Here is a 107272-nt window from a genome sequence, read left to right on the forward strand (position 1 = left end):
CGAAGTCGTGGCGCTCGACCATGAAGGCATGATGCGCGAGGCCGAAGTGCTGCGTAAGATCGCGGACAACGTCTGCATCAAGGTCCCCCTGACCATGGATGGCCTGAAGACCTGCAACGCGCTGACCCGCGACGGCACGATGGTGAACGTCACGCTGTGTTTTTCGGCCAACCAGGCATTGCTGGCCGCCAAGGCCGGCGCGACTTTCATCAGCCCGTTCGTTGGCCGGCACGACGATAACGGGTTCGACGGGATGGACCTGATCCGCGACATTCGCCAGATCTACGACAATTACGATTTCGACACAGAGATACTCGTCGCCAGCATCCGTCATCCCGGACATGTGCTGGAAAGCGCGCTGATCGGCGCCGACGTGGCGACCATGCCGCCCAAGGTAATCAGGCAGCTCGCCAACCACATCCTGACGGACAAGGGCATCGAAGGTTTCCTCGCCGACTGGGAAAAGACCGGACAGAAGATCGCCTGACAACTTGGCCGACGAAACCGACCTGGACCGTTTCAAGCGTGCGCTGACCGGCACGGCGCGCGCGCTTGCGCGCGAACCGGAAGTGGAAGTCGCCTGGAGCGCGGATGCGCCGAGCGCGTCCGGCCGCAACTTCCGGGTGCCCTTGCCGGGCCGCACCCTGCCGGCCGGACAGGCGGGCGAGGCCCGCGGCTTTGCCGACAGCTTCGCACTGAAGCTGCGCCATCACGACGCCGCACTGCACGAGGCGGAAGCGCCGCCCGAGCCGGTCGCACGCGCATGCTACGACGCTGTCGAGCAGGTGCGGTACGAGGCACTGGGTGCCAATGCCTTCGGCGGGATCCGCGACAATCTCGATGCCGCGGTCGAACTGCGGACGGCATCCGATCCCATTGCCCGGGCGCAGAGCGCGAACGACGTACCGTTGCAGACGGCGCTGGGGTTGCTGCTGCGCGAAAAACTGACCGGCGCGGACATTCCGGTCCGGGCGCAGGCGGGCGTCGACATGGTCCGCACCTTCATCGAGGAAAAGACGGGCGGCGATTTCGAGGCGCTGGCGCTTTCGCTGGACGACCAGCGCGCGTTCCAGAGCCTGACGCTCGACCTGCTGCGCCAGCTGGAACTCACCCGCCCGTCGGACGAAACGCCCGACGCGGATGACGGCGGCGACGAAGAGGACGGCCCGGAAGAACAGGACGACGAAGGCGACGAGGAAGAGTCCGGATCCGAGGAACCGCAGGCCACCGAAATGGCCGGCGAGATGGCCGAGGGCGAAGGCGACGGCGACGCCGACGGCGAATCTGAAATCTCGCAGGACGACGCCGATGGGGAGCCGGGTGAAGATGGCGAGGGCAGCATGCAGCCTGTCCGCCCGAACCGGCCGTGGACAGATATTCCCGGCGATTTCGAATACAGCTTCTTCACCGACCGGTTCGACGAGGTCATCGAGGCGCCGGAACTGTGCGACAGCGAGGAACTCGACCGCCTGCGCCAGTATCTCGACAGCCAGCTGACCGGGCTGCAATCGGTCGTCACGAAGCTCGCCAACCGGCTCCAGCGCCGCCTGATGGCCCAGCAGAACCGCAGCTGGGACTTCGACCAGGAAGAGGGCATGCTGGATGCGGCGCGGCTGGCGCGCGTGGTCATCAGCCCCGGCCATTCGCTGAGCTACAAGGTCGAGCGGGATACCGAGTTCAAGGACACGATCGTCACCCTGCTGATCGACAATTCGGGATCGATGCGCGGCCGTCCGATCAGCATTGCCGCGATCAGTGCGGACATCCTTGCGCGCACGCTGGAGCGCTGCGGTGTGAAGACCGAGATCCTTGGCTTCACCACGCGCGCCTGGAAGGGCGGGCAGGCGCGCGAAAGCTGGCTCGCGGACGGCAAGCCGCCCAACCCCGGACGGCTCAACGATTTGCGGCACATCGTCTACAAGAAGGCGGACGAACCGTGGCGCCGCGCGCGTCGCAACCTCGGCCTGATGATGCGCGAAGGGCTGCTCAAGGAGAATATCGATGGCGAGGCGCTGCTATGGGCGCACCAGCGCCTGCTGGCCCGGCCGGAAGACCGCCGCATCCTGATGGTGATCAGCGACGGCGCCCCGGTCGATGACAGCACGCTCAGCGTGAATTCCGCCGGCTATCTCGAACAGCACCTGCGCCGCGTCATCGAATGGATCGAGAAGCAGTCGCCGGTCCAGCTCGCCGCGATCGGCATCGGTCACGATGTGACGCGGTATTACCGTCGGTCCGTCACGATCATGGATGTCGAGCAGCTGGGCGGCACCATCATCGAACAGCTTGCCGGCCTGTTCGAGGTGGAGACATGAACGTCTCGGACGCCGTCGTGACCCGCCGTTCGGTCCGCGCATTTCTCGATACGCCTGTCGATCGGGATGTCCTCACCCGCATCCTCGAAAAGGCGCGACGTGCTCCCTCGGGCGGCAATACGCAGCCCTGGCACGGGATCGTCCTCACCGGCGATCCGATGCAGCGCCTGTTCTCCCGGATCGCCGAGGAGTTTCCCAAGGGGCGCGGTGCGCACCAGCCGGAGTACCATATCTATCCGCCCGAACTCGATGGCGCCTACGAGGAACGCCGGTTCGGCGTGGGAGAGGACCTGTACGGCGCGCTGGAGATTGCCCGGGAAGAGAAGGGCAAGCGCCTGATGTGGTTCGCGCGCAATTTCCAGGCCTTCGGGGCACCGGTCCTGATGCTGGTCCATACGCCCAAATATATGGGGCCGCCGCAATGGTCGGACATCGGCATGTGGCTGCAGACGATCGCCCTGCTGCTGCGCGAGGAAGGGCTGGACTGCTGCTTCCAGGAAGCATGGGCGGTCTATTCGCCGCAGATCCGCGAGGTCGTCGACATTCCGGACGATCACATCTTCTTCTGCGGCGTCGCGATCGGCTACCGGGACCCGGACGATCCGGTGAACAGGTTCGACGTCAGGCGCGCTTCGCTGGACGAGGCGATCCGCTGGGAGGGTTGGGACTGAAGTTCCCCATTCCGGCGCTTGCGCTGGAATGATGCCGGTGCGATTGCGCCGCGCATGACACAGCGCACTCTCTCGCTCTTCAACTCGCTCACGCGCAGTTTGGAAACCTTCGAACCGATCCACCCGGGCGAAGCGCGCGTCTATACCTGCGGTCCGACGGTCTACAACTACCAGCATGTCGGCAACATGCGCGCCTACATCTTTGCGGACACGCTGGGCCGCGCCCTGCGCTGGGCCGGGTACGACCTTACCCACGTGGTCAACATCACTGATGTCGGCCACCTGACGAGCGACGCCGATGCGGGCGACGACAAGATGGAGAAGGCCGCGGCAAAAGCCGGCAAGAGCGCGTGGGATATCGCGGCCCATTACCAGCAGGTATTCGAGGACGATCTCGCCCGGCTGAACGTCCGCAAGCCGCAACATCCCAAGGCGACCGACTATGTCGAGGCGATGATCGAATGGGGCAAGTCGATCGAGGAAAAGCACTGCTATCGCCTCGAAAGCGGGCTATATTTCGATGTCTCGACCGTGCCCGATTACGGCCGGCTGGCCCGTGCCGTTACCGACGAGGGCGAGGGCCGGATCGAGACGGTCGAGGGCAAGCGCAACGCGGCCGACTTCGCGATCTGGCGCACGACTCCCTCCGGGGAAACCCGCCAGATGGAATGGGACAGCCCGTGGGGCCGCGGGGCGCCGGGCTGGCATATCGAATGCAGCGTGATGAGCGCCGAGCTGCTCGGCCATCCGTTCGATATCCACACCGGCGGGATCGATCACAGGGAGATCCACCACCCGAACGAGATCGCGCAGAACCAGGCCCACAACTGCTCCGAGAAATCGGGCGCGAACATCTGGATGCACAACAACTTCCTGGTCGACCGGCGCAGCGGCGAACTGGGCAAGATGAGCAAGTCGAGCGGCGAGTTCCTGACGCTCCAGGCACTGGTCGACCGGGGTTTCCATCCGCTCGCATATCGCCTCCTCTGCCTGCAGGCCCACTACCGCAGCGAACTCGAATTCACGTGGGATGGGCTCGGTGCGGCGCTGACCCGGCTCAAGCGCATGGTGATGGCGGCGGAGCGGCTGAAGGAGGACGGGGCGGGAAGTCCGGAGCATCCGAAGTTCGCACCTCTCCGCGAAAAGTTCGCCGTAGCCGTATCCGACGATCTCAACACGCCCATCGCGCTCGTGGCGCTGGAAGAGGCACTCGCGGTCAAGAAGGTCGACGGATCGGTCAAACGCGCCGTCGTCGAGGAAATGGATGCGGTGCTCGGGCTGGAGCTGTTCGCCCTGTCACGTACCGATTTGCGCCTGCGGCCTGCCAGTGCCGAACTGCGCGAGGAGGAGATAGAGGCGCAGCTCGTCCGCCGCCGGGAAGCCCGCGCCGCGAAGGATTTCGCGACATCCGATGCGATCCGTGCCGAGCTTGCCGGCAAGGGTGTCGAGGTCATGGACGGCGACCCGCTGGGCTGGGAGTGGGCGCTGTGACCGTTGCCGTCCTCTCTTCGCTGATCCGGCCGCTGGTCGAGCCGCGCCTGCCCGACGGGATCGAGGCACGCTGGTTCATGTCGAAGGAGGAGGCGCTGGAACTGGCGCCAGAGGCCGAGATCGGCTGGTTCGATTTCCAGCAGCCAGAACCGATGGTGGAAGTCGCGCGCGCGGCGACGCGGCTTCGCTGGTTGAACTCGATTTATGCCGGGCTCGATTTCCTGCCGCTGGATATCCTCGCCGAGCGCGGCGTGGTGGTGACCAACGGTGCGGGCATCAATGCGATCACCATCGCCGAATACACGGTCATGCTGATGCTGGCCCATGCCAAGGGCTACCGCGACGTCGTGCGCGCGCAGGACCGGCACGAGTGGCTGCAGGACAGCCCGGGCAAGCGGGAGCTCGCCGGATCGAAGGCGCTGCTCCTCGGCTATGGCGCGATCGGCAAGCTAGTCGAACGCCGCCTTTCCGCGTTCGACGCGGAGGTTACCGTGGTGCGCCGTTCCCCGGGGCCGGGCACGCTCGGCCCGGACGAGTGGCGCGATCGGCTGGGCGAGTTCGACTGGATCATCCTGGCGGTCCCGGCGACGCCGGAAACCGAGGGCATGATCGGCGCTGAGGAACTCGCAGCGATGAAGCGCGAGGCCGTGCTGGTGAACATCGCGCGCGGCACGGTGGTGGACCAGGACGCGCTGGTCGAGGCGCTTCGCACGAAGCGGATCGAGGCGGCGCTGCTGGACGTGACGGACCCCGAGCCGCTGCCGCAGGACCACCCGCTCTGGTCGCTTGAGAACGCGCAGGTCACCATGCATCTTTCGGGCCGGGCACAGACGCTCATGTTCAAGCGCAGCGCGGACCGGTTTATCGAGAACCTCGCGCGGTGGCAGGCGGGCGAGCCGGTGAGCCCGCAGATGGACTTGCGGCTGGGATATTGAAGGAACGGCAGGGGCGGGGCCGCCGTTGGTGTCTCGAACGAAGGAGACTCCCATGGCGCAGCTCGCCGACACCTATCCCCTCTACCTGTGCAACAAGGCGGAGCAGCCCAACACCGACCTTTCGGTGACGGACAAGTTTACCGGCGAAGTCGCCTTCCGCACCGCGCTCGCCACGCCGGAGATCATCGACCGGGGCATCGTCGGCACGGTCGAGGCGACCGAACCGATGGCGCGCATGGCCAGCTACGAACGCAAGGCCGTGCTCGATCATTGCGTCGACCGGTTCAAGGAACGCTTCGACGAGCTGGCCTACGCCCTGTGCGTCGAGGCCGGGAAGCCGATCGGCGACAGCGAGGGCGAGGTCACCCGCCTGATCGACACCTTCCGGATCGCGGCGGAGGAGTCCGTCAGGCTGGGCGGCGAGGTCATGCCGCTCGACATTTCCGAGCGCGCCCGCGGATACCAGAGCATCTGGAAGCGCGTGCCGCTCGGCCCGTGCAGCTTCATCAGCCCGTTCAACTTCCCCCTGAACCTTGCCGCGCACAAGATCGCGCCGGCGATCGCGGTCGGCTGCCCCTTCATTCTCAAGCCTGCCAGCAAGACGCCGCTGGGCGCGCTCATCATCGGGGAGGTGCTGGCCGAAACCGACCTGCCCGAAGGCGCGTTCTCCATCCTGCCCTGCTCGCGCGACGGGGCGGAGTTGTTCACGGTGGACGAACGCCTCAAACTGCTGAGCTTCACCGGGTCGGATGCGGTCGGCTGGGCACTCAAGGCGAAGGCGGGCAAGAAGAAGGTCGTGATGGAACTGGGCGGCAATGCCGCGGTTGTGATCGACCACGACGCCGACCTGGAGGATGCGCTGCAGCGGGTCATCAAGGGCACCTACTACCAGTCGGGCCAGAGCTGCATTTCGGTCCAGCGCATCCTGATCCACGAGGACGTGTACGACCGTTTCCGCGACATGCTGGTGGAGGAAGCGAAGAGCCTGAAGGCAGGCGACCCCAAGGACCGCGACACCTTCATCGGCCCGATGATCGACGAGGACGATGCGAAGCGCCTGAAGGGCTGGATCGACGAGGCGGTCGCGAACGGTGCAACGCTCCTGTGCGGCGGCGGGCGCGACGGGCTGATGCTGGAAGCGACCCTGCTGGAGGATGTCGACCGGGACGCGAAGATCGTCAACGAGGAGGCCTTCGGTCCGGCGGCGGTGCTGATGAAGTTCTCCGATTTCGACGAGGCGCTGGCGGAAGTGAACCGCAGCGAGTTCGGCCTGCAGGCAGGCATCTTCACGCGCGACCTGTTCAAGGTGCTGGACGCGTGGGACCGGCTGGAAGTCGGCGGCATCTGCGTGAACGAGATCCCCAGCTACCGCGTGGACAACATGCCCTATGGCGGGGTGAAGAACTCGGGGCTGGGGCGCGAAGGCGTGCGCTTCGCGATGGAAGACATGACGGAGATCCGCAACCTCGTCATCCGGCGCGGGTGACGGGGCGTATTGTCGGACGGACTGGCCGGGCGGCGCGCGGTCAGAAGACCTGCGCCGTCGCCCCCGTTGCCCACAGCAGGAACCCGAACAGTCCGACGATCGCGAGTTTCATGATGGTTGCCTCTCTCTTCCCCGATTGCAGGTAGGCCCGTCATCGGCCCCGCTGTCAACCGGACATGGACCGCTGTATGCCTTTGAAACGAAAGGGGGAACGGACGGTTTGTGAGCATCTGCTACATGCGCCGAAATCCGGATAATTCCGTAATAGCAAGGGGTTGCATTCGCAGGTGCCCCGGCAGGCCAAGCGCGACGACACACCCTGTCGGCCCGCAGGTGTGACTTTCGCTCCGGGGATCAGTCACGCATCCTCCAGCAGCAGGATTTCGCACGTGACGGTCATTCGCGGGGCGGGCAGCAGGACGTGGTCCACCGCGACCACGTCCGCCGAAGCGACCAGCCGGCCGGCAATCGCGAATTCGTGGTCGGGGAGCAGCGCCACGAACCGTTCGCCGGCTTCGACCGCCGGCGCGCCGGTAAAGACCAGCTCGAGCGTATGGCGCGATCCGGCAAAGGTGATGCTGGCCCACGCGCGTTCGGCGTGGGCGATCAGTTCGGCCTGATCGCCCGCCAGTGCCATGACGGCACGGCGCAGTTTCTCGCCGGCGGAGCGGGGGACGAACCTACCGTGCATCGGCCATCTCCTGGTAGGCGCGCATGAAGGTTTCGACCCGCCGCTCCATCGGCGTGCCGGGCGTGCGGCCACGCCTGAGGTCGTGGACGAAACGCGGGTCGCGTGTGGCGAGCCGCCCGAATTTGGTGGGCGGCATGTCGTGCTTGCGCAGGAATTTCTCGATGGACCGGATGAGCATGGATGTTCCTTGTTTGGCTGACGAATCGAGGCTCGCGCTGCGAGGAACAAATATGGAACAAACCAAATCCTACTTGTCTAGGAAAATTCCTATCGCTATGGAAATTCGATGAGCGACATGACCCGTGACGAGATGATTGCCCGCGCGCGCCTGCACGATCTGGCGCAGGTGCGCGGCGTCAGCCTCAAGGGCCTGTCCGAAATGCTGGGAAAGAATAGCGCGTATCTTCAGCAGTTTATGACGCGCGGAACGCCGCGCCGCCTGCAGGAGGACGACCGGCGGACGCTGGCGGAATTCTTCGGCGTGGCGGAAACGGAGCTGGGCGGGCCGGAGGAAAAATCCTCACGCCGCGCGAGTCGCGGGGACTGGGTAGACGTGCCGCGCCTGCCGCTGGGCGCATCGGCCGGCCCGGGCGCGCTGGCGGCGGAGGAACAGGCGTTCGACGGCTTCCGCTTCTCCCGCCGCTGGCTGCGCGAGCAGGGGCTGGGCGATGCGCAGCTGTCCGCGATCACGGTGGAAGGGGATTCGATGGAGCCGGTGCTGCGCGACGGCGACGAAGTCCTCGTCGACCGCACCCCGCGCCCCTTCCAGGACGGTATTTACGTCCTGCGCCACGGAGAGGCCCTGCTGGTCAAGCGCGTCTCCAGCCGAGGCGCGGGCCGCTTCCTGCTGGTGAGCGCCAACAAAGCCTACCCGCCGATCGAGGTCTCCGCCGGAGAAATCGACATCATCGGCCGCGTGGTCTGGAAGGGCGGGCGAGTGTGAGGAGGCGATCCGAATGAAATGCCGGTTATGTCGATGGCTGTGCGACCGGTTCTGCCCGCCGAGCATGCGGCCCAAGTCAATCTTGCTCCGGTCTTACGATTGGGAAAACGATAATTCGGGCGGCTGGGAGCCATGGGGGGACGAAGCGCTGCGCGCCCGCGAGGACACGGCGGCCGCACTCATCTCGTCCGATCCCGAGGCGGCGATGGCCGAACTTCATATTCTATCGGAAGAGGGGTCCATTTTCGCGGACCGCTGGCTGGGTTACTGTTATCAGGGGCTGACGACGAAGTACCACGACCTGGAGAGGGCGGAGCACCATTTGTACAAGGCCCAGATGGCCGGGTCCTGGCCTGCATCGGTCGAGCTTTCGAAGCTGCTTTTCGAAGAAAAGATCAACGATAAATGGGAAGCCATTCTGGAGGATGGCCATCAACAGGGCTTCATTCCGTCCACGTTCTGGCTCGCTCGTTTCCGCTACATGCAGAGCAAAACCCGCGCCACGGCGATGCAGGTCCGTCCGCTGCTCGAAAAAGCCGCAGATGCAGGCCACCCAGCCGCCCGCCTGATGCTGGCGCAGCTCAAGGGGCGTGGAATGTTCGGTATTCGCGCGATCCCGCAAGGCTTTCGGGAGGTGAACGCGCTCTACGATGAGTTCGGCGCGGAGCCGATATCCTAGCTCGAATAGCTTGGTCCGGGTCGCCCGATTGCCGGCGAAGTCCGCTAGCCGCTCATGCCCCTCCCGTTGCGCAGGGCCCGGGCCCAGTCGGGACGGTTTTGGGTTTCGGCGGCGCGGGCGGCCTCTTCCCAGTCGTAAGGCACCGCATGGAAACTCACGCTCCAACGCCCGCCGTCGTCGCAGACTGTGGCGTAGCGGGCATGGGGGGTGCCGGTCTCCATCGCGTGGGGGAAGGGGCGGGCGTCCTCGTACGCCGGCAGTCCCACGCTTCCGGGATTCACCACGAGCCGTCCGTCGGGCAATTGCACGGCCCGGGGTATGTGGGTGTGTCCGCACAGGATCAGGTCCGCGTCCGCCGGACCTGCCCGTGCCACGACCTCGTCCGTGGTCGCGGGGCGGGCGCCGTGCTCCGTCACCGTTTCCAGGAAATATTCCAGATCGCTGCCGGGCGTGCCGTGGACCATCAGCACCCGTTCCGAAAGCCGCAGGCTCTCGGGCAGGGCGGAAAGCCAGGCCAGCTGGTCTTCGCGCAGCGCCTGCTTCGCATATGCGTCCGATTGGCCCATCGTTGTGAGCGTGCCTTCCATCACCTGCCGTTCGTGATTGCCGCGAATGGTGGGCAAGGCGAGAGGCATGAGGCGATCGGCCGTTTCCGCGGGCCAGAGAGGTCCGGAACAGATATCGCCCAGGTTGACGGTCCGGTCTACCGCAAGCGCCCCCGAATGAGCGAGCACCGCTTCCAGCGCGGCGATGTTCCCGTGGATGTCGGACAGGACGGCGATCTTCATCGCCCGTTACTGCCAATGTCGCCCGCGGGCGACAAGCCTGCTGCACTTGCATCGCTGGCCGTGTCCCGCCACATCCGCTGCCATGACCGATACGCCAGCCGCCGCCTCCAAGCCTGCCCAGAAGCCCGCCATGAAAGCCGCGATCCTGCCGGTGACGCCGTTGCAGCAAAACTGCTCGCTGATCTGGTGCACGGCCACCAACAAGGCCGCGTTGATCGATCCGGGCGGGGACCTCGACAAGCTGAAGGCGGGTGTCGCCAAGGCGGGCGTTGAGCTCGAGAAAATCCTCATCACGCACGGGCACCTGGACCATTGCGGCCAGGCGGGCGTGCTGGCGAAGGAGTTGGGCCTCGAAATCGAGGGGCCGCACGAGGCGGACCGGTTCTGGATTTCGCGGCTGGAGGACGATGCCGGTCGCTTCGGCATGCCGGCGAGCGTGTTCGAGCCCGACCGCTGGCTGGAGGATGGCGACACGGTGACCGTGGGCGACCTGACGCTGGACGTGATCCATTGCCCCGGCCACACGCCCGGCCACGTGGTCTTCGTCCACCAGCCGAGCAGGTTCGCCATCGTGGGCGACGTATTGTTCCAGGGCAGCATCGGGCGGACCGATTTCCCGATGAGCGATCACCAGAGCCTGATCGATGCGATCACCAGGAAGCTCTGGCCGCTGGGCGACGACATCACCTTCATCCCCGGCCACGGCCCGGTCAGCACCTTCGGCAAGGAGCGGGCGAGCAACCCGTTTGTAGGCGACGCGGCGCTGGCGTAGTTTTCTCTCGCGGCCGGATGCGCTGGCGCGCATGGCCTCCGAGGGGCGGCGCAAGGGCGCCGGCGGCCGGTCGGCCTTGCGGTTTGCGGTGGCAAACCGGTCCTATTTCGCGAAGCCCACTGGCAAATCTTCGGCCTTTGGCCTGGCAAGGTACGGCCCGAAGGGCCGCAAGCGCGACCGCGCGCCCGCAGCGCCGTTAGGCGCGAGGATATCGCACGCCGGAGGGCGCGCGAAACCAACAAAAACTAAAACAATCCGATGCCCAGGCCCATCGCGTATCCGGCGAGGCCCAGCAGCGTCAGCATGGTGACCGCGGTGCCGACCGTGCGGCCCCACTGCATCTGCCCGTCCATGCCGACCGCGTGCAGCAGGCGACTGAGCAGATAGGCCATTGCCACCCAGGACAGCCAGGGGAAGCCATGGCCCGACAGTTCGATCGCGGCGACGAGGAACAGGACGAAGGCGGTGTTCTCGACATAGTTCAGCTGCGCGCGCATACGCCGGGCCAGCAGGTCGTTCCCGCCATCGCCCACGCTGATCTTTTCCGCCCGGCGGACCGCGCCGATGCGGATGGCGAGCCAGAGATTGATCAGCGCCGCGGCGGCGGCGGTGGTCAGCGTGACGGGGATGATCGCGGTCATGGGGCCTCCTCTTGATCGTCCCGCGACTAGGGCCCGCGGACTGCGCTTGCAATCCTGCAGATTTTCGTTATGTGCCACGCCTTCCCCGCCATGGCCGGGTCGTTTCTACCGCACACCCTTGTGCGCGGGCACGCACTCGCTTACGGCGGTTCACACGACGAACCCGAACGAATTCAAGGAACAGGTGCCGCCATGGCTGTCCCTAAGAGAAAAGTATCGCCCCACCGCCGTGGCAACCGGCGCTCGCACGATTCGATCAAGGCCGACGCCTTCCACGAATGCAGCAATTGCGGCGAGCTCAAGCGCCCGCACAACCTCTGCACCCATTGCGGCTATTACAACGGCCGCGAAGTGATCGCCGTCGGGCTTTAAACCCCTGCCGCGCAGGAGAATCGTATGACATTGCCGCGTATCGCCATCGACGCGATGGGCGGCGATGAAGGCGTGCGCGTCATGATCGAGGGTGCCGCCCTTGCGCGGCGCGACCACGACCGGTTCGAATTCCTGCTGGTGGGCGACGAGGTGCGCATCAAGCGCGCGCTCGAAAACCATCCCAACCTGCGCGCCGCGTCCGAGATCCTCCATTGCGAGGACGTGGTCGGCGGCGACGAGAAGCCGAGCCGCGCGCTGCGCCGGGCCAAGACCACCAGCATGGGCCTCGCTATCAACGCGGTGAAGGAAGGCCGTGCCGGCGCCGCGGTCAGCGGGGGCAACACCGGCGCGCTGATGGCGATGAGCAAGCTGGCGCTGCGCACCATGCCGGGCATCGACCGGCCCGCGCTGGCCGGCCTCATGCCCAGCCTCGAAGACCACGACGTGGTCATGCTGGACCTCGGCGCCAATACCGAAGCCGATGCGCGCAACCTGGTACAGTTCGCCGTCATGGGCGCCGCCTATTCGCGGATCGTCAACGGGTTCGAGAAGCCGCGCGTGCGCCTGCTCAACATCGGCACGGAAGAGACCAAGGGCACCGAGGACTTGCGCAATGCGGCCATGGCCCTGCAACAGGCGGGCAACCTGTCGCTGCAGTTCGACGGTTTCGTCGAAAGCGACAAGATCAATCGCGGCACGACCGACGTGGTGGTCACGGACGGCTTCTCCGGCAACATCGCCCTCAAGGCGATCGAGGGCGCGGCCCGCTTCGTGACCGACCTGCTGAAGACCGCCTTCACCAGTTCCTTCCGATCGAAGGTCGGTTTCCTCGTGTCGCGGCCCGCGACCGAGCTGCTGCGCCACCACCTCGATCCCAACAACCACAACGGCGCGGTCTTCCTCGGCCTCAACGGCATCATCGTGAAGAGCCACGGCAGCGCGAACGCGGTCGGCGTTTCCAACGCCGTCAAGGTGACTGCGCGCCTGCTGGAAGAAGACCTGACCAAGCGCATCGCCGCCGACCTGGGCGAGATCGAGGCCCAGCAACTGGGCCTGGGCGCCAAGTGATCCGCTCCGTCTTCCTCGGCAGCGGGTCGGCGCTGCCGAAGCGCGTCGTGCCCAATGCCGAACTGGCGGAAACCGTCGACACGACCGACGAGTGGATCGTCGAACGCACCGGCATCCGCCAGCGCCATATCGCGGGCGAGGGGGAGACGACCTCCACTCTCGCATCGGATGCCGCCCTAGCGGCGCTCGCCGATGCCGGGATCGACGGTGCCAGCATCGATCTCATCGTCCTTGCCACCGCCACGCCCGACCGGACCTTCCCGGCCAGCGCCGTACGGGTCCAGCGCGCGATCGGCGCAAAGGGCGGCATGGCATTCGACCTGCAGGCGGTCTGCTCCGGCTTCCTCTACGCGCTCGTCACGGCCGACTCGATGCTGCGCGCAGGCCAGGCGAAGCGGGCGCTGGTCATCGGCGCGGAAACCTTCAGCCGCATTCTCGACTGGGAAGACCGCGGCACTTGCGTCCTTTTCGGCGACGGGGCCGGCGCGATCGTCCTCGAAGCGCAGGACGTGGCCGAGGATGGCCCCGGCGTCCTAGCCAGCAGCCTGCATGCCGACGGATCGCAGGAAGACCTCCTCTACGTGGACGGCGGACCGTCGACCACGCAGACGGTCGGCCATCTGCGCATGAAGGGGCGCGAGGTGTTCCGCCATGCCGTCGTCAACCTGTCGGACGTGCTGGGCGAAGTGCTCGGCCTCGCCGATGTGGCGATCGACGACGTGGACTGGCTGGTTCCGCACCAGGCCAATGCCCGCATCCTCGACGCTACGGCGCGCAAGCTCGGCCTGCCGGCGGAGCGGGTCGTGGTGACCGTGGACCGGCATGCCAACACCTCTGCCGCGTCCGTCCCCCTGGCGTTCGACGTCGCGCGCAAGGACGGGCGGATCGGCGCGGGCGACCTCGTCATGTTCGAGGCGATGGGCGGCGGCTTCACGTGGGGAGCATCCCTGCTGCGCCTGTGATCGGTAACAAGTGTGTGAAAACGCGGCAGGATATTGCAGGAATCACGTAATTTCGCTAATGGACGTTCCACCTGAACTTCGGGTCGCGCCGAGAGCCAAGGGGGGACGCGAAATGCGTTCGATCAACACATTGACCAGGGCAGACCTGGCGGAAACGATCAATCGCAAGATGGGCCTGTCGCGCGCCGAGTCGCTCGACATGGTGGAAGCCATCCTGGAAAAGATGTGCCACGCCCTGCATGAAGGCCAGAACGTGAAGATTTCCGGCTTCGGTAGCTTCGTGCTGCGGGACAAGAACGAGCGCATCGGCCGCAACCCGAAGACGGGTGTCGAAGTGCCGATCACGCCGCGCCGGGTGGTCACTTTCCGGGCGAGCCAGCTGATGAAGGACCGGGTGGCCGGCGCGAAGGTCGAATAGCCGGCCGCAAGAATTTCGGGAGACTTGGATGGACGGGGATTTCGAAGACGGCAAGGAACGGGGCGCGCTGCGCACCATCGGCGAAGTCAGCTCCGCGCTCGGGATCAAGCCGCACGTCCTGCGTTACTGGGAACAGCAGTTTCCCATGCTCGACCCGTTGAAACGAAGCGGCGGCCGGCGCTATTACCGCAGCGACGATGTCCGGCTGGTGGCGACGATCTCCCGGCTGGTGAACGATGAAGGCTATACGCTGAAAGGTGCGCTTGCAGTGATCGAGAAGGACGGCGCCGATCCGGCCCCCGATTTCGGGACGGACATCAAGAAACCCTTCCAGGTGAGCGAGACGGGCGAAGAACCGATCGCGCGCGAACCCGTCCTCGGCGCGGAATCGGATGCCGACCGCGAACCGGGCCTGCGCCAGGTCGATTTCCTCGCCGAACCGATCGGCAACCGCCGCGTGACGGGCGAAGGCGAAGTCGACCGCGCCGGTATCCTCGCCAAGCTGAAGTCGATCCGCAAGGAACTGGCCGACGCCATCGCGGACTAGGAACCGCGACTGACAGAAGCGGCTCGGCGTCAGTCGGCGAACCGGAATCGTCTGACGGTCGAGTGTGCCGCAATCGTTACGTCCCTACCATCTTCGCTGAAGGACAGACGTGTTTGATAGCTCGTCTTTTCGGCAACTTCCTGCAGTACCCGACCATCCGACATCGAAATGAGCGCTATCCGCTCACCCTTCTGGCCATGCACCGGCAGCGAGACCAGCGCGTGGCGTCCGTCGGGACTGATCGCGGGCTGGATGGGCCCCGAGAAATTGTCTGCCGTGCCGTCCAGCGTCCACACGACGCGTCCCGACGCCAGTTCCCGCAATTCGGCAACGATACCGTCCTGCGATTCCGGCGGCGGACACTGGGTCCAGAGTTCGCAGATGGGCCCGACCGCGCTGAGATGGTGCACCACGAGGACGTGTTTCAGGTCCGGCGCGATGGCGAAATGCCGGACCTTGGCAGTGTCGATGGTCCAGGGCAGGCGCTTCGGTTCGGACCCCTGTTCCCACACGAACCACTTCCGCGTTTCGCCCGGTACTATGTAGACTGCGAATATTCCGCCGTTCGCAGCGAGCCTCGCGTCGATTGCCGTAAGGCGGACGCCGAATTTGCCGCTGACGTCTCGCGGGATCGCGTAGGACTGGATGATCCGGCCCGCGCGCGCATCGACCATGGCGAAGGTGGGGGACGAATTCTCGAACTCGGGCCGGTAGAAACTGCCCTTGGTTCCGAACTCCGCGATCGCCCGCCCTTGGTGACCGACCCAGTATATTCCGTCCAGATTGCCCGCCGGGTGCGATAGCGCAGGCAGGGCGGCAATGGTGCCGTCTGGCGAAATGGCGATGGTCTCCTTCGGTCCCAGCGCGAAACCGCCGGGATCCGCGGTTTTCTGGCGAACGCCGAAGATCGAACGGGAATTTGCAGCCCATGCATAGGGAACCGTGTCTGCAAGGGCGAAACCTTCGGTCGATACCCTTCCGACCGCGTGGCTACCGCTGCCTTCCTCGCCGTGCAGGGTCATGACCCACAGCCCCTCTATCCCGTCATAGGAGAAATAGGCCTTGCCGTCGGGCGAAAGATCCGGTGCGGTCTGGGAATAGGGGCTCGAAGGCAAGCCGACGTCCAGGGCCGGGAGCGCTCTCAGCGGGCCGGGTGTCAACGGGTCCTCCGCTTCAAGCAGCCGGATGTCCTGCAGTTCCGCCTCGGGCGCGTTTTCCGGTTTCTCCGGCGGTGCCGAACAGGCGACGAGCGCCAGCATGGCGACCATCGCCGGGACGAGCGAATGCATCATCATGCACCCTTGCTAACAAGGATGGATTGCGAAACCCTTGCTGCCGGCGTTCACTCCGCCGCCAGCAGTTCCTCCGCTGCGCCCAGGTCCACGCTGACGAGGCGGCTGATGCCCTTTTCGATCATGGTGACGCCGAACAGGCGGTGCATGCGGCTCATGGTGACGGCGTTGTGGGTCACGATGAGGTATCGGGTGTCCGTGCGCACGACCATCGCGTCCAGCAGGTCGCAGAAGCGGTCGATATTGGCATCGTCGAGCGGGGCATCGACTTCGTCCAGCACGCAGATCGGCGCGGGGTTGGTCAGGAACAGGGCGAAGATCAGTGCGACTGCGGTCAGGGCCTGTTCCCCGCCGGACAGCAGCGTCAGCGATTGCAGGCGCTTGCCCGGCGGCTGGGCGTAGATTTCCAGGCCCGCTTCCAGCACGTCGTCGCTGTCGATCATCGCAAGGTGCGCCTGCCCGCCTTCGAACAGCTGGGCGAAGAGGCGGCGGAAATGGGCGTCGACCTGCTCGAAGGCCGCTTTCAGCCGCTCGCGTCCCTCGCGGTTCAGATTGCCGATCGACCCGCGCAGCCGGTTGACCGCCTCGGCCAGTTCCGCCTGCTCCGCCTCGCTCGCGCCGTGCTCGCTCTCGATCCTGGCCAGTTCGTCGGCGGCGACGAGGTTGACCGGGCCGATCCGCTCGCGGCTGGCCGTGAGCTTTTCCAGTTCCTCCGACTCCGCGGACGAGTGACCAACGTTGTCCGCGTCGAATTCGAAGCGTTCGGCGAGGAGGGGCGGGGGGCACTGGAAGCGTTCTCCGCTGACGCGCGCCATCTCGCTGCGCCGCGCTTCCTCGTTCTCCGCCTTCGCGGCTAGGCCGGCGCGGCCTTCGCGCGCGGTGGCCAAGGCCTCGTTCGCTTCGGCGAAGCGGCGGTCGGCGGCGTCGGAGCGTTCCTGCGCCTCGCGCACGGCGGCTTCCGCCCAGGCCAGCTCCGCGCCCAGCCGTTCGCGCACCGCATCGCCCTGCTCGATCTCGCGCATCAGCCCTTCGGGCTTGGCAGCGAAGACGGCGCGTTCCTCGGCGATCTCCTCGAACCGGCGGCCCATGTCGGCCAGCCGCCGCGCGGCATCGCCGGAGCGGGACTGCCAGCTCGTGCGGTCCGCTTTCTGCGCCGCCACCCGCTCGCGTGCGACGGCCAGCGACTGGTCGTGCGCGGCCAGCGTCGCGGTGGCCGATTGCAGGCCGGAGCGGGCGGCATCGTTCTTTGCCTGCGCCGCTTCCAGCGCGCCGCGACCGGTGGCCGGATCGGGCAGGGCGGACTTGCGCTCCTGCGCGGTGGCAAACTCCGCTTCGGCCTGCGCGCGTTGTTCGGCGAGCTCGACCGCCGCCTCGTCCAGTTCGGCGAGGCGAGCCGCGATGCGCTCGCGCGCAGCGTCCGCCTGGTCGAGTGCGCGCAACGATGCCCGCTCGCGCTCGATCGCTTCGGCGAGCGACCGGTCGCCTTCTACAAGCGCGCGCTGCACTTCGGAAAGTTCGGTCTGGACCGCCGCCGCGCTCGCCTCGCTTTCCTCGGCCGATTTGCGCAAAGGCGGCACTTGCTCCGACAGATCGCGATACCTGTTCTCCGCTTCCAGGCGCGCGGCTTCGGCGGCGCCCTCGCCACGGGCGACGAAGCCGTCCCAGCGGCGCAGGTGCCCTTCAGTCGTGACCAACCATTCGCCGGGTGAAAGCGTGCGACCGTCATCCTGTGGTGCGACATGGACCAGCGCCAGCCGCGCGGCGAGTTCTTCGGGGCAATCGGGCACATGGTCCAGCAGGCTGTCGGCAACCCGCGCCGGGCTCTCGCGCCCGGTCCAGTATCGCCCGTCCCCGCTGGCACTGCCGAGCGGGGCCTTCGCGTCGCGTCCCAGCACGGCGGCGAGCGCGCGTTCGTAGCCCTTCGCGGCGCGGACCCGGTCGAGCGCGGCCGGCAGGCCGCTGGCATTGGCGGCGCGCTTGTTGCGAGCCTCCCGGTCACGGGACAGCGCCGCATACTCGCGCTCCACGCCGGCAAGTTCGGCCTTGGCCGCCGCCAGCGTGCTTGCGGCCTCGTCGCGCCGGGCCTGCAGCGCGTCCTTGCGTTCGCGTTTCTCGGCCAGGCTTTCGCGGGCGCGGATCACGTCTTGCGCAGCCCGTTCCGCTGCCTGCCGCGTGCGTTCCACCTCCGCCTCGGGATCGCTCCTGCCGGTCAGTTCGCGGCGTGCTTCGTCCTGTCGCTGCGCGTCCCGGTCCAGTCGCCGCAAGCGATCCTCCGCCTGCGCGATGGCCGCTTCCGCGACGCGCCATTCCGCCTCCACTCCGGCATGGTCGGCCGTGGCCTTTGCCAGTGCGAGTTCGGCCGCGCGCGCGGCCCGGTCGGCATTCTCGGACGCGGCCTCGAGCGAGGGGCGTTCCTGTTCCTGCGCCAGCAGCGCGGCCTCGTTGGCGGTAAGCTCCTTCTCCAGCCGGGCGAGGGCTTCGGCTGCGTCCGTGGTCATCCGGTCGGCTTCGATCCGGTCTTCTTCCAGTCGCGCCTTCTGCCGGTCGAGATCGGCCAGCCGCTGTTCGGCGGCTTCCAGCTGGCTGGCAAGCGCGGCCATGCGGTGGCCGTGCGCGCTCGCATCGTCGCGCCGGTCGGCCTGTTCCTCGCGCGCCTCGGACAGCGTGCGCGCGGCCTCGTGCTGTTCCTTCTGGGCCGCGTCGGCCGCGTGCTTGGCCTCGGCCACGCGTCCTTCGGCGGCCCTTGCCTCCTGCCGCGCGGCATCCGCCGCGGCCGCGGCATCGCGCCAGCGGGCATAGAGCAGCCGCGCTTCGACCACGCCGATCTGCGCGCTAAGCACCTTGTAGCGTTCGGCCTGCTTCGCCTGCCGCCTGAGCGAGGCGATCTGGCTGTCGAGCCCGGCCATCAGGTCTTCCAGCCGTGCGAGGTTCGCCTCGGTCTGGCGCAGCTTGCTCTCCGCGTCGCGGCGGCGCACGTGCAGCCCGGCGATCCCGGCCGCCTCTTCCAGCATCTGCCGGCGTTCGGCGGGCTTGGCGGCGATGACCTGCGCGATCTTGCCCTGGCTGACCAGCGCGGGGCTGTGCGCGCCGGTCGCGGCATCGGCGAAGGTCAGCGCCACGTCCTTGGCACGCACGTCGCTGCCGTTGACGCGATATGCGCTGCCGGCGCCGCGTTCGATCCGGCGAGTGACGTCCAGTTCCTCGCCATCGTCCGTCTCCGCCTGCAGCACGACTTCGGCGAAGTCGCGCGGCGGACGGCTCTCGGTCCCGGCGAAGATGACATCCTCCATCCCGCCCGAGCGCATGGACTTGGGCGAATTCTCGCCCATGACCCAGCGGATCGCTTCGAGGAGATTGGACTTGCCGCAGCCATTGGGCCCGACCACGCCGGTCAGGCCCGGTTCGATGCGCAGTTCGGCGGGCTCTACGAAGCTCTTGAATCCGGTGAGCTTGAGCCGCTTTATGCGCATCGACAGGCGTCAGGCCCGCTTAACGGGCGCCGGCCCTCTGCAGCTGGGGCTCGAGGCCTTCCCACGCGGTGCGGGCGGCCCCCATGTCGACCTTGGTCCCGTTGATCAGGAAGGTCGGCGTCTGGGTGATGTTGAGCTCTTCGGACTGCGTGTTCGAACGTTCGGCGATCGCGTTGTAGGTCGCTTCGTCCGCCAGGCACTGGCGCGCCTGTTCCTCGGGCAGGCCGAGCTGGGCGAAGAAGGGATAGAAGTTCAGCACTTCGGCGATCCGCACCAGCCGCTGCTCGGGCGGCAGGGTGATCGCCTGCTGCACCGCTTCGCCGTTCTGCTGCAATCCGCCGAGCACGGTCGGCAGGTTGCGCCACACCTGTTCGGACCGGGCGTGATAGGCCGCCTCGTTGCCGCCGCAGCGCACCAGCGTCGCCAGCGCGAGATCGTGCGGGCCATGGATCTGGTTGCGCAGTTCGTAACTGACGCGACCCGAATTCACGTATTCGCTTTTCAGCTCTTCCAGCCCACCGGTCACGAAGGCCGCGCAGCCCGGGCAGGTGAGCGAGGCGTACTCGATGACCTTGATCGGCGCATCCGGGTTGCCGAGGACATAGCCGTCCGCCTCGGTGCGCTGCACCTGGTCGAGCCACTGCGTGCCGTCAGGCGCTTCCACGGCGGCGACGGGTTCGGACTTGGCGACTTCGCCCGTCTCACCGTCGGTGCCGCCGCCGCAGGCGGCCAGCGTCAGGGCGAGGGGGGCGGCGAAGAGGAGGGCTTTCAACTTGGTCATCGGTCTCGATCCTCGGTACTTGGGTCAAAGGCTATGGGATGTCGGTCAACTTACAAAGCGCGAAGCGGCGCTTTCCACAGGGTTTCCAACGGAAAACGGCCCGTCAGAAGCGTTCTTGCAGCTTCGGCTCCAGACTGTTCCAGTCATGGACATGCTCCAGCGTCGTGCCGTCGAGCACGAAGCTGGGCGTACCTTCCAGTCCGAACCGCTCGAAATCGGCATTGCTCTGCGCGTCGAGCGCGGCGGCGCGCGCATCGTCGTTGAGGCAGCGGTCAAGCTCCGTCTGTTCGTATCCGCGTGCGGCCATGAAGCCGTAGAGGCCGAGATCGCTGGCAATCGCGCGGCGCTGCTCCGCCCGCAGCCCGTCACCCCAGCGCGCCTTCTGGGCGGCGGTCATGTTGCGCGAAACCGCCAGCCAGGTCGCCTGCGAATTGAGCATCATGGCGTGGTTGCGCGCGAAGTTCTCCGTGGCGCCGCACTGGACCATCATCGTCGCGGCAAGGTCGATATTGTTGCGGATGATCGGCCGGATCTCGAGATTGAGCTTGCCCGAATGGATGAAGACATATTGCAGCGGCGCCTCGCCCTGCCGCGCGAACAGGGCGCAGGTCGGGCAGCTGTAGCTGATGAATTCGACCAGCTTCGCTTCCGCATCGGGATTGCCGATCAGGTGTCCGCCATCGGTCGGGGCGACTGCGGCGTGCCATGCGCCGCGCGTGCTTTCCGGCGTATCGTCCTGCGCGCTGGCCGGGGCCAGGGTCGCCAAACAGGCCGCCGCTGCGACGGCCACGGTGCGAACGAATGTCAGGGCCCCCATCGTATCAGTCCTTCTGTCCTTCGGATCCACCAAGGCTGCGGGCGAGCGATTCCAGCACGGTCCGCAATTCCGGGTCGCCGATGTCGCGCAGGGAATCCCCGAGTTCCATGGGAATGGGCCTGAGCGACGGCGGCGCCTTGGGCCGGTCCTTTAGCGGCGGTGGCTGAACCGCGCCTTGCCGCAGTTTCACGCGGGCCACGGCGCGATAGCCGAAGAAGCGGTTCACCCGCTCCATGATTTCCGGGATCACGTGCTGGATCAGCGGGGCATGGGCCGGCAGGACCACCAGTTGCAGGATGCCTTCCGCCTTCTCGCCCGGGGGAAATCGGATTGCTTCGGGCGCGCACACGCGGGCGTGCTGCTCGCCCACGATTTCCGGCCATCGGGTGACGACGCTCGATTGCACGAAGCCGAAGCGGCGGAACGCGGTCCGGCCGATCTGCGGCATCAGGTCCGAAATCGGCTTGGCCGGGCCGCCGCGCGGACGCTCGTACTCGCGTGCCTTCGCCTTGCCCGCGCGCGCAGCCGGCTTCGATTTTGGCTTGTCCCGTTCCATGTCCGGACGCCCCATGCCATAGGCGCGGCGTGACTGCCAGCATCGCCGACATCCTTCTCGACTGGTACGACGCGAATGCGCGCGACCTGCCCTGGCGCGCGCGGCCCGGAGCGGCGCCGACCGATCCCTATCGCGTCTGGCTGTCGGAAATCATGCTGCAGCAGACGACCGTCGCGGCGGTGAAGCCCTATTTCGCAGCTTTCACCAAGCGCTGGCCGGACGTGGCGGCGCTGGCCGCCGCACCGGAAGAAGACGTCATGGCGGCATGGGCGGGGCTGGGATATTACTCACGTGCCCGCAATCTGGTGAAGGCGGCGCGGGCGGTAGCGGAGCGGGGCGGGTTTCCCGACACCGAGGAGGGCTTGCGCGCGCTGCCGGGCCTCGGAGCCTATACTGCAGCCGCCGTGGCGGCGATCGCGTTCGGGCAGCGGGCGGTGGTTGTCGATGCGAATGTGGAGCGGGTCGTCTCCCGCCTGTTCGCCATCGAGCACCCCCTGCCGGCATCGCGCCCGACCATCCGCCAGCTTGCCGACACCATCACGCCCGATGCGCGCGCGGGCGATTTCGCGCAGGCGATGATGGACCTGGGCGCCACGATCTGCACGGCGCGCGATCCGCGTTGCCTGCTATGTCCGCTGGCCGACACGTGCGCGGGGCGGGCGGCGGGCGATCCGGCGCGGTTCCCGGTGAAGCTGCCGAAGAAGCCCCGGCCGGAGCGGACCGGCACGGCTTTTTGGATTGAGTGCGACGGCGCGGTGTGGCTGACGACGCGGGCGGGCACCGGGATGCTGGGCGGGATGCGCGCGCTGCCGGACGACGGCTGGAGCGCGAAGGCGGACGGCAGCGGCGAGCCGCCATTGGCAGGCGAGTGGCAGGACCGCGGCGCGGTTACGCACGGCTTCACCCATTTCTCGCTCGTCCTGCGCGTCGCCGCGCTGGAAACGGACGCGCAGCCCGCGGGCGATGGCGAATGGTGGCCGGTCGACCGGCTGGCGGATGCCGGATTGCCCACGCTGTTCCGCAAGGCCGCGCAGCGCGCGACGGCGGAGGCGGGCGCGGACGACACGCGCAATTGACCGTTCACCCCGCATCGCGCAAACCGAACGAAACAGTTTCGAGAGAGGACCGATTCATGGCGTATCGCGATTTCGCAGACGGCGCTCTGTCGCGCCGCGGCCTGCTGCGTGGCGGGGCATTCCTGGGCGCGAGCGCCGCACTGGCGGGCATTCCGCTGGGCCGGCAGGCGCTGGCGCAGGCGGGGCAGGACCTGGGCCAGACCTGGCCGACGATCCGCGCGCAGGTGCTCGATTACGTCAATTCCGGCAAGGTCGCGAACATGGTCGCCACCTTCGGCTGGGGACAGCAGGACCCGGAAATGATCGCGGCCGGCACGCTGGAGCTGGAAAGCGGCCCGGCGGCCAACATGGACACGCTCTATCGCATCTACTCGATGACCAAGCCGATCACCGGCATGGCCGCGATGATGCTGATCGAGGATGGCAAGCTGGGCCTCGACCAGGAACTCGCCACCATCCTGCCAGCCTTTGCCGAGATGCGCGTGCAGAAGGAATATGACGGCAGCATCGGGGCCGAAAACCTGGAGCCGGCGGAGCGGCCGATCACCATCCGCCAGCTGCTGACCCATACGGCAGGCCTTGGCTACGGAATCGTCCAGCAGGGTCCGATCACCACCGCCTATACCGAACGCGGACTGATCCCCGGACAGGTCAGCCGCCTGCCGATCCCCGGTTTCGACCGCGGGGAATCCGTCAACAGCCTGGAAGCCTTTGCCGACGGGCTGGCCGGCCTGCCGCTGGTGCTGCAGCCGGGATCGAAGTGGAGCTATTCCGTCGGGCTCGACCTGATGGGAAGGGTGATCGAAGTCGTTTCCGGAATGCCGTTCGACCGGTTCCTGAAGGAACGCCTCTTCGATCCCATCGGCATGACCAGCACCTATTTCCAGGTGCCCGAAAGCGAGAAGGCGCGGCTGGCGACCAATTACGCGGTCTTCAACGGCAGCCTGCTGCCGATCGATCCGGGCGATAGTTCGATCTATCTCGACACGCCGCCTTTCCCGACCGGCGGGGCCGGGCTGGTCAGCAGCCCGCGCGACTACGACCGGTTCCTGCGCATGCTGACGGGATACGGCACGATCGACGGCCGCCGCGTCATGGGCGAACTGGCGGTGCGCGTCGGCACGTCCAACATCCTGCCCGAAACCGCGCAGACCGAAGGCACCTGGGTCGAGGGCGAAGGCTTCGGCGCCGGCGGTCGCGTGGTGGGTTCCGCCTATGGCTGGGGCGGGGCGGCAGGTACCGCCGCGCTGGTGGACATGCGCCTCGGCCTCAGGGCGCAGCTTTTCACCCAGTACATGCCGTCCGAGGCCTACCCGATCCAGAGCACGTTCGGCGAGCTGGTGCGCCAGGATCTCGCCGCCTACGCCGACACGGCGCAGTAGCATGGCGGACGATCCGCTGCCGGCCTTTACCGGCGCCCGGCTGGACCGCGCGGACCACCTGCGCGCCGATCCGGATGCGCTGGCGGGCATGATGACCTGGCGGGCCCGGCTGCTGCGGCTGGACGGGCTGCTGCCCGATGTCGCGCCGGACGGGATGCTGGGCTGGGGAACGCTGGCCGACGCGCCGGAGGATGCCGAACTGGTGTTCCTCGGCCTGCTGGACGAGAAGCCGTGCTTCGCCGCCGTGCCGGATCGCGGCGATGCCGGACCGCGCATGGCCAATCCCGCGCTATGGGCGATGATGGAAGCGCTGCTGCCGGACCAGCTGTCGCTCTACGCCGGCGCGCGCAGCCTGGTGGACTGGCACGCGCGCCATCGCCACTGCGCCCAGTGCGGCGGCACCACGAGGATTGCCAAGGGCGGCTGGCAGCGCAACTGCGAGACCTGCGGGGCGCAGCATTTCCCGCGCACCGATCCGGTCGCGATCGCGCTGGTGGAGAACGACGGGCAGCTGCTGCTGGGGCGCGGTCTCGGCTGGCCGGAGGGCCGTTATTCCGCGCTCGCCGGTTTCGTGGAGCCGGGCGAAAGCATAGAGGAAGCCGTCGCGCGCGAGATACTGGAGGAAACCGGCATCGCCGTGCGCAAGGTCCGCTACGTCGCCAGCCAGCCCTGGCCGTTCCCGTCGCAGCTGATGATCGGCTGCTACGCGGTCAGCGACACGCAGGCCATCACGCTGGACGAAACCGAGCTGGCCGATGCCCGCTGGTTCACGCGCGAGGAGGTGGAACGCAGCATGGCGGGCGATGGGCCGTTCGGTCCGCCGCCGCCGCAGGCGATCGCGCACACCCTGGTGCGCTGGTGGCTCGACCGATGACGCGGACTCTTTCGATCGACATATGGTCGGACGTGATGTGTCCGTGGTGCCTCGTCGGCTGGGGCAATCTGCGCCAGGCGCTCGACACGCTGGAAGGCGAGATCGATGCCGAGATCCGCTGGCACTCTTTCGAGCTCAATCCCGACATGCCGGCCGAGGGCGAGGAGCGGACCGCCCATATCGCGCGCAAGTACGGCCGCACGATGGAACAATCGCGCGCGGTGCAGGGCCAGATGCGCGCCGCGGCGACGGCGGCGGGGGTCTCGCTCGACTACGAAGGTGGCGATGCGCCGGAGCCGCCGGCGATGATGTGGAACACGTTCGACGCGCACAAGCTGCTGGTCTGGGCGCTGGCGGAGTACGGGCCGGAACGGCAGACGGCGCTGAAGCTCGCCCTGTTCGAAGCGCATTTCAACGCCCGCCGCGCGATCGGAGAGCGCGGGGTCCTGCTCGCCATTGCGGAGGAGCAGGGCTTCGACCGCGATGCCGCGGCCCGCGCGCTGGACGATCCGGACATTGCCGCACGCGTCCGGATGGAAGAGCGGACCGCGTTCGACAACAACATCACCGGCGTCCCGGCCATGGTGATCGCGGGCAAGTTCCTTGTCCCGGGCGCGCAGCCGCCCGAAAGCTACGTCGCCGCGCTGCGGCGGGTGGCGGAGAAGGAACCGGGCTGACGGCCAAGAAAAAGCGCCGCGACCCGGGATCGGAGCGCGGCGCCTTTCTGCGTAGATGGTCGCGGCGATCAGCCGTTGGCCTGCGCCTGGAGCCGGGCCACCGTCTCGTTCACCCGCGTCTGCAGGCTCTCGCTGGTCTGCAGGGCCGCGGCGATCTGGTTGAAGCGCGCCGGGGTCATCTCGGCCTGCACCAGCACCTGGCCCATCGCCTGCTGCTTGCTCTCCTGCGGCATTTCCGCGTTTTCCTGGATCTGCTGCATGGTCGAAGCCGCGCGGACCCACTTTTCGAGTTCGGCGTCGGAAACGGGAGCCATTTCCTCGGTCGCCGGTGCGGGCGCTGCGGGCGCTTCCTGCGCGGCGGCAGTCGGGGCGAACATGGCGAGCGATGCGAAGGCCATCGCGGAAAGTGCGGTTTTCATTGGGATTTTCCCTTCCGTTCGTGTGATTCGATACGGGCGGGACCTCACATTTCGGCGCGCCGCCTTCAACAGGCAGCGCGCCGGACCGTGAATGAGATTGGACGAGCAGGGCGTTGTGTTCCGCCCGTGCGACGAAATCCGCCTAGTTGGCGTCGCCCTTCTTGATTGCTTCCATGGTCTTGGCACCCTTGCGGGCGTCCTGTTCGGGATTGTCGCCCCCGGTTGCCGGCTCGCGGTTGTCGGGATCCGTGGCGCGGTTGAGTTCGGCGCGCTTGCCGACGCGGACATTGACGTCACCGCCAGAAGCCGACCCCTGCGAGGGCGTCTTTCCTTCGGTGATCTCGTCGATCAGCTCGTTGTCGGGATGGCGGGACTGGCGTTCGGGCATGAAGTTTCTCCTTTCCCGACCAATGGATGGGGCCCTGCCGATGTTCCGGATCAGATCAGGCCGAGCCGCTGGAGCTTGTTGGCGAGCTTGCCGGGAATGACCTCGCCGATCTCCTCGCCCTCGGCCAGGTCGCGCGGCGGCTCGCCCTTGAGGTAGCGCCAGCCCTGGTGCGCGCGCTTGGGCCTGGGCATGACCGGGATCAGGCGCGGTTCGAGGTCGATGAACCAGCGGCCGTTGTCCTGTTCGGTGAAGCCGGTGATCGGGCTGCGCGCGACGATGTTGTGCTCGTGGATCCAGAACAGCGATCCGCCGATGCATTCCTCCCAGCGGGTGGGACGGTAGCGCGTATTGACGCTGACCCGCGGGCGGTTCTCGAACCATTTCTCGATGTCGGCGTAGTTCTTCGCGCCGAAGGCGATCTTGGTCAGGTTGAGCGGCATCGGGTGCGGATATAGAGAGGCGCCGCGACATTGCGAGGCCGGGGCCGCCCGGCACCGCCGTCACGAATATGCTGTCCTACACGCCTGTCATGCGCGCATGAGCCTTCGATGGCCGTCTCGCGAATCCTCCTGCCGCCCTGGATATGCGGAGGGGGAGCGGGCCGGTTTTTTTTGCTCTTGGACTGTGGTCCAGGCGGTCCATGTCTCTGGCGGGTCAGCCGACCAGCCCGCTGGCGACGGCCAGGCCGAGGAAGGCGAAGAAGCCCATCGCATCGGTGATCATGGTGACGAAGACGCTGCTGGCGACGGCGGGATCCTGCTTCAGCCGTTCGAAGATGACCGGCACCAGCACCCCGGCAAGGCCGGCGGTCGCCACGTTGATGACCATCGCGACCGCGATCACGATCCCCAGCGGCACGTCGAACACCAGTGCGGTGGCGATGCCGACCAGCACCGCGATGGTCACGCCGTTGAGCAGCGCGACACGCATCTCGCGCCACAGGATGCGCAGCGTGTTCGCTTCCGTCAGCTGGTTCATGGCGATGGCTCGCACCGCCACGGCCATGGTCTGCGTGCCCGCATTGCCGCCGATGCTGGCGACGATCGGCATCAGGATGGCCAGCGCCACCAGCTGCTCGATCGCAGCGCCGAAAGCGGCGATGATGAGGCTCGCGATCAGCGCCGTGCCCAGATTGGCGATCAGCCAGCGGACGCGCGCGGAATACGCCTCGCGGATCGGTTCGTTGATGTCGCCGTCGCCCGCACCGCTCATCAGCAGGGCGTCCTCGCCCGCTTCTTCGGCGATGATGTGGACCACGTCGTCCACCGTCATCTGGCCGACCAGCCGCCCGTCCTCGTCCACCACGGCGGCGCTGATGAGACCGTATTTCTGGAACATCAGCGCGACCTCTTCCTGGTCGAGCATGACGGGGACCAGCGTCTGGTCGCGCTTCATCACGTCGGTCAGGCGAATGCTTCGCGGCGTCGTCAGCACCCAGCTGAGCGCGCAGGTGCCGACCGGCTTGTGCTTGTGATCGACCACGAAGACCTCGAAGAACTCGTTGGCGAGGTCCCCGCGGGTGCGCAGGTAATCGATGAGGTCGCCCACCGTCAGGTGCTCGGGCACGGCCACGAAGTCGCGGCTCATCAGGCGCCCGGCGGTCTCTTCAGGATAGGACAGCGCGCTTTCGATGGCGACGCGGTCCTCCGCGTCCAGCTCCGCCAGGATCGCGCGCTGGTCGAGTTCGTCGAGATCCTCGATCAGCTGGACCGCGTCGTCGGTTTCCAGCTGTTCGGCGATGGCGGCGACGGCGCCTGCGGGCATCGCCTCCATCATCTCCTCGCGCACGAAGTCGTTGAGCTCGGCAATGACCTCGCTGCCCATCAGATCGCTGACGGCGGCGGCGAGGCGGGCGCGTTCCTCCGGCTCGAACAGTTCGATGAGGTCGGCGAGGTCCGCCGGGTGGAGCGGTTCGACAAGGTCGTAGACGACGCCGTCCTCGCCCGCGTCGAGCGCGTCCTTCACCGAGCGGACGTAATCGCGCTTGAGCGTGTTTTCCTCGTCCAGCCGCTCGTCGTCGATCCGGTCGTCGGGGCGCGCGCCTTCGGCGGCCGCATCCTCGTCCGGCCGGTCATCCAGCATCAGGTCCTGGTCGTGATTGTCGCCCGTCGCCATCGGCAACAGCGTCTAGGGCGGGGCATGTGAAAAGCAAGCGGCGCGCGGGTGACAACGGGCGGCCGCGTCACTAGGTGACGGTCCGACACAATCAGGAGACTTCAAGATGGCCGACAAACTGACGCTGACCCTCGACACCGGAGACGGCGAGAACAAGGACGTGGTCATCAAGCTGCGCCCGGACCTCGCGCCCGGCCATGTGGAGCGGATTACCGAACTCGCCGGCGACGGTTTCTATGACGGCGTCGTCTTCCACCGGGTCATCCCGGGCTTCATGGCGCAGGGCGGCGATCCCACCGGCACCGGCATGGGCGGCAGCGAGAAGCCGGACCTGAAGGCGGAATTCAACAGCGAACCGCACACGCGCGGCACCTGCTCGATGGCCCGAACGCAGGTTCCGGACAGCGCCAACAGCCAGTTCTTCATCTGCTTCGACGACGCCGAGTTCCTCGACGGCCAGTACACCGTCTGGGGCCAGGTGGAGAGCGGCATGGAGCATGTCGACGCGCTGCCCAAGGGCGAGCCGCCGCGCGAGCCGGGCAAGATCGTGAAGGCGACGGTCTCCTAAGGACCCCTCAGCCATCCGAACCGGTGCCCGCCGCCTTGAGGCGGCGGGCCTGGAACGCGAAGCGCGCCGCTTTCGATACGTCGGACTGGAACGAGTTGTTGACGAACGCGCCGACCGCGGCGCCGACGATCGGCACGACCATGCCCGCGCGGCCCCGGACCGAGGCGAAGGCGAGCGCGCGCGAGATGCGCTCCACCGCCTGGTCCACCAGCGGCTCGATCGCCTTCCCTTTGAGAGCCGTCAGCGAGCCGTCATCCGCGATGGCCGCCTCCAGCGCGGCGATCCGCTCCTGACGCACGTCCTGGTCGTTGAGCGCCGCCAGTTCCAAGATTTGCAGACGGAACAGCCGTTCCTGCGGACCCTCGCCGTCGAAACCGTAGGCGCGGCCAGTATCGCGGATGTTGCGCATGGCGATGGCGATGGTCGCGGGCACGTCCGCGCTCATGGTCAGTGCCCCGCCGAAGCCGGACGCCGCACCGGTCCCGGCATTCACGCTGCGCGCGACGCGTTCCACCTTCCGCGCCGCGTCGCGTGCCGCTTCCATGTCCTGCGGATCGTGGGCGAAGGTGACGAATTTGGGGGCTCCGACTGCGCGGTCGATACCCTTGACCACGCCTTCGACAAGCTTGCGGGGGACGAGACTGGCCAGCGCGCCGCCGACGGGATTTGTCAGCCGCTCGATCCCGCGTCCCAGCATCGAGGGCTTGCTGCGGCGATAGCGTTGCTGGTCCTTGCGAAAATCCATGGTTCTGCTCCCCGGGGACAGAGGCCCCTGGTGCAGCAGCGCATGGCGGCAGACTGCGTTCCCCGGACGGGTCGCCGTCAGAGGCCCGCGCGGACCAGCCAGTCGTGGAACATGCGCACCGGACGGGACTCCAGCGCCTGCGGCTTGCAGACGAACCAGTAGCTGTACGGGCTTTCGACCTCGATGTCGTACAAGTGGGCAAGGCGGTTGTCGGCGGCGCGCTTCATGTGATCGTCATGCATGATCGCGATGCCGAGACCCTGCGCCGCGGCTTCCAGCATGAGCTGGCCGGAATCGTAATGGTCGATCGCGGCTGCTTCGAGATCGCCCCATCCGAGCGCCTGCTTCCAGGCGATGAAGCTTTCGGGCAGCTCGTTGTGAATGAGGAAGGTCTGCTTCTCCAGCATTTCGCGGTTCGGCGTATCGCCCAGCTTGGCGGCGGTTTCCTTGTCGCAGATCGCGTGGACCATGTTGTAGTCCAGGCGGACCGCGTGAAACGCCTTGTCCGGACCGCGGCTGAGGATGATGCCGGCGTCCAGCGTGTCGCCCACCCGGTCGTCCAGATGCGGGCCGGTGTCGATGTCGATATGCAGCAGGGGATGCCGCTTGCGCAGTTCGCCCAGCCGGGGAAACAGGCGCTGGGTTCCGAACAGCGGCAGGCAACCGAGCCGCAGGCGCAGGACGGACAGGTTCTCGCTCTGGTTCTCGATCGCGGTCGCCAGCGCTTCCAGGTGCGGCGCGACCGCATCGTGGAAGGCCTGGCCTTCGTCGGTCAGTTGCATCGCCTGCTTGGCGCGGGTGAACAGCTTCTTGCCGGTAAAATCCTCGAGATTGGCGATCCGGCGCGACAGCGCGGACGGGCTGAGGCCCAGTTCCTCAGCCGCGGCGCGCGCGGAACCCAGCCGCACGGTGCGCATGAACGCCTCGAGTGCGCGCAAGGGTGGTAGTCTTCTGGTCGCCATCGTCTTTTCCCCTTTTGACACCAGATACGGCGCCAGGGGAGAAAAGGTTGCAAAAAAGTGTGGATTCGGCCGGGTCTATTTCCCGTCGGGCGGATCGTCGCTTGTCGGGGCGTGAAGGCGCACGCGCTTAACATGCGTTTCGTCCGCTTCGAGCACCTCGATCCGCCAGCCGCTTGCATGCCTTACCACTTCGCCGACGGGCGGGACCTGTTCCGCCAGCACGAAGGTGAGCCCGCCCAGCGTGTCCACCGATTCCTCGACTTTGGCAAGTCGCGGGTCGACCTTCTGTGCTACGTCCTCGAGTTCCGCGCGGGCATCGCAGTCCCACATGCCGTCCCCGATGGGGACGATGGCTTCGACGGGCAGTTCGTCGTGCTCGTCCTCGATCTCGCCGACGATCTCCTCGACCAGGTCCTCGATCGTGATGATCCCGTCGGTGCCGGAAAACTCGTCCAGCACGATGGCGAGGTGCATCCGGCGCGAGCGCATGTCGGCGAGCACGTCCAGTGCGCCCCGCGATTGCGGGACATAGAGCGGCTGGCGCATCAGCACCGTCCAGTCCCGCGGCGGGGCCTTGCCCTGCGCGAGATAGGGGAAGATGTCCTTGATGTGGATCATGCCGATCACGTTATCGAGCTGGTCCCGATAGACCGGCATGCGCGAATGGCCGTCCTCGGAAAAGCGCGCGACGAGTTCCGCCCACGACACGGATGCCTCCACCGCGACGATCTCGCCACGGGGTACGGCGACATCGTCCGCGTCCTTCTCGCTGAAATGGAGGAGGTTGCGCAGCATCTGCCGCTCGACGCCCGACAGGTCGCCATTGGTCGAGGGATGTTCGGGGTCTTCGTCCGGATTGTCGCCCTCGTGCTCGTCGATCGCGTCTTCGAGCTGCGCGCGCAGCGATCGCTCACGCATGCGGGGGTCGATAAATTTGCGGAGCGCGAGCATCAGCCCGCTTCTACTCTCCGCGTCTCCTGAAGCAGGTTCGGTGTCGGGCATGGCCCTGGTCTGATTACTCCTCAAGCGATCGCGCCTATGCGGAATCGCCGGACCCATATGGGTCCGCGATACCCATCAACGCAAGCGCCTTGATCTCCAGTCGTTCCATCGCGTCGGCCTGGTCGTCGTTATCGACATGGTCGTGGCCGGCGAGATGGAGCAGGCCATGGATCACGAGATGCGCCGTATGGTGTTCCAGAGAAACGCCTTTTTCCTGCGCCTCGCGCGCGCAGGTCTCGTAGGCGAGCGCGATATCGCCGAGCATTTCGGGACCGCCGCGGTCGGACAGGCTCGTCAGCGATTCGCGTGACAGCATGGGAAAGGAAAGCACATTGGTCGGCGCGTCCTTCGTGCGCCATTCGCGATTGAGGACGCGAACCTCCTCGTCGAGAGTGAACAGGATGCTTGCGCTCAGCCGTTCGTTGGCGAGTTCGGGTGCCACCTTCTGGCACGCTTGTGCCGCGGCTTCCGCCAGTTCCGGCCAGTCGCCCTGCGGCCAGCCGTCGATATCGATATCCAGATCCATGCCCCCGACCTAGCGGGAATGCCGGTCCCCGCAAATGGTCTGCGGCCAGATAGTCCGGCGGTCGGCGGAATCGAACGGGTCGCCGCAAAGACAAGTCCTGTTCATCTGCCGGGGGGAACCGGGCCCCCATACGCGCTTTTCCCCCGCCGCATCCAGCCCGCACGCGCGCCCCGATCTCGTTTTCGAGGGGCTGTTCGAAACCGGATGCACCGGCAACGGGGAGTTTGATCGACATGGCGCGCAAGGCGGGCGCCTGGTTTGAAGGAGAAGTTACATGAATATCGCAAATCCCAGCCGCAAGGCGATGATTTTGCTCGGTCTGTTCGCGGCGACCGCGCCGGTCGGCCTCGCGGCGCAGGACGCGGGCTATGACGGCGACGTCGTCGCCACCGCGTACGGTTCGCTCCCCGACCGGTCCGAAATGACCGAGGGTCCGGAAATTGAGGGCATCATCTCGGCACGCAAGGGCAACCGCATCCAGATCACGTCGGAAGACGGGACCCGCACCGTGGTGAACGTCGACGACCAGACGGAAATCAAGGCGAGCGGCGGCTTCCTCGGCCTCGGGCGCGAGCGGCTGGCGTCCGACCAGCTGCTGAACGGTCTGCCCGTGAGCGTCGAGACGCTGACGGCTGGCGGCGTCTATCTCGCCGACGAGATCGACCTGAAGCAGAAGGATCTCAAGATGGCCGCGATGATCGCGCAGGGCACCGAGCAGGGCTTTGCCGAGCAGACCGCCGCCACCGATGCGCTGCGCACCCGCGTGGGCGATATCGACCAGTACAACGTCAAGGGTACGACCAATGTCTATTTCGACACCGGCGAGTACGACCTGACGCAGCAATCGCGGGCGGAACTCTGCTCCGCTGCCGCGCAGGCCAATTCGATGGAGAACGCGCTCCTTCTGGTCGTCGGCTATACCGACACGACCGGCACCTACGAAATCAACCAGGAGCTGAGCGAGAAGCGCGCCGAACGCGTCGTCAACTACCTGCAGCAGCAGTGCGGCTGGAAGCCCTACCGCATGCTGACGCCAACCGGGATGGCCACTGCCGATCCGGCTGCGGACAATTTCACCGAAGAAGGCCGCGCGCAGAACCGCCGCGTGGCGGTGAACATCCTCGTCAGCAAGAGCGTCGACGGCCTGTAAGGTCTCGCGCTTCGGAAAAAAACGGAAAGGGCGGACGTCGGTCCGCCCTTTTTCGTATCAGTCTGCGGGAAGTCGGGCAGCATCGCGCCGGAGTTTTTCAGGCGTTCGGCCCTTCATACGCTTCGACGATCCGGCCCACGATCGGATGGCGGACCACGTCCGCCGCGGTGAAGCGCGTCACGCCGATACCCTCGACATTTTCGAGCCGCCCGACCGCATCGGCCAGTCCGCTCATGCGGTCGCCGCCGGGCAGGTCGACTTGCCGCGGATCGCCGCACACCACCATCCGGCTGTTCTGGCCGAAGCGGGTGAGGAACATCTTCATCTGCTCCTTCGTGGTGTTCTGCGCCTCGTCCAGGATCACGAAGGCGTCCGCCAGTGTCCGGCCGCGCATGAACGCGATCGGGGCGACCTCGATTTCCCCGCTGGCGATGCGCCTTTCGACCTGTTCGGGCGGCATGCAATCGTACAGCGCGTCGTAAAGCGGGCGAAGGTAGGGATCGACCTTCTCCTTCATGTCGCCGGGCAGGAAGCCGAGCTTTTCGCCCGCTTCGACCGCGGGGCGCGAGAGGATCAGGCGCTGCACGCTGCCGCTGATCAGCTGGCTGACCGCCTGCGCCACGGCGACGTAGGTCTTGCCGGTTCCCGCGGGACCGAGCGCGAAGATCAGGTCCTCCCGCGTCAGCTGGCGCATGTAGGACGCCTGCATCGGGGTACGCGGGACGATGGTCTTGCGCCGCGTGCGGATCATGATCGGCGGCGCGTCCGGCTCGTCGCTGACGATGCCTTCCAGCCTCGGCTGGTCGGCCATGGCGATCAGCGCCTCGATCGCGCCGGCGTCGAGATCCTGTCCGATGGCGAGCTTGTCGTACATGGTGCGGAGCACGTCGCGGGCGCGCGCTACCGAGTCTTCAGGGCCCTCGACCGAGATCGTGTCGCCCCGTGCGGAAATGAAAACGCCGATCCGGTTCTCCAGCTGGACCAGGTTGGCATCGAATTCGCCGAACAGCGGCACGAGCAGCGACTGGTTGTCGAACTTCAGCTCGACCCTGGCGCGCCGCATCTCCCGCGTGACGGCGGGGGGAGGGCTGATCGCCGCTTTCGCGGCGCGAGCGGGTTTTCGTCCCATGCGGCTCCTTTGCTGGTACTTCCGGAAAATAGGGTCCCGCCACCGCAAGGCAAGCGCCAGACCTTGTGATGTCTGGGGAAAGTCACCGAATCCAAATGCTACGGGCATCGCATTCCGGCATATTCCGAGCCGGGCTCTGTAAAAGGGGACCGGCCAACCCATCTTTGCCGATCTTTCGGAAGAATGCCGTTGCGACTGGCTGTTGTTTGGTCGAGTGCATTGCGACCTAGGTCGGAAAAGCCTTCTCTTCGTTCACCGCATGTTGTTGGGTCGTCGTATGTCGAATTATTTCTTTCAAACGCTGAGCGCGCTGACGCTGATCTTCGTCCCTTCACTGGCGCTTGCCCAAGGCGAGGATGCTGCTCCAGGCACGGAAATTATCGTGACCGGCAGGATTGATCCGGGCGAGGTGGAAGCTCTTGGAAAGGCAGTCGTAAGACCGTCCCGTGCCGGAAAGCCGATAGCTCGGTTCGATGCTCCTGTTTGCGTTAAGGTTTCCGGGATTCCGGATGACATGGCGACACTAGTGGAAGACCGAATCCAGGAGAACATTCGGTCGCTTGTCGGTGTCGATGTAGCGGATGAGGGCTGCAGCCCGAACGCGTTTGTCGGCGTCTTGAACGGCGTAAACAGCACAGTCGATCAATTACGGAAAGACGAGAAATGGCTGTTTGAGGGGCTCCTGGACTATCAGATCGACCGTATCTACGACGGTTCCGATGCCGTAAGGGCGTGGCATGTGTTCGATGTCCGTAATCTCGACGGGTCTGCAATTCCGGGGTCGCGGCCAGGCGGGTCTGTCAACGATCTTGTCAATCGGGTCGAGAAGGCGTCACGTCGTAGCCAGCTACGTGTAAATTTGGTTGGCGCAGTTGTCCTTGTCGAAACAGGCTCGCTACGGGAGAAAACGTTTCGGCAACTCGCAGACTATGCGACGATGCGAATTCTCGCTTCGACTTCAGACGAGGTTTCTGATAATCCGGGCAACGTCCCAACGATCCTCGAACTCTTCGGAAACAGCGACGCGCCCAATGGGCTTTCCGAGTTCGACAGATCCTACTTGGCAGCCCTCTATGAATTGCCGGCTAATAGTCTTGATGGGCAGATTATCAATTCTGCTGTCCGACGTTATCGGTATTCCGAAGAAGTAGCGGATTCTGACGAGAACTGAGACAAAGCTGAATTACTCAATTCAGGATGTTCTGTCTCGTTCGCTCATGCCCGGCCACTTCATTCATGAACTGAGTTGAAAAATTCCAGATTGGATCATCGGCTCCTGAGGCTCATAGATCTGGTCAAATTGTCGTCGCGGCTGTCGGCGCGATGAATTGCGGACGCCAAGTCTGTTCAGACTAGTGGTACTAAAGATGAACTGACGGCCGATGGGGGCTCGTCATCGGAGTGAGTACACAATGCGCAAAATCCTATTGGCGGCGGTGGCCGCAAGCATGTTCGTCCCCACGGTCGCCCAAGCGCAGCGGGGACCCGACAACCGGACGGAGGCCCGCGAAGGCCGGCAGGACCGGCAGGACGCGCGCCGCGATCGCCGTGGCGACCGGACCGAGGCGCGAACGGACCGCCGGCAGGACCGGCGCGAAGATCGCGTCGAGGCACGGCAGGACCGGCGGGAAGACAGGCGTGAGGATCGCCGCGATGCGCGGCAGGATCGCAGCGCGAACAGCTGGGCGGACATCGCGCGGCAGACCCGCGATGCGCGCGAACGGGCCGAACGGCAGCGCGACCGCCGCGAATACCGGCAGGAAGCCCGCCGCGACGCCGCGCAGGACCGGCGCGATTCGTATCGCGAAGCGCGTCGGGACGATCGGCAGACGCGGCGCGCGCACTATCGCGATTGGCGCGAGTACCGGCGGCACAATCCGCGCGCCTTTCGCCTAGGTGCGTATGTCGGCCCGCGCGGCTTCCGCTATCGCCCGCTGTGGGTCGGATACCGCTTCCCGGCGAGCGCCTATTACGGGTCGCGTTACTGGCTGAGCGCCGACGATTACTACCTGCCGCAGCCGCGCTACGGCTATCAGCGCTGGATCCGCTATGGCGACGATGCGCTGCTGGTGGACATTCGCAGCGGCAACGTCATCGCCGTCCACCGGGACTTCTTCTGGCGCTGACCTGGTCAGGTCCTGATCTCGATCGACGCCTGGTTTCCTTCCGGGAGATCAGGCGTCGACTGTTTCACGTACCATGCCGCGCAGCGAATTGGGCCCGGCCTGGACGAGCTCGACTCCGACCAGATCGCCGAGCCGCGTGTCATCGCCCGGCGCGCCATCGAACCACACGCTCTGCAACCAAGGCGATTTGCCGAGCCATTGGCCTTCGTGCTTGCCCTTGCGCTCGACCAGCACTTCGCAAGTGCGGCCCACGCTCCGCTCGTTGAAGGCCAGCTGGTCGCGATTGAGCGCGGCCTGCAGGCGTTGCAGCCGATCGTCCATCACATCGCGCGCGACCTGGCCTTCCATCGTCGCGGCCGGCGTGCCGGGCCGGGGGGAATACTTGAAACTGAAGGCCTGGGCGTAACCGACCGCGTCCACGATCCGCAGGGTTTCCTCGAATTCCGCCTCGGTCTCGCCGGGGAAGCCGACAATGAAATCGCCCGACAGCGCGAGATCGGGACGCGCGGCGCGGAACCGCTCCAGCAGGCGCAGATAGCTTTCGGCTGTGTGGCTGCGGTTCATGGCCTTGAGCACACGGTCGCTGCCGCTCTGAACCGGCAGGTGCAGATAGGGCATGAGCTTGTCGATCTCGCCATGCGCGGCGATCAGGGCATCGTCCATGTCGGCCGGGTGGCTGGTTGTATAGCGGATCCGGGCGAGGCCATCGATCCGCGCCAGGTGACGGACCAGTCCGGCCAGCCCGATCGCATGGCCCTTGTCGTCCTCCCCGCTCCACGCGCTGACGTTCTGCCCCAGCAGCGTGATCTCGCGCGCACCGGCCTCGACCAGCTTGCGCGCCTCTTCCGCGAGGTCGGCGAACGGGCGGGAGATTTCGGCGCCGCGCGTGTAGGGCACGACGCAATAGGTGCAGAACTTGTCGCACCCTTCCTGGATGGTCAGGAAGGCGGCCGGCGCGCTCTTGCGGCGGCGGGGCAGGACATCGAACTTCGTGTTGGGCGGCATGTCGGTGTCGGTCGCACGCTCGCCCATGACGGCGCGGTCGATCATGGCGGGCAGCCGGTGATAGGCCTGCGGGCCCACGACCATGCTGACCGCGGGGGCGCGGGCCACGATCTCCTCGCCCTCGGCCTGTGCGACGCAGCCCGCGACAGCGATCATCGGCTTGGTCCCATCCGCCTTCGCCAGCCGGCCGATATCGGAATACACCTTTTCAGCCGCCTTCTCGCGGATGTGGCAGGTGTTGAGCACCACCAGGTCCGCTTCCTCGCCGTCCGGCGCAGGCGCGATCCCGCGTTCGGCCAGCAGTTCGGCCATCCGCTCCCCGTCATAGACGTTCATCTGGCAGCCGAAGCTCTTGACCCGGTAGGTCTTCGGGGGTGTCGTCGCTTTCATGGAAGGGCGCGCCTAGGCCAGATCGGCCCGGATTTCAATCGGCTGCGCTGTAGCGGACCGGCGCATCGTCGTGCGAGAAGGCCGACGGTTCGTGGCCGAGCAATTCGACGAGCCGGGCCTCGATGCGGCGCCGCGCTTCGGTGCTGATCGCCTTGCGGCCGCGGAATTCCTCCGGGCTGAAGGGTTCGAGGAAATACAGGTCGAGCCGGAAGGTCCCGGGCCGGGCCATCACCCGCTTGAAATTGTTGAGCCCGCCTTCGGAGCCGATCCAGCCGATCCATTCCGAGATCGCGCCGTAATCGAGCACCACCGGCTGCACCAGGACGCCGGGCGGCGGGGGTTCGAGCACGCTCAGCATGGATGTCTTGAAGGGCAGCAGCGTGTGCCCGTCGGTCGTCGTGCCTTCGGGAAAGACGGTCACGGACCAGTTGTCCATCAGCGCCTCACGAAGGCGGTTGATCTGGTCGGCAACGCTCAGGCGCGCCTCGCGCTGGACGAAGACGGTCCGGTTCAGGCCGCACAGCCAGCCGACGAGCGGCGCTTTCTCCAGCTCCGCCTTGGCGACGAAGGCAGTGCCGCTGGCACCGGCGAGCGAGAGGATATCGACCCAGCTGACATGGTTGGCGACGAAGAAGACGTCGCGACGTAGCGGCGTGCCGTGGCGCGTGACGCGCGCGCCGACGATCCAGGTGGCGATGGCGAGGAAGATGCGCGGGAAGGGCGATCCGTAGGCGAAGATGCGGTACAGGTAGTGCAGCGGTACGAAGATCAGCAGCGCGATCGCCAGCGCCGCCACGCGCACCCATAGCCTGATCCATCCGCCAAGCCCGAGTGGGGTGGTTTCGCCCCGCGCTGCTGCGACGCGCACATCCCAGGCGTCAGTCTTCCCGGTCGAGGCGGACGCCATAGAGTTCCATGCGGTGATCGACGAGCCGGTAGCCGAGCTTTTCGGCGATGGTCTTCTGCAGGGCTTCCAGTTCCGGATCGACGAATTCCACGACCTTGCCCGATTCCACGTCGATCAGGTGGTCGTGATGCGCTTCGGGCGCCGCTTCGTAGCGGGCGCGCCCGTCGCCGAAATCGTGCCGGTCGAGGATGCCGGCTTCCTCGAACAGGCGGACCGTGCGGTAGACGGTCGCGATCGAGATGTCCGGGTTGATCTTGGACGCGCGTTCGTGGAGCAGTTCCACGTCCGGATGGTCGTCGCTTTCGGACAGGACCTTGGCGATCACGCGCCGCTGTTCCGTGATGCGCAGCCCGCGTTCGGCGCAAAGCTGCTCGAGATCGATCTTCTGGCTCACAAACAATCCCCTGACACGAAAACCGCCCCGAAGCCATAGGGCTGCGGGGCGGAGTTCTCAAGCGGTCGACACGGCCGCGCGGACCGTATCACCGGCCGGTGTTCACTCGCCGGCCTTGCGGCGTCCGCGCTTCTGGCCGGGCTTGCGGCCGAGGCCGATTTCCTTGGCCAGCGTGCGGCGCTTTTCGGCGTAGTTCGGGGCGACCATCGGGTAATCGCTCGGCAGGTCCCAGCGCGCGCGATATTCTTCGGGGGTCATGTCGTAATTGGTGCGAAGATAGCGCTTGAGCATTTTCAGCTTCTTGCCGTCTTCCAGGCACACGATGTAGTCGGGCTTCACGGAAGCGCGAACGGACACGGCAGGCTCGGGACGCTCTTCCTCGGGCTCGGACTGCTGGCCGAGGCCAGCGAGCGCGCCATGCACCGACTGGATAAGCTGCGGAACGTCCTCGACGGCGACCGTATTGTTGCGGACGTAGGATTCGACGATGTCCGACGTGAGGGTGATGAGCATTTCGCTCATGTCGTGTTCGAATTCTTCCATTAATTCCTCGAATTAGATTTTCGGCGGCATCCCAAAGATGGGGGATGTCGGATGCAACCGTTTCCGCCATTCGCACCCTTCGTCCGGGGGAGCAAGCGTCAATAGTGGAAAAACCGCAGAAAACCGGGCGACACGTTAACCAAACCTGATCAGTCGATAGTCCTCGCAAATGTAATGGCATCGCGTTTGGGGCCTGATCTTGTCCGATAATATTCCCTGCGACGTCCGATCGGTTCGAACTGGCAATTTCTATAGAGTGATTGAGCGGGATTGTTGTCCCGCATTTCGAGGAAGAGTTTTGCCGATCCGCGTTGCCGTGCCTGCTGCAGCGCATCCTCGATCAGCGCGCGTCCCAGGCCCCGCCCGCGCATCGCGGGATCGACCGCGATCAGGAGCAGTTCCTCTTCGTCCGCGACCGCGCGGACGAGCGAGAACCCGACCGCCTCGCCACGGGCAGGAATGGCTCTGTCGGCATCGACCAGACGGTAATGCGTATTGGTAAACGCCAACGAGTCCGAAACCTGCTTGCGGGTCCACGCCTCGTTCCACTCGGGATCGAAGGCCGCTTCCATGATCGCCATGATACGGTCCAGATCGTCGGTCACGGCTTCGGGCTGCCCTGTGGCTTCGCATCGGGCGCGCGTCCGTACACGGGCGCGATCGTTCCGGACATGAGCGCTTCGGAAAGGAGGGGGACGCTTCGCGCATCGGGGAGCATGTCGGTTGCGGTTCGATCGGCGGCGGACATCGCCGCGAGCGCACCAGCCCGGCTGCCCACCACGACCGGGTGCCGCGCGGCGCCGGCGGCGTCCGCGCGGGGCAGGCTGCGCACATCGTCCTGCGGATGTCCGTACTCGTCGAAATTCTGGACGAACCACTGCGAATGCCCGCCTTCCATGCACACGCTGACCGGGCCGCCATGGTCACGCATTCCCTGCGCCGCGACGAGGGCGAGGGTGGGATACCCGGCAATCTCGGTCCGCCAGGCGAGCGCCAGCGCGCGCGCCGCGGCGATCCCGATGCGCACGCCGGTGAAGCTTCCCGGACCGAGGGAAACGCAGATCCGGCCGGCGCGTCCGCGATCCGGCAGTTCCGCGATCATCGGCACCAGACGCTCCGCATGGCCGCGCCCTAGGATCTCGTGGCGGTGGCCGATGCACTCCCGGCCGTCATCTTCGAAGAGGGCGACCGAGCAGGCTTCGCTGGCTGTTTCTATGGCAAGCACGCGCATGGCGCGCGCTTGCCCCAGCCTGCGCGCGGCATCAAGCCGCGGCGTGGATCATGCGATGGTGTTGAACTTGTCGAAGTCAGGGCGTGGACTGCGATCGAAGATCGTTTCGGCATCGCCATAGCCGATCGAGCAGATCCAGTCGGCCTTGACTCTGGGATCGTCGGCGAAGAATTCTTCCGTCACCTTGTCCAGGTCCACGCCCGACATCGGACCGCAATCGAGGCCGAGCGACCGCGCGGCCAGCATCAGGTAAGCCCCCTGTAGCGCGGAATTGCGCGCCGCGCCTTCGCGCCGGCCGTCCTCGTCGCCCTCGAACCAGCTCTTCGCGTCGGTGTGGGGGAACAGCCAAGGCAGTTCCTCGTGGAAATCGATGTCGAAGCCGATGATGACGCAGACCGGCGCGGTCCTGACCTTTTCCTTGTTCGCGTCCGACGCAAACTGCGCCAGCCGGTCCTTGCTCTCCTGCGAATGGCACCAGATGAAGCGGGCGGGCTGCATGTTGGCCGAAGTCGGCCCCATTTTCAGGAGATCGTAGATGCGCCTGATCTGGTCCTTGCTGACCGGCTTGTCGTGCCAGCCATTGTAGCTGCGCGCTTCGTTGAACAACTGGTCCAGCGCGTCGTCGGACAGCACGTGGTCGTGAAACTGCTTCGTCATCGAAGTCCCTTTCGTCAGGCTGACTGGAATCTCAGCCCGGCGAAACTCAGGCTGCGCGGACCTCAACGACCTCCGGCACATAATGTTTCAACAGGCCTTCGATGCCGTGCTTGAGCGTGGCGGTGGAGGACGGGCAGCCCGAACACGCACCCTGAAGCGTCAGGTAGACGATCCCGTCCTTGAACCCGCGATAGGCGATGTCGCCCCCGTCCCCGGCCACCGCCGGGCGTACGCGCGTTTCGAGCAGTTCGTTGATCTGGGTGACGATGTCCGCATCGGCCGGATCTTCCTCGACCAGCATCGCGTCTTCCGCCGGTACCGCTATGCCGGCCGCGGTGCCGCCCGCGAACAAGGGTGCCTCGGACACGAAATGGTCCAGCAGGACGGCCAGGACCTGCGGTTTGAGGACCGACCAGTCGACACCCGGCGCGGCAGTCACGCTGACGAAATCGCCGCCGAAGAACACGTTCACCACTTCGCCGGTGTCGAAGATGGCCTGCGCCAGCGGACTGGCCTCCGCCTCTTCGGGCGTGGCGAATTCGCGTGTGCCGGACGGCATCACCTGCCGTCCGGGCAGGAACTTCAGAGCGGCGGGATTGGGCGTGGTTTCGGTCTCTATGAACATGCCGGTCGATGTAGGCAGGGTGCCCCGGTCCAGCAAGGCAGCAAAGCTTTCGGGATATTCACTTCGCCTTCATGGCCCGGCCCCCTATAGGACGGGCATGATATCGACCCCGCGCGCCGTCCGGCCTTTCGCGTTTCTTCTTTCCCTGCCCCTGTTCGCGGCCCCGCTGGCGGCACAGGACAGCACGGTTCCGCCGCTCGTCTACCCGACCCAGGCGCCGGCGCCGGAACCCGAATTCGCGCAGCCCGAAACGGAAACGCCCTGGATGTACGAGGGCAGCGACATTCCCGTGGACCGGGAATGGCTGTTCGGGGAAATCGACAACGGCCTTCGCTACGCCACGCGCACCAATGGCGTCCCACCGGACCAGGTGTCCATCCGCATCCGGATCGACGCCGGTTCGCTGCACGAGGAAGATTCCGAACGCGGTTACGCCCACTTGCTTGAGCACCTGCTGTTCCGGGAAAGCCAGTATCTCGGCCCGGCGCAGGCGATCCCGACCTGGCAGCGCCTCGGCGCGAGCTTCGGCAACGACACCAATGCCGAGACGAGCCCGACGCACACGCTCTACAAGCTGGACCTGCCCGGTGCGACGCCCGCCAAGCTTGAGGAAAGCTTCAAGCTGCTGTCCGGCATGATCCGCCAGCCGGTGCTGAGCCAGGCGAATGTCGATGCCGAAGTGCCGATCGTGCTCGCCGAAAAGCGCGAGAGCGCAGGCCCGGCGCGGCGGGTTGCCGAGCAGGAGCGCGAGACGCTGTTCGCCGGCCAGCGGCTGGCCGAGCGCCTGCCGATCGGCACGGAAGAAACCCTGCGCGCGGCGACCGGCCCGGCGCTGGAGGCGTTCCACGAGCGCTGGTATCGGCCCGAAAAGACGGTGGTCGCGGTGGCCGGCGATTTCGACCGCAACCTGCTTGCGTCCATGATCGAGAAGTATTTCGGTGACTGGGACGTCCCGGGCGAAACAGTCGATGCGCCCGATTTCGGCGATCCGGTGCCGCCCGCCGGCGTTACCGAAGCCAATCCGGTGGGCGAGGTCGCGGTGATCGCGGAGCCCAACCTGCCGCGCCGGTTCACTTACGCCTACATGCGTCCGTGGCGCCAGCAGGACGATACGATCCTGATGAACGAGGAACGCCAGATCGGCTATGTCGCGCAGGCTCTCATCAATCGTCGCCTTGAAGCGCGTGCGCGTGCCGGCGGATCGTTCGTGGTCGCGGGCGTTTCGGAAGAAGCGGTCAGCCGCTCGGCCAACCTGACGCTGGTCAGCTTCACGCCGCTCGACAGCGACTGGCAGGCTGCGCTCGACGATGTGCGCGGCGTAATCGCCGACGCGCTGGAGACGCCGCCGACGGAAGAGGAAATCGCGCGCGAAGTCTCGGAAATCGACGTCGCCTACGAGAACAGCCTCGAGCAGGCCGAGGTGGAAGCCGCCGCGACGCAGGCGGACAATCTCGCCTATGCCGTCGATATCCGCGAAACCGTCGGCTACCCGCGCATCTTCCTCGACGTGCTGCGCAGTGCCGCCACGCGAATGACGCCGGAAAAGATCCTCTCGAAGACGCGCGAGCTTTTCGATGGCGACGTCATTCGCGCGACCTACGTGACGCCCGATGCGGACGAGGCGAGCGAGCCTGCCGTGCGCACCGCGCTGCTCGCGCCTGCCGAGGCGTCGTCCGACGTGCGGCTGGCCGCGCAGGACATCGCGTTCGACGACCTGCCGCCGATCGGCACGCCCGGAACGGTGGTTTCGGCCGAGAACCTGGGCATCTTCAACTATGCCGGCCTGCGCGATGTCGAGCGGGTGACTTTCTCCAACGGCACGAGCGCGCTCCTGTGGAGCAACAATTTCGAGCCGGGCCGGATCGCGGTCAAGATGCGCTTCGGCGCGGGCCGACGGGCCTTCACCGCCGAAACCGCGCCCTATATCGAGCTGGGCGAGATCGCTCTCGTCAGTTCGGGCTTCGGCGAGTTCGGCGCGGAAGAGATCGACCGTCTGGCCACGGGCCGCAAATTCGGCCTCGACTTCGCGGTGGAGGAGGGCGTGTTCACCCTGACCGCGCAGACCCGCCGTCAGGATCTCGACGACCAGCTCTACCTGTTCGCGGCGAAGCTGGGCGATCCCAACTGGGACCCGAACCCCGTGCGCCGCGCCATCGCGCTGCAGTCGATCGGCTACCAGAGCTTCTCCACCAATCCCGCGGGTATCCTCCAGCGCGACCTGCCCTTCTATTCGGCGGGCGAGGACCCGCGCTACGCCTCGGCCACGCCGGCGCAGCTGGAAGCGGCGACGGCGGAGGGCTTCCGCGAGGTGTGGAGCGAGGTGCTGCAGCAGGGGCCGGTCGAAGTGCTGATCTTCGGCGAGTTCGACCGCGACGCCACGATCGAGACGCTGCGCCGGACCATCGGCGCGCTGCCCCAGCGCAGCCCGCTTCCCGAAGAGATCGCCAATCGCAAGCCGGGCACGGTGGCGCCGGGTGCCGCGCCGACCGTGGTGCGCCATAGCGGCGATGCCGACCAGGCGGCGGCCGGGGTGATCTGGAACACGGGCGGGGGCATCGCCTCGATCCGCGAATCGCGCCAGCTCGATATCCTGACCGAGATCTTCCAGAACCGCCTGTTCGACGCGATGCGCGAGCGGGCGGGGGCGAGCTATTCGCCCGCGGTGTTCTCCAACTGGCCGCGCGACGTCGCGGCGGGCGGCACGATCACTGCGCTGGCACAGGTCCCGCCGGACCAGGTGTCCGCCTTCTTCGCGGCGGCGGAATCGATCGCGCAGGAACTGGCGACCACGCCGCCCACGGCCGAGGAACTGCAGCGCGCGACCGAACCGCTCGGCCAGCTGATCCAGCGCGCGTCCAGCGGCAACGGCTTCTGGCTGTGGCAGTTGGAAGGCGCGTCCACCGACCAGCGGCGGGCCGAAGCGACGCGGGGCATCCTGTCCGACTACTCGGTCACGACCCCGCAGCGGATGCAGCAGCTGGCGGCCAAGTACCTGACCGGCGGCTTCCGCCTGGCGGTCCTGCCGGAAGGCGAGACGCTGGGCGCAGCGGCCACGGCGCAGGAACCGGAACTCGCGACCCGCTGAGCCGCGAAGCCCCGCTTGGCAGGGGCCAAGCACATTGCAGTTGCGAACGGGCACCGTTTGCTGTTGGATGCCGGGCGTGAAACAGGAATGGACCCCGGAAAGCTGGCGGGACCGCGAAGCGCGGCACCTGCCGGAGTATGAAGACGCGGCCGCGCTGGCGCAGGCGGAGCAGACGCTGCGCAGCTATCCGCCGCTCGTATTCGCGGGCGAGGCGCGTGCGCTGAAGGCGGACCTGGCCGAGGTCGCCGCGGGCGACGCGTTCCTCCTGCAGGGCGGCGACTGCGCGGAAAGTTTCGCCGAGTTCCACCCGAACAACATCCGCGACACCTTCCGCGTAATCCTGCAGATGGCGGTCGTCCTCACCTTCGCCGGCAAGATGCCGGTGGTGAAGGTCGGCCGGATGGCGGGCCAGTTCGCCAAGCCGCGCAGTTCCGCGACCGAGACGATCGGCGACGTCACGCTGCCCAGCTATTTCGGGGACAATGTCAACGGGATCGAGTTCACGCCCGAAACCCGTCGCAACGATCCGGAACGCATGGTGCGTGCCTATTCGCAGGCCGCGGCCACGCTCAACCTGCTGCGCGCCTTTGCCGGCGGCGGCTATGCCAACCTGCGGCAAGTCCACCAGTGGACGCTCGATTTCATGGGCCGCAGCCCGTGGGCCGAACGCTTCGCGCAGACCGCCGATCGCATCGGCGAGGCGCTGGACTTCATGGAAGCGTGCGGCGTCGATCCCGCCACCGTGCCGCAACTGCAGGGCACCAGCTTCTACACCAGTCACGAGGCGCTGCTGCTGCCATACGAGCAGGCGCTGACCCGGCAGGATTCACTGACAGGCGACTGGTACGACACCAGCGCACACATGGTCTGGATCGGCGATCGCACCCGGTTCGAAGGCAGCGCCCATGTCGAATTCGCCCGCGGCATCGGCAATCCGCTGGGCGTCAAATGCGGGCCGAGCCTTGCGCCCGACGTGCTGCTGAAGCTGCTCGACGAACTGAACCCCGCGCGCGAGCCGGGGCGCATCACGCTCATCAGCCGCTTCGGGCACGACAAGGTAGAGCAGGGCCTGCCGCCGCTGGTCCGCGCCGTCACGCGCGAAGGCCATCCGGTGGTGTGGAGCTGCGACCCGATGCATGGCAACGTCGTCAAGTCGGACAGCGGCTTCAAGACGCGGCCCTTCGACCGGATCCTTTCCGAAGTGCGCAGCGTGTTCGCGGTCCACCGCGCGGAAGGCACCCATGCCGGCGGCATCCATATCGAGATGACCGGCCAAGACGTGACCGAGTGTACCGGCGGCGCCGTCGCCATCACGGACGAACGGCTGGGCGACCGGTACCACACCCATTGCGACCCGCGCCTCAACAACGCGCAGTCGCTGGAACTGGCGTTCCTGATCGCGGACATGCTGGCGGGCGAGGCGGAGCAGAAGGGCGGGCAACGCCAGGCCGACGCCGCCTGACCGGCTTATTTTGCAGCGCCGGGTTTATTTAGAAACCTAACTCCCCCACAGTGCGTTGACTGCACGAGGGGAGAGCGCCTTGCCGACTTCGACTGCCAGCCTGCCACGTGCCTGCCAGGGCGACCGTGCCGATCGTTACCGCGCGACCCGCGCGCTGAGCGAGCGGCTCGTCGAACCGCTGAGCGACGCGGACGCGACCATCCAGTCCATGGAAGACGCCTCGCCCGCCAAGTGGCACCTGGCGCATACGACGTGGTTCTGGGAAACCTTCCTGCTGCGCGATCACCTGGACGGCTATCGCCTGTTCCACGAGGATTATCCTTTCCTCTTCAATTCCTATTACGAGGCCGAAGGGGACCGCCACGCCCGCGCGCGCCGTGGCATGATCACGCGCCCGACGCTGGCTCAGGTGTGCGACTGGCGCACCCATGTGGACGCCGCCATCCGGCCGCTGATGGACGATCCGGAGCTCGCGCCGCTGATCGACCTCGGCATCGCGCACGAGCAGCAGCACCAGGAATTGCTGCTGACGGATATCAAGCACGCCCTGTTCCAGAACCCGCTGGGTCCGGCCATGTTCGCGCGCGAGGCGCAGGGCCGCACCGGCGAAGCCATGGCGCAGGACTGGACGGAGCATCCCGGCGGCATCGCCCGCATCGGCCACCAGGAAGACGGCTTCGCCTACGACAACGAAGGGCCGCGCCACCGCGTATTGCTGGAACCCTTCGCGCTGGCCGACAGGCTGGTGACCAATGGCGAATGGCAGGATTTCATCGACGATAGCGGCTATGCGGAAGCACGCCACTGGCTGTCGGACGGCTGGACGTGGGTGCAGGAAAACCGCATCGCCGCGCCGCTCTACTGGGGCACGGGTGACCGGGCCGGGCATCATTTCACCCATTACGGCTGGCAGGAGCGCGACCGCGACGCGCCCGTCACGCATATCTCCTATTTCGAGGCGGATGCCTTCGCCACCTGGGCCGGCCATCGGCTGCCGACCGAATTCGAATGGGAAGCGGTCGCGCGCGGCCAGCACGAGGACGCAGCGCCCGCGCACGATCCGGCGGGCGGCAACCAGCTGGACGATACCGCGCATCTCGTGCCCGAAGGGCGGCCCGGCCTGTTCGGCGATTGCTGGCAGTTCACGCGCAGCGCGTATCTGCCCTATCCGCGGTTCCGGATCGCGGAAGGCGCGGTCGGCGAATACAACGGCAAGTTCATGAGCGGCCAGTTCGTGCTGCGCGGCGCCAGCTGCGCCACCGTGCGCGGCCATTCGCGGCTCGCCTACCGCAACTTCTTCTATCCGCACCAGCGGTGGCAGTTCACCGGACTGCGCCTGGCAAAGGACATCTGATGGCAAATTCACAGGGGCTTGCGCTTGTCGATCTCGACGAGCGGGGGATCGATCGCGCCTTTCGCGCCGATGTGCTGGAGGGCCTGTCGCAAAAGCAAAAGGCGCTGCCGGCGCGCTGGCTGTACGACGATGCCGGATCGCAATTGTTCGAGGACATCACGCAGGTCGAGGAATATTACCCGACCCGCGCGGAAACGCAGATCCTGTCCGATCGCGGGGAAGAATTCGCCGCTGCCATCGGCCCGGGCCGCGCGGTGGTCGAATTCGGCAGCGGCAGTTCGGTCAAGACGCCGCTCCTGCTGAAGGCGATCGACCCGGCGGCCTATGTCCCGCTCGACATTGCCGGCGATTTCTTGCGTGCCGCGGCGGCGGACCTTGCGGAAAAATTCCCTGACCTCCCCGTCCACCCGGTGGAAGCGGACTTCATGCGCGAAGTGAAGTTGCCCGAAGCGGTTGAGGGAATGCCCAAGCTCGGCTTCTTCCCCGGCTCCACCATCGGCAACATGGTCCCGCGCACGGCGACCGACCTGCTGCGCACCATGCGCCAGACGCTGGGCGAAGGCTCGCACCTGCTGATCGGGATGGACCTCATCAAGGACCGGGCCGTGCTGGAAGCGGCCTATGACGATGCGAAGGGCGTGACTGCGGAGTTCAACCTCAACCTCGCGCGGCGCATCAACCGCGAGCTGGACGGCACGATCCCGGTCGATTCCCTGCGTCACCTGGCCCACTGGAACGACGATTTCGCGCGGGTCGAGATGCATCTCGAAGCGCAGGAGGACATCGCTTTCGAAGTCGCCGGACAGCGGTTCGAGATGGCGAAGGGCGAGACGATCCACACCGAAAACAGCCACAAGTTCCACCGACGCAGCGCTAATCTGCTGCTGCTGGCAGGCGGCTGGACCCCGGTGCGGCGCTGGCTGGACAAGGAAGAACGCTTTAGCGTGGTCCTCGCCGAAGCGACCGTCCCGCGCAGCGCGCCCTGACGCGCGTCCCTCGGCCGGCACGATGGCGATGACACGAAAGACCGCGATCATCGGGGCCGGGATGGCCGGGCTGACGTGCGCGCGCGCCTTGCATGACGCGGGGCGCTCCGTCGTATTGTTCGACAAGGGGCGCGGGCCGGGCGGGCGGATGGCTTCGCGCCGGGTCGAGACCGACAAGGGCATGCTGCGCTTCGATCACGGGGCGCAATTCTTCACCGCCGAAAGTCCCGAATTCGCCGAACAGGTCCGGCACTGGACGCAAGGCGGTGCGGCGGCACGCTGGGATGCGGCCAGCGACGCCGCGGACGACGATTTGTATGTCGGCACGCCTGCCATGAACGAGGTGGTGCGGGCACAGGCCGTCGGGCTCGACGTGCGCTGGGGCGCACGGGCGGAGCGGATCGAACGCGATGGCGATGGCTGGCAAGTGGTCGTGGATGGCGAGGGTGCCGCGTTCGACGCCGTTGTGGTCGCGGTTCCGGCCGAACAGGCAGCGGAACTGTTGCAGGAAGCCGCGCCGGAATTCGCCCAAGTCGCGGGCTCGTCGCAATCCGATCCGTGCTGGGCCCTGATGGCCGCCTTCGCGCAGCGCCTGCCGATCGACGCGGATACGCACCGGAGCGGGGACGATGCCCGGATCGCCTGGGCCGCGCGCGACGGGGCGAAGCCGGGCCGGTCGGGCGGCGAGAGCTGGGTGGTGCACGCGTCCGCCGGTTACTCGCTCAGGCACCTGGAACTGGACAGGGAAGAGATGGCCAACCTCATGGTGGCTGCCTTTTTCGAGGAGCTGGGGGCGGCCCCGGTCGTGCCCGAATACGCCACCGCCCACCGCTGGCGCTACGCCAAGGCGGACCCGGTCGACGGGCCGGGATACCTGCTTGACGCGGATGCCGGCATCGGGGTCTGCGGGGACTGGCTGGTGGCCCCCAAGGTCGAAGGCGCGTTCCGCTCCGGCCTGTCGCTGGGACGGGCGATGGCGGGCGGCGCCTGAACCGGCGCGAGGGGGACTGCCGAAAATCCTGTCCTACAGGGACGCCGCCGGGTTAGGACGGCGCATGGGCTTGAATCATTCCCGGTCCGCAAACGGTGAAACGAAGGGCACGATCCGTGTGACCTTGGGCGGAAGCCAAAGGCCACATTCGCGTTCGAAGTTCGCGCCGCAAACTGCTGCTTTTCCATGTGAAATTCGCAAGGTCACGGATTTCTCGGGCCCGGTTTCGCGGTCCATGTCGCGTCGTTCATTGGCGGTAATGGCGGGGCGTCCTATATCGACCGGGTGGATGTCTCTCAGCTCTTCGGGAACGCCTGGCAGGTGATTGCAAGCACCCCGCAATCGGGCCTGCTGATCGCGACCTTCGCGGCCGTGTTCGCCGGGATCCTCGGCGCGGTCATGGTACGCTATCGCGTGCCCTTCGGCCACTTCATCCGCACCGGCAGCACCTTCGTCCTCGGCGGCATCCTGCTGGTGGTGGTGGCGCAGGTCGCGCGGCTCGACCCGCGGCTGGATGTCGCGGTGCCGCAGATGGGCTTGCCCGAACAGGTCGTCGAAGGCGGGGAAACGCGCATCCCGCTCGGCCGGGACGGGCACTTCTGGCTGCAGGCGGAAGTGAACGGCGTACCGGTCAACTTCATGGTCGATACCGGCGCCACGCTGACCGCCGTGTCGGACGACGTGGCACGCCGCGCCAACCTGCAGGTGCGGCGCGGCGGCCTGCCCGTGCGGCTCAATACCGCCAACGGCACTATCAGCGCCGAGCTCGCCTCGATCGACGAACTGCGCTTCGGCAACGTGGCCGCGCGCGGGCTGGATGCGGTCACCACCCCGGCGTTGGGCGATACCAACGTGATCGGAATGAACCTGCTCTCGCGGCTCAAGAGCTGGCGGGTGGAGGACAACACGATGATCCTCGTCCCCAACAATCCGCAGCCCGCGGTGGAGTGGAGCGGGGATTAACGCGCTTGTCGCGCCGGCCGCCGCTTGGCATGTCGGTCCCATGAAACGCCTCGCTGCCCTGCTGCCGCGCATCGCGCTGGTCCTCGCCATCCTACTGCCGCTCTGGTTCTTGGTCGCCTCGCTCGGCGCCAAGTGGGGCTGGTGGCCCAAGCTCTTCGGCTTCGGCACGATGACCGCGACCATGGGGCCGCTGCTCGCCATGGGCATTGGCGCGCTGGGCGTGGTGGCGCTGCTCGTCTCGCTGCTGGTTAAGCCGCGGCGCGGTTGGTGGATGGCCCTGATCGCCATCCTCGTGCCGCTGGTGGTGATGGGCGGCTTCTCGGCCCTGCGCAGCCAGGCCGAATCGGTCCCGCGCATCTACGACCTCACCACCGATCCAGCCGATCCCCCGGCCTATTCCGCCGCCATGATCGACCGGCGAGAGGCGGACGGCGCGAACGAGCTGATGGTGTTCGACACCCCGCTCGGGCAGCTGGAGAAATGGGAAGGCAGCGAGATTGGCGAGACCGGCGGCGAGCTGATCCGGACCGGCTATCCGGACCTCGCGACAGGCATCTACGAAGCGGACACAGAAAGCGCGCTCGACGCGATCGAGGCCGCGATGGAGATGCGCGGCTTCGACGACGTGACGCGCGACGACGCGGCCGGCACCATAGAGGGTACGGACGAACTCTTCTGGTACGGCTTCCGCGATGATGTGGTCGCCCGCGTTCGCCCGGCCGGAGAAGGCAGGGTCGAGGTGGATTTCCGCTCCACCTCGCGGCTCGGCCTGAGCGACCTTGGCGTCAACGCCCAGCGCATCGCCGACCTGCGGGCCGCCTTGGCGGACCGGCTGGGCGATCCGACCATCGGCATGGAGCCGGGCCGCACGCTCATCGTCGAGGACGGCAGCGAAGAAGACGCCGAAGAGTAGGGATTGGCTGGGGTGGCAGGGATCGAACCTGCGAATGTCGGTACCAAAAACCGATGCCTTACCACTTGGCTACACCCCAGCAGGTGCGCGCCCATATAACGCGCTCTCCGGCAATGGGAAGGGGTGGCTTGCCAGAGGCTCGCGGGCGTAGCATCCCGGGCGCATGACCGATTTCGCGACCGCCCGATCCATCCTCCGGACGCTGATAGCTTTTGACACCACGTCGCACCGGAGCAACCTGGCGCTGATCGAATGGGTCGAGCGATACCTCGCCGATCATGGCGTGTCCGCCACCAGGGTGCCCGACGAAACCGGTGCCAAGGCCAACCTTTTCGCCACCTGCGGGCCTTCGGTGGAGGACGGCGTGATCCTCTCGGGGCACAGCGATGTCGTCCCGGTGGAAGGGCAGGACTGGAGCGCCGACCCCTGGACCCTGCGCGAGGCGGACGGGCGGCTCTACGGTCGGGGCACGTGCGACATGAAGGGCTTCCTCGCCCTGGCGCTCGCATTCGTGCCACGGTTCGCGAGCGGGGCCAGGCCGGTGCACCTCGCGATAAGCTATGACGAGGAAGTCGGCTGCAAGGGCGCACCCGCCATGATCGCGCGAATGGCGCAGCGGATCCCGGCGCCGCGCTGCGCCATCGTGGGAGAGCCGAGCGAGATGCGGATCGTGACCGGCCACAAGGGTATCAGCGTCTTCGAAGTCATGGTGCGCGGGCAGGAGGCGCACAGTTCGCTGGTCGACCAGGGTCTGTCCGCCAACATGATCGCGATCGAACTGATGGCCGAGCTGGCGCGCCATGCCGAGACGCTGCGCGATCGGGCGGATGCGGAGAACGGCTTCGATCCGCCGCAGGCCACGCTCACCGTCGGCATCATGGAAGGCGGCGAAGCGTCGAATATACTGGCGGGCCACGCGCGCTTCGTGTTCGACCTGCGCTGCCCGCCGAACGAGGACCCCGAGGAAATCCTGGCGCCGTTCCGGGACCGCTGCCGAACGATCGACGCCGCGATGAGAGCGCGGTTCCCGCATTGCGGTATCCGGATGGAGCAACATGCCGGTACGCCGCCGATGACCCCGGCAGGGAGCGACGACGCAGTGGCGTTCGTGCGACTGTTGACCGGCGAGAACGCTGACACCGCGCAGGTCGCTTTCGCGGCGGAGGGCGGGCAGTTCCAGCAGGCAGGCTTCCCCACCGTCATCTGCGGACCGGGCTCGATCACGCAGGCGCATCAGCCGGACGAGTGGATCGCCCTTTCCGAAATGGAGAAGGGCGTGCGGTTCATGGAACGGCTGGCCGAACAGCTCGCCTAGGACGGCGGGCTGGGTTCCAGCAGTTTGCCCTCGAAGTCCGATGCGGAATGGCGTTCGCGCAATTGCGAAGCCTCGTCGCCCCAGGTCTTGTTGACGATGCGCCCGCGCTTGACGCCGGGGCGGGCGCCGATCTCGTCGACCCAGCGCGCGACGTTCGTATATTCCTCGATCGAGAGGAATGTCCGGGCATCGTTGTAGATGTTGCCTTCGACGAACGGCGCGAGCCAGGGGAAGGTCGCGATATCGGCGATGGTGTACTGGTCGCCCGCCAGGAAGCGGCTTTCACCCAGGCGCTTGTCTGCCACGTCGAACAGGCGCTTGGTTTCCATGGCGTAGCGGTTGATGGGGTATTCGTACTTCTCGGGCGCGTAGGCGTAGAAGTGGCCGAAGCCGCCACCGATGAACGGGGCGCTGCCGACCTGCCAGAACAGCCAGCTGAGCATCTCCGCGCGGCCGGCCGGGGTATCGTTCTGGAAGGCGCCGAATTTCTCCGCGAGGTAGAGGAGGATCGCGCCGCTTTCGAACACGCGGATCGGTGCCTCGCCGGTGCGATCGACGAGGGCGGGAATCTTGGAATTGGGATTGATGGCGACGAAGCCGCTGGTGAACTGCTCCCCTTCGCCGATATCGACCGTGTAGGCATCGTATTCCGCCGGGAAGCCCGCTTCGAGGAGTTCCTCCAGCATGATGCCCGCCTTCACCCCGTTCGGCGTCGCGAGCGAGTGAAGCTGGAGCGGATGGCGTCCTGCCGGAAGCTCCCGGTCCTCGCGCGCGCCCGATGTCGGCCGGTTGATATTCGCGAACCTGCCCCCGTTCTCCGCATCGTGGCTCCAGACTTCGGGCGGCGTGTAGGTCGGATCGGTCATCGGGGGGCTCCTGTTCAAGCGGACGGGTGCGATCCGAGTTGGGGGCATGGGCCGGGAACCGCAAGGCAGGCGGAGGGATTTGGAGCGACATGGCGTCGCAGTCCGATACCCTCATCTATGTCGATGACAGCCTTCCCGGGATTACCCGGAAAGGCGCAGGGAAGGGCTGGGCCTATTACGGCCCGAAAGGCGAACTCATCCGGGACGCGAAGGAACGCCAGCGGCTGAATGCGATCGCCCTGCCGCCGGCCTATTCCGATGCCTGGTTCTGTCCCGCGCCCAACGGTCACATCCTGGCGACGGGGTATGACGACAAGGGGCGCAAGCAGTACCGGTACCACCCCGATTTCCGCGCCATGCGGGAAGGCGAGAAATTCGACCGCTGCCAGGCATTCGGGGAACTTCTACCCCTGATGCGCAAGCGGGTGGAGGAAGATATCGAAGGCGACCGGCCGACGCGCGAGCGCGTTCTGGCGGCCGTCGTGCGGTTGTTGGACATGGGCTTCGTGCGCATCGGCAACCAGATGTACGCGCAGCGCAACAAGAGCTTCGGCGCGACCACGCTACGCGACCGGCACGCGCAGATTACCGGAAGCGAAGTCCATATCCGGTTCAAGGGCAAGGGCGGGAAGCAGCAGGACCTGACGCTCCGCGATCCGCTGCTTGCCAGCGCGGTGCAGGACGCCCGCGACGTCCCGGGGCAGCACCTTTTCCAGTATATCGATCCCGAAGGGCAACGCCGTCCGATCTGCAGCGGCGACGTCAACGCCTACCTGCGCGAGACGATGGGCGAGGAATTCTCCGCCAAGAACTTCCGCACCTGGCACGCCAGCGTGCTGGGCTTTTCACTCCTTGCGGAAGCGAAGGAATGCCCGACCATCTCGGCCCTGCTCGAGGAAGTGGCCGGCAAGCTCGGCAATACGCCCGCGGTCGTGCGCAAGAGCTACGTCCATCCCGCCGTGATCGACGTGTTGTCCCATGGCGAATGGAAGGCCTGGCGTGCGGACCTGCAACTCCCGCGCGCGACCAAGTACCTGACCCGCAAGGAACGCGGCTTGCTCGACCTGCTCGAATCCGCACCGGCCGCCGAGGAACTGCTCGCCGCCTGAGGGCCCGCCACGCGCATTGCTGCCCGGCATCTCGCAAGCTAGGGCGGGCAGGCACCCAGAAGGAGCGCTGCCGCCGATGAGCGACTTGTCCCACCCGTTTTTCGACATGCACACGCACGGCTTCGTCCGTGTGGCGACCTGCACGCCCAGAGTCCGCCCGGCGGACGTCACGCATAATGTCGAAGGCATAATCGCCGAAGCGAAGCGTGCGCAGGAATGCGACGTCGACCTGTTGCTGTATCCCGAACTGTGCATCTCCAGCTACGCGATCGACGATCTGCACATGCAGGCGGCGCTCCTCGATGCGGTCGAGGCGGGGATCGGACAAATCGTCGAAGCCAGTCACAATCTGCGGTCGGTCCTGATCGTCGGCGCCCCGCTGCGCCGCAACGGGAAGATCTACAATTGCGCGCTCTCCATCGGTCATGGCCGGCTGCTTGGCGCGGTGCCGAAAAGCTTCCTGCCCAATTACCGCGAGTTCTACGAGAAGCGCTGGTTCTCCCACGGTCGCAACTGCGTGGGGTTGGACATCGAAGTGAACGGGGAAAGCGTTCCGTTCGGCACGGATCTGGTATTCTCGGCCAGCAACCTGTCCGGCTTCACTTTCGGGATGGAAATCTGCGAGGATTTCTGGGCTCCGCGTCCGCCCGGGGCCATGGCCGCGCTCGCCGGGGCGACTATCCTGTGCAACCTTTCCGCCAGCCCCATCACGATCGGACGGGCAGAGGATCGCCACCTGCACTGCCGCAGCATGTCCAGCCGGTCGATGTGCGCCTATCTCTATTCCGCCAGCGGTCACGGCGAAAGCACGACCGATCTCGCCTGGGACGGGCAGGGCGTGATCTACGAGCTCGGCGATCTCATGGCCGAAAGCGTGCGCTTCGACCGCGAGGCGGAGCTGTGCGTGACAGACATCGATACGCAGCGGATCCTGGGTGAGCGGCTGCGCAACGGGACCTTCGCCGACGCGGCCGAACACGAAGGCCGGCCCGAGGACTGGTACCGTACCATCCGCTTCGACCATGCCTACAGCGGAGGCGATATCGGGCTGATGCGCAAGATCCGCCGGTTTCCCTTCGTACCCGGCAATCCCGAGACGCTGGACGAGGATTGCTACGAGGCTTTCAACATCCAGGTCGACGGGCTCATCCGCCGGATGCAGGCGACCGAGGCGAAATCGCTCGTCCTCGGCGTTTCGGGGGGCATCGACAGCACCCATGCCCTGCTGATCTGCGCCAAGGCGTGCGACCGGCTCGGCCTGCCGCGGGAGACCATTCGCGGCTACACGATCCCGGGCTTCGGCACATCCGATCGCACTTACGAGAACGCCTGGAAGCTGATGCGGGCGACACGGATCACCGCAAAAGAAATCGACATCAAGCCGGCAGCCCAGCGCATGCTGGAGGATATCGGCCACCCCTATGCCGACGGCGAACCCGTCTACGATACCACTTTCGAAAACGTGCAGGCGGGCTTGCGGACCGATTACCTGTTCCGGCTCGCGACCCATCACAAGGGTTTCGTCGTCGGGACCGGCGACCTGTCGGAGCTTGCGCTCGGCTGGTGCACCTATGGTGTCGGCGACCAGATGAGCCATTACGGCGTCAATTCCGGCGTCCCCAAGACGCTCATCCAGTACCTGATCCGCTGGGCGGAGAAGACCGACCAGTTCGACAAGGCCTGCGACGAGGCGCTGGAAGACATCCTCGATACGGAGATCAGCCCCGAACTCATCCCGGAAGGGGAGGACGGCGCAATCCAGAGCACGGAAGGCACGATCGGTCCGTACGAGTTGAACGACTTCTTCCTCCACCACATCGCGCGCACGGGTCACCGGCCCAGCCATGTCGCGTTCCTGGCCTGGCACGCATGGAAGGATGCGAGCAAAGGCGTCTGGCCGGTCGATTTTCCCGAAGACCGCAAGCAGCAATACGAGCTTGGGACGATACGAAGCTGGCTGGAGAAATTCCTGTGGCGGTTCTTCCAGTTCAGCCAGTTCAAGCGCAGTGCCATGCCCAACGGTCCGAAAGTATCGAGCGGCGGCGCGCTAAGCCCCCGCGGCGACTGGCGCGCGCCGAGCGATGCGGTGGCGCAGGTGTGGCTGGACGAATTGCGGAACGGCGTGCCTGCCGACTGAGCCTGTCCGATGCCGCCACGCGTAATTCTGCTTCTCTTCCTGCTCAATCTCGCTTGGGCGCTGAACGTGGTGCTGAGCAAGGTTGCGGTGGAGGATCTGGGCATGCCGCCGATCTTCCTCGCCGCGGTCCGCTCCGCCATCGTGATGCTGGCCCTGTTGCCGCTGCTGCGCCCGTTGCCCAAGCGCCTGCCGATGGTGCTGGCCGTCGGGCTTGCGATCACCGGCGGCTCGTTCGGCCTGCTCTTCGTAGGCCTGCAGACCGCCTCGCCATCTTCGGCCGGGATCGTCAGCCTGCTCGGCGCGCCCGCGACGGTCTTCTTCGCCATCCTGATCCTGGGCGAAAGGATCAAGTGGTTCAGGGCCGGCGGTATCGCGCTGACACTTGTGGGCGTGGCGATCGCGGTGTCTTCACCAAGCGGGATGGAGAGCCTCGACGGCCTCGGCTGGATCGCGCTTTCGGCCCTGATCGGGGCATTCGGCGCCGTCTTCGTGAAGCGGCTGGAGATCGATTCCATCCGCCTGCAGGCCTGGGCCGCGGTCGCTTCCGTGATCCTGCTCGCGCCGGTTTCGGCCGTCACGGAAACGGGGCAATGGGCTTCGCTCACCGTCGATCCGCTGGGCGCGGCGGGCATATTCCTGTTTGCGTCCATCGTGGTCTCGGTCGGCGCGAACACCGCCTATTTCCGGCTGTTCCAGCGCTATCCCGCGGAAGAGGTGGTGCCCTTCACGCTGCTCCACCCGCTGTTCACGGTCATCCTCGGCATTTGGCTGACGGGCGACCCTGCCGGGCCGCGCCTGCTGGCAGGAGGCGTCATCGCGCTCCTTGGCGTGGCGATCATCGTGCTGCGTCCTTCGCAGGCGATGTCGAAACGTTTTCTGGTACGTCCGCGTTTGTAATCCATGCGCCAAGGGCGCATATCCTCGGCTCACCGCCCGAAAGACCCAATGTCCGCCCGCATCACCCAACTCGCCACAGCCGTTCCCGAGCTCGATTTCGAAGCCGATTACCGGATCTGGGCGGAACAGCGTCTCGGCACCGGACGGGAGGCGAAGCTGTACCGGCGCATGGCCGAACGGTCCGGAATCGAACATCGCTGGTCGGTGCTGGCCGAAGAGGACGCGAAGCTTCACGAAGGGCGGGGCATGTACGGCGCCGTGGAGCAGCCCGGCACGGCGCAGCGGATGCGCATGTATGCCGAACGCGCTCCGGAACTAGCCCTGAAGGCGATCGGCAAGCTTCCGGAACTGGGCGAGATCACGCATGTCGTGGTGGCCAGCTGCACCGGCTTCGTGGCACCGGGGATCGACCAGATCATCGCGCGGCGGCTCGGTCTGCCGGGCGATGTGGAACGTGTCCTGATCGGCTTCATGGGCTGTTATGCTGCCGTCACGGCGCTGCGTACGGCGCGCCATATCGTACGGTCCGAACCGGACGCTCGCGTGCTGGTGGTGACGGTGGAGCTCTCCACGCTCCATCACCAGGATCACGTCGATCTCGAACCGATGCTCGCAGGCGCGCAGTTCGGTGACGGCGCCGCCGCGGCGGTCGTGACGGGCTCGGGCGAGGGGCTTGCCTTGGGTCTTGGGATCGCCGCCACGCTGGAGGAGAGCGACGCGCTCATCACTTGGCATATCGGGGACACCGGGTTCCAGATGCATTTGTCGGGCGAAGTGCCCGGGCGCATCGGCGCGGCACTGTCGCAGGATGCGGTCCGCGAGCGTGTGCTCGGCGATGCGCGGCCGGAGGCGTTCGCGGTTCATGCCGGCGGGCGGTCGATCCTCGACGCGGTGGAGCGCGGCCTGCAACTCGATCCCCACGCACTCGACCATTCGCGCGCGGTGCTGCGCGATTTCGGCAATATGAGTTCGTCGACGCTGATGTTCGTGCTGGAGCGCATCCTTCGCGACAGGCCGGAAAGCGGCGTCGCACTGGCTTTCGGGCCCGGCCTCGCGATGGAGGGGTTCCGCTTCGGCTACACCGATGCTTGAAAACCGCCTCATCGCAGAGGAAATGATGGACGATCCGGCCTTGCCGGAAGCGACCTATCGCGAGGTTCTGAACGATCTTGCGAAGGTCAATACGGCGACGCTGGCCCGCCGGCCGACGCTGGACTTTCTGGCCCGCGCGGTCGGCGACCGATCGCATTTCTCGCTGCTCGACGTGGGCTTCGGCGATGGAGACATGCTGCGTGCCGTCGCGAACTGGGCGATGAAGCGCAGCATCGGTTTCCGCCTGGTCGGGATCGATCTCAATTCCCGCAGCGAGAGGATCGCGCGCGAAAGCACGCCTGCGGACATGCCGATCGAGTACCGGACTGGCGATTATGCCGACTTGGCGGGCGAAGACTTCGACGTGATCGTCTCGAGCCTGGTCGCACACCACATGACGCATGACCAGCTGGTCGCCTTCCTGCGTTTCATGGAGCGGGAAGCCGCCACCGGCTGGTTCGTCAACGACCTCCACCGCCACGGGTTCGCCCATGCCGGCTATCCGCTGCTCGCAAGGCTGATGGGCTGGCACCCCATCGTCCGGCACGATGGGCGCATGAGCATTGCTCGGTCCTACAGACCGGCCGAATGGGCACCGATCCTCGCCGAAGCCGCAATCGAGGGCGCGAAGGTCCGGCGGGCCTTTCCCTTCCGCCTGTGCGTGGAGAAGATCCGCTGACGCGGCCGATCATCCTCGGGGCGGGACCCGCGGGCTGCGCGGCGGCGATCACGCTGGGCCGGAAAGGCGCGCGGCCGCTGCTGATCGACCGGGACGAGATCGTGGGCGACGCGCTGTGCGGTGGCTTCATGAGCTGGCGGACGGCGCAGACGGTCGGGACGTTGGGGGTCGACCTGGCATCGCTCGGTGCGCGGCCGGTGAACCGGCTGGCGCTTTTCGCTGCGTCGAAGCGGGTGGAGACTCGGCTTCCCGCCACCGCCTACGGCCTGTCGCGCCGCGCATTCGATACGGCCTTGCGCAGAGCGGCGCTGGATGCCGGAGCGGGACTCGAAATCGACCGTGCGCGGACGATTGCGCCGGGCCGTGTCATGGGTGAGTGCGAGGACTGGACGGGAGATGCCCTGTTCCTGGCGACGGGCAAGCACGACATACGCGGATCGTCGCGGCCACGCAGCGCGTCCGATCCGGCGCTCGGCCTGCGCGTCCGGGTGCCGGCGAGCAAGCGGTTCGATCGCGAAGTCGGCGACCGTATCGAACTGCACCTGTTCGACGGCGGCTATGCCGGCATCGTGCTGCAGGAAGACGGCAGCGCCAATGTCTGCCTCGCCGTGCGCAAGTCCCGCCTGCACGATGCGGGCGGCAGTCCGGTGGCCTTGCTGGACGTCCTGTGCGAAACGCATCCGGTTTTCGCGGCGCGGATGGAGAACAGGCCTTCGGACGGTGCGATCGATACGATCGGCGCGGTTCCCTATGGCTGGATTGCCGAGGACACGCAGGACGGCATCTACCGGCTCGGTGACCAGGCGGCGGTCATTCCCTCGCTCGCGGGCGAGGGGATGAGCATCGCGATCGCCAGCGGCATCATGGGAGCTCAGGCCTATCTGGCAGGCACCGGCGCGCCCACATTCCAGGCAGAGTTCGCCCGGCGCGCGTCCGGGCCGGTGCGGCGTGCCGAGCGAATCTGGCATTCGGCGGAGAACACGCGAATCGCGCCCTGGGCGCTGGCATTCCTGTCCGCAGTGCCGGCAGCAGCGGATTGGGCGATGCGCACCACGCGCATCGCCCAACCGGCGCAGTAGCGGGTCCGATCAGGCGGCGAGGCGGAGGGCTTCCTCGCGCGCATCCTCAATCTTCAGCTCCCCGCCTTCGCCCATGATCCCGTCGGCGGCGACGTATACGACATCGGTAATGCCGAGAAAGCCGAGGAAGAACTTGAGCCAGGGCGTCATGAAGTCGACCGCGCCTTCCACCGGGGTGCCGCCGCTCGCGATGGCGAGGTAGGCCTTCTTGCCCGTCAGGAGGCCTTCGGGCCCGTTCGCCGTGTAACGGAAAGTGGTGCCGGCCCGCGCCACCAGGTCCGCCCACGCCTTGACGGTCGAGGGCATCGTGAAATTGTAGATCGGCGTGCTGAAGACGATCACGTCCGCCGCCTGCAGTTCCTCGATCAGCGTATCCGCGATCTTAGCCAGATCGTGCTGCGCATCGTCACGCTCCGCATAGGGCGCAAGGTTCGCGGCAAACCGGTTTTGGTCGATGAAGGGCAGGTCGTTTGCCGACAGATCGCGTGTCACGACCGCAGTCTCGCCTTCCTTTCGCAGCGTTTCGAGGATCCGGTTGCCGAGATCGTTCGACACCGATTCATTGCCGCGGATGCTGGCCTTGATGTGAAGAATGTTCGTCATGTCGTTGTTCCTTCTTAAAGATCAGGCCGCGTCGACGAGGACGAGTTCGCTGTCCTCGAGTGCGGTCACGGTGAAGCTGTCCTGTCCGGTGATGGCGACACCGTCGCGCGCGCCGGCTTCCACGTCATCCACGCGGACCTTGCCGGTGGCGGGGACGAGATAGAGGTGCCGCGAAGCGGCGCGCGGGCGATAGGTCACGCTCTGGCCTGCCTTCAGCGTCGCGCCGAGGACTTCGGCATCCGTCCTGATCGGCAGTGCGCCGTCGTCGCCATCGGTGGCCGAACCGCTGGCAAGCGGTACGAACTGGCCGCTGCGGGCATCCTTGGGGAACTTGCGCGCGCCCCAGCTCGGCTCGCCGCCGCGCTCGTCCGGGATGATCCACAGCTGGAACAGCGTGGTTTCCTCGTCTTCGGCGTTCCACTCGGAATGCTGCACGCCCTTGCCGGCGCTCATCACCTGCACGTCGCCCGCTTCGGTGCGGCCTTCATTGCCCATGCTGTCGCGATGGGTGATGGCGCCTTTGCGGACATAGGTGATGATTTCCATGTCGTTGTGCGGGTGGGGCGGGAAGCCGCTATTGGGCGCGATGGTATCGTCGTTCCAGACGCGCAGCGCGCCCCAGTGCACCCGTTCCGGATCGTGGTAACTGGCGAAGCTGAAATGGTGATGCGCGTCGAGCCAGCCATGATTGGCCGCGCCGAGGCTTGCGAAAGGTCTGAGTTCGATCACGGGATATCTCCTCGTTCGTGCTTTCCCGACCTATCTGGGGCTTGCGTGCTGGATGGAAAAGTCGGATAAAATCATCCGTGATGTTCGGAAAATTGGAACAATGAAGCTCGGCGAGCCGACGCTCGACCAGCTGCGCATCTTCCTCGCCGTCGAGGAAGCGGGCAGTTTCGGCGGAGCCGCGCGCCGGATGGGGCGGGCCGTGTCCGCCATCAGCTACGGCATCGCGCAACTGGAAGCCCAGCTCGGCCTCACACTTTTCGAACGGGAGGGTTCGCGAAAGCCGGTCCTTTCCGATGCCGGGCGCGGCCTGCTGGCGGAAGCGCGGGCGGTCACGGACCGGGCCGACATGCTGCTCGCCAAGACGCGCAGCCTCCATGCCGGGATCGAAAGCGACGTATCGCTGGTCGTCGATGTCATGGTTCCGGGCGATGTGACCGCGTCCGTTCTCGGCGCCTTCCGGGAGCGGTACCCGACCGTTTCGCTCCGCCTGCAGGTCGAAGGGCTGGGCGCAGTGGCCGCCTGCCTGATCGAGCGATCGTCCATCGTGGGCGTCGGCGGTCCGGTCATTGCCGATCATCCGGAGCTGGAGCGGCAGGATATCGGTGCGATAGATCTGGTCCCCGTCGCCGCGCCGGACCATCCCCTCGCCAAAGGAACCAACCGCCCTGGTGCGGGGCGCGATCACTTGCAGCTGGTTTTGGCGGACCGGTCCCAGCTCACACGCGGGCGGGAGTTTTCCGTGATGAGCGCGCGGACCTGGCGGCTCGGCGATCTCGCGGCCAAGCATGCGCTGCTGAAGGAAGGGCTGGGATGGGGCAATATGCCGCGCCCGATGATCCTGGCGGACCTCGCATCGGGGGCACTCGTCGAACTCGACCTGCCGGAAAAGCCCGGCGTATCCTACCGGCTGAGCGCGCTCTGGCGCAGAGATACGCGGCCCGGCCCGGCGACCAGCTGGCTGATCGACGCCCTGCGCGAGCGCCTTGCCGAATGTCCCCGCTGACGCAGGGACGGGCCCATCAGAGCTTCATGACCCAGCCATGCGGATCGGGTTCAGTGCCGCGCTGGATACCGGTCAGCCTGTTGCGCAGCTTCGTGGTCAGCTGGCCTTCCCCGCCCGAACCGATGGCGAATTCCCCGTCCGGACCCGCCACCGTGCCGACTGCCGTCACGACCGCCGCCGTTCCGCAAGCCATCGTTTCCAGCAGCGCGCCGGTGGTCGCATCCGCGCGCCACTGGTCGATGCTGTAGGGTTCCTCGCGGACCTGCAACCCTTCCTCGCGCATCAGTTGGATCAGGCTGTCGCGCGTGATGCCCGGCAGGATCGTGCCCGTCAGCGGCGGCGTGATCACGCTGCCGTCCTCGAACGCGAAGAACAGGTTCATGCCGCCCAGTTCCTCGACCCACTTCTTCTCGACCGCATCCAGGAAAACCACCTGGTCGCAGCCGTTCTCGATGCCTTCGGCCTGCGGCACGAGGCTGGCGGCGTAGTTGCCGCCGGTCTTGGCCGCGCCCGTGCCGCCCGGCGCGGCGCGGGTGTAGTTGCGGCTGGCCCAGATCTTCACCGCGCGGCTGCCGCCCTTGAAGTATCCGCCGACCGGGCTGGCGATCAGCAGGTAGGTGTATTTGCGCGCAGGCCGCACGCCCAGGAACGCCTCGGTCGCGAACATGAAGGGCCGCAGGTACAGCGATCCGCCTTCCGCCGTGGGGAACCAGTCGCCGTCGGCATCCAGCAGGTGCCGCAGGCTGTCGATGAACAGGTCCTCTGGCAGATGCGGCATCGCCATGCGCTCGGCCGACTGGTTGAAACGCGCGGCATTCGCATCCGGCCGGAACAGGGCGAGCCTGCCGTCCGGGTGCCGGTAGGCCTTCATCCCTTCGAAGATTTCCTGCGCGTAATGCAGCACCGCCGCGGCCGGATCGAGCGCGATCGGCTCGCGCGGGCAAAGCGTGGGTGAATGCCAGCCGCCCTGGTCCTCGTCATAATCGATCCGGACCATGTGATCGGTGAAGACCGTGCCGAAACCCGGATCGGCGATCGCTTGCGCGCGGGTCTCTCCCGGAACGGGTGCGGGATGGGGTTTGTGCGTGAATTCCATGGCGGCTGGGTAATCGCGCGCCGCTGCGAGGGCAAGGCGCAACCCGGCGCATGGCGCGGGGGGCGGCGGCGAGGGATGGAAAATTGCCCGCCAGGTCCATGTTCGGGAGGCAAGCGACAAGTATGATCTGTGAAAAAGTTATTTCAAGACTTGTGTTGGGGATTCGGATGACTCACAAAGGGGGTGAGGGCAGCGGCAACAGGCGGTTCTCGGCCCCCGGTGAAACGGTGCGGGTCTTGGCTCATTAGCGCGAAAGGAGGTGATCCGATGTCTCATGGTTCAGCAGAGAGGTCGGCAAGTTTCCGCGCGAGGCACTATCGGTAACACAGCATACCCTTAGAGGCTTCGTGAGCGGCACTTCCTGGCCGCTGACCATGCGAAAGGCAGTTCCACCTACGGGCGTGGAGCTGCCTTTCACATATCCGGGACCCTGACCCCGTCGCGCGGGGCGCCGAAATTCAGCGGCAATCCTCGATCGCCCGGCTCACCTCGGCCCAGGCTGGCAGGTAGAGCGGGGGCAACCCTTCCACTTCCACGGCGAACCGGCCTCTCGTCAGAGCCATCGCGTCCAGCAAAGGATCGCCCGCCGGTACGACCGCGACGAGCGAGGACACGAACGCGCCGTCGGGCCGCACGGTCAGTGCGCGGTCCATCGTTTCTGTCCGGATGCGCATCTGGCGCGGACCGGTCGATTGTCCCTGCCGGAGCAGGCGCAGGACCGGCGCCTGGCCCGCGCGCCGATCGCAATCGACGGTGAACAGCACGTCTGTCGCAGTGTTGCCGAAGAACGCCGTCCCGCCTCCCGCGGGCTTCGCATTGTAACGCCAGTCACCGCGGGTCTGCGGCGCGTCGATCCAGTTGTCGACACGCGGCGGCAGGGCAACCGGGGCCTGCGTTCGCACCGGGGCGGGCGTGGCGGCAGGCGTCGGCGCGGGCGTGGCGACCGGAGGCGGCGCGGCGGAAGGAATGCAGCCGGCCAGGAACACGGGCGCGGCGAGAGCGAGGGGGCGAAGCATGGGCGAAGGTCCTGTCATGTATAGAGACACGCATTGACGACCCGCATGATCCCGGAGGAGCCGGGAATTTCGATTTCCTGCGTGCCGGGACCGTGGAAGGTGAAAGTGCTCCCCTGCATGGCCATGGCGCCCAGGATCGGTTGCTGCGGATTGACGGTGGAAGCGAAGGCGGGTTGCGCGGACGGGGTCTGGCGCATCGGCAGCATGAAACGCTCGCGCGGTTGGCCGGCCATGATCGAGTACTGCCCGCCCGGCTGAAGCTGGCCTGCGCGCTCCACGGTCAGGGTCCGGTTCGCGCGCGTGCATGCGACGGTCAGGATCGGTTCGCCCTCGTGCGATGCGAACACGGCGCGTGCGCCATTGCCGTCCTCGGTCGTCTGCCAGTCGCCTTCGGCCAGAGTCTTGCCGGATGGCACGGCCGTGGGGGCGGCATTGGATGTGAGGACCGGCTCCGGCGCCGCAGCGGCGGCCTGCTGCTCCGGTTCTTCCGCGGGACCGCCGCAGGCGGCGAGGGCGACGGGCAACGCTAGGGCAATGAAAGGGGCGCGACGCATGGTTTCCACTCGTTCCTCGTGCTGGATGTTTTGCGCTGGATGCAGCAGCGCTCTAACCACACCGATATGCCACGCAAGCTCCGTCTCGATCAACTGCTCGTCCAGCGCGACCTCGCCGAAAGCCGCACCCGCGCACAAGCTCTGATCATGGCCGGCCTCGTCTTTTCGGGCGAAACCAAGCTCGCCAAGGCCGGCCAGCAGATCGCGGAGGACGCGCCGCTGGAGGTACGCGGGCGCGACCATCCCTGGGTCAGCCGCGGCGGCATCAAGCTGGCCCATGCACTGGACCATTTCGGGCTGGACCCGGCCGGGGAGGTCGCGATGGACGTCGGCAGTTCCACCGGCGGCTTCACCGACGTGCTCCTGACCCGCGGCGCATCGCATGTCATCGCGGTCGACAGCGGGACCAACCAGCTCGCGTGGAAGCTGCGGCAGGACCCGCGCGTCACGGTTATGGAACAGACCAGCGCCCGCATCCTGACACGCGAGATGATCGGCCGACCTTACGGCTGGGTGGTATGCGACGCCTCCTTCATTTCGCTCGCCAAGGTGCTCGAGATGCCCCTGGAGCTGGCGGAGACGCCGTGCCAGCTCGTCGCGCTGATCAAGCCGCAGTTCGAAGTGCGCCGCGAGGAAGTCGGCAAGGGTGGTGTCGTGCGCGATCGGACGCTTCATTCGCGCGTCTGCGACCAGGTCCGGGCGTGGCTGGAAGGGGAGGGCTGGACCGCGCAGGGTATCGAGACCAGCCCCATCACCGGCCCGGAAGGCAATGTCGAATTCCTGATCGCCGCCCAAAGGCTTTAGGCAAAGGGACCGGATGCCGCGGGGAAGCGGCGATCCGCGCGCGCGGCATTGCCGTCCCCCGCGCGACAGGCCAAGAAGGTGTCAAGACGATTCGACCCGGAGCGTGAATGACCACACTGGCGTCCAAGGCGCAGTTGCGAGCGAGTTTTGTCCGGTGGGCCCTGCTCACCGTCCCGGCCTGCGTCCTGCTGGGCTATTTGTCCGGCCAGCTTGGTAGCGCCGACACGCTGTGGTTCGAACAGCTGGAAAAGCCCGATATTTTCCCGCCCGGCTATGTGTTCGGCGTCGTCTGGTCGATCCTCTACGCCATGATGGGCCTCGCCTTAGCGCTCGTCTGCAGCGCCTGGGGGGCGAAGGGGCGAACGGCGGCGATCGTCCTGTTCCTCGTCCAGTTCGCGGTCAACCTGGCCTGGACGCCGATCTTCTTCGGTGCCTACCAGATCACCGGCGGACTGATCGTGATCGGTATCCTTGCCGTGCTTCTCGCACTGACGATCGTCGCGTTCTGGCGGATCAGGACGCTCGCGGGTGTGCTTTTGCTGCCCTATCTGGCCTGGGTGCTGTTCGCGTCGGTCCTCAACTACCAGTTCCTGCAGCTTAATCCGGAGACCGACGGGGTAGACCCGACCGGTCCGATCCAGAGTGTGGAAATCTGACGCCGGGAATCAGGCGCCGGAAATCAGGTTTCGTCGGCGCGCGTCAGCCAGTCGGCGAGTGCCCTGACCTTTTTCTGGCGCCACTGCGGCAGCGGTGCAAGCAGCCAGTAAGCGCGGCGCGCATCCATCGGGCCTTCGACGGCCGCGAGTTCGTTTTTCGCCAGCGCCGATTCCGCGAGCATCAGCGGCAGTACCGTGCGGCCGAGCCCCGCCATGGCCGAACTGAGCGCCTGACCTGCCGTCGCGACCTCGATGGCCGGGCGCACATCGTCCGGAAGATTGGCCGCCGTCCAGCCGATCCAGTCGTCCGGCGCGTCGTGCCGCGCGACGATTACCTTGCGTGCTTCGCCCAGAGCCACCCCTTCCAGATCGCCGGGTCCGTCGACAAGGCGGATCGCGAAATCCAGGTTCGCTTCGGTGAAGTCGGCATACTCGTCTTCGACCACGTGGATCTGGATCGTAGGGTTTTCCTTGCGGAAATCCGCGAGGCGGGGGGCCAGCCACTGCGCGTAGAACTCGCGCGGGGCGGCAATCGTGTACCGGTCGCTCGCCTGTCCGGCCTGCATCGCCTGTACGCTTTCCTCGAACTTGAGGAATCCCTCGCGAAGGGCGTCCAGGCCGGCGGCCCCTTCGCCGGTCAGTTCGAGCCCGCGGCTGGTACGGCGGAACAGGACGGTGCCCAGATGGTCTTCCAGCGCCCTGATCTGCTGACCCACCGCGGCCGGGGTCACGGCAAGCTCGTCCGCCGCCCGCGTGAACGACAGGTGCCGTGCGGCGGCATCGAAGACGCGCAGCGCATTGAGGGGCAGGTGGGTTCGCTTCATCGTGAGCGCGACTTAAGGCGAGGGCAGCGTGCGCTCAAGATGCGGACCGTCAGTTCGCGGGCGCGGGCGCGGCCAAGGGGAAGAAGGGGATGCGCACCTCGATCGGCTCCCCGGCCTGCCGGGCGAAGGTGTAGAAGCCTTCCATCGATCCGTGCGGCGTAATCAGCGGACAGCCCGACACGTAATCATGGCTCTGCCCGGGTGCGAGGACCGGCTGTTCACCGACGACGCCTTCGCCGTCGACATGGTTCACCATCCCGCGCGCATCGGTGATGCGCCAGTGCCGGGTCAGCAGTTGCACGGTCTCGTCCGAGCCGTTCTCGATCCTTATGTGGTAGACCCAGAACCACTTCCCCGCCGCCGGGAGGGACTGTTCGGGAAGGAAATTGACTGCCACGCGGACAGTGATGTCGTGGGACGTGGCGGCATGGTCAAATAGCTGGATCATTTCGCCAGCAAGGTAGCGACCCGCTCCTGGTTCGCAAGGCCGTTCGGGCCGGAGAGTGCGCAACCGGACGACCGAAAGTGCGGGGCGGTGCGGGGGAAGGGGGGAGGCACCGCCCCGGTGGATGGTCAGGCGACCATCCGGTCTTTCGGATCGCAGTCGTTCTCGCGCAGCAATTCCATCAGCAGGTTTGCGCCCAGCGGCTCGGCGAACTGGAAACCGGCCGATCCATGAGCAACCCAGCGCAACCGCGTCTGTTCGAAGGAACGGCGGCCGAGGCAGATCGTGGCGAGCGTGCCCGGGGCGAATTCGGGCAGGCCGTATGCCATCAGTCCGCGCAGCGAGATGTTGAGGACGACGGCCTGGAACCGGTTTCCCTCGACCCAGATCTGCGCATTGCGTTCGCACGGGATGCGGGCAGAGCGGTCGGGACGGGCGAAGATCTTCGGGTCCGCTTCGGCAAGGTTCTCCACCCCGACACGGCGGCCGTCCTGCCAGACGACGCGGGCTTCGATCGGTTCGATGCCGTCCCAGAAATATTCGAGCGTCTCACCGACGCGAAGATCTTGGTCGGTCTCGATCTGCGCACCGACGGGGGAAAGATTGCGCACGAGCGCGAGATAGGCCCCGTGGGCCAGCGTGATGCAGCAGGGGCGCAGGAAAGTGAGATGCCGGTCGGCCGCGCGGCGGCATTCGACGATTTCGGCATGCGTAGGCGCATCGCCAAGCGGCGTGCGCGTTTCTTCGTCTCGGGAATGTGGTGCGCTCGTCGGAGCGGACAGGTGCGGCGTGACCGCGGAACCATCGTCGATGCCCGATGGCAGGCTCCCCCTGGGTAGGTGCATTTCTCGCGCTCCCTGTTATTTTTTTAATCCCCCCGTTCCGCGTTCCATCGGGACCAATCGATGGCTGGGGGCGGAACGGGGTGGATCGCAAGGGTCAAGGCGACGTGAAGTGGCGCTCTCGACACCCCCTTTCTGGCCGGGGATCAGGGTTAATAAAAGTCTTACACCGTAAATGTAACGCAACGTAACGTTACGCCTGTCAAATACGGATGATTACCGATAGGATGGGCGTCGCCAACACCGTAAGGTAAACAAAAATTTACGAAATCGGCGGTCGCATGCAGAATGAAAATGAACCAGCAAGTCGCGAAATATACCTAGGTCAGGAGGTCGATCGCATCCTGGAGGACCCGGTTTTCGCCCGGTCCCCGATCCAGGCGCGTCTCCTGAGCTTTCTTCGCGATTGCGAATTGCAGGGCCGCCAGTCGCTCGGCCAGTACGAGATTGCCACCGAAGGCCTCGGCAAGAGCGAAGACTACGATATCCAGAACGACAGCTACCCGCGTGTCCAGGTGTCGCGGTTGCGGGCGAACCTGGCCAATTACTACGCGCGTAACGAGCCGCATGGCGAACAGTGCGTGTTCCTTCCGTCCGGAACGTACAATCTGAAACTCGCTTCGCGCGAGAAGGCCTATCCCGACCGGCGCAAGGTCAACCGGGACGGAACTCCGGTCGGAAGTGAGGCTGCGGGCGAAGCGTCCGCCATTGCCGGTACCGAGCCCGCCATCGCAGCCTCGCCGGTCCGTGCCGGGCGAGGCTTCCCCGGAGGCGCCGTCGGCATGGCAATCGCCGGGATCCTTGCGACGCTGCTGGTCGGAGCGATCGTTGCGGCCCTGTTCCTGCGCTCGTCCCCGACGAATCGCGAAGGGCGGCAGGTCCCGCAAGTCGCACTCGAAGTGCGGGAGGAGGCAGGTTTCGACGCCGAGCCGCTGACCGCTGCGGTGCTGCGTTCCGCGCGCCTGCAGCTGGAGGATTCGTTCGTGTCCTATCTTTCGGGCAACCGCGGGACAGACAACGCCGATTACCGGGTGGTGATCGACATGGGTTTGGGTGTCGAGTTACCCGAGGCCAATCTCACCCTGCTGGGGAACAATTCCGAAACTCTCTACACCGCGTCGGTGCCGTTCGAGGGGGACCGGGCGGCGTTCCTCCGAGGCATCTCGGCCAACCTGGTGCCGATGGTCTCGCCCGGCGGAGTGATCGCCAAGACCGAATCGCAGTTCATCACAGGAGCGCCCCGGTCCGCGTTCGAATGCTTCCTGGTGATCGAGTCGCGTCGATCGACCGGCGCGGCGACGGGGGATTCGATCGACGATTGCCTCGCGGCGTATCCGCAGGACCGATTTGCCGCGTACTGGCACGCGCGCAAGGCGTTCTCGGGCTATCAGGGACTGATCGCGCAGGGCATTGCTCCGGACCGGTCGCAGGAACCCTGGTCGCATATCGAGGAGGCCTTGCGGGTCGATCCGTACAACGCCTTCGCCAATTACGTGGCTGCCAAGGTCAATGTCGCGGAAGGCAATTGCGACGGCGCCAATGTCCTGATCGACCGCGCCCTGCGCCGGGGCACGACCTATCCGGCGCTGGAAGCGGCTACCGAAGTCGAAATCGCGAGCTGTCGCAAAAACGGGCAGGAGGTGGAGGGCGACAACCACGAGAACCTGCGCCGGCTCGTCCGTGAAAATCCGGCACCCGATCCCCTCATGCATCTCTATCTGGTGCTGGCCTCCCTTTCGTCGAGCGACCGCGCGCTTGCGATGGAAGCGATCTCGAAGCGGGAACCGGCCGCGTCGGGCAACCAGCTGGAGGAGGTCGTTGCTGAACTGAGGGAAGCGCTAGCGAACCCCGCCTCGGTTCGCGGGTCGCGCGCGGAACTCGACCGGTCGCTGGCCCTGTTCGTGTGGGACGATCGCGCCCGCAATCGCATCTTGCGCGAACTCGAGGCTGGTACCTGACGGAGTGGCATTGAGCAGGCGCAAATCCGGAGCACCGCCTCTTTCCCACAACCTGCTATTGCGAGTGATGTGCAACAAGCATATGCAGGTGGGGAAGGAGTCGAGAATGTCCCAACCCAGCCAGCCCTGCGCCCTGCCTTATGCCCTGCCGAACGATCGCGTCCTGCGCCCGACGCTCGTCATGCTACGCCGGATGGCCGCGCACGGCCTGCGCGACGCGCGTGCGACGATGCTCGCGATCGACACGTTTGGCGCGGATTTCCGCAAGCCGCTGACGCTGATGCGCTGCTACCTGCACGAACTCGCCACGGCATCTTGCCGCAATATCCGGATCGCGCCGTGCTGCGCGCCGCGCATGACGCGCGACGAGGCCCTGATGATGGAGACGATCGAGCTGGGCTGCGCCGCGTCCTTCAGTGCGCTGACCGATGGCGGCGCGATCGACCGGGTGTTGCCGACGGCGCAGGCGCTCCAGATGGAACTCGCCGCCTGCGCCTCCCGCCGCGCGGGCTAGAGGCCCGCTGCGCCCAACGCGCGGTCGAGGTCTTCTTTCAGGTCCTCGATATCCTCCAGCCCGACATTGATGCGCAGCAGGCCTTCGCTCACGCCCATTTCGGCGCGCGCCTCCTCGCCCATCGCGGCATGGGTAGTGCTGGCGGGGTGGCACATCAGGCTGCGCGCGTCGCCGATATTGTTGGAGATATCGACCAGCTCCAGCGCATCCAGGATCGCGTGCGCCCGCTCGCGCCCGTCGACCTCGAAGCTGAAGATCGGCCCGAACGCATCCATCTGCTTTGCCGCCAGCGCGTGCTGCGGATGGCTTTCCAGCCCGGGATGCAGCATGCGCGGCACGCGCCCCTCGATGAACTTGCCCAGCGCGAGCGCATTCTCGCTCTGCTGCCGCGCCCGCAGGCCCAGCGTCTCCAGCCCCTTGAGCACGACCCAGGCGTTGAAGGGCGCGCAATTGGGCCCGGTATTGCGCTGGAAGGGGAGCAGGACTTCGTCGATCCATTCCTCGCTGCCGCACACGGCACCGGCCAGCACGCGGCCCTGTCCGTCCATCAGCTTGGTCGCACTGTAGGCGACGACGTCCGCGCCGAACTCCATCGGCCGCTGCAAGGCGCTGGTCGCGAACGCGTTGTCCACCACGGTCACGATGCCGTGCGACTTCGCCAATCCGCAGACGAAGGAGAGGTCCACGATGTCGAGTGTCGGATTGGCCGGCGTCTCGAAGAAGAAGACCCTGGTGTTCGGCCGGATCGCGCGTTCCCATTCCTCGTTCACGGCGCTGTCGATCACGGTCGTCTCGATCCCGAAACGCGGCAGCAGGTGATCGACCAGCCAGCGGCACGATCCGAACGCCGCGCGCGCGGCCACGCAATGGTCGCCCGTCGAAAGCTGGCTCAGCAGCGCCGCGGTCATCGCGGCCATCCCGCTCGCCTGCGCGCGGCAGGCTTCGGCCCCTTCCATGAGGGCGATCCGCTCTTCCAGCATGGCGACGGTCGGGTTCTGCAGCCGGGAATAGGTCATGCCGGGCTGGTCGCCCGCGAAACGCGCCGCGACCGTGGCCGCGTCGTCATAGGTATAGCCGCTGGTGAGGAACAGCGCTTCGCTGGTCTCTCCGTGCTCGCTGCGCCAGGTGCCGCCGCGGATGGCGCGGGTGGCAGGGCGCCACGATTGAGTGACGGAGCGATCTGTTCCTGTGGTCTTCTTCATGGTCACTCGCGCTTTTACCGGGCGCGCGTGGCGAGACAAGCGAAGCCTTGGCGCGCGCGCCGGCCCATTGCCACCCGCGCCCGTGCGCGGCAATCTGTTGCAGGGGCGCGGCACAGGGACGGGGAGAGTTTCCGGACATGCGACAGATCATCGGACTTCTTGCGGCGTCCGCCGCGATCGCCACACTTGCCGGGTGCGGCGCCGGCCGGCCCGTGCAGTCCGCGCAGGCGGCAGGCCCGGCCGGAGCCGGGCTCTCCGGCATGCCGCCGGGTTTCGAAGCTATCCCGCTGGCAGAATGCACCCCGCCGCAACCCGCCCGGCCGATCCTGTGGTTCGATGCCGCATCGGTAGCGAAGGGCGGTCGGATAGAGATCAGGCCGACCTGGGTCGTCGGCTCGCATCTGTGGTTCGACGCGAAGGCGGGTTGCCTGCGCGATCTGTCGATTGAGCCTGCCACTGCGCGCTTCGTATGGGACGAGGGCCGGCTCTACCTGGAACCGGATGACGAGGCGGATGTCGGAACCACATTCGTCATTGCAGGCAAGCTGCAGGATCAGGAGCTTTCGGGCACGGCGGTGCAGCTATACGATCCGGCGGCGTTCCCGCTGGTCGGCACCTGGCGCCAGGACCCGGCGGCGTGCGGCGATGCACAGGCGATGCGCGAACTGATGTTCGATGCCGCCGGCGGCTTCAGCGCCACCTGGCTCCCTTTCGAACGGTACAAGGACTACTGGGGCAGCTATTCGTACGACCCGGCAACCGGCGCCCTGGTCCTGGAGCCGAAGGGCGGCAACAACGTGCCCGGCAACCTCGGCAGCGGGAAGGCGGAACTGGACGGCGATACGCTGGTGCTGATGAGCGCATCGGTCGGTTCTCCCGACGGCAGGCCGCCTTGCGCGCAGCCGTTCACGCGCCGGTGATCGCTCGTCGGAGGTCGCACCCGGGCCGTTCGGCCTTCTGGCCCCTTGAAGCCCCGGTCCGCCCACTCTAGCAGCGGGGCGATGCAGACCGCGCCCATCAATCCGGACGATCCGCGCGGGGTTACGGCGCTCGTTTCGCTGGTCTTTCTCGGTTTCTGCCTCGTCCGGCTAAATATCCCTTCGACCCCCTATTTCGACGAGGTCCATTACCTCCCGGCCGCGCGCGAGATGTTCGGCGAATGGATGTGGAAGAACCGCGAGCATCCGATGCTGGGCAAGCAGTTGCTGGCGCTCGGCATGGCGATCTTCGGCGACAATGCATGGGGCTGGCGGATCATGCCGGTCCTGTTCGGCACGCTGGCCGTGTTCGCCGGGACCCGCGCGATGTGGCATGCCCGCGGATCCGCCTTCGCCTCCATCGCCTTCGGCATCCTGCTTGCGACCGGCTTCCACCTGTTCGTCCACGCGCGCATCGCCATGCTGGACATCTTCATGGTCGCGTTCTTCGCCGTCGCCTTGTGGCAATGCGCCGCGGCCATCCACCAGCCCGAAACGGGGCGCTGGCGGCTGGCCATTGCCGGCATCGCGCTGGGCCTCGCCATGGGCAGCAAGTGGAACGTGCTGCTGCTGGCGGCGCTTCCCGGGATCGGCTTTTTCGCAGGGCGGCTGATGGCCGGACGGCGGCGGCTGTTCACCAGCCGGCGCGGATCGCCGGTGCCGGGAATATCTCTGCTGGAAGCGGCGCTGCTCTTGGGGGCATTGCCGCTGTTCGTCTACTGGCTGACCTTCTGGCCGGCCTATCTCGCCCCGTTCCAGCCGCTGGAGCCGGGCGGGTTCGTGGCCTATCACCGCGAAGTGCTGGACCTGCAGGCTTCGGTGACGCAGCCGCACCCCTACCAGAGCAACTGGCCGCAATGGGTCGCGAACTGGCGGGCGATCTGGTATCTCTACGAACCGATCGACGGCGCGCAGCGCGGCATCATGCTGATCGGGAATCCGGCGACCATGCTGCTGGGCCTGCCCGCGCTGGCCTGGGCCGCCTGGTCGGGGATCATGCACCGCCGGTGGGACGCGCTGGCGCTGGTCGTCATGTACCTCGTTTCCGTCGGCATGTGGGCGGTCGTGAACAAGCCGATCCAGTTCTATTATCACTACCTCCTGCCGAGCTGCTTCCTGCTCGGCGCGCTCGCGCTGCTGCTGGACGATCTGCGCAACCTCGGCGGTTTCTGGCGCTGGCTGGCCTGGGGCACTCTCGCGCTGTCGGCAGGGATGTTCGCCTGGTTCTATCCGATCCTGAGCGCGGCCGAACTGGAAGGGCCGCGCAGCTTCGCCTTCTGGATGTGGACCGACAGCTGGCGCTGACGCGGCCGGATCCGTCCGGTTCAGGCGGGATAGCGGCCCCAGACGAAGCGGCTCGACAGCGCGTAGTTCCACACCGCGCCGATGACGATCCCGGCCATGGCCCCCATGGCCCAGTGCAGGCCCTGCGCCACCAGGAAGGTCGCGACCGCGACATTGGCAATCGCCCCAACGGCGCAGGTCGCGCAGAAACCCAGCCAGCCGCGCAGGAGGGCGGCAAGGCCGGTCAGCCGCCGGTCGCGATAGGTCAGCCAGTTGTTGAGCCAGAAGTTGAACGTCATCGCCGCGAACACCGCGGCGCTCTGCGCGACCACGAAGGCCGCCACTTGCAGGACGATCGCCAGCACCGCCATGTGCACTGCGACGCCGACGGCACCGACCGTGCCGAACAGGGCGAAGCGCGTCGGGATGAAGCGGCCGAGGCTGCGTTCGTAAAGGCCGATCAGGAATTCGAACGCCACCGCGCGGTCCAGCTTGCTGGTCCCGCTGCGCCGCCGTGCGAAGGTCAGCGGTTCCTCGTGGACGCGCAGCGGTTCGGGCGCGACGGCGAGGATATCGAGCAGGATCTTGAACCCCACGCCGGACAGGCGCGGGGCGAGGGCGCGCAGTCGCCAGCTTTCGAGGAGGAAGAAGCCGCTCATCGGATCGCTGAGATCGACGCCGAGAAGCTTGCGCGCCAGCCGGTTGGCAAGCCCGCTGGCACGCTCGCGTCGTTCGCTGGCAAGGCCGGCGGCACTTGCCCCGCTGGCGAAGCGGCTTGCGACGGCGATGTCGGCGGAGCCGCCGCGGACCGCGTCCAGCATGCGCGGCAGCAAGGCCGGATCGTGCTGGTGATCCGCGTCCATGACCGCCGCGAACGGCGCGGCGGTAGCGCACATCCCCTCGATCGCGGCGGAGGCGAGGCCGCGGCGGCCGATGCGGTGGATGACCCGCACGCGCGGATCGGCGAGGGCGAGGGCGCGCGCTTCGTCGGCCGTGCCGTCGCCGCTGTCGTCGTCCACCACGATGGCTTCCCACCCGCCGGTCCCCAGCGCAGGGGACAGCGCCGCGTCCAGCCGCGCGATCAGCGGCGCGAGATTGTCCCGCTCGTCGAGCGTCGGTAGCACGACCGCGAGTTCGAGTGTCATCCGACCATCCGCAGGAGGCGTTCGCGCAGCATCTCGCGCGCGGCCATAACATCGCCCCGCCGGTCGGCAAGGAGATAGCGCGCGATGTCCGGCCCGGTCCGCGCGAAGCGGTCCAGCAGCGCGTCCAGGTCCTCGTCCTTCGGGGGAAGGCTGCCGCCATAGCCGAGCTCGCGCATCACCAGCGCCTCGTAAGCGAGCATGGCGCGCAGCCACTCCCGGGCGGAGGCCGCGTGGCAGATCGCCTCGAGGAGGCCGCCCAGCGCATCGTAGAGCGCGGGGTAGGGATTGCGTTCCGGCAGGACGGTGGCGGTCAGCGCGGTCGCCCAGCCGATCGCGGCGGCGGGCAGGGGTTCGGTCAAATAGGGGCCGCGGCTCGTCACCAGTTCCAGCCGCGCGAAGGGCAACTGGCTGTCCGACTTCGCGCGCAGTTCCGCCTCGACGAGGTTCCCCGGTATGACGACCGGGCGCAGCCGCCGCCCGCGCCCGCCCGCGACATACCCCGCGACCATGCCGAATTCCTGCGTCAGCAACCGCGCGATCGCGGCGGTCTCCCCATGCTGGCGCGTCGCCAGGACGATGGCGGGCGCACGCAGGTTCAGCACGAGCCCGGGCCCTCGTTCATCGGGAGATCAGGGCTTCCCGGAGTCTCCGGCGTGCTTCGCCTCCAGCGCGGCGACGCGTTCCTTCAGGGCTTCCGCTTCCTCGCGCGCCTTTGCGGCCATGTCCTTCACCGCGTCGAATTCCTCGCGCGACACGAAGTCCATGCCGCCCATCGCTTCCTTGATCCGTTCGCGCGCGGCGTCCTGCGTTTCGCGGGCCATGCCGGCGAAGGTGCCCGCGGCGCTGTTGGCGAGCTTCACGAAGTCGGAGATGACGGGGTTCTTGCTTTGCATGCTCGCGTATTTGGGGGAGCGGGCGGGGGTTGTCCAGATGCCTTGGACACAAGCGTGGTCGCGCCCGCACTGCGCCTGCAGCCCGTCATATGTTATCGAAACCATGCGGAAATCCGCCGGTTTTTGGGGTCATGGACATACTTGCCGACGATCCTGCGACGCAGGACAATACCGACGAGGCGCTGGCGGAGAGGTTTCGCGCCTTCGTTTCCGACACGGCGTTCCCCTGCGTGGGGGCGAAGTCCGCCCTGGCGCGCGGTTCGCTGGAGATCGCGGTGGCGCAGGACATCGAGAGCGCGTGGGACGATTTGCGCATCCATCGCCGCCTGCTCGACTGGTCGTGGCGCTACCGGGACGAGCAGGACGGGCTGCGTTCGCTCGTCTTCCTGTTCCGCGCCGGCCGGTCGCTGGACGAGGAGGCGTTCGAGCGCGCCCTGTGGGACCGCCTCCAGTCCATGACCGACAAGGACGTCTGGCTCGGCCAGTCGCCCGACCCCGCCGTCAGCGCGCAGCCGGCCGATCCGCATTTCGGCCTCAGCTTCGGCGGGCAGGGCTATTTCGTCGTCGGCCTCCACCCCCATGCCTCGCGCCCCGCGCGCCGGTTCGAGGTCCCGGCCATGGTCTTCAACCTGCACGACCAGTTCGAACGGCTGCGCGCCGAGGGCCGTTACGAACGCATGCGCGAAGTCATCATCGCGCGCGACACGGACCTGGCCGGCACGCCCAACCCGATGCTGGCCCGCCACGGCGAGGCGAGCGAGGCGCGCCAGTACAGCGGGCGGCAGGTGGGCGAGGACTGGCGCTGCCCCTTCACCGGCCGCGCGCCCGCATCACAGGAGACGCCATGACCACCCGCATCCCGCCGCGCAGCGGCACCGCCTTCCATCTGAACGCAGGCCAGCGCCTGCGCGTGATCGATCCCGAGGGCACGCAGGTGTCCGACCTGCTCGCCTTCGCGCGGCACGATACGCGCGAGGTAATCTCCAACGGGCGCACCTTCGATTACGAGGAGACCCTGCACCTCACCACCGGCAACACGCTGTGGAGCAACCGGTCGAACCCCATGCTGGACATCGTGGAGGACAGCGTGGGCCGCCACGATTTCCTCCTCACCCCGTGCAGCGAGGACACCTTCCGCCATTTCTACCCGGACAAGCCGGTCCACCGCGGCTGCTTCGGCAATTTGGCGGAGGCGCTGGCCCCGCACGGCGTCGCGCCGGACAACATCCCCACCGCCTTCAACGTGTTCATGAACGTGCCGGTGGCGCGCGACGGCACGCTGCGGGTTGATCCGCCGACCAGCGGCGCGGGCGATTTCTTGCTGCTGGAAGCGCGCATGGACCTCGTCATCGGGCTGACGGCGTGTTCCGCCTATGCCTCCAATGGCGGCAGTTTCAAGCCGATCGATTACGAGGTGAGCGATGATTGAGGTAACAGGCGGGCCGCAGGGCGGCCGTGCCCCGACACCGGCAGGGACCGCCTGATGGAAGGACCGCTGGAATGGGCCGCGTCTATCGGCGCGATCGTGGCCGCGCTGCTGATCGCGATCGATGTGGGGCGCCGCGTCACCGGATATGGCTTCGTGCTGTTCGTGCTCGTCTCGGTCCTGTGGATCGTCTCGGGCCTGACGAGCGATGCCATCCCGATCGCGATCATGAACGCGGTGCTGCTGCTGGTGAACGCCTGGGGCGTGTGGCGGTACCTGCTGCGGCCGGATGGCACGGCGTCGGCACCGGACAGTCGGACCTGACCCGCGCCATCAACCGTCCCTGGCAGCGGGGAGGGAGGCCAGCACTTCGGCCCGTATGCGTTCGTAGACCGGGTGGCCGGGCACGATCTCGCGCTCGTCCACGCGCCAGCTCGTTCGGCGGCGCAGGAGGTAGATCAGCAAGCCGTTGCCGCGCCCGGCCCAGCCGCTGACGGGATCGTCGTCGAACCCGCCGCCCAGCGCCCGCTCCAGCGCGCAATCCTCCAGCCGGTCCGCACCCCAGCGCAGCGCCTCGTCCCAGGCGGCGGCGAACCCCTCCGCGCCGGGCCGCGCGCGCAGCTTGTACAGCGCTTCCATGCTCTTGCCGATATGGCGCGCCGCGCTCGACACGATGCCCGTCTGCGCCAGGTGCGAGACGAAGGCGCGCTGGCGCTCGGGCGTGATCGAATTGCGGCGCGGCCGCCGGTGGCGATAGGGGGTGAAGGCCAGCAGCGGATCGTCCGCCTCCGGCGCCGGCGCGATATTGGCGACGGAGGACGTGGCCTGGCGCGGCGTGGCGCGGGTAGGACCGGGTTCGGGCATGACCGGGGTCAGGTTGCAGAACGGCCGCGTGTAGGACAGGAAGTTTTTGTTTTTCGCTCGCCCCTCCGGGCGAGCGTCCTCGGCGCTGATCCTCCGCTTCGCTCCGGGCACCTGCGGGCGGGCAGTCGCCCTTGCGGCGCCAAGCGCCGTTTTCGGTTTGGCCTCAAGCGCCGGCGGGGCCATCCGGCCCCTCAGGCTATCCTCGCGCCTTCGGCGCTGCGGGCGGGCAGTCGCCCTTGCGGCGCTTCGCGCCGTGCTCCGCGACCCGGCCGCGAGCTTGCGCCGGGAAACCGGGACCAAGCCAAGCCGGTGAGCGCAACTCCGGTCCGCGACCAGCGGATCGCAAGCGCGACCGCGCGCCGCCGCTTACGCGGCGCAGCAAGCGGGGCGGACGCCCCGCGCCCGCAGGGGCAAAACAAAAACTCTCGCCCCACGCGTGACCTGTTCATTCCAAACCCTCCCGCAACCACGCCAGCGCGCCCGCTTCCATGCCCTTGAACTTGGGCCAGCCTTCCGGCTCGTCCGCCAGCGGCGCGCAGGCGAGGGCGGTGCCTTCGGGCAGTTGCCACTTGATCCGGTGGTAGAGCTTCGAGCGGGTGAGGGCGGAGCGCACCAGCCACAACCCCTCCGCCAGCGAATGCCCATCGCCATGCAGGTCGAGCGGTCCCGCCGGCTCGACCCCGGGATCGTGCCAGATCAGGTAGAGCTTGGTTTCGTCGGCCATTACGGATCAATGCGAGAGCGGGGCTAAGGTTCGGGAAGATGCCCGACGACTGCGCGCTACTCGCACAAGCAGAGATAATCTGCCGGGGCGGATCTGGTCGAGTCGGGTTTGTGTATGGCGTTGATCAAGTTGCGCAACGCAAGTGTCCAAGAAAGCGGATCATGCTGCAGGACAGCTTATGATTGCTTCTTTTCTCGAAATAGCTGCACTGAGTCGGAGGCCTTTTTGCTTGCGGACTGGCCAAAACTTTTCATGGCGATGCTTCCGCCACTTGCCACATTTCGCACAGTTCGCGTCACTTTCGAGAATGTCAGGCGCCGCTCTTCAAGAAATGTCTTTTGGATCGTTTCGAGTGCGAATTCTTCTCTTTCGTCTATTACACCATCTGCGGCGACAACTTCGCGAAGAAAAGCCATGAGTTCGGCCTGCATTTCGGTCGGATTGCAGTCGGGATTTGAAGCCTGAAATTGGGCGATTGCGACGGCCAGATCCTTGATACGGGTCTCGTCGGCATGGAGTTCGAGTGTCCCAAGTGCGGTCGTGACGTAATCGGCGTCGAACCCCCAGTCTTCTATGAAATGGTTGCGGATCGCGGCCTTCTCTGAAGGTTCGATTTTTCCGTCGATTGCCGCAACACGCAAAGCTAGGGCTCCCAGCAAATCAATGAGCGCTGCACCAAGAACATCTATGGGAGTGTTGATGTATTTTGGTATCGTGTCCACGAACACTTGGCCTTTCCCCGAAAGCCAACGAGACGCACCGTAATAGCCTCCGCCAGCTACAACGGCGGCAGCGATAACCCAGCCGATTGGAGTGCTTGCGGTCGCCAGACCCAGCATTGCAGCAAGCCCTGCAGGCGCGAAGAATTTGCCTGCCACAACTGAAGAACCGGCAATCGCTGCGCCAGTCCCGGCCGCTCCTGCCGTGTCGTACAATGCGAAAAGGTTCTTCTTGGCGCGAAGCAATGCGAACGCATCTTCGCCAATCCGCAGCTTTTGCTTGAAACGTAAGGGGTCGGCGACAACCCGATCGAGACCCGCTTCATCGATCATGGGACAGTTCTTTCTTTTTCAGCGGGCCTCGAGTGCCGCGTCCAACTTGGCCGAATACAGGGTGATTTGCCGTTCAACTGCGCTGTGATGCAAATCGGAGAGAGCGCCAGCGGTGATCATGAAGGCCGATAGCAACGGTCCCACAAGGGGAGCGAGGATGACACCCAAAACCGGGATCGACCCGATAAGTATTGTAACGGTCAATCCCACCAAGGCGCCCAAGGCAGTGCCCGGATATCTCTTCATCAGATCGAGCAAGAATGTGAGGATTGAGCGGCCAACGTCGACGACGCGACCTGCTACGTTCACTGTCAGTCCGAGCAAATCGTTCAAAAGGACCTTCGCATCGGCCGGAATGACCAGATTGTCGAGTTGATTACCGAGCTCGCGACGCGATGGCAGGCCTTCGATTAGGGCCGTCGAACCATCGTCCATTCAAATCCCTCCGATTAAAGGCTCAATTCCAACACGGTGTAGCCAAGCTGTATCCGTACAGTGCAGCAATAGTCCTTAGCAAAAAATCGATTTCGAGTAAAAATGAGGTTATCCCAGATATCGATCTATCTTCTGCCATTCCTAGCATGAAGTGCGGTTGGCAGCCTCACAGTGACTCCCTTGACCGATCCTACATCGCGCAGTAAGTGCGCGCCCATCCGGTGCTGGACTCGCATCCGTGCGAAACCCGCTCCGGCCAGATAGAGCTGAACATTGGCGTGTCGGTCCCGGGGCCAGTCGCATTTGCGGCGTGGCTCTTTTCTATTGCGGCGGAGGCAACCTTCCGCCCGGGGCAGCCGTCAAAGTAACCCGGTGGCCGAGGCTGCATGGGTGGAGTGTTTCGAAGCTCGTGCGAACAACCCGCTCCGGTGCCGCGGCACCGCGCGCGTCGCCCGCACGAACCCCGATCGCACCACCGATCAGACCGAACGCCGCCAGCCCGAAGGCCGGGACCGCGCCCCCTCATGCAAAAGTGGGCACCGGTTTTGCGCCCGGAGGGTGCGCCCCGGATGCATTCGCATCCGGACAACAAGGTGAAGAGAAAGAATCTATGCCGACGATCAACCAGCTGGTCCGCAAGGGCCGCGAACCGCAGAAGGCCAAGTCCAAGGTCCCTGCGATGGAGCAGAACCCGCAGAAGCGCGGCGTCTGCACCCGCGTCTACACCACGACGCCGAAGAAGCCGAACTCCGCGCTGCGCAAGGTGGCCAAGGTCCGCCTGACCAACCAGCGCGAAGTCATCTCCTACATTCCGGGCGAAGGCCACAACCTGCAGGAGCACTCCGTCGTGCTGATCCGCGGCGGCCGCGTTCGCGACCTTCCGGGCGTGCGCTACCACGTGCTGCGCGGCGTGCTGGATACCCAGGGCGTGAAGGACCGCAAGCAGAGCCGTTCGAAGTACGGCGCCAAGCGTCCCAAATGATTGGAGCGCTTCAGGCGTCCGCCTGAAGCTACGGCACCGGCCCGCTCCCCCACCCTTCCACCCGGAAATTGTCCTAAAGGGCAGAAGGGTGGGGGAGCAGACCGGAGCCGAATTGAGGTTTCATCGCGGGGCCAGGCCTCTTCCCCACCCGGACACCCTGCCTGAAGGTAGGATCTGGGTGGCCGGGTGGGGGAGAGGGCTGGAGCCGCCAAGGCGACATGGAGATGTCGCCGCACTCCGAAGGAGTTAGAAATATGTCACGTCGTCGTCGTCCCGAGAAGCGGGAAATCCTGCCGGATCCCAAGTTCGGGGATCAGATCCTGTCCAAGTTCATGAACAACCTCATGCTGGACGGCAAGAAGGCCGTGGCCGAAGGCATCGTCTACACCGCGCTCGACACGGTGGAAGCCAAGGCCAAGACCGATCCGGTGCAGCTGTTCCACGATGCGCTGAACAACGTGAAGCCGCAGGTCGAGGTGCGTTCGCGCCGCGTCGGCGGTGCCACCTACCAGGTGCCGGTCGAGGTTCGCCCCGAGCGTGCCCAGGCGCTGGCCATCCGCTGGCTGATCTCCGCCGCGCGCGGCCGGGCCGAAACCACCATGTCCGCCCGTCTCTCGGGCGAGCTGATGGATGCGGCCAACAATCGCGGCAACGCGGTCAAGAAGCGCGAAGACGCACACCGCATGGCGGACGCCAACCGCGCGTTCAGCCACTACCGCTGGTAATCGGGAAGGGCGCGGACGCCGTATGTGGCGGCCGCGTCTTCAACCGGTCACACTAATCCCTACATGGGTGTGGACTTTCGTTCGCCCCCAGACCTGACCATCCGACCTCACGAGGAATTCCACATGGCCCGCGACTATCCGCTGGAGCGCTATCGCAATATCGGCATCATGGCGCACATCGATGCCGGCAAGACCACCACGACCGAGCGTATTCTCTACTACACCGGCAAGTCCTACAAGATCGGCGAAGTGCATGACGGCGCCGCGACCATGGACTGGATGGAGCAGGAGCAGGAGCGCGGGATCACGATCACCTCGGCTGCCACGACCACCTTCTGGGCGGCCGAGGACGGCCAGGGTCCCAAGCACCGCATCAACATCATCGACACCCCCGGACACGTCGACTTCACCATCGAAGTCGAACGCTCCCTGCGCGTCCTCGACGGCGCCGTAGCCGTCTTCGACGGCGTAGCCGGCGTAGAACCCCAGTCCGAAACCGTCTGGCGCCAGGCGGACAAGTACCGGGTGCCTCGGATGTGCTTCATTAATAAGTTGGACCGCACCGGTGCCGACTTCTACTATTGCGTTGACAGCATCGTGGAGCGTCTCGGCGCGAACCCGCTGGTGCTTTATCTCCCGATCGGGGCGGAAAGCGATCTCAAGGGCGTCGTCGATCTCGTGAACAACCGCGGCATCGTCTGGAAGGACGAAAGCCTCGGCGCCGAGTTCGAATATACTGACGTGCCCGCCGACCTCGCCGACAAGGCTGCCGAATATCGCGAAAAGCTGATCGAGACTGCGGTCGAGCAGGACGACGACGCGATGGAAGCCTATCTCGAAACGGGTGAGGCACCTGACGCCGCGACGCTCAAGAAGCTTATCCGCAAGGGTACGCTCAACCAGAGCTTCGTGCCGGTGCTGTGCGGAAGCGCGTTCAAGAACAAGGGCGTTCAACCGCTGCTCGACGCGGTGGTGGACTACATGCCTGCTCCGACCGACGTCGCAGCGATCAAGGGTGTCATCCCCGGCGATGAAGAGACGGAAGACACGCGCCCGTCCTCCGACGACGCGCCGTTCTCCGCGCTCGCGTTCAAGATCATGAACGATCCCTTCGTGGGCTCGCTCACCTTCACGCGCATCTACTCCGGCAAGCTGTCCAAGGGCTCGGTCCTGAACAGCGTGAAGGAGAAGAAGGAAAAGATCGGTCGCATGCTGCTGATGCATTCCAACAACCGCGAAGACATCGAGGAAGGCTTCGCTGGCGACATCGTCGCGATTGCGGGCCTCAAGGAAACGACCACCGGCGATACGCTGTGTGATCCGGCCAAGCCGATCATTCTCGAGCGGATGGAATTCCCCGAGCCGGTGATCGAGCTTTCGGTCGAACCGAAGACCAAGGCCGACCAGGAAAAGATGGGCGTCGCGCTCAACCGCCTGGCCGCCGAGGATCCCTCGTTCCGTGTCACCACCGACCACGAAAGCGGCCAGACGATCATCAAGGGCATGGGCGAGCTTCACCTCGACATTCTCGTTGATCGCATGAAGCGCGAGTTCAAGGTCGAAGCGAATGTCGGTGCGCCACAGGTGGCCTATCGCGAATCGCTCGGCCGCGAGGTCGAAGTCGACTACACCCACAAGAAGCAGTCCGGCGGTTCCGGCCAGTTCGGCCGTGCGAAGGCAGTCTTCGTTCCGGGTGAGCGCGGGCAGGGCTTCATCTTCGAGGACGAAGTCAAGGGCGGCAACATTCCGCGCGAGTACATTCCCTCGGTCGAGAAGGGCATTCGCGAGCAGGCCGAAAGCGGCTATCTCGTCGGCTTCCCGATCATCGACTTCACGGTTCGTCTCGTGGACGGCGCCTATCACGACGTCGACTCCAGCACCGTGGCGTTCGAGATCACCGGACGCGGCGCGATGCGCGAAGCGGCGGAGCGTGGTGGCATCAAGCTGCTCGAACCGGTGATGAAGGTGGAAGTCGTGACTCCGGAGGATTACCTCGGTGACGTCATCGGCGACCTCAACAGCCGTCGTGGCCAGATCCAGGGTACCGACACGCGCGGCAACGCGCAGGCGGTCGAGGCATTCGTGCCGTTGGCGAACATGTTCGGCTACGTGAACGAACTGCGGTCCTTCACCCAGGGCCGGGCTCAGTACACGATGCAGTTCAGCCACTACGAGGAAGTGCCGGCCAACGTCGCGCAGGAAGTCAAGGAGAAGCTTGCCTAAGCCAGGCAACAGGTCTAGGGGCGGCGCCTTGATAAGCGGGCGCCCGCCTTTCTCCCGCAGAATATCAAATCCAGACAGAGGTAAATTGAGAAATGGCGAAGGAAAAATTCGAGCGTAACAAGCCGCACTGCAACGTCGGCACTATCGGTCACGTCGACCACGGCAAGACCACTCTTACCGCCGCCATCACGAAGGTGATGGGTTCGGCCGTGGACTTCGCCAACATCGACAAGGCTCCGGAAGAGCGCGAGCGCGGCATCACGATCTCGACCGCGCACGTCGAGTACGAAACCGACAAGCGCCACTATGCGCACGTCGATTGCCCGGGTCACGCCGACTACGTGAAGAACATGATCACCGGTGCTGCTCAGATGGACGGCGCGATCCTGGTCGTGAACGCCGCCGACGGTCCGATGCCGCAGACCCGTGAGCACATCCTGCTCGCTCGTCAGGTCGGCGTGCCGCAGCTGGTCGTGTACCTGAACAAGGTCGACCAGGTCGACGACGAAGAGCTGCTCGAACTCGTCGAACTGGAAGTTCGCGAACTGCTGAGCGACTACGACTTCGACGGCGACAACATTCCGATCGTCAAGGGTTCGGCTCTCGCCGCGCTCGAAGACCGCGATCCGGAAATCGGCGAGAACTCGATCAAGGCTCTCATGGACGCCGTCGACGAGTACATTCCGCAGCCGGAGCGTCCGGTCGACCAGGCGTTCCTCATGCCGATTGAAGACGTGTTCTCGATCTCGGGTCGTGGTACGGTTGTGACCGGCCGTGTCGAAACCGGCGTTGTGAACGTGGGCGACGAAGTCGAAATCGTCGGCATCAAGGACACCACCAAGACGACCGTCACGGGCGTCGAGATGTTCCGCAAGCTGCTCGATCGCGGTGAAGCCGGCGACAACATCGGTGCCCTGATCCGCGGTGTCGCGCGTGAAGACGTCGAGCGTGGCCAGGTTCTGGCCAAGCCGGGTTCGGTCACGCCGCACACCGAATTCAGCGCCGAAGTCTACGTCCTGTCGAAGGACGAAGGTGGCCGTCACACGCCGTTCTTCGCCAACTACCGTCCGCAGTTCTACTTCCGCACGACCGACGTGACGGGCGAAGTGATCCTGCCGGAAGGCACCGAGATGGTGATGCCGGGCGACAACGTGACGATCGACGTCAAGCTGATCGCTCCGATCGCCATGGACGAAGGTCTTCGCTTCGCAATTCGCGAAGGTGGCCGCACCGTCGGTTCGGGCGTCGTCTCGAAGATCACCAAGTAGTCCGTCACGCCCCAGGGGCGTGCGGTACGAAACGGCCCGGTTCCCTGTGGGAGCCGGGCCTTTTCAATGCAGGTCGGCGATTTGGTCGAAGCTGCGGGCCGGGTTGTCGCGGAATTGAAATTATCGACCCCGCTGGCGCAATTCGGGGGTTGCTTCAACGAGGCGTTCCCCATATACGCGCCGCCTAAGGCGGAGATTCGTCTTCGTCGCAACGAAATTCATTGAAGGCCGCCCGTTCCGGATTTTTCGGAAACAAGCGGGGCGGGCCTTTATTTTTTGTGGGCCGGCAACGGCCTGTTGGCTCTTTCTCATCGGTAGTTGGACATGGAAGCCCAGAATATTCGCATTCGCCTCAAGGCGTTCGATCATCGCGTACTCGACCAGGCAACCGGCGAAATCGCCGAGACCGCCCGTCGTACAGGCGCGCTCATTCGTGGCCCCATTCCGATGCCGACGAGAATCGAGAAGTTCACCGTGAACCGCGGTCCGCACATCGACAAGAAGTCGCGTGAGCAATTCGAGGTTCGCACCTACAAGCGGCTGCTCGATATCGTGCAGCCTAACGCCCAGACGGTCGACGCACTGATGAAGCTCGATCTTGCTGCCGGCGTCAACGTGGAAATCAAGCTGGCTTGATTGTCCACTCCGGGGCAACCCGGAAAAACGTCCTTCCGGTTGGACGCTAAATGACCGGCCAGGTTTCAAGGGGCCAGGCAACTGGTGCCGATACCCGGTCCAGGCCGGGTGACGAAATAGGGATACCGCCGCATCCATGCGGGTCTGCGTCCCCCGTCTCGCCTCCGATGCCGCTCCGGCTCGGTCGCACTCTGCCCGGACGGGGCGATGCAGCAAAAATTGAAAAACAGGAGCCCGGTCGAGTATCGGCAGGGCTTCGCAAGCACCCGGATGGGCCGGGTGCCTCTGTTGAGGAGTAGTAACGATGCGCACAGGCGTTATCGCAAAGAAAGTCGGGATGACCCGCCTCTTTCAGGAGGATGGACGGCACGTGCCCGTGACCGTTCTCGCCCTGGAAGAATGCCAGGTTGTTTCGCACCGTACCGAAGAGCGTGACGGCTATTTCGCGGTCCAGCTCGGTGCGGGTGAAGCGAAGCAGAAGAATGTCGCCAAGCCGCAGCGCGAGCATTTCGCCAAGGCCGAAGTGCCCCTGAAGATGCGAGTGGCGGAATTCCGTGTCGATGGCGAGGATGGTCTCCTCCCGGTCGGTGCGCGGATCTCGGCCGAGCATTTCATCGCTGGCCAGAAGGTCGACATCACCGGTCACACGCAGGGCAAAGGCTTTGCCGGCGCCATGAAGCGCTGGGGCTTCGGTGGTCTGCGCGCGACGCACGGTGTGTCCCTCTCGCACCGTTCGCACGGTTCCACCGGTAACCGCCAGGATCCCGGTCGCGTCTTCAAGGGCAAGAAGATGGCCGGTCACATGGGTGACCGCCAGCGTACGCAACAGAACCTCGAAATCGTGCGCACCGACGCCGATCGCGGCCTGCTCTTCGTGAAGGGCTCCGTGCCGGGTCACAAGAACAGCTGGCTTGTCGTGCGCGATGCGGTCAAGGCGCGGCAGCCGGAAGAGCTTCCGTTCCCCGGCGTCATGTATCGCAACCGTGAAGAGTTCGACCACGAAGAGGCCGATGCCGGTCTGGTCGAAAGCGCTGCGGAAGAAGCGGTGAACCCGGAAGTTTCGGTCGAGCAGCAGGAAAAGCTGATGCAGCAGCAGGACGCTGGTGCGGATGCGGATACCGGCGGCGCCGATGATACCAACACCACGCCCAGCGCGGACAAGGAGTCCTGATCGATGAAGGTCAAGGTCCAGAAGATCGACGGCAAGGCTGCCGGTGATGTAGAGCTCAACGATGCCGTTTTCGGTGTCGAGCCCCGCGCCGACATCCTGCATCGCGTCGTGACATGGCAGCTGTGGAACCGTCGCGAGACGGCACGCCCGACGCGCGAGCGGTCGGACGTGGCCCGCACCGGCAAGAAGTTCGGTCGTCAAAAGGGATCGGGTGGCGCACGCCATGGCGATCGCGGCGCTCCGATCTTCATCGGCGGCGGCAAGGCCCACGGTGCCCGCAAGCGCGACTTCAACATGTCGCTCAACAAGAAGATCCGGGCTCTCGGCCTGCGCATGGCGCTGTCCAGCAAGGCCCAGGACGGTTTGGTAATCGTCGACAGCCTCGAGCTGAAGGATGCCAAGACCAAAGCCGTCGCCGACGTTTTCGGCAAGAACGGCTGGAGCGGCAAGGTCCTCGTGATCGACGGCGAAACCGTGAATGACGGCTTCAAGAAGGCAGCCGGCAACCTCAAGGGTGTCAACGTGCTCCCGGCGATGGGTGCCAATGTCTACGACATCCTCAACCACGACACGCTGGTCCTCACCAAGGACGCTGTCGAAAAGCTGGAGGCGCGCTTCAATGGCTAAGAAGCAGGAAATCGACGCGCGTCACTACGATGTGATCGTCGCCCCGCACATCACCGAGAAGAGCACGCTCGCGTCCGAAAAGAACGCGGTCGTCTTCAAGGTGGCGAACGATGCCACCAAGCCCGCGATCAAGGAAGCGGTCGAGGCTCTGTTCGGTGTGAAGGTCACGGGCGTGAACACGCTCGTGATGAAGGGCAAGACCAAGCGCTGGAGGGGCAAGCCCTACAAGCGCACCGATGTGAAGAAGGCGATCGTCACGCTCGCCGAGGGTGACTCCATCGACGTCACCAGCGGACTGTGAGGGGCTAGGACACCATGGCACTCAAGAATTACAAACCGACGAGCCCCGCACGCCGCGGACTGGTGCTGGTCGACAAGTCGGGCCTGCACAAGGGTGGCCCGATCAAGTCGCTCACCGAAGGCAAGCGCAAGACGGGCGGCCGCAATAACAAGGGCCACGTCACGTCGCGCGGGATCGCCGGCGGTCACAAGCAGAAGTACCGCTTCATCGACTTCAAGCGTCGCAAGTGGGACGTGGAAGGCACCGTCGAGCGGATTGAATACGATCCCAACCGGACGGCCTTCATCGCTCTCATCAAGTACGCCGACGGTGAACTAGCCTACATCATCGCCCCGCAGCGCGTTGCTGTCGGCGACAAGGTCATCGCTGGCGAACGCGTCGACACGAAGCCTGGCAATGCCATGCTTCTTGGTCAGATGCCGGTCGGCACGATCATCCACAACGTGGAGATGAAGCCAGGCAAGGGCGGACAGATCGCCCGTTCGGCCGGCGCCTACGTCCAGCTCGTCGGTCGTGACCGCGGGATGGTCATCGTGCGCCTCAACAGCGGCGAACAACGTTATCTGCGTGCGGATTGCATGGGCACGGTTGGCGCGGTTTCGAACCCCGACAACCAGAACCAGAACTTCGGCAAGGCCGGTCGCACGCGCTGGAAGGGCCGTCGTCCGCTGACCCGCGGTGTGGCGAAGAACCCGGTCGATCACCCCCATGGTGGTGGTGAGGGCAAGACCTCCGGTGGCCGTCATCCGGTTACCCCGTGGGGCAAGCCCACGAAGGGTGCCCGTACCCGCAAGAACAAGCAGACGGACAAGTTCATCATCCGTTCGCGCCACGCGAAGAAGAAGAGGTAAGCGCACATGGCACGTTCCGTCTGGAAGGGCCCGTTCGTGGAGCTCAGCCTTCTTAAGAAGGCCGAAACCGCGCAGGAAGCCAGCAGCACCAAGCCGATCAAGACCTGGTCGCGTCGCAGCACGATCCTGCCGCAGTTCGTCGGGCTCACGTTCAACGTATACAACGGGCACAAATTCATCCCCGTTTCGGTTTCGGAAGAAATGGTCGGCCACAAGCTCGGCGAATTCGCGCCCACGCGCACGTTCCCGGGTCACGCTGCCGACAAGAAGGGTAGCCGCTGATGGGCAAGGCAAAGAACCCCCGCCGCGTTGGCGAGAACGAGGCTCTGGCCGTGGGCACGCAGATTCGCGGCTCCGCCCAGAAGCTGAACCTCGTCGCCGAACTGATCCGCGGCAAGAAGGCCGAAGAGGCGCTGAACATCCTCAGCTTCTCGCGCAAGGCCATGGCGAAGGACGCGCAGAAGGTGCTCGCATCCGCGATCGCCAATGCGGAGAACAACCACGACCTGGATGTGGACGCGCTCGTCGTGGCCGAAGCCAGCGTGGGCAAGTCGATCACCATGAAGCGGTTCCATACGCGCGGTCGCGGTAAGTCGACCCGCATCCTGAAGCCGTTCAGCAAGCTGCGCATCGTCGTGCGCGAGCAGGAAGAGGCGTAAGATGGGCCAGAAGAGCAATCCGATCGGTCTGCGCCTGCAGATCAACCGCACCTGGGACAGTCGCTGGTACGCCGAAGGGCGCGACTATGCGAACCTCCTCAAGGAAGACATCGAGATCCGCAAGCACATCATCGAATCGCTGCCGCAGGCCGCGATCTCGAAGGTGGTGATCGAGCGTCCGGCCAAGCTGTGCCGCGTTTCGATCTATGCTGCGCGCCCCGGTGTGATCATCGGCAAGAAGGGCGCGGACATCGAGAAGCTTCGCTCGAAGCTGTCGCGTATGACAGCCAGCGAAGTGAAGCTGAACATCGTCGAGATCCGCAAGCCGGAAATCGATGCCAAGCTCGTCGCGCAGGGTATCGCCGACCAGCTGATCCGCCGCGTTGCGTTCCGCCGTGCGATGAAGCGCGCGATGCAGTCCGCCATGCGTCTGGGTGCCGAAGGCATCAAGATCGTCTGCGGCGGTCGTCTCGGCGGCGCGGAAATCGCGCGTGTCGAACAGTATCGCGAAGGCCGCGTCCCGCTTCACACGCTGCGTGCGAACGTGGATTACGCCGAAGCCGAAGCGCTCACCGCGTACGGGATCATCGGCATCAAGGTCTGGGTCTTCAAGGGCGAAATCCTCGGTCACGATCCGACCGCACAGGATCGCCTGATGATGGAAGCGCAGACGTCCGGCGTTCGCCCGGCTCGCTGAGGTAGTTAGACATGCTGCAACCTAAGAAGAGAAAATACCGCAAGGCATTCAAGGGCCGGATCAAGGGTGATGCCAAGGGCGGCACCACGCTGAACTTCGGTTCCTACGGCCTCAAGGCACTCGAGCCGGAGCGGATCACCGCCCGCCAGATCGAAGCGGCCCGCCGCGCGATCACGCGTCACATCAAGCGCCAGGGTCGTCTCTGGATCCGCGTCTTCCCGGACGTGCCGGTTTCGCAGAAGCCTGCCGAAGTCCGTCAGGGTAAGGGCAAGGGTTCCGTCGAGTACTGGGCCGCGCGCGTGAAGCCGGGCCGTATCCTGTTCGAACTGGACGGCGTTGCCGGCCCGCTGGCTGCCGAAGCATTCGAACGCGCCGCTATGAAGCTGCCCGTCAAGACGAAGGTCGTGGCGCGCTTCGGCGACACGAGCCACCTGGAGCGTAACTGATGAGCAAGATCGAAGACCTTCGCCAGAAGAGCGACGACCAGCTCGGCGAACAGCTGACCGAACTGAAGCGCGAAGCATTCAACCTGCGCTTCCAGTCGGCCACGAACCAGCTCGAAGCACCGAGCCGGATCAAGGAGGTGCGCCGCACCATCGCCCGCATCAAGACGCTCCAGAGCGAGCGCGCCGCTGCCGCGGCGAAGGAAAAGGCCTGACACTATGCCCAAGCGAATCCTGACCGGGACCGTCACGTCGGACAAGACCGACAAGACCGTGACCGTTCTCGTGGAGCGCAAGGTGAAGCACCCGCTTTACGGGAAAATCATCCGCCGCTCGAAGAAGTACCACGCCCATGACGAAGCCAACGAGTACACGCTCGGCGACGTCGTCCGGATCGAGGAGACCAAACCGATCTCCAAGACGAAGACCTGGATGGTGAAGGATCGTGTGATCGCCGGCGGCGTACAGGCGGTCGAAGCGGACCTCGACGTCGAGGCTGCGAACAACGAGATCGGCTGAGGCCGTAGACAGACGTAGGAACTGCCGGGCGAGTGTTCCGGCAAGCCAGTGAGAAGGAACCGGATCGATGATCCAGATGCAATCCAATCTCGACGTCGCGGACAACAGCGGCGCCAAGCGCGTCCAGTGCATCAAGGTACTGGGCGGCTCCAAGCGCCGGTTCGCAAGCGTCGGGGACGTGATCGTGGTTTCCGTGAAGGAAGCCCAGCCACGTGCCAAGGTCAAGAAGGGCGACGTTCACCGCGCGGTGATCGTGCGCACCCGCAAGGACGTCCGCCGTCCCGACGGGAGCGTCATTCGCTTCGACAGCAATGCCGCCGTTCTCGTGAACAAGAGCGAAGAGCCGATCGGCACGCGTATCTTCGGCCCGGTCGTCCGCGAACTGCGCGGCAAGGGCTTCATGAAGATCATCTCGCTCGCGCCGGAGGTGCTGTAATGGCTGGTGCAAAGATCAAGAAGGGTGACAGCGTCGTCGTCCTGTCCGGCAAGGACAAGGGCAAGACGGGTACCGTCACCAAGGTGATGCCGAAGGATGGCAAGGTGCTCGTCGAGGGCATCAATGTTGCGACGCGTCACCGCAAGCCGAGCCAGGCCAACCCGCAGGGTGGCATCGACCGTTTCGAAGCGCCGATGCACATTGCGAAGGTTGCCGTGGCCGATCCCAAGGACGGCAAGCCCACCCGTGTTCGCTTCGAGGAGCGCGACGGGAAGAAGGTGCGTGTCGCCGCGAAATCCGGGGAGACCATCGATGGCTGATTACAAGCCCCGCATGCGCCAGCGCTACGACGACGAGATCGTCAAGGCGATGACCGAGAAGTTCGGTTACAAGAACCGGCTCGAAGTTCCGCGTCTCGAGAAAGTCACGCTCAACATGGGCGTTGGCGAAGCCAGCCAAGACAAGAAGAAGGTCCAGACGGCAGCCGAGGAAATGGAGCGTATCGCCGGCCAGAAGCCGGTGATCACCAAGGCGAAGAAGTCGATCGCGCAGTTCAAGCTCCGCGAAGGCATGCCGATCGGTTGCAAGGTGACCTTGCGCCGCGAACGCATGTACGAATTCGTCGACCGTCTGGTGACGATCGCCATGCCGCGCATCCGCGACTTCCGCGGCCTGAACCCGAAGAGCTTCGACGGGCGCGGCAACTACGCGATGGGTCTCAAGGAACAGATCGTGTTCCCCGAGATCAGCTACGACAAGATCGAGAAGGTGCGTGGGATGGACATCATCGTCACCACCACCGCCAAGACCGACGAGGAAGCGCGTGAACTGCTTCGTCTGTTCGGTTTCCCGTTCCCGGCCGAAGCAAAGGCCGACGAAGAGAAAGAGGCCGCGTGAGCGGCCCCCGAGACCTGAGGAAGAGAGCTTAAGTCCATGGCGAAACTGAGTTCCATCAACAAGAACGAGCGACGCAAGCAGCTCGTGAAGAAGTATGCGGCGAAGTACGAGAAGTTGAAGGCGATTGCCGACGACGAATCGCTCGACGAGAGCGAGCGGCTGATCGCCCGTCTCAAGATGGCGGAAATCCCGCGCAACGCGAACCCGACCCGCGTGCGCAACCGCTGTTCCACCACCGGCCGCCCGCGCGGCTATTATCGCAAGTTCGGCATCAACCGCATCGAACTGCGCAATCTCGGCAACAAGGGCCTGATTCCGGGCCTGACCAAGTCGAGCTGGTGAGGATTCGATAGATGGCAATGACCGATCCCCTGGGTGACATGCTCACCCGCATCCGCAACGGGCAGCAGGCGAAGAAGGATTCCGTCCTTTCGCCCGCGTCCAAGCTGCGTGCGAACGTGCTCGAGGTTCTCCAGCGTGAAGGCTACATCCGTGGCTATTCCGAAGACGAGAGCGGCAAGCACCCGCAGCTGCGGATCGAACTGAAGTATTTCGAAGGCGAACCTGCGATCAAGCACGTCGCCCGTGTCTCCAAGCCTGGACGTCGCGTCTATTCGGGTTCCAAGGAACTCCCGACGGTGCGCAACGGCCTTGGCATCACCATCGTCTCGACGCCCAAGGGCGTGCTTTCGGATATCGAAGCGCGCAACGAAAACGTCGGCGGCGAAGTGCTGGCGGAGGTGTTCTGATGAGCCGCATCGGCAAAAGGCCGGTCCCGGTCCCGCAGGGGGTCGAGGCCAAGATCGAAGGCGACACCCTGACGGTGAAGGGGCCCAAGGGCACCTTGACCATGGGGCTGAGCGACCAGATCGACTACAAGGTCGAGGACGAAGGCATATCGGTCAATCCTGCGAACGACACCAGGAAGGCTCGCGATTTCTGGGGCATGCAGCGCACGCTCGTGTCCAACCTGGTCGAAGGCGTGACGGAAGGCTTCACGCGGACGCTGGAGATTTCCGGTGTCGGCTACCGTGCTCAAGCGCAGGGCAGCAAGCTCAAGCTGCAGCTCGGCTACAGCCATGACGTTGACCTCGATGTTCCGGAAGGGCTCGACGTCAAGACGCCCGACCAGACGACGATCATCGTGAGCGGGATCGACAAGCAGTCGGTCGGCCAGTTCGCCGCAGAAATCCGCCGCTGGCGCAAGCCCGAACCCTACAAGGGCAAGGGTATCAAGTACCAGGGCGAATATATCTTCCGCAAGGAAGGGAAGAAGAAGTAAGATGGCAAAGCTTTCCCTCTTCGAACGCCGCCGCCGTCGGGTGCGCACCGCGCTCCGCAATCGTGCAGGTGGCAAGCCGCGTCTTTCGGTGCATCGCACCGGCAAGCATATCTATGCGCAGATCATCGATGATGCTGCAGGCAAGACCGTGGCCGCCGCCAGCACGCTCGGCGAAAAGGGCAGCGGTGCGAATGTCGACGCTGCCCAGAAGGTCGGCAAGGATATCGCAGCCGCTGCCAAGAAGGCCGGCGTCACCACTGTCGTGTTCGATCGCGGCGGGTTCCTTTTCCATGGCCGCGTCAAGGCGCTGGCCGAGGCCGCCCGCGAAGGCGGGCTGGAGTTCTGATTATGGCCGACGAGAACAAGACAGAAGAAAACCAGGCGCCGGAAACTCAGGCTGCGCCCGAGCAGGCTCCGGGCGTTCCCGAGACGCCTGAAGTCGCGAAGGCCAAGGCTGATTCCGGCGTGGCCGAGGCCGAAAGCGGTCCGACAACGCAGAAGGAAGAGCCGGCGATTGCCGACACGCCTTCCGAAGCTGCCGACAACCAGTCGCCTGCCCAGGGCGACGACGGTAATCCGCGCGACCGGCAGGACGCCCGCGGTGGTCGTGGCCGTGGCGGCAATGATCGTGGTGGCCGAGGCCGTGGCGGTGGTCGTGACAATCGTCGTGGCGGACGCCGCGAGGAAGAAGACGACGGCATCATCGAGAAGCTGGTCCACATCAACCGCGTTTCCAAGACGGTGAAGGGCGGTAAGCGCTTCGGTTTCGCCGCGCTGGTCGTGGTCGGCGACGGATCGGGCCGGGTCGGTTTCGGCAAGGGCAAGGCCCGCGAAGTGCCGGAAGCGATCAATAAGGCAACTGCTGCCGCCCGCAAGAAGATGATCCGCGTGGCGCTCAAGGAAGGCCGCACGCTTCACCATGACGGCCGTGGCCGTTTCGGTGCCGGCAAGGTGACCATCCGCACGGCTCCCCCGGGAACCGGTATCATCGCCGGTGGTCCGATGCGCGCCGTGTTCGAGAGCCTGGGCGTCGCCGACGTCGTGACGAAGTCGGTCGGTACGTCCAACCCGTACAACATGATCCGCGCCACGTTCGAGGCACTGCAGGACCAGACTTCGCCGAAGTCGGTTGCACAGCGTCGCGGCAAGAAGGTCGCCGACCTTCTCGGTCGCAGTGGCAAGGTCAGCGAGGCCGAGGCGGAAGCCGACGCTGCAGCTGTCGTGGAGTAAGACTGATGGCGAAGATCAAGATCAAGCAGATCGGAAGCCCGATCCGCCGGCCGGAAAGCCAGCGCAAGATCCTCATCGGCCTGGGCCTCAACAAGATGCACCGGGTCGTGGAACTCGAGGACACTCCCGAAGTGCGCGGAGCGATCAAGAAGCTCCCACACATGGTGGAAGTGGTCGAAGACTAGAACACACAATCAGGACCTCCCCTTCACCGGGGAGGTTTTTCTTCCAGCGCGAACAAAGCGAAAGCGAGTGCAGACTATGAAACTCAACGACATCAAGGACAATGAAGGCGCCCGCAAGGGACGCATGCGCGTCGGCCGTGGCATCGGTTCGGGCAAGGGCGTTACCGGCGGTCGTGGCCAGAAGGGTCAGAAGAGCCGCGAAGGTGTGTCCATCAAGGGCTTTGAAGGCGGCCAGATGCCGCTGCACATGCGGCTTCCGAAGCGAGGCTTCAACAATCCGTTCGGCAAGGACTATGCCGAGGTGAACGTGGGCATGGTCCAGAAGTTCATCGACGCGGGCAAGCTCGATGCCAAGAAGGACATCGACCACGCCACGCTCAAGGCTGCGGGCCTGGCCCGTGGCGGCAAGGACGGCGTCCGTCTGCTCGCCAAGGGCGAACTGAAGGCCAAGGCCAAGTTCATCGTGTCGGGTGCCTCGAAGGGCGCGATCGACGCGGTCGAAAAGGCCGGCGGTTCGGTGGATGTCCTGCCGAAGAAGCCGACTCTCGCCAAGGGCGAGAAGATGGCCAAGAAGGCCGACAGGTAGGAAAAAGCGGGGGCAGGGGTTCGACATCCTTGCCCCCGCTTCCTATGTAGCTCGCCACACGCCGGGAGGGGCCGGCGCCCACTAGGGATCGAGTTTTCGCAATGGCATCACGCGCCGACAATTTCGCAAGCAATCTCAGCTTCGCCAATTTCTCCAAGGCAACCGAACTCCGCCAGCGCATCTGGTTTACCGTCGGTGCCCTGATCGTGTTCCGGTTCCTGAGCTTCGTGCCGCTGCCGGGTATCAACCCGCGCGCGCTGCAGAGCCTCACGGATCAGCCGCTGGGCGTACTGGACCTGTTCAACACCTTCACCGGCGGCAGCCTGGAGCGCATGAGCATCATCGCGCTCGGCCTTATGCCGTACATTACCGCGTCCATCGTGGTTCAGATGGCAGCCGCACTTCATCCTTCGCTGATGGCGTTGAAGAAGGAAGGCGCGACGGGGCGCCAGAAGCTGAACCAGTACACCCGTTACGGCACGGTCTTCCTGTGCGCGTTGCAGGGCTGGTTCCTGGCTGCCGGTCTGGAAAGTTTTGCCGCGTCGAACGGACTGCAGGCCGTGGTCAATCCCGGTTACATGTTCCGGGTTGGAGCGGTCATCAGCCTGATCGGCGGAACCATGTTCCTCCTCTGGCTTGGCGAACAGATCACCAGCCGGGGCATCGGCAACGGGATTTCGCTGATCATCATGGCGGGTATCGTGGCCCAGTTCCCGAGCTTCGCGACCAACCTGTTTGAAGGTGGACGGACCGGCGACATTGGTGGTGCGACCATTGCGACCTTCCTCGCCATGATCGTCATCCTGATCCTGTTCATCTGCTTCATGGAGCGGGCGCAGCGTCGCCTGCTCATCCAGTATCCGAAGCGGGCGACCCAGCGCGGGATGATGCAGGCCGACCGTTCGCACCTGCCGCTCAAGCTCAACACCGCCGGCGTCATCCCGCCCATTTTCGCCAGTTCGCTGCTCCTGCTGCCGCTGACGATCACGCAGTTCGCGGGGAACACGATCGACCAGGGCTCGACCTTCGGGGAGACGATCCAGACCGTGATCCAGTATCTCGGCCAGGGTCAGCCGCTCTATCTCGCGCTGTATGCCCTGGGCATCATTTTCTTCACGTTCTTCTACACCGCGGTCGTCTTCAATCCCGAGGAGACGGCGGACAATCTGAAGAAGAACGGCGGCTTCATTCCTGGCATCCGTCCGGGCAAGCGGACCGCGGAGTATCTGGACTACGTCCTCACGCGCATCACCGTGGTAGGCGCGATCTATCTGACGCTGGTCTGCGTCGTGCCGGAATACATGATCGGCCAGATGGGTATTCCGATCTTCCTCGGCGGTACCAGCCTGCTGATCGTCGTGAACGTGACTGTGGATACTATCAGCCAGATCCAGTCGCACCTGCTGGCCCACCAGTACGGCGACCTGATCAAGAAGGCCAAGCTCAAGGGTCGGCTGCGCTAGGGCAGCCGACGGTCACGGTCGGGTTGAACCGATCTCCCTGCGCTGTAGAGGGTTAGCGCGATGAACGTCATTCTTCTCGGACCCCCAGGGGCAGGCAAAGGCACGCAGGCGCATCTCCTGATGGAGCATCACGGCATGCGCCAGCTTTCCACCGGCGACATGCTGCGCAAGGCAGTGAAGAACCGGACCGAGGTCGGCCTGCAGGCAAAGGCGATCATGGACCGCGGCGATCTCGTCTCGGACGAAATCGTCTCGGCCCTGATCGATAACGAGCTGGCCGAGATGCCGGCCGATATGGGCGCCATCTTCGATGGATATCCCCGCACCGAGGCTCAGGCGCGCGACCTCGACGAGATCCTTTCCCGGCACGACCGCAAGCTCGACCATGTGATCGAGCTCGAAGTCGACGAAGATGCGCTGGTCGACCGCATAACCGGCCGCTTCACATGCGCCGAGTGCGGCGAGGGCTACCACGATCGGCACAAGCAACCGGAACGCGAAGGCGTTTGCGACAAGTGCGGATCGACCGAATTCAAGCGGCGTCCCGATGACACCGAGGAAACCGTGCGCAAACGAATGGCGGTCTATCGCGCCGAGACCGCACCGATCCTGCCCCACTACGAGCGCAAGGGCATCGTGACCCGGATCGACGGAATGGGAACGATGGACGGAGTGAGCCGGGCCATCGAAGGCGTCATCGCCTCCTGACCGCCGAACCTTTCCTTTGGCGTACCTGCATGAAATAAGGGGCGGCAAAGGAGATCCATTCCATGAGATACGCTTTTGCCGGTTTGGCGAGCCTTGCCGCAGTCCTGATTACAACCTCCGCCCAGGCCGAGGTTACGGCCCAGTCGGGCGAGGGTTTCGTCAGCCGAAATGTCGCCACCGTGCCTGCCGACGCCCGCCAGGTCTGGCTGAAGCTCATCGCTCCTGGCGAATGGTGGAACCAGGGGCACACCTTCAGCGGGGATTCCGCCAACCTGACGCTCACGCCGCAGGGCGGGGGGTGTTTCTGCGAGACGCTGCCTGAACCGGAAGAGGAAGATCGTGCACGGCCCGGCCTGGCGGGAAGCGTGCAGCACATGCGCGTCATCTACGCGGAGCCGGACAAGGCGCTCAGGATGCGTGGCGGGCTCGGCCCGTTGCAGAGCGAGCCGATCGACGGCGTTCTGACGATCACCCTACTGGAGAACCGGAACCGTACGGGCACGCAGGTCCTGTTCGAATACGTGGTGGGCGGCTTCATGCGCTTCGAGACGGAGGAAATCGCGAAGGCGGTCGATGCCGTGATGGCGCAGCAATTGCAGGGTCTCGCCGTTTCGCTCGGCGCGAAGCCACCGGCGGCAAGTACGCGCACGCGGCCCGCAGCCGAAAGCGAGACAGCCGAACCCGCGGATGAAGCCGACGAACCGGAAACGGACAGCGAGTCCGTGGAAGACGCCTTCGGCGATCTGGAATAGACACGGAACGGGGCCGTTGTCTTCCCGTTGATTGTCGCATTCCCGACAGATCAGCGAAAGAGAGCCATCTATGGCCGTAGCCGACCACGTGAACTTCCATACCTTCATGGAAGGTGTGAAGAAGCGCAATCCCGGGCAGGAGGAGTTCATTCAGGCAGTCCGCGAGGTATCGCAGGACATCTTCGCCTTCATCGAGGACAAGCGCGAATATCACGAGGCGCAGATCCTGCGCCGCATGGCCGAACCGGACAGAGTCATCAGTTTCCGTGTTTGCTGGGAAGACGACGATCACAACATCCGGGTCCAGCGCGGATGGCGGGTCCAGAACAACAATGCGATAGGCCCTTACAAGGGCGGGCTTCGCTTCGATCCCGGCGTGACCGAGAGCGTACTCAAGTTCCTCGCCTTCGAGCAGACCTTCAAGAACTCGCTGACCGGACTGCCGCTGGGCGGTGGCAAGGGCGGGGCGAACTTCAATCCGAAAGGAAAGAGCGATGCTGAAGTCATGCGCTTCTGCCAGAGCTTCATGACGGAACTCTACCGGCACATTGGTCCGGAAACGGACGTGCCCGCCGGCGATATCGGGGTCGGGAACCGGGAAATCGGCTTCCTGTTCGGTCAGTACAAGCGGATCGTGAACAGGTGGGAAGGGGCCATAACCGGCAAAGCCCAGGAGTTCGGCGGTTCCGTGATGCGTCCCGAAGCGACCGGCTACGGCGCGGTTTACTTCCTGTGCAACATGTATGCGCACCGCGATGACAGCATCGAAGGCAAGACCGCCATCATCTCTGGCTCCGGCAACGTGGCGCTGCACGCGGCGGAGAAATTCACCGAGCTTGGCGGCAAGGTGCTGAGCCTCTCCGACTCCGACGGGGCGATCCATGACCCGGACGGCATCGACGCGGAGAAGCTGAACTGGCTCAAAGCGCTCAAGTTCGAGAGGCGCGGCCGGATCAGCGAATATGCGGAGAAGTTCTCCGGGACGGAATATCGCGACGGCGGCGAGCCCTGGGATATCGAGGCGGACTGCGCCCTGCCGTGCGCGACGCAGAACGAGATCGGTAAGGAGGAAGCGAAGAAGCTGGTCGACAATGGCGTGAAAGCGGTTGTCGAAGGGGCTAACATGCCCAGCACTCTGGAAGCGGTCGAAGTCTTCCGCGATGCACGGCTGATGTACGCACCCGGAAAAGCGGCGAATGCCGGCGGGGTCGCCGTATCGGGGCTCGAGATGAGCCAGAACTCGGAGCGGGTCAGCTGGAACCACGAGAAGCTGCACGACATGCTGACCGAGCTGATGGCCGATATCCACACCAAGTGTGTCGAGTTCGGCGACGACGGCGGCGACTATGTCGACTACGTGAAGGGCGCCAATATCGCCGGGTTCAAGAAGGTCGCGGACGCCATGCTGGCATTCGGTGTCGTCTGAGAAAGCGCCCGATCGACGGCGCGCGTCGAGCACGGTTTTGACAAGCGCGGGATGAACCGTGTATCCCTTGCGTATCGCAGCGAGCCGCCCATATGGGTGGCATCGCCGTTTCGCGCGCGCAGGTGGTTGACGCACGGGTCGAATCGCCGTAAGCGCGCCGTTCATTCGATACCGGTGGTCCAGTCCGGCAGGTGCTCTCAATATGATGTGCGCCGACCGGGCTTTTGCCGTTCTGGCCACGGCCACCGGACGATTGAGCGTTGAGATAGGGGACGCAGCCCGGCTTCCGGGTTCGCCAATCCCCTGTGGAGCATGGAGAAGTAAGTGGCTCGTATTGCCGGGGTAAACCTCCCCACGAACAAGCGCGTGATCATCGCGCTGACCTACATTCACGGTATCGGCCGCACGACGGCCGTCCAGATCGCCGACAAGCTCGGCATCGATCATGCCCGCCGCGTGCAGGACCTGACCGATGGCGAGATCCTCCAGATCCGCGAGGCGATCGACAGCGGCCACCAGGTCGAAGGTGACCTCCGCCGCGAAACCGCGATGAACATCAAGCGTCTGATGGACCTGCGTTCCTATCGCGGCCTGCGCCATCGTGCCGGTCTGCCGGTGCGTGGTCAGCGTACGCACACCAATGCCCGTACCCGTAAGGGCAAGGCGAAGCCCATCGCGGGCAAGAAGAAGTAAGCGGCCGCCCGGCACAGCCGGGCAGGCAGCGACTTCCTTTCGAGACACGAGGAACCAGAGACAATGGCACGCGAACCAGGCCGTATCAGGCGGCGCGACAAGAAGAACATCACCAGCGGTGTTGCGCACGTCAATGCCAGCTTCAACAACACGATGGTCACCATCACCGATGCCCAGGGCAATGCGATCAGCTGGTCCAGCGCCGGCATGATGGGCTTCAAGGGCAGCCGCAAGTCGACGCCCTACGCCGCCCAGGTGGCCGCTGACGATGCGGGCAAGAAGGCCGCCGAACACGGCGTCCGCACGCTGGAAGTCGAAATCAAGGGCCCGGGCTCGGGTCGTGAGAGCGCTCTTCGTGCGCTGCAGGCGGTGGGTTTCACCATCACCAGCATCCGCGACGTGACGCCCATCCCGCATAACGGCGTCCGTCCGTCGAAGCGTCGCCGGGTCTGACACCCGGTTCTGGCGACCCGCCTCGGGTCGCCCGACCTTTTTCCCGGATCGGATCCAGCGCTCCCGGTCCCGCCCGCACCCAAAACCCCAGGGGAACTCCATGGCCGTCAATACCAAGAACTGGCAGGAACTCATCAAACCGACCAACCTCGATCTGAAGGAAGGCACCGACAAGACCAGGAAGGTGACGTTCGTCGCCGAACCGCTGGAGCGTGGTTTCGGTCTTACGCTGGGCAACGCCCTGCGTCGTGTCCTGCTCAGCTCGCTCCAAGGTGCGGCAATCACCTCGATCAAGATCGAGAACGTCCTTCACGAATTCTCCAGCCTTGCCGGCGTGCGCGAGGATGTGACGGACATCGTTCTCAACGTGAAGCAGATCGCTCTCAAGATGGAGGGCGAAGGCCCCAAGCGGCTGCAGCTTTCGGCAACGGGTCCGGGCGAAGTCAAGGCCGGCGACATCGCCGTGTCGGGTGATATCGAGGTGATGAACAAGGACCTCGTCCTGTGTCATCTGGACGACGGCGCGACCCTGAACATGGAACTCACCGCGGACGTGGGCAAGGGTTACGTCCCGGCGGTGCAGAACCGTCCGGCCGACGCCCCGATCGGCCTCATTCCGGTCGACAGCCTGTATTCGCCGATCCGTCAGGTCAGCTACAAGGTCGAGAACGCCCGCGTCGGGCAGGAACTCGATTACGACAAGCTCAGCCTCACGATCGAGACCGACGGCACCGTAACGCCCGAGGATTCCGTTGCTTATGCCGCTCGCATCCTGCAGGACCAGCTCACGCTGTTCGTCCACTTCGAGGACGGCGTGCCGCAGGCGCCCAGCGCGATGATCGGTCAGGCCGCCGAGCCGCAGGAAAGCGACACCAACCAGCTCAACCGCTACCTTCTCAAGAAGGTGGACGAACTGGAACTGTCCGTCCGCAGCGCGAACTGCCTCAAGAACGACAACATCATCTACATCGGCGACCTGGTCCAGAAGACCGAAGCCGAGATGCTGCGTACGCCGAATTTCGGCCGCAAGTCGCTCAACGAGATCAAGGAAGTGCTCTCCAGCATGGGCCTTCGCCTTGGCATGGACATCCCCGGATGGCCGCCGGAGAACATCGAGGAAATGGCCAAGAAGCTCGAACAGGAACTGCTTGGCTGAACGGGTCATGGCGGCGCACCCGCAAGCGCCGCCGGTACCGGGGTACCTCGTACGGCCCCCTTACGAACGAAGGAATGAAATATGCGTCACGGTATCAGGCAGCGTAAGCTCGGTCGCAAGTCGGGTCACCGCACCGCCATGTTCCGCAACATGGCCGCCGCGCTGATCAAGCACGAACAGATCGTCACCACGGCCCCGAAGGCCAAGGAACTGCGGCCTTACGTCGAAAAGCTGATCACGCTGGCGAAGCGTGGCGGTCTTTCGAACCGTCGTCTCGCCATGAGCCGTCTGGGCGACGAAACGCAGCTCAAGAAGCTGTTCGATATTCTGGCCGAACGGTATTCCGATCGTGATGGCGGATACACGCGTGTCATCAAGGCCGGCATCCGCGCCAGCGACAGCGCGCCCATCGCCGTGATCGAATTCGTCGACCGCGACGAAGATGCGAAGGGCCAGGACAGCGGTCCGGTCATGACCGAAGAGGACGAATACGAAGACGCCTGATAGCGTCCGGAAGATTTAGATGAGGGCCGCCGGCAGTGCCGTGCGGCCCTTTTCGTTTGTGGAAAGCATCGCGGAACCTGTGAGACGGCGAACGGTTCATCGCTCCAAGGAGACAATCGATGCGTATCGCAATAGCAGCCACGAGTGCGCTCGCCCTGGCGCTTACGACGCCACTTCTCGCGCAAGGTAATGGCAACGGTAAAGGGAACGCCGCCGCTTCGCAAGGCGATCCCGGCAACGGCAAGGGCCGCAGCGCGGAGAACAAGCGGAACGAACGCCGGGGCCCGCCGGCAGATCGAGGCAATGGCAAGGGTGGGCCGAAGGGCAACGAACGGGGTGCATCCCGGTCAATCCAGCGCGGCAATGACGGTCGCGCTCCGGCAAATGTCCGCCAGCGGGTGGAGCGCGAAGTCGTCCGGCAGGTGGATGACCGTCAGCGTCCGCGCATCGAGCGCCGCGTCCGGCAAGTCGTCGACCGCATTGATGATCGCGACATCCGCCGGACGTTCACGCGCTATGATCGCGATTACCGGCCGGTCCGTAATTTCTGCCCTCCCGGCTTGGCGAAGAAGGGCAACGGTTGCCAGCCTCCTGGCCAGGCCCGCAAGCTCGCGAGCCAGCGTTTCGACGGCTATTATCGATCCGCCTATTCCCGTCTGTCCGGCGATGATTGGCGCTATTACGATGGTTACGCGTATCGCCCATCCGGCGGTGGCCTGATCGAATCGCTCATTCCGCTGGTCGGTGGAGTGCTGTTCTCCGGCAACAGGTGGCCGGATGCCTATGACGATTACCGGGCCCCATCCTACTATGGGGCTTATTATGGGCGCGGCTCGGACTACGATTATTATTACGCGGACCAGACGCTGTTCTCCGTCGATCCGGAGGATCGCGCAATCACCGGTATCGCGGCCCTTCTAACGGGAGACGACATCAACGTCGGCCAACCGTTGCCTGCGGGGTACGACGTTTACAATGTGCCCTATCGCTATCGCGACCGGTATCGCGACGGGCCGGACGCATATTACCGATACAGCGACGGGTACGTATACGAGGTCGATCCCGAGACACGCCTCGTCGCGGCAGCCATCGAATTGCTGACCTGAAGGGACGACGAATGAAGCCATACCTTGGAAGCGCGCTCGCTGCGTTGACACTTTCGCTCGCCGCCTGCGGATCGGCAGATGGCGACGCTTACGGCGAACCCGTCGCGAACACTGAACAGGCTGGCGATAGCGGGCTGTTCGCGACTGTTGGGAACATCGGCGAATTGTCGACGGCCCACGAACTCCTCCGGCAGGCCGGTCTCGACCAAACTTTCGGCGAAGATGCCGGATACACGCTGTTCCTGCCAAGCGACGAAGCATTCGCGCAGTTACCGGCCGAGGATCTCGCCAGGCTCGAGACGGAAGAGGGGCGACCTGAACTGATCGCCATCCTTCGTCGGCATATTGCGGTCGGTGCTATCGGGAAGGAAGATCTCGACAGCGCGCTCGAACGCGGTGACGGCTCGATCGAAATTGCCAGTGTGGCCGATACGCCGATCGCCATCCGTACCGATGGCGATGATGTCGTTCTCGGCTCGGGCGAAAATGCGCCGAGGCTGACGGGGGATGCAGAGGCCGCGACGGATGGCGTCGTTTATGTGATCGACGGGTTGATACCACCACAGGACTGATTGGCCGGGACAATCAGGATCGGCGGCGCTGCGGTTCGTCGCAGCCTCTTTCATTTCGCGGTCAAGCTGGCACAGACGACGGCATGACCCGCATCCATCTCGTCGCAATCGCGGCGCTCGCTCCCGTCTGTGTCCTGTCGGTGCCGGTGACCGCGCAGTCC

The 107272-nt window shown here is 65.6% G+C and carries 125 protein-coding genes and 1 tRNA gene (2 of these 126 only partly in view); 82 read left to right on the plus strand and 44 right to left on the minus strand.

Going from position 1 to position 107272, the window contains the following annotated elements; translation table 11 throughout:
• The 6 genes in view from fsa to AB1K63_RS01095 are tightly spaced (at most 54 nt apart) and all read left to right on the plus strand, a layout consistent with a single transcriptional unit that may run on beyond the window.
• On the plus strand, window positions 1–487 hold the 3' portion of the coding sequence (gene fsa / locus AB1K63_RS01070; RefSeq protein WP_366958047.1) for a fructose-6-phosphate aldolase. Its footprint begins 167 nt before the window's first position; the window shows 487 of its 654 coding nt (coding positions 168–654); its start codon lies beyond the left edge, outside the window; it ends in the stop codon at window positions 485–487.
• A gap of 4 nt (window positions 488–491) precedes the next feature.
• Window positions 492–2315 (plus strand): cobaltochelatase subunit CobT, encoded by a 1824-nt coding sequence (gene cobT, locus AB1K63_RS01075; protein WP_366958049.1) that lies wholly within the window; start codon window positions 492–494, stop codon window positions 2313–2315.
• Window positions 2312–2986, plus strand: a complete 675-nt coding sequence (locus tag AB1K63_RS01080) for a nitroreductase (RefSeq protein WP_366958050.1) — start codon at window positions 2312–2314, stop codon at window positions 2984–2986. Before cobT ends, AB1K63_RS01080 begins: the two co-directional genes overlap by 4 nt.
• A 54-nt stretch (window positions 2987–3040) precedes the next feature.
• Window positions 3041–4477 (plus strand): cysteine--tRNA ligase, encoded by a 1437-nt coding sequence (cysS, locus tag AB1K63_RS01085; RefSeq protein WP_366958051.1) that lies wholly within the window; start codon window positions 3041–3043, stop codon window positions 4475–4477.
• Window positions 4474–5412: a D-2-hydroxyacid dehydrogenase gene (locus tag AB1K63_RS01090; protein WP_366958052.1), complete on the plus strand. Its 939-nt coding sequence runs from the start codon at window positions 4474–4476 to the stop codon at window positions 5410–5412. Before cysS ends, AB1K63_RS01090 begins: the two co-directional genes overlap by 4 nt.
• A 52-nt stretch (window positions 5413–5464) precedes the next feature.
• Window positions 5465–6898, plus strand: coding sequence for an aldehyde dehydrogenase family protein (locus tag AB1K63_RS01095; RefSeq protein ID WP_366958053.1), 1434 nt, complete (start codon window positions 5465–5467; stop codon window positions 6896–6898).
• Window positions 6899–7256: 358 nt separating this feature from the next.
• On the opposite strand, the gene AB1K63_RS01100 is transcribed toward AB1K63_RS01095, so the two are convergent.
• The gene (locus AB1K63_RS01100; protein WP_366958054.1) at window positions 7257–7589 is read right to left on the minus strand and encodes a hypothetical protein; all 333 of its coding nucleotides are present in this window, start codon (window positions 7587–7589) and stop codon (window positions 7257–7259) included.
• Entirely contained in the window at window positions 7579–7767 is a 189-nt protein-coding gene (locus AB1K63_RS01105) for a hypothetical protein (protein WP_366958055.1), read from the minus strand. The genes AB1K63_RS01100 and AB1K63_RS01105 overlap by 11 nt, the downstream gene beginning before the upstream one ends.
• 108 nt (window positions 7768–7875) lie before the next feature.
• Between AB1K63_RS01105 and AB1K63_RS01110 the strand changes: the two genes are divergently transcribed.
• On the plus strand, window positions 7876–8532 hold the full coding sequence (locus tag AB1K63_RS01110; RefSeq protein ID WP_366958056.1) for a S24 family peptidase: 657 nt from the start codon (window positions 7876–7878) through the stop codon (window positions 8530–8532).
• 64 nt (window positions 8533–8596) lie between these two features.
• Window positions 8597–9211 carry a hypothetical protein gene (locus AB1K63_RS01115; protein WP_366958057.1) on the plus strand — a complete coding sequence of 205 codons (615 nt, stop codon included), beginning with the start codon at window positions 8597–8599 and terminating at the stop codon, window positions 9209–9211.
• 44 nt (window positions 9212–9255) lie between these two features.
• Here AB1K63_RS01115 and AB1K63_RS01120 read toward each other — a convergent pair whose 3' ends face one another.
• Entirely contained in the window at window positions 9256–9999 is a 744-nt protein-coding gene (locus AB1K63_RS01120) for a metallophosphoesterase family protein (protein WP_366958058.1), read from the minus strand.
• 130 nt (window positions 10000–10129) lie between these two features.
• Between AB1K63_RS01120 and AB1K63_RS01125 the strand changes: the two genes are divergently transcribed.
• Window positions 10130–10771: an MBL fold metallo-hydrolase gene (locus AB1K63_RS01125; protein WP_366960620.1), complete on the plus strand. Its 642-nt coding sequence runs from the start codon at window positions 10130–10132 to the stop codon at window positions 10769–10771.
• 245 nt (window positions 10772–11016) lie between these two features.
• Here AB1K63_RS01125 and AB1K63_RS01130 read toward each other — a convergent pair whose 3' ends face one another.
• The gene (locus AB1K63_RS01130; protein WP_366958059.1) at window positions 11017–11412 is read right to left on the minus strand and encodes an MAPEG family protein; all 396 of its coding nucleotides are present in this window, start codon (window positions 11410–11412) and stop codon (window positions 11017–11019) included.
• Between the two features lie 192 nt (window positions 11413–11604).
• On the opposite strand from AB1K63_RS01130, the gene rpmF reads away from it, so the two are divergent.
• From rpmF to AB1K63_RS01155, 5 genes are all read left to right on the plus strand, one after another.
• Window positions 11605–11784 carry a 50S ribosomal protein L32 gene (gene rpmF / locus AB1K63_RS01135; protein ID WP_366960621.1) on the plus strand — a complete coding sequence of 60 codons (180 nt, stop codon included), beginning with the start codon at window positions 11605–11607 and terminating at the stop codon, window positions 11782–11784.
• A gap of 24 nt (window positions 11785–11808) precedes the next feature.
• A complete protein-coding gene (plsX, locus tag AB1K63_RS01140) occupies window positions 11809–12852 on the plus strand; it encodes a phosphate acyltransferase PlsX (RefSeq protein WP_366958060.1) in 1044 nt (347 codons plus the stop codon).
• Window positions 12849–13814, plus strand: a complete 966-nt coding sequence (locus tag AB1K63_RS01145; RefSeq protein WP_366958061.1) for a beta-ketoacyl-ACP synthase III — start codon at window positions 12849–12851, stop codon at window positions 13812–13814. Before plsX ends, AB1K63_RS01145 begins: the two co-directional genes overlap by 4 nt.
• 112 nt (window positions 13815–13926) lie before the next feature.
• On the plus strand, window positions 13927–14232 hold the full coding sequence (locus AB1K63_RS01150; protein ID WP_366958062.1) for an integration host factor subunit alpha: 306 nt from the start codon (window positions 13927–13929) through the stop codon (window positions 14230–14232).
• A gap of 28 nt (window positions 14233–14260) precedes the next feature.
• Entirely contained in the window at window positions 14261–14779 is a 519-nt protein-coding gene (locus AB1K63_RS01155) for a MerR family transcriptional regulator (RefSeq protein WP_366958063.1), read from the plus strand.
• Window positions 14780–14808: 29 nt separating this feature from the next.
• Here AB1K63_RS01155 and AB1K63_RS01160 read toward each other — a convergent pair whose 3' ends face one another.
• The 5 genes from AB1K63_RS01160 to AB1K63_RS01180 all read right to left on the minus strand — a co-directional run bounded on the left by AB1K63_RS01160 (window position 14809) and on the right by AB1K63_RS01180 (window position 21695).
• Window positions 14809–16074: a hypothetical protein gene (locus AB1K63_RS01160; RefSeq protein ID WP_366958064.1), complete on the minus strand. Its 1266-nt coding sequence runs from the start codon at window positions 16072–16074 to the stop codon at window positions 14809–14811.
• Window positions 16075–16121: 47 nt separating this feature from the next.
• Complete coding sequence (locus AB1K63_RS01165) at window positions 16122–19541, minus strand: AAA family ATPase (RefSeq protein WP_366958065.1); 3420 nt, start codon at window positions 19539–19541, stop codon at window positions 16122–16124.
• 19 nt (window positions 19542–19560) lie between these two features.
• Entirely contained in the window at window positions 19561–20322 is a 762-nt protein-coding gene (locus AB1K63_RS01170; protein ID WP_366958066.1) for a thioredoxin domain-containing protein, read from the minus strand.
• 103 nt (window positions 20323–20425) lie between these two features.
• Entirely contained in the window at window positions 20426–21139 is a 714-nt protein-coding gene (locus tag AB1K63_RS01175) for a thioredoxin domain-containing protein (protein ID WP_366958067.1), read from the minus strand.
• Window positions 21140–21143: 4 nt separating this feature from the next.
• Window positions 21144–21695 (minus strand): DciA family protein, encoded by a 552-nt coding sequence (locus AB1K63_RS01180; protein ID WP_366960622.1) that lies wholly within the window; start codon window positions 21693–21695, stop codon window positions 21144–21146.
• 29 nt (window positions 21696–21724) lie between these two features.
• On the opposite strand from AB1K63_RS01180, the gene AB1K63_RS01185 reads away from it, so the two are divergent.
• The 4 genes from AB1K63_RS01185 to AB1K63_RS01200 are packed head-to-tail and all read left to right on the plus strand — an operon-like array spanning window position 21725 to window position 25704.
• The gene (locus AB1K63_RS01185) at window positions 21725–22771 is read left to right on the plus strand and encodes an A/G-specific adenine glycosylase (protein WP_366958068.1); all 1047 of its coding nucleotides are present in this window, start codon (window positions 21725–21727) and stop codon (window positions 22769–22771) included.
• A gap of 56 nt (window positions 22772–22827) precedes the next feature.
• Window positions 22828–24153, plus strand: a complete 1326-nt coding sequence (locus AB1K63_RS01190; protein ID WP_366958069.1) for a serine hydrolase domain-containing protein — start codon at window positions 22828–22830, stop codon at window positions 24151–24153.
• Window position 24154: 1 nt separating this feature from the next.
• The gene (nudC, locus tag AB1K63_RS01195; protein WP_366958070.1) at window positions 24155–25027 is read left to right on the plus strand and encodes an NAD(+) diphosphatase; all 873 of its coding nucleotides are present in this window, start codon (window positions 24155–24157) and stop codon (window positions 25025–25027) included.
• Window positions 25024–25704 (plus strand): DsbA family oxidoreductase, encoded by a 681-nt coding sequence (locus AB1K63_RS01200; protein ID WP_366958071.1) that lies wholly within the window; start codon window positions 25024–25026, stop codon window positions 25702–25704. The genes nudC and AB1K63_RS01200 overlap by 4 nt, the downstream gene beginning before the upstream one ends.
• Before the next feature lie 68 nt (window positions 25705–25772).
• On the opposite strand, the gene AB1K63_RS01205 is transcribed toward AB1K63_RS01200, so the two are convergent.
• The 4 genes from AB1K63_RS01205 to mgtE form a co-directional block, all read right to left on the minus strand.
• On the minus strand, window positions 25773–26123 hold the full coding sequence (locus AB1K63_RS01205) for a hypothetical protein (RefSeq protein ID WP_366958072.1): 351 nt from the start codon (window positions 26121–26123) through the stop codon (window positions 25773–25775).
• A 142-nt stretch (window positions 26124–26265) separates the two neighbouring features.
• The gene (locus AB1K63_RS01210; protein WP_366958073.1) at window positions 26266–26511 is read right to left on the minus strand and encodes a hypothetical protein; all 246 of its coding nucleotides are present in this window, start codon (window positions 26509–26511) and stop codon (window positions 26266–26268) included.
• A 50-nt stretch (window positions 26512–26561) separates the two neighbouring features.
• A complete protein-coding gene (locus AB1K63_RS01215) occupies window positions 26562–26951 on the minus strand; it encodes a DUF1489 family protein (protein ID WP_366958074.1) in 390 nt (129 codons plus the stop codon).
• A 214-nt stretch (window positions 26952–27165) separates the two neighbouring features.
• Window positions 27166–28626: a magnesium transporter gene (mgtE, locus tag AB1K63_RS01220; RefSeq protein ID WP_366958075.1), complete on the minus strand. Its 1461-nt coding sequence runs from the start codon at window positions 28624–28626 to the stop codon at window positions 27166–27168.
• Window positions 28627–28732: 106 nt separating this feature from the next.
• Between mgtE and AB1K63_RS01225 the strand changes: the two genes are divergently transcribed.
• Complete coding sequence (locus AB1K63_RS01225; RefSeq protein WP_366958076.1) at window positions 28733–29194, plus strand: peptidylprolyl isomerase; 462 nt, start codon at window positions 28733–28735, stop codon at window positions 29192–29194.
• Between the two features lie 7 nt (window positions 29195–29201).
• Here AB1K63_RS01225 and AB1K63_RS01230 read toward each other — a convergent pair whose 3' ends face one another.
• The 4 genes from AB1K63_RS01230 to ybeY all read right to left on the minus strand — a co-directional run bounded on the left by AB1K63_RS01230 (window position 29202) and on the right by ybeY (window position 32429).
• Window positions 29202–29939, minus strand: a complete 738-nt coding sequence (locus AB1K63_RS01230; RefSeq protein ID WP_366958077.1) for an EcsC family protein — start codon at window positions 29937–29939, stop codon at window positions 29202–29204.
• A gap of 77 nt (window positions 29940–30016) precedes the next feature.
• Window positions 30017–30901 (minus strand): LysR substrate-binding domain-containing protein, encoded by an 885-nt coding sequence (locus tag AB1K63_RS01235; protein ID WP_366958078.1) that lies wholly within the window; start codon window positions 30899–30901, stop codon window positions 30017–30019.
• Window positions 30902–30976: 75 nt separating this feature from the next.
• Window positions 30977–31852 carry a hemolysin family protein gene (locus AB1K63_RS01240; RefSeq protein WP_366960623.1) on the minus strand — a complete coding sequence of 292 codons (876 nt, stop codon included), beginning with the start codon at window positions 31850–31852 and terminating at the stop codon, window positions 30977–30979.
• An 85-nt stretch (window positions 31853–31937) separates the two neighbouring features.
• A complete protein-coding gene (ybeY, locus tag AB1K63_RS01245) occupies window positions 31938–32429 on the minus strand; it encodes an rRNA maturation RNase YbeY (protein WP_366958079.1) in 492 nt (163 codons plus the stop codon).
• A 274-nt stretch (window positions 32430–32703) separates the two neighbouring features.
• Between ybeY and AB1K63_RS01250 the strand changes: the two genes are divergently transcribed.
• Window positions 32704–33579 carry an OmpA family protein gene (locus AB1K63_RS01250; RefSeq protein WP_366958080.1) on the plus strand — a complete coding sequence of 292 codons (876 nt, stop codon included), beginning with the start codon at window positions 32704–32706 and terminating at the stop codon, window positions 33577–33579.
• Window positions 33580–33676: 97 nt separating this feature from the next.
• Here AB1K63_RS01250 and AB1K63_RS01255 read toward each other — a convergent pair whose 3' ends face one another.
• Window positions 33677–34642, minus strand: coding sequence for a PhoH family protein (locus tag AB1K63_RS01255; protein ID WP_366960624.1), 966 nt, complete (start codon window positions 34640–34642; stop codon window positions 33677–33679).
• Window positions 34643–34985: 343 nt separating this feature from the next.
• Here AB1K63_RS01255 and AB1K63_RS01260 point away from each other — a divergent pair, with 343 nt between their 5' ends.
• Both AB1K63_RS01260 and AB1K63_RS01265 read left to right on the plus strand, forming a co-directional pair.
• Entirely contained in the window at window positions 34986–35879 is an 894-nt protein-coding gene (locus tag AB1K63_RS01260; protein ID WP_366958081.1) for a hypothetical protein, read from the plus strand.
• Between the two features lie 277 nt (window positions 35880–36156).
• Window positions 36157–36834 (plus strand): RcnB family protein, encoded by a 678-nt coding sequence (locus AB1K63_RS01265; protein ID WP_366958082.1) that lies wholly within the window; start codon window positions 36157–36159, stop codon window positions 36832–36834.
• A gap of 48 nt (window positions 36835–36882) precedes the next feature.
• Here the strand turns inward: AB1K63_RS01265 and miaB are convergent, their stop codons facing one another.
• From miaB to AB1K63_RS01305, 8 genes are all read right to left on the minus strand, one after another.
• Window positions 36883–38229, minus strand: a complete 1347-nt coding sequence (gene miaB / locus AB1K63_RS01270) for a tRNA (N6-isopentenyl adenosine(37)-C2)-methylthiotransferase MiaB (RefSeq protein ID WP_366958084.1) — start codon at window positions 38227–38229, stop codon at window positions 36883–36885.
• A 34-nt stretch (window positions 38230–38263) separates the two neighbouring features.
• A complete protein-coding gene (locus AB1K63_RS01275; protein WP_366958085.1) occupies window positions 38264–39136 on the minus strand; it encodes a lysophospholipid acyltransferase family protein in 873 nt (290 codons plus the stop codon).
• Window positions 39108–39530, minus strand: a complete 423-nt coding sequence (locus tag AB1K63_RS01280) for a Fur family transcriptional regulator (RefSeq protein WP_366958086.1) — start codon at window positions 39528–39530, stop codon at window positions 39108–39110. Before AB1K63_RS01280 ends, AB1K63_RS01275 begins: the two co-directional genes overlap by 29 nt.
• A gap of 102 nt (window positions 39531–39632) precedes the next feature.
• Window positions 39633–40073, minus strand: a complete 441-nt coding sequence (locus AB1K63_RS01285; protein ID WP_366958087.1) for a MucR family transcriptional regulator — start codon at window positions 40071–40073, stop codon at window positions 39633–39635.
• A gap of 149 nt (window positions 40074–40222) precedes the next feature.
• Window positions 40223–40678 (minus strand): ribosomal protein S18-alanine N-acetyltransferase, encoded by a 456-nt coding sequence (gene rimI / locus AB1K63_RS01290; protein ID WP_366958088.1) that lies wholly within the window; start codon window positions 40676–40678, stop codon window positions 40223–40225.
• Entirely contained in the window at window positions 40675–41304 is a 630-nt protein-coding gene (gene tsaB, locus AB1K63_RS01295) for a tRNA (adenosine(37)-N6)-threonylcarbamoyltransferase complex dimerization subunit type 1 TsaB (RefSeq protein ID WP_366958089.1), read from the minus strand. The genes rimI and tsaB overlap by 4 nt, the downstream gene beginning before the upstream one ends.
• A 48-nt stretch (window positions 41305–41352) precedes the next feature.
• Window positions 41353–41961 carry a malonic semialdehyde reductase gene (locus tag AB1K63_RS01300; protein ID WP_366958090.1) on the minus strand — a complete coding sequence of 203 codons (609 nt, stop codon included), beginning with the start codon at window positions 41959–41961 and terminating at the stop codon, window positions 41353–41355.
• Window positions 41962–42007: 46 nt separating this feature from the next.
• Window positions 42008–42586, minus strand: coding sequence for a NifU family protein (locus AB1K63_RS01305; protein WP_366958092.1), 579 nt, complete (start codon window positions 42584–42586; stop codon window positions 42008–42010).
• A 97-nt stretch (window positions 42587–42683) separates the two neighbouring features.
• Between AB1K63_RS01305 and AB1K63_RS01310 the strand changes: the two genes are divergently transcribed.
• From AB1K63_RS01310 to AB1K63_RS01340, 7 genes are all read left to right on the plus strand, one after another.
• Window positions 42684–45671 carry an insulinase family protein gene (locus AB1K63_RS01310; RefSeq protein WP_366958093.1) on the plus strand — a complete coding sequence of 996 codons (2988 nt, stop codon included), beginning with the start codon at window positions 42684–42686 and terminating at the stop codon, window positions 45669–45671.
• A 67-nt stretch (window positions 45672–45738) separates the two neighbouring features.
• A complete protein-coding gene (locus AB1K63_RS01315) occupies window positions 45739–47133 on the plus strand; it encodes a class II 3-deoxy-7-phosphoheptulonate synthase (protein ID WP_366958094.1) in 1395 nt (464 codons plus the stop codon).
• A gap of 79 nt (window positions 47134–47212) precedes the next feature.
• Window positions 47213–48487 (plus strand): ergothioneine biosynthesis protein EgtB, encoded by a 1275-nt coding sequence (gene egtB, locus AB1K63_RS01320; RefSeq protein ID WP_366958095.1) that lies wholly within the window; start codon window positions 47213–47215, stop codon window positions 48485–48487.
• Window positions 48487–49473 (plus strand): L-histidine N(alpha)-methyltransferase, encoded by a 987-nt coding sequence (gene egtD, locus AB1K63_RS01325; RefSeq protein WP_366958097.1) that lies wholly within the window; start codon window positions 48487–48489, stop codon window positions 49471–49473. The genes egtB and egtD overlap by 1 nt, the downstream gene beginning before the upstream one ends.
• 28 nt (window positions 49474–49501) lie before the next feature.
• Complete coding sequence (locus AB1K63_RS01330) at window positions 49502–50464, plus strand: FAD-dependent oxidoreductase (RefSeq protein WP_366958099.1); 963 nt, start codon at window positions 49502–49504, stop codon at window positions 50462–50464.
• A 285-nt stretch (window positions 50465–50749) separates the two neighbouring features.
• Window positions 50750–51427, plus strand: coding sequence for a TIGR02281 family clan AA aspartic protease (locus AB1K63_RS01335; protein WP_366958100.1), 678 nt, complete (start codon window positions 50750–50752; stop codon window positions 51425–51427).
• Between the two features lie 40 nt (window positions 51428–51467).
• A complete protein-coding gene (locus tag AB1K63_RS01340) occupies window positions 51468–52340 on the plus strand; it encodes a DUF1499 domain-containing protein (protein ID WP_366958101.1) in 873 nt (290 codons plus the stop codon).
• 4 nt (window positions 52341–52344) lie between these two features.
• On the opposite strand, the gene AB1K63_RS01345 is transcribed toward AB1K63_RS01340, so the two are convergent.
• A tRNA-Gln gene (locus AB1K63_RS01345) sits at window positions 52345–52419 on the minus strand.
• Between the two features lie 84 nt (window positions 52420–52503).
• Between AB1K63_RS01345 and argE the strand changes: the two genes are divergently transcribed.
• Window positions 52504–53655, plus strand: a complete 1152-nt coding sequence (gene argE / locus AB1K63_RS01350; protein WP_366958102.1) for an acetylornithine deacetylase — start codon at window positions 52504–52506, stop codon at window positions 53653–53655.
• Here the strand turns inward: argE and yghU are convergent.
• The gene (yghU, locus tag AB1K63_RS01355; protein WP_366958103.1) at window positions 53652–54521 is read right to left on the minus strand and encodes a glutathione-dependent disulfide-bond oxidoreductase; all 870 of its coding nucleotides are present in this window, start codon (window positions 54519–54521) and stop codon (window positions 53652–53654) included. The genes argE and yghU overlap by 4 nt on opposite strands.
• Window positions 54522–54610: 89 nt before the next feature.
• Here yghU and AB1K63_RS01360 point away from each other — a divergent pair, with 89 nt between their 5' ends.
• The 6 genes from AB1K63_RS01360 (at window position 54611) to AB1K63_RS01385 (ending at window position 61514) form a co-directional block, all read left to right on the plus strand.
• On the plus strand, window positions 54611–55630 hold the full coding sequence (locus tag AB1K63_RS01360; RefSeq protein WP_366958104.1) for a DNA topoisomerase IB: 1020 nt from the start codon (window positions 54611–54613) through the stop codon (window positions 55628–55630).
• Window positions 55631–55706: 76 nt separating this feature from the next.
• A complete protein-coding gene (locus tag AB1K63_RS01365; RefSeq protein ID WP_366958106.1) occupies window positions 55707–57767 on the plus strand; it encodes an NAD(+) synthase in 2061 nt (686 codons plus the stop codon).
• A gap of 9 nt (window positions 57768–57776) precedes the next feature.
• Window positions 57777–58664 carry a DMT family transporter gene (locus AB1K63_RS01370; RefSeq protein ID WP_366958107.1) on the plus strand — a complete coding sequence of 296 codons (888 nt, stop codon included), beginning with the start codon at window positions 57777–57779 and terminating at the stop codon, window positions 58662–58664.
• Between the two features lie 48 nt (window positions 58665–58712).
• Entirely contained in the window at window positions 58713–59756 is a 1044-nt protein-coding gene (locus tag AB1K63_RS01375; RefSeq protein WP_366958108.1) for a type III polyketide synthase, read from the plus strand.
• Complete coding sequence (locus AB1K63_RS01380) at window positions 59749–60435, plus strand: methyltransferase domain-containing protein (protein WP_366958109.1); 687 nt, start codon at window positions 59749–59751, stop codon at window positions 60433–60435. The genes AB1K63_RS01375 and AB1K63_RS01380 overlap by 8 nt, the downstream gene beginning before the upstream one ends.
• Entirely contained in the window at window positions 60414–61514 is a 1101-nt protein-coding gene (locus AB1K63_RS01385) for a hypothetical protein (protein WP_366958110.1), read from the plus strand. The genes AB1K63_RS01380 and AB1K63_RS01385 overlap by 22 nt, the downstream gene beginning before the upstream one ends.
• Window positions 61515–61523: 9 nt before the next feature.
• Here AB1K63_RS01385 and AB1K63_RS01390 read toward each other — a convergent pair whose 3' ends face one another.
• A complete protein-coding gene (locus AB1K63_RS01390) occupies window positions 61524–62117 on the minus strand; it encodes an NAD(P)H-dependent oxidoreductase (RefSeq protein ID WP_366958111.1) in 594 nt (197 codons plus the stop codon).
• Between the two features lie 21 nt (window positions 62118–62138).
• Window positions 62139–62846: a pirin family protein gene (locus tag AB1K63_RS01395; RefSeq protein WP_366958112.1), complete on the minus strand. Its 708-nt coding sequence runs from the start codon at window positions 62844–62846 to the stop codon at window positions 62139–62141.
• Between the two features lie 100 nt (window positions 62847–62946).
• Between AB1K63_RS01395 and AB1K63_RS01400 the strand changes: the two genes are divergently transcribed.
• A complete protein-coding gene (locus AB1K63_RS01400; RefSeq protein ID WP_366958113.1) occupies window positions 62947–63849 on the plus strand; it encodes a LysR family transcriptional regulator in 903 nt (300 codons plus the stop codon).
• 16 nt (window positions 63850–63865) lie between these two features.
• Here AB1K63_RS01400 and AB1K63_RS01405 read toward each other — a convergent pair whose 3' ends face one another.
• The 3 genes from AB1K63_RS01405 to AB1K63_RS01415 form a co-directional block, all read right to left on the minus strand.
• Window positions 63866–64945 carry a branched-chain amino acid aminotransferase gene (locus tag AB1K63_RS01405; RefSeq protein ID WP_366958114.1) on the minus strand — a complete coding sequence of 360 codons (1080 nt, stop codon included), beginning with the start codon at window positions 64943–64945 and terminating at the stop codon, window positions 63866–63868.
• Between the two features lie 458 nt (window positions 64946–65403).
• The gene (locus tag AB1K63_RS01410; RefSeq protein WP_366958115.1) at window positions 65404–65961 is read right to left on the minus strand and encodes a hypothetical protein; all 558 of its coding nucleotides are present in this window, start codon (window positions 65959–65961) and stop codon (window positions 65404–65406) included.
• Window positions 65962–65975: 14 nt separating this feature from the next.
• Window positions 65976–66485: a hypothetical protein gene (locus tag AB1K63_RS01415; protein ID WP_366958116.1), complete on the minus strand. Its 510-nt coding sequence runs from the start codon at window positions 66483–66485 to the stop codon at window positions 65976–65978.
• Window positions 66486–66581: 96 nt separating this feature from the next.
• Between AB1K63_RS01415 and AB1K63_RS01420 the strand changes: the two genes are divergently transcribed.
• Both AB1K63_RS01420 and AB1K63_RS01425 read left to right on the plus strand, forming a co-directional pair.
• The gene (locus AB1K63_RS01420; protein ID WP_366958117.1) at window positions 66582–67319 is read left to right on the plus strand and encodes a TlyA family RNA methyltransferase; all 738 of its coding nucleotides are present in this window, start codon (window positions 66582–66584) and stop codon (window positions 67317–67319) included.
• 107 nt (window positions 67320–67426) lie between these two features.
• Window positions 67427–67975 (plus strand): TspO/MBR family protein, encoded by a 549-nt coding sequence (locus tag AB1K63_RS01425; protein WP_366958118.1) that lies wholly within the window; start codon window positions 67427–67429, stop codon window positions 67973–67975.
• Window positions 67976–67998: 23 nt separating this feature from the next.
• Here AB1K63_RS01425 and AB1K63_RS01430 read toward each other — a convergent pair whose 3' ends face one another.
• The 3 genes from AB1K63_RS01430 to AB1K63_RS01440 all read right to left on the minus strand — a co-directional run bounded on the left by AB1K63_RS01430 (window position 67999) and on the right by AB1K63_RS01440 (window position 70089).
• Window positions 67999–68799: a LysR family transcriptional regulator gene (locus tag AB1K63_RS01430; RefSeq protein ID WP_366958119.1), complete on the minus strand. Its 801-nt coding sequence runs from the start codon at window positions 68797–68799 to the stop codon at window positions 67999–68001.
• A gap of 49 nt (window positions 68800–68848) precedes the next feature.
• On the minus strand, window positions 68849–69247 hold the full coding sequence (gene apaG, locus AB1K63_RS01435; protein WP_366958120.1) for a Co2+/Mg2+ efflux protein ApaG: 399 nt from the start codon (window positions 69245–69247) through the stop codon (window positions 68849–68851).
• 125 nt (window positions 69248–69372) lie between these two features.
• Entirely contained in the window at window positions 69373–70089 is a 717-nt protein-coding gene (locus AB1K63_RS01440; protein ID WP_366958121.1) for a PilZ domain-containing protein, read from the minus strand.
• 278 nt (window positions 70090–70367) lie between these two features.
• On the opposite strand from AB1K63_RS01440, the gene AB1K63_RS01445 reads away from it, so the two are divergent.
• Window positions 70368–72044, plus strand: coding sequence for a hypothetical protein (locus tag AB1K63_RS01445; protein ID WP_366958122.1), 1677 nt, complete (start codon window positions 70368–70370; stop codon window positions 72042–72044).
• A gap of 106 nt (window positions 72045–72150) precedes the next feature.
• The gene (locus AB1K63_RS01450) at window positions 72151–72558 is read left to right on the plus strand and encodes a DUF6628 family protein (RefSeq protein ID WP_366958123.1); all 408 of its coding nucleotides are present in this window, start codon (window positions 72151–72153) and stop codon (window positions 72556–72558) included.
• Here the strand turns inward: AB1K63_RS01450 and AB1K63_RS01455 are convergent.
• Window positions 72555–73760 (minus strand): aminotransferase class I/II-fold pyridoxal phosphate-dependent enzyme, encoded by a 1206-nt coding sequence (locus tag AB1K63_RS01455; protein ID WP_366958124.1) that lies wholly within the window; start codon window positions 73758–73760, stop codon window positions 72555–72557. The two genes, AB1K63_RS01450 and AB1K63_RS01455, sit on opposite strands and share 4 nt — an antisense overlap.
• A gap of 137 nt (window positions 73761–73897) precedes the next feature.
• Here AB1K63_RS01455 and AB1K63_RS01460 point away from each other — a divergent pair, with 137 nt between their 5' ends.
• The gene (locus AB1K63_RS01460) at window positions 73898–74680 is read left to right on the plus strand and encodes a hypothetical protein (protein ID WP_366958125.1); all 783 of its coding nucleotides are present in this window, start codon (window positions 73898–73900) and stop codon (window positions 74678–74680) included.
• A gap of 81 nt (window positions 74681–74761) precedes the next feature.
• Window positions 74762–76042, plus strand: coding sequence for a glycosyltransferase family 39 protein (locus tag AB1K63_RS01465; RefSeq protein WP_366958126.1), 1281 nt, complete (start codon window positions 74762–74764; stop codon window positions 76040–76042).
• A 20-nt stretch (window positions 76043–76062) separates the two neighbouring features.
• Here AB1K63_RS01465 and AB1K63_RS01470 read toward each other — a convergent pair whose 3' ends face one another.
• The 3 genes from AB1K63_RS01470 to AB1K63_RS01480 are packed head-to-tail and all read right to left on the minus strand — an operon-like array spanning window position 76063 to window position 78059.
• A complete protein-coding gene (locus AB1K63_RS01470; protein ID WP_366958127.1) occupies window positions 76063–77166 on the minus strand; it encodes a glycosyltransferase family 2 protein in 1104 nt (367 codons plus the stop codon).
• Window positions 77163–77765, minus strand: coding sequence for a recombination protein O N-terminal domain-containing protein (locus tag AB1K63_RS01475; protein ID WP_366960625.1), 603 nt, complete (start codon window positions 77763–77765; stop codon window positions 77163–77165). Before AB1K63_RS01475 ends, AB1K63_RS01470 begins: the two co-directional genes overlap by 4 nt.
• A gap of 30 nt (window positions 77766–77795) precedes the next feature.
• On the minus strand, window positions 77796–78059 hold the full coding sequence (locus AB1K63_RS01480) for an accessory factor UbiK family protein (protein ID WP_366958128.1): 264 nt from the start codon (window positions 78057–78059) through the stop codon (window positions 77796–77798).
• A gap of 131 nt (window positions 78060–78190) precedes the next feature.
• Here AB1K63_RS01480 and gntA point away from each other — a divergent pair, with 131 nt between their 5' ends.
• From gntA to AB1K63_RS01495, 3 genes are read left to right on the plus strand one after another with little or no spacing between them, the layout of a single operon-like run.
• Window positions 78191–78907 (plus strand): guanitoxin biosynthesis heme-dependent pre-guanitoxin N-hydroxylase GntA, encoded by a 717-nt coding sequence (gntA, locus tag AB1K63_RS01485; RefSeq protein WP_366958129.1) that lies wholly within the window; start codon window positions 78191–78193, stop codon window positions 78905–78907.
• Window positions 78904–79488, plus strand: coding sequence for an urea carboxylase-associated family protein (locus AB1K63_RS01490; protein ID WP_366958130.1), 585 nt, complete (start codon window positions 78904–78906; stop codon window positions 79486–79488). The genes gntA and AB1K63_RS01490 overlap by 4 nt, the downstream gene beginning before the upstream one ends.
• A gap of 54 nt (window positions 79489–79542) precedes the next feature.
• Window positions 79543–79809: a hypothetical protein gene (locus tag AB1K63_RS01495; RefSeq protein ID WP_366958131.1), complete on the plus strand. Its 267-nt coding sequence runs from the start codon at window positions 79543–79545 to the stop codon at window positions 79807–79809.
• A gap of 9 nt (window positions 79810–79818) precedes the next feature.
• Here AB1K63_RS01495 and AB1K63_RS01500 read toward each other — a convergent pair whose 3' ends face one another.
• The 4 genes from AB1K63_RS01500 to AB1K63_RS01515 form a co-directional block, all read right to left on the minus strand.
• Complete coding sequence (locus tag AB1K63_RS01500) at window positions 79819–80349, minus strand: hypothetical protein (protein WP_366958133.1); 531 nt, start codon at window positions 80347–80349, stop codon at window positions 79819–79821.
• 445 nt (window positions 80350–80794) lie between these two features.
• A complete protein-coding gene (locus AB1K63_RS01505; RefSeq protein WP_366958134.1) occupies window positions 80795–81073 on the minus strand; it encodes a hypothetical protein in 279 nt (92 codons plus the stop codon).
• A 176-nt stretch (window positions 81074–81249) separates the two neighbouring features.
• A complete protein-coding gene (locus tag AB1K63_RS01510; protein ID WP_366958135.1) occupies window positions 81250–82125 on the minus strand; it encodes a TerB family tellurite resistance protein in 876 nt (291 codons plus the stop codon).
• An 18-nt stretch (window positions 82126–82143) separates the two neighbouring features.
• Window positions 82144–82560 (minus strand): hypothetical protein, encoded by a 417-nt coding sequence (locus AB1K63_RS01515; protein WP_366958136.1) that lies wholly within the window; start codon window positions 82558–82560, stop codon window positions 82144–82146.
• Window positions 82561–83170: 610 nt separating this feature from the next.
• On the opposite strand from AB1K63_RS01515, the gene rpsL reads away from it, so the two are divergent.
• The 36 genes from rpsL to AB1K63_RS01695 form a co-directional block, all read left to right on the plus strand.
• Window positions 83171–83542, plus strand: coding sequence for a 30S ribosomal protein S12 (gene rpsL / locus AB1K63_RS01520; protein WP_019831557.1), 372 nt, complete (start codon window positions 83171–83173; stop codon window positions 83540–83542).
• A 254-nt stretch (window positions 83543–83796) separates the two neighbouring features.
• Window positions 83797–84267, plus strand: a complete 471-nt coding sequence (gene rpsG / locus AB1K63_RS01525; protein ID WP_366958137.1) for a 30S ribosomal protein S7 — start codon at window positions 83797–83799, stop codon at window positions 84265–84267.
• 123 nt (window positions 84268–84390) lie between these two features.
• Window positions 84391–86490, plus strand: coding sequence for an elongation factor G (gene fusA / locus AB1K63_RS01530; RefSeq protein WP_366958138.1), 2100 nt, complete (start codon window positions 84391–84393; stop codon window positions 86488–86490).
• A gap of 92 nt (window positions 86491–86582) precedes the next feature.
• Complete coding sequence (gene tuf, locus AB1K63_RS01535; protein ID WP_366958139.1) at window positions 86583–87758, plus strand: elongation factor Tu; 1176 nt, start codon at window positions 86583–86585, stop codon at window positions 87756–87758.
• Between the two features lie 324 nt (window positions 87759–88082).
• On the plus strand, window positions 88083–88394 hold the full coding sequence (gene rpsJ / locus AB1K63_RS01540; RefSeq protein ID WP_061924928.1) for a 30S ribosomal protein S10: 312 nt from the start codon (window positions 88083–88085) through the stop codon (window positions 88392–88394).
• 304 nt (window positions 88395–88698) lie between these two features.
• Window positions 88699–89565 carry a 50S ribosomal protein L3 gene (gene rplC / locus AB1K63_RS01545; RefSeq protein WP_366958140.1) on the plus strand — a complete coding sequence of 289 codons (867 nt, stop codon included), beginning with the start codon at window positions 88699–88701 and terminating at the stop codon, window positions 89563–89565.
• A 3-nt stretch (window positions 89566–89568) separates the two neighbouring features.
• Window positions 89569–90192 (plus strand): 50S ribosomal protein L4, encoded by a 624-nt coding sequence (gene rplD, locus AB1K63_RS01550; RefSeq protein WP_366958141.1) that lies wholly within the window; start codon window positions 89569–89571, stop codon window positions 90190–90192.
• Complete coding sequence (locus AB1K63_RS01555) at window positions 90185–90493, plus strand: 50S ribosomal protein L23 (protein WP_366958143.1); 309 nt, start codon at window positions 90185–90187, stop codon at window positions 90491–90493. The genes rplD and AB1K63_RS01555 overlap by 8 nt, the downstream gene beginning before the upstream one ends.
• A gap of 14 nt (window positions 90494–90507) precedes the next feature.
• Window positions 90508–91344, plus strand: a complete 837-nt coding sequence (gene rplB, locus AB1K63_RS01560; RefSeq protein WP_366958144.1) for a 50S ribosomal protein L2 — start codon at window positions 90508–90510, stop codon at window positions 91342–91344.
• A 6-nt stretch (window positions 91345–91350) separates the two neighbouring features.
• A complete protein-coding gene (rpsS, locus tag AB1K63_RS01565) occupies window positions 91351–91626 on the plus strand; it encodes a 30S ribosomal protein S19 (protein WP_366958145.1) in 276 nt (91 codons plus the stop codon).
• On the plus strand, window positions 91626–92003 hold the full coding sequence (gene rplV / locus AB1K63_RS01570) for a 50S ribosomal protein L22 (protein WP_366958146.1): 378 nt from the start codon (window positions 91626–91628) through the stop codon (window positions 92001–92003). The genes rpsS and rplV overlap by 1 nt, the downstream gene beginning before the upstream one ends.
• 1 nt (window position 92004) lies before the next feature.
• Window positions 92005–92700 (plus strand): 30S ribosomal protein S3, encoded by a 696-nt coding sequence (gene rpsC, locus AB1K63_RS01575; RefSeq protein WP_366958147.1) that lies wholly within the window; start codon window positions 92005–92007, stop codon window positions 92698–92700.
• A gap of 11 nt (window positions 92701–92711) precedes the next feature.
• Complete coding sequence (rplP, locus tag AB1K63_RS01580) at window positions 92712–93146, plus strand: 50S ribosomal protein L16 (protein ID WP_366958149.1); 435 nt, start codon at window positions 92712–92714, stop codon at window positions 93144–93146.
• Window positions 93146–93358 (plus strand): 50S ribosomal protein L29, encoded by a 213-nt coding sequence (gene rpmC / locus AB1K63_RS01585; RefSeq protein WP_366958150.1) that lies wholly within the window; start codon window positions 93146–93148, stop codon window positions 93356–93358. Before rplP ends, rpmC begins: the two co-directional genes overlap by 1 nt.
• Window positions 93359–93362: 4 nt before the next feature.
• On the plus strand, window positions 93363–93662 hold the full coding sequence (rpsQ, locus tag AB1K63_RS01590; RefSeq protein ID WP_366958151.1) for a 30S ribosomal protein S17: 300 nt from the start codon (window positions 93363–93365) through the stop codon (window positions 93660–93662).
• Between the two features lie 67 nt (window positions 93663–93729).
• A complete protein-coding gene (gene rplN, locus AB1K63_RS01595) occupies window positions 93730–94098 on the plus strand; it encodes a 50S ribosomal protein L14 (protein WP_366958152.1) in 369 nt (122 codons plus the stop codon).
• A complete protein-coding gene (rplX, locus tag AB1K63_RS01600; protein ID WP_366958153.1) occupies window positions 94098–94418 on the plus strand; it encodes a 50S ribosomal protein L24 in 321 nt (106 codons plus the stop codon). Before rplN ends, rplX begins: the two co-directional genes overlap by 1 nt.
• The gene (rplE, locus tag AB1K63_RS01605; protein WP_366958155.1) at window positions 94411–94995 is read left to right on the plus strand and encodes a 50S ribosomal protein L5; all 585 of its coding nucleotides are present in this window, start codon (window positions 94411–94413) and stop codon (window positions 94993–94995) included. Before rplX ends, rplE begins: the two co-directional genes overlap by 8 nt.
• 36 nt (window positions 94996–95031) lie before the next feature.
• A complete protein-coding gene (rpsN, locus tag AB1K63_RS01610) occupies window positions 95032–95337 on the plus strand; it encodes a 30S ribosomal protein S14 (RefSeq protein WP_366958156.1) in 306 nt (101 codons plus the stop codon).
• 11 nt (window positions 95338–95348) lie between these two features.
• Entirely contained in the window at window positions 95349–95744 is a 396-nt protein-coding gene (gene rpsH / locus AB1K63_RS01615) for a 30S ribosomal protein S8 (protein ID WP_366958157.1), read from the plus strand.
• The gene (gene rplF / locus AB1K63_RS01620; protein WP_366958158.1) at window positions 95744–96277 is read left to right on the plus strand and encodes a 50S ribosomal protein L6; all 534 of its coding nucleotides are present in this window, start codon (window positions 95744–95746) and stop codon (window positions 96275–96277) included. Before rpsH ends, rplF begins: the two co-directional genes overlap by 1 nt.
• A gap of 1 nt (window position 96278) precedes the next feature.
• Window positions 96279–96623 (plus strand): 50S ribosomal protein L18, encoded by a 345-nt coding sequence (gene rplR, locus AB1K63_RS01625; protein ID WP_366958159.1) that lies wholly within the window; start codon window positions 96279–96281, stop codon window positions 96621–96623.
• 2 nt (window positions 96624–96625) lie between these two features.
• Window positions 96626–97507 carry a 30S ribosomal protein S5 gene (gene rpsE, locus AB1K63_RS01630; protein WP_366958160.1) on the plus strand — a complete coding sequence of 294 codons (882 nt, stop codon included), beginning with the start codon at window positions 96626–96628 and terminating at the stop codon, window positions 97505–97507.
• A gap of 5 nt (window positions 97508–97512) precedes the next feature.
• The gene (rpmD, locus tag AB1K63_RS01635; protein ID WP_366958161.1) at window positions 97513–97692 is read left to right on the plus strand and encodes a 50S ribosomal protein L30; all 180 of its coding nucleotides are present in this window, start codon (window positions 97513–97515) and stop codon (window positions 97690–97692) included.
• A gap of 76 nt (window positions 97693–97768) precedes the next feature.
• Window positions 97769–98278 carry a 50S ribosomal protein L15 gene (rplO, locus tag AB1K63_RS01640; RefSeq protein ID WP_366958163.1) on the plus strand — a complete coding sequence of 170 codons (510 nt, stop codon included), beginning with the start codon at window positions 97769–97771 and terminating at the stop codon, window positions 98276–98278.
• Window positions 98279–98379: 101 nt separating this feature from the next.
• The gene (secY, locus tag AB1K63_RS01645; RefSeq protein WP_366958164.1) at window positions 98380–99741 is read left to right on the plus strand and encodes a preprotein translocase subunit SecY; all 1362 of its coding nucleotides are present in this window, start codon (window positions 98380–98382) and stop codon (window positions 99739–99741) included.
• Window positions 99742–99801: 60 nt separating this feature from the next.
• Window positions 99802–100449, plus strand: a complete 648-nt coding sequence (locus AB1K63_RS01650) for an adenylate kinase (protein WP_366958165.1) — start codon at window positions 99802–99804, stop codon at window positions 100447–100449.
• Between the two features lie 62 nt (window positions 100450–100511).
• Entirely contained in the window at window positions 100512–101201 is a 690-nt protein-coding gene (locus tag AB1K63_RS01655; protein ID WP_366958167.1) for an SRPBCC family protein, read from the plus strand.
• Window positions 101202–101271: 70 nt separating this feature from the next.
• A complete protein-coding gene (gdhA, locus tag AB1K63_RS01660) occupies window positions 101272–102627 on the plus strand; it encodes an NADP-specific glutamate dehydrogenase (RefSeq protein ID WP_366958168.1) in 1356 nt (451 codons plus the stop codon).
• 324 nt (window positions 102628–102951) lie between these two features.
• On the plus strand, window positions 102952–103320 hold the full coding sequence (rpsM, locus tag AB1K63_RS01665; protein WP_366958169.1) for a 30S ribosomal protein S13: 369 nt from the start codon (window positions 102952–102954) through the stop codon (window positions 103318–103320).
• A gap of 63 nt (window positions 103321–103383) precedes the next feature.
• Complete coding sequence (gene rpsK, locus AB1K63_RS01670) at window positions 103384–103773, plus strand: 30S ribosomal protein S11 (protein ID WP_366958170.1); 390 nt, start codon at window positions 103384–103386, stop codon at window positions 103771–103773.
• 100 nt (window positions 103774–103873) lie between these two features.
• Complete coding sequence (locus tag AB1K63_RS01675; protein ID WP_366958171.1) at window positions 103874–104929, plus strand: DNA-directed RNA polymerase subunit alpha; 1056 nt, start codon at window positions 103874–103876, stop codon at window positions 104927–104929.
• 81 nt (window positions 104930–105010) lie between these two features.
• A complete protein-coding gene (gene rplQ, locus AB1K63_RS01680; RefSeq protein ID WP_366958172.1) occupies window positions 105011–105433 on the plus strand; it encodes a 50S ribosomal protein L17 in 423 nt (140 codons plus the stop codon).
• A gap of 119 nt (window positions 105434–105552) precedes the next feature.
• Window positions 105553–106539, plus strand: a complete 987-nt coding sequence (locus AB1K63_RS01685; protein ID WP_366958173.1) for a hypothetical protein — start codon at window positions 105553–105555, stop codon at window positions 106537–106539.
• An 11-nt stretch (window positions 106540–106550) separates the two neighbouring features.
• Complete coding sequence (locus AB1K63_RS01690; protein WP_366958174.1) at window positions 106551–107111, plus strand: fasciclin domain-containing protein; 561 nt, start codon at window positions 106551–106553, stop codon at window positions 107109–107111.
• 83 nt (window positions 107112–107194) lie between these two features.
• Window positions 107195–107272: the 5' end (the start) of a serine hydrolase gene (locus tag AB1K63_RS01695; protein ID WP_366958175.1), read on the plus strand. Its footprint extends 1344 nt past the window's final position; only the first 78 of its 1422 coding nucleotides appear in the window; its start codon is at window positions 107195–107197; the stop codon falls past the right edge of the window.

The sequence above is a fragment of the Qipengyuania sp. JC766 genome (genome assembly GCF_040717445.1).
Classification (GTDB): domain Bacteria; phylum Pseudomonadota; class Alphaproteobacteria; order Sphingomonadales; family Sphingomonadaceae; genus JC766.

What these genes read in the sequence shown, in the direction of transcription:
- AB1K63_RS01080 (WP_366958050.1), top strand. Translation starts at nt 2,312, where the DNA reads ATGAACGTCTCGGACGCCGTCGTGACCCGCCGTTCGGTCCGCGCATTT.
- cysS (WP_366958051.1), top strand. Translation starts at nt 3,041, where the DNA reads ATGACACAGCGCACTCTCTCGCTCTTCAACTCGCTCACGCGCAGTTTG.
- AB1K63_RS01095 (WP_366958053.1), top strand. Translation starts at nt 5,465, where the DNA reads ATGGCGCAGCTCGCCGACACCTATCCCCTCTACCTGTGCAACAAGGCG.
- AB1K63_RS01100 (WP_366958054.1), bottom strand. Translation starts at nt 7,589, where the DNA reads ATGCACGGTAGGTTCGTCCCCCGCTCCGCCGGCGAGAAACTGCGCCGT.
- AB1K63_RS01105 (WP_366958055.1), bottom strand. Translation starts at nt 7,767, where the DNA reads ATGCTCATCCGGTCCATCGAGAAATTCCTGCGCAAGCACGACATGCCG.
- AB1K63_RS01110 (WP_366958056.1), top strand. Translation starts at nt 7,876, where the DNA reads ATGAGCGACATGACCCGTGACGAGATGATTGCCCGCGCGCGCCTGCAC.
- AB1K63_RS01115 (WP_366958057.1), top strand. Translation starts at nt 8,597, where the DNA reads ATGCGGCCCAAGTCAATCTTGCTCCGGTCTTACGATTGGGAAAACGAT.
- AB1K63_RS01120 (WP_366958058.1), bottom strand. Translation starts at nt 9,999, where the DNA reads ATGAAGATCGCCGTCCTGTCCGACATCCACGGGAACATCGCCGCGCTG.
- AB1K63_RS01125 (WP_366960620.1), top strand. Translation starts at nt 10,130, where the DNA reads ATGAAAGCCGCGATCCTGCCGGTGACGCCGTTGCAGCAAAACTGCTCG.
- AB1K63_RS01130 (WP_366958059.1), bottom strand. Translation starts at nt 11,412, where the DNA reads ATGACCGCGATCATCCCCGTCACGCTGACCACCGCCGCCGCCGCGGCG.
- rpmF (WP_366960621.1), top strand. Translation starts at nt 11,605, where the DNA reads ATGGCTGTCCCTAAGAGAAAAGTATCGCCCCACCGCCGTGGCAACCGG.
- plsX (WP_366958060.1), top strand. Translation starts at nt 11,809, where the DNA reads ATGACATTGCCGCGTATCGCCATCGACGCGATGGGCGGCGATGAAGGC.
- AB1K63_RS01150 (WP_366958062.1), top strand. Translation starts at nt 13,927, where the DNA reads ATGCGTTCGATCAACACATTGACCAGGGCAGACCTGGCGGAAACGATC.
- AB1K63_RS01155 (WP_366958063.1), top strand. Translation starts at nt 14,261, where the DNA reads ATGGACGGGGATTTCGAAGACGGCAAGGAACGGGGCGCGCTGCGCACC.
- AB1K63_RS01160 (WP_366958064.1), bottom strand. Translation starts at nt 16,074, where the DNA reads ATGATGATGCATTCGCTCGTCCCGGCGATGGTCGCCATGCTGGCGCTC.
- AB1K63_RS01165 (WP_366958065.1), bottom strand. Translation starts at nt 19,541, where the DNA reads ATGCGCATAAAGCGGCTCAAGCTCACCGGATTCAAGAGCTTCGTAGAG.
- AB1K63_RS01170 (WP_366958066.1), bottom strand. Translation starts at nt 20,322, where the DNA reads ATGACCAAGTTGAAAGCCCTCCTCTTCGCCGCCCCCCTCGCCCTGACG.
- AB1K63_RS01175 (WP_366958067.1), bottom strand. Translation starts at nt 21,139, where the DNA reads ATGGGGGCCCTGACATTCGTTCGCACCGTGGCCGTCGCAGCGGCGGCC.
- AB1K63_RS01180 (WP_366960622.1), bottom strand. Translation starts at nt 21,695, where the DNA reads ATGGAACGGGACAAGCCAAAATCGAAGCCGGCTGCGCGCGCGGGCAAG.
- AB1K63_RS01190 (WP_366958069.1), top strand. Translation starts at nt 22,828, where the DNA reads ATGGCGTATCGCGATTTCGCAGACGGCGCTCTGTCGCGCCGCGGCCTG.
- nudC (WP_366958070.1), top strand. Translation starts at nt 24,155, where the DNA reads ATGGCGGACGATCCGCTGCCGGCCTTTACCGGCGCCCGGCTGGACCGC.
- AB1K63_RS01200 (WP_366958071.1), top strand. Translation starts at nt 25,024, where the DNA reads ATGACGCGGACTCTTTCGATCGACATATGGTCGGACGTGATGTGTCCG.
- AB1K63_RS01205 (WP_366958072.1), bottom strand. Translation starts at nt 26,123, where the DNA reads ATGAAAACCGCACTTTCCGCGATGGCCTTCGCATCGCTCGCCATGTTC.
- AB1K63_RS01210 (WP_366958073.1), bottom strand. Translation starts at nt 26,511, where the DNA reads ATGCCCGAACGCCAGTCCCGCCATCCCGACAACGAGCTGATCGACGAG.
- AB1K63_RS01215 (WP_366958074.1), bottom strand. Translation starts at nt 26,951, where the DNA reads ATGCCGCTCAACCTGACCAAGATCGCCTTCGGCGCGAAGAACTACGCC.
- mgtE (WP_366958075.1), bottom strand. Translation starts at nt 28,626, where the DNA reads ATGGCGACGGGCGACAATCACGACCAGGACCTGATGCTGGATGACCGG.
- AB1K63_RS01225 (WP_366958076.1), top strand. Translation starts at nt 28,733, where the DNA reads ATGGCCGACAAACTGACGCTGACCCTCGACACCGGAGACGGCGAGAAC.
- AB1K63_RS01230 (WP_366958077.1), bottom strand. Translation starts at nt 29,939, where the DNA reads ATGGATTTTCGCAAGGACCAGCAACGCTATCGCCGCAGCAAGCCCTCG.
- AB1K63_RS01235 (WP_366958078.1), bottom strand. Translation starts at nt 30,901, where the DNA reads ATGGCGACCAGAAGACTACCACCCTTGCGCGCACTCGAGGCGTTCATG.
- AB1K63_RS01240 (WP_366960623.1), bottom strand. Translation starts at nt 31,852, where the DNA reads ATGCTCGCGCTCCGCAAATTTATCGACCCCCGCATGCGTGAGCGATCG.
- ybeY (WP_366958079.1), bottom strand. Translation starts at nt 32,429, where the DNA reads ATGGATCTGGATATCGATATCGACGGCTGGCCGCAGGGCGACTGGCCG.
- AB1K63_RS01250 (WP_366958080.1), top strand. Translation starts at nt 32,704, where the DNA reads ATGAATATCGCAAATCCCAGCCGCAAGGCGATGATTTTGCTCGGTCTG.
- AB1K63_RS01255 (WP_366960624.1), bottom strand. Translation starts at nt 34,642, where the DNA reads ATGCGGCGCGCCAGGGTCGAGCTGAAGTTCGACAACCAGTCGCTGCTC.
- AB1K63_RS01260 (WP_366958081.1), top strand. Translation starts at nt 34,986, where the DNA reads ATGTCGAATTATTTCTTTCAAACGCTGAGCGCGCTGACGCTGATCTTC.
- AB1K63_RS01265 (WP_366958082.1), top strand. Translation starts at nt 36,157, where the DNA reads ATGTTCGTCCCCACGGTCGCCCAAGCGCAGCGGGGACCCGACAACCGG.
- miaB (WP_366958084.1), bottom strand. Translation starts at nt 38,229, where the DNA reads ATGAAAGCGACGACACCCCCGAAGACCTACCGGGTCAAGAGCTTCGGC.
- AB1K63_RS01275 (WP_366958085.1), bottom strand. Translation starts at nt 39,136, where the DNA reads ATGGCGTCCGCCTCGACCGGGAAGACTGACGCCTGGGATGTGCGCGTC.
- AB1K63_RS01285 (WP_366958087.1), bottom strand. Translation starts at nt 40,073, where the DNA reads ATGGAAGAATTCGAACACGACATGAGCGAAATGCTCATCACCCTCACG.
- tsaB (WP_366958089.1), bottom strand. Translation starts at nt 41,304, where the DNA reads ATGCGCGTGCTTGCCATAGAAACAGCCAGCGAAGCCTGCTCGGTCGCC.
- AB1K63_RS01300 (WP_366958090.1), bottom strand. Translation starts at nt 41,961, where the DNA reads ATGACGAAGCAGTTTCACGACCACGTGCTGTCCGACGACGCGCTGGAC.
- AB1K63_RS01305 (WP_366958092.1), bottom strand. Translation starts at nt 42,586, where the DNA reads ATGTTCATAGAGACCGAAACCACGCCCAATCCCGCCGCTCTGAAGTTC.
- AB1K63_RS01310 (WP_366958093.1), top strand. Translation starts at nt 42,684, where the DNA reads ATGATATCGACCCCGCGCGCCGTCCGGCCTTTCGCGTTTCTTCTTTCC.
- AB1K63_RS01315 (WP_366958094.1), top strand. Translation starts at nt 45,739, where the DNA reads ATGCCGGGCGTGAAACAGGAATGGACCCCGGAAAGCTGGCGGGACCGC.
- egtD (WP_366958097.1), top strand. Translation starts at nt 48,487, where the DNA reads ATGGCAAATTCACAGGGGCTTGCGCTTGTCGATCTCGACGAGCGGGGG.
- AB1K63_RS01330 (WP_366958099.1), top strand. Translation starts at nt 49,502, where the DNA reads ATGACACGAAAGACCGCGATCATCGGGGCCGGGATGGCCGGGCTGACG.
- AB1K63_RS01340 (WP_366958101.1), top strand. Translation starts at nt 51,468, where the DNA reads ATGAAACGCCTCGCTGCCCTGCTGCCGCGCATCGCGCTGGTCCTCGCC.
- argE (WP_366958102.1), top strand. Translation starts at nt 52,504, where the DNA reads ATGACCGATTTCGCGACCGCCCGATCCATCCTCCGGACGCTGATAGCT.
- yghU (WP_366958103.1), bottom strand. Translation starts at nt 54,521, where the DNA reads ATGACCGATCCGACCTACACGCCGCCCGAAGTCTGGAGCCACGATGCG.
- AB1K63_RS01360 (WP_366958104.1), top strand. Translation starts at nt 54,611, where the DNA reads ATGGCGTCGCAGTCCGATACCCTCATCTATGTCGATGACAGCCTTCCC.
- AB1K63_RS01365 (WP_366958106.1), top strand. Translation starts at nt 55,707, where the DNA reads ATGAGCGACTTGTCCCACCCGTTTTTCGACATGCACACGCACGGCTTC.
- AB1K63_RS01370 (WP_366958107.1), top strand. Translation starts at nt 57,777, where the DNA reads ATGCCGCCACGCGTAATTCTGCTTCTCTTCCTGCTCAATCTCGCTTGG.
- AB1K63_RS01375 (WP_366958108.1), top strand. Translation starts at nt 58,713, where the DNA reads ATGTCCGCCCGCATCACCCAACTCGCCACAGCCGTTCCCGAGCTCGAT.
- AB1K63_RS01380 (WP_366958109.1), top strand. Translation starts at nt 59,749, where the DNA reads ATGCTTGAAAACCGCCTCATCGCAGAGGAAATGATGGACGATCCGGCC.
- AB1K63_RS01390 (WP_366958111.1), bottom strand. Translation starts at nt 62,117, where the DNA reads ATGACGAACATTCTTCACATCAAGGCCAGCATCCGCGGCAATGAATCG.
- AB1K63_RS01400 (WP_366958113.1), top strand. Translation starts at nt 62,947, where the DNA reads ATGAAGCTCGGCGAGCCGACGCTCGACCAGCTGCGCATCTTCCTCGCC.
- AB1K63_RS01405 (WP_366958114.1), bottom strand. Translation starts at nt 64,945, where the DNA reads ATGGAATTCACGCACAAACCCCATCCCGCACCCGTTCCGGGAGAGACC.
- AB1K63_RS01410 (WP_366958115.1), bottom strand. Translation starts at nt 65,961, where the DNA reads ATGCTTCGCCCCCTCGCTCTCGCCGCGCCCGTGTTCCTGGCCGGCTGC.
- AB1K63_RS01420 (WP_366958117.1), top strand. Translation starts at nt 66,582, where the DNA reads ATGCCACGCAAGCTCCGTCTCGATCAACTGCTCGTCCAGCGCGACCTC.
- AB1K63_RS01425 (WP_366958118.1), top strand. Translation starts at nt 67,427, where the DNA reads ATGACCACACTGGCGTCCAAGGCGCAGTTGCGAGCGAGTTTTGTCCGG.
- AB1K63_RS01430 (WP_366958119.1), bottom strand. Translation starts at nt 68,799, where the DNA reads ATGAAGCGAACCCACCTGCCCCTCAATGCGCTGCGCGTCTTCGATGCC.
- apaG (WP_366958120.1), bottom strand. Translation starts at nt 69,247, where the DNA reads ATGATCCAGCTATTTGACCATGCCGCCACGTCCCACGACATCACTGTC.
- AB1K63_RS01440 (WP_366958121.1), bottom strand. Translation starts at nt 70,089, where the DNA reads ATGCACCTACCCAGGGGGAGCCTGCCATCGGGCATCGACGATGGTTCC.
- AB1K63_RS01445 (WP_366958122.1), top strand. Translation starts at nt 70,368, where the DNA reads ATGCAGAATGAAAATGAACCAGCAAGTCGCGAAATATACCTAGGTCAG.
- AB1K63_RS01450 (WP_366958123.1), top strand. Translation starts at nt 72,151, where the DNA reads ATGTCCCAACCCAGCCAGCCCTGCGCCCTGCCTTATGCCCTGCCGAAC.
- AB1K63_RS01455 (WP_366958124.1), bottom strand. Translation starts at nt 73,760, where the DNA reads ATGAAGAAGACCACAGGAACAGATCGCTCCGTCACTCAATCGTGGCGC.
- AB1K63_RS01460 (WP_366958125.1), top strand. Translation starts at nt 73,898, where the DNA reads ATGCGACAGATCATCGGACTTCTTGCGGCGTCCGCCGCGATCGCCACA.
- AB1K63_RS01465 (WP_366958126.1), top strand. Translation starts at nt 74,762, where the DNA reads ATGCAGACCGCGCCCATCAATCCGGACGATCCGCGCGGGGTTACGGCG.
- AB1K63_RS01470 (WP_366958127.1), bottom strand. Translation starts at nt 77,166, where the DNA reads ATGACACTCGAACTCGCGGTCGTGCTACCGACGCTCGACGAGCGGGAC.
- AB1K63_RS01480 (WP_366958128.1), bottom strand. Translation starts at nt 78,059, where the DNA reads ATGCAAAGCAAGAACCCCGTCATCTCCGACTTCGTGAAGCTCGCCAAC.
- gntA (WP_366958129.1), top strand. Translation starts at nt 78,191, where the DNA reads ATGGACATACTTGCCGACGATCCTGCGACGCAGGACAATACCGACGAG.
- AB1K63_RS01490 (WP_366958130.1), top strand. Translation starts at nt 78,904, where the DNA reads ATGACCACCCGCATCCCGCCGCGCAGCGGCACCGCCTTCCATCTGAAC.
- AB1K63_RS01495 (WP_366958131.1), top strand. Translation starts at nt 79,543, where the DNA reads ATGGAAGGACCGCTGGAATGGGCCGCGTCTATCGGCGCGATCGTGGCC.
- AB1K63_RS01500 (WP_366958133.1), bottom strand. Translation starts at nt 80,349, where the DNA reads ATGCCCGAACCCGGTCCTACCCGCGCCACGCCGCGCCAGGCCACGTCC.
- AB1K63_RS01505 (WP_366958134.1), bottom strand. Translation starts at nt 81,073, where the DNA reads ATGGCCGACGAAACCAAGCTCTACCTGATCTGGCACGATCCCGGGGTC.
- AB1K63_RS01510 (WP_366958135.1), bottom strand. Translation starts at nt 82,125, where the DNA reads ATGATCGATGAAGCGGGTCTCGATCGGGTTGTCGCCGACCCCTTACGT.
- AB1K63_RS01515 (WP_366958136.1), bottom strand. Translation starts at nt 82,560, where the DNA reads ATGGACGATGGTTCGACGGCCCTAATCGAAGGCCTGCCATCGCGTCGC.
- rpsL (WP_019831557.1), top strand. Translation starts at nt 83,171, where the DNA reads ATGCCGACGATCAACCAGCTGGTCCGCAAGGGCCGCGAACCGCAGAAG.
- rpsG (WP_366958137.1), top strand. Translation starts at nt 83,797, where the DNA reads ATGTCACGTCGTCGTCGTCCCGAGAAGCGGGAAATCCTGCCGGATCCC.
- fusA (WP_366958138.1), top strand. Translation starts at nt 84,391, where the DNA reads ATGGCCCGCGACTATCCGCTGGAGCGCTATCGCAATATCGGCATCATG.
- tuf (WP_366958139.1), top strand. Translation starts at nt 86,583, where the DNA reads ATGGCGAAGGAAAAATTCGAGCGTAACAAGCCGCACTGCAACGTCGGC.
- rpsJ (WP_061924928.1), top strand. Translation starts at nt 88,083, where the DNA reads ATGGAAGCCCAGAATATTCGCATTCGCCTCAAGGCGTTCGATCATCGC.
- rplC (WP_366958140.1), top strand. Translation starts at nt 88,699, where the DNA reads ATGCGCACAGGCGTTATCGCAAAGAAAGTCGGGATGACCCGCCTCTTT.
- rplD (WP_366958141.1), top strand. Translation starts at nt 89,569, where the DNA reads ATGAAGGTCAAGGTCCAGAAGATCGACGGCAAGGCTGCCGGTGATGTA.
- AB1K63_RS01555 (WP_366958143.1), top strand. Translation starts at nt 90,185, where the DNA reads ATGGCTAAGAAGCAGGAAATCGACGCGCGTCACTACGATGTGATCGTC.
- rplB (WP_366958144.1), top strand. Translation starts at nt 90,508, where the DNA reads ATGGCACTCAAGAATTACAAACCGACGAGCCCCGCACGCCGCGGACTG.
- rpsS (WP_366958145.1), top strand. Translation starts at nt 91,351, where the DNA reads ATGGCACGTTCCGTCTGGAAGGGCCCGTTCGTGGAGCTCAGCCTTCTT.
- rplV (WP_366958146.1), top strand. Translation starts at nt 91,626, where the DNA reads ATGGGCAAGGCAAAGAACCCCCGCCGCGTTGGCGAGAACGAGGCTCTG.
- rpsC (WP_366958147.1), top strand. Translation starts at nt 92,005, where the DNA reads ATGGGCCAGAAGAGCAATCCGATCGGTCTGCGCCTGCAGATCAACCGC.
- rplP (WP_366958149.1), top strand. Translation starts at nt 92,712, where the DNA reads ATGCTGCAACCTAAGAAGAGAAAATACCGCAAGGCATTCAAGGGCCGG.
- rpmC (WP_366958150.1), top strand. Translation starts at nt 93,146, where the DNA reads ATGAGCAAGATCGAAGACCTTCGCCAGAAGAGCGACGACCAGCTCGGC.
- rpsQ (WP_366958151.1), top strand. Translation starts at nt 93,363, where the DNA reads ATGCCCAAGCGAATCCTGACCGGGACCGTCACGTCGGACAAGACCGAC.
- rplN (WP_366958152.1), top strand. Translation starts at nt 93,730, where the DNA reads ATGATCCAGATGCAATCCAATCTCGACGTCGCGGACAACAGCGGCGCC.
- rplX (WP_366958153.1), top strand. Translation starts at nt 94,098, where the DNA reads ATGGCTGGTGCAAAGATCAAGAAGGGTGACAGCGTCGTCGTCCTGTCC.
- rplE (WP_366958155.1), top strand. Translation starts at nt 94,411, where the DNA reads ATGGCTGATTACAAGCCCCGCATGCGCCAGCGCTACGACGACGAGATC.
- rpsN (WP_366958156.1), top strand. Translation starts at nt 95,032, where the DNA reads ATGGCGAAACTGAGTTCCATCAACAAGAACGAGCGACGCAAGCAGCTC.
- rpsH (WP_366958157.1), top strand. Translation starts at nt 95,349, where the DNA reads ATGGCAATGACCGATCCCCTGGGTGACATGCTCACCCGCATCCGCAAC.
- rplF (WP_366958158.1), top strand. Translation starts at nt 95,744, where the DNA reads ATGAGCCGCATCGGCAAAAGGCCGGTCCCGGTCCCGCAGGGGGTCGAG.
- rplR (WP_366958159.1), top strand. Translation starts at nt 96,279, where the DNA reads ATGGCAAAGCTTTCCCTCTTCGAACGCCGCCGCCGTCGGGTGCGCACC.
- rpsE (WP_366958160.1), top strand. Translation starts at nt 96,626, where the DNA reads ATGGCCGACGAGAACAAGACAGAAGAAAACCAGGCGCCGGAAACTCAG.
- rpmD (WP_366958161.1), top strand. Translation starts at nt 97,513, where the DNA reads ATGGCGAAGATCAAGATCAAGCAGATCGGAAGCCCGATCCGCCGGCCG.
- rplO (WP_366958163.1), top strand. Translation starts at nt 97,769, where the DNA reads ATGAAACTCAACGACATCAAGGACAATGAAGGCGCCCGCAAGGGACGC.
- secY (WP_366958164.1), top strand. Translation starts at nt 98,380, where the DNA reads ATGGCATCACGCGCCGACAATTTCGCAAGCAATCTCAGCTTCGCCAAT.
- AB1K63_RS01650 (WP_366958165.1), top strand. Translation starts at nt 99,802, where the DNA reads ATGAACGTCATTCTTCTCGGACCCCCAGGGGCAGGCAAAGGCACGCAG.
- AB1K63_RS01655 (WP_366958167.1), top strand. Translation starts at nt 100,512, where the DNA reads ATGAGATACGCTTTTGCCGGTTTGGCGAGCCTTGCCGCAGTCCTGATT.
- gdhA (WP_366958168.1), top strand. Translation starts at nt 101,272, where the DNA reads ATGGCCGTAGCCGACCACGTGAACTTCCATACCTTCATGGAAGGTGTG.
- rpsK (WP_366958170.1), top strand. Translation starts at nt 103,384, where the DNA reads ATGGCACGCGAACCAGGCCGTATCAGGCGGCGCGACAAGAAGAACATC.
- AB1K63_RS01675 (WP_366958171.1), top strand. Translation starts at nt 103,874, where the DNA reads ATGGCCGTCAATACCAAGAACTGGCAGGAACTCATCAAACCGACCAAC.
- rplQ (WP_366958172.1), top strand. Translation starts at nt 105,011, where the DNA reads ATGCGTCACGGTATCAGGCAGCGTAAGCTCGGTCGCAAGTCGGGTCAC.
- AB1K63_RS01685 (WP_366958173.1), top strand. Translation starts at nt 105,553, where the DNA reads ATGCGTATCGCAATAGCAGCCACGAGTGCGCTCGCCCTGGCGCTTACG.
- AB1K63_RS01690 (WP_366958174.1), top strand. Translation starts at nt 106,551, where the DNA reads ATGAAGCCATACCTTGGAAGCGCGCTCGCTGCGTTGACACTTTCGCTC.